We start from the raw sequence: 110,746 nt of genomic DNA, 5'->3' as shown, positions 1-110,746 counted from the left end.
CGGGCGTCGCCAGGTGGGTCCACGGCCTTCTCGGACAGGTGGACGGTGCGGTCGGCGTTGGTGAAGGTGCCCGTCTTCTCTCCCCAGGTCGCCGCCGGCAGCACGACGTCGGCGAACTGCGCGGTCTCGGTCAGGAAGAGGTCCTGGACGACCGTGAACAGGCGCTCCTGGGCGAGGACGGAGCGGATCCGCGCCAGTTCGGGCAGGGATACGGCCGGGTTGGTGGCGCTGATCCACAGCATCCGTACCGTGCCCTGCTCCGCCAGCTTGAAGATCTTCATGGCGTGCGTGGGCGGGGCGTCATGGGGGATGGCCGACGGCTCCACGTTCCATACGCGCGCGAGGTCGGCGACGTGGGCCTCGTTCTGCCAGTTCCGGAAGCCCGGCAGGTCCCCGTCGGCGCCGCACTCGCGCGTGTTCTCGGCGGTGGGCTGGCCGTTCATCTGGAGCACCCCCGCCCCGGGACGGCCGAGCATGCCGCGGATCAGGTGCAGATTGTTGACCTGGACGGCCGCGGCGGTCGCCTGGTTTGCCTGGTAGAACCCCTGCAACACGGTGGACAGCAGCCGGTCGGCGGTGCCGAGCAACTCGGCGGCCTCCTCGATCGAAGCCGCCGGCACGTCGCAGATGGCGGCAGCCCACCGAGGCGTGCACGGTTCGACTTGCTCGTACAGGGCTTCGAATCCGACCGTGTGCCGGGTGATGTAGCCGGTGTCGGTCCATCCGTGCCGGATGACCTCGTACAGCAGGGCGTTGAGCAGAGCTACGTTGGTGCCGAGCCGGGGCGCCAGGTGTACGGTCGCCAGGCGCGCCACCGGCGTCAGCCGCGGGTCGACGCACAGGAGACGGGGCGGCTCGTCTCCGTCCAGCCGGTCCAGGATGCGCATCCACTGGACGACCTGCGTCTCGGCGATGTTGTGCCCGAACAGGGCGATCGCATCCGCGTGGTCGATGTCCTCGTACGAGCCGGGCTGGCCGTCGCTGCCGAAGGACTCTTTTAGGGCCTCGGCCGCCGTCGCCGTGCACAGCCGGGTGTTGCCGTCCAGGTGCGGGGTGCCGATCCCGGCACGGGCGAGGACCGCGAGCGTGTAGTACTCCTCCAGGAAGAGCTGCCCTGAGGTGTAGAACGCGATCGCCTCCGGCCCGTGGGAGCCGATGAGCTCCCGCGATCTGGCGACGATGCGGTCCATCGCCGTCGGCCAGTCGCTCTCCACGAGGCGTCCGTCTTCGCGGACCAGTGGCCGGGTCAGTCGGTCCGCGGAGTCGTTGGCCTGCCACGCGTACAGGTCCTTGGGCTCCAGCCGGCCCCGGTTGACGCGGTCGCCGGCCCTGCCCCGGACCCCCACGATCCGCCCGTCCCGGACGGCGATGTCCATCGCGTCACCGTCGGAATGCAGGAGCGAAGCCGCCTGCACCCACGCCTGCACTTCACCCTCGGCCACCCCATCGGCCAGGCAGGTATCCGTGCGCACGGGCCACTGCCCGCCCCGGCCGTAGGGCGTACGGCGTCCCCAGGGATCGGCGATCCGATCGCCGGACACATTCACGGGTTTCCGCCTCACAGCCGCTCCTCTGCATCCGTGCGGCGCGGTCGCCGCCTGACGCCCCGATGTACGGCGCCTACCCGGAGCGAACCACCTGACACAGCTCTCGCCGGGCAGACGTGCGACGAGGGGAGCGTGGCAGGTGCCGAGGGCAGGTACGTTCCTCGCCGCGCCCGTCGCAGGTCGGAAGGAGAACGAACCAAGGCCGCGCCCACCCCACCGCGCCGGCTCACCGCGACCGTCGTGCGGCCCCTGGCCATGCCCGTACCGTTGGGCGATCTGGCGCTGGGGGGGGAGGAGCCTTTGCTTGGCGACTCCCCGCGCCTCTGCCGCCCGATCCGTGCCGATGAGGCGGCGGCGGTCCTCGACGATGAGGGCGCGTTGCGGCGATGCGGGGGTCATCGGGAGATGGGTGTGGCACCGGTCGCGGTGAGAGTCAGGTCCCACAGCCGTGCGGCCGCATCCGGGTCGATCGCGTACGCGCGGACGCCTCCGTCGTCCATGGGCGTTTCGGGAGCGGAGACGCCGGTGACGTCGCAGTCTTCCAGGTAGAGGCCGCCGAGGCCGTCGAGGAGGGGGGATGTGCCGGCCCACAGGCCGGTGGCGGCGCCCTGGGCGGGGGTCTTGAAGTCGGCGCCGGTCACGTTGCCGAGCTCGTCCACCCACCCGCGGTCGATCTGTTCCCGGAGTTCCATCTCCCGCTGCAGTCCGGTGATGATCTTGCCCGGGTGGAGTGCGAACGCGCGGACGCCGTCGCCGCGGCCGAGGGTGTCGAGGTGCACGGCGAAGAGGGCGTTGGCGGTCTTGGCCTGGCCGTAGGCCAGCCACTTGTCGTAGCCGGTACGGAAGTGAGGGTCGTGCCAGCGTATGTCGGTCAGGGTGTGGCCGGCGGAGCTGTTGACCACGACGCGGGCACTGCCGGAGGCGGCCAGGAGCGGGTAGAGCTCACAGGCGAGGGTGAAGTGGCCGAAGTGGTTGGCGGCGAGCTGGCTTTCCCAGCCGGGTCCCACGCGGCGTTCGGGGGTGGCCATGACTCCGGCGACAGCCATGAGCAGGTCGATCTTGGTCAGAGAGTCGCTGATCCGGGCGGCGGCGGTGCGCACGCTGTCGAGGTCGGCCAGGTCCATGGGGATGATCTCGCAGTTCCTCACGTCGGCGAGGGCCGTGCGGGCGATGTCGGGTCGGCGTGCGGGGACGAGGACCCGGGCTCCGGCGGCGGCAAGGACGCGGGCGGTTTCCAGGCCGAGTCCGGAGTAGCCCCCGGTCACGACGGCGTTCCTGCCGGAGAGGTCAAGGCCTGCGGTGACGTCGTGGGCGGTGCTGGTGGCGGAGAAGGGCGAGCCGAGCGGCTGCTGATCAGTGCTGGTCATGCCGTCGACGCTACGATCTGGAGTGAGGTCTAGATCAAGTCCTAGACTGCGGCGCATGGAAACCAGCGAGACTCCCGTGGTGCCGCTGAGCATCGGCGAGGTGGCCGAGCGGACTGGACTGACCGTGCACGCGCTGCGCTTCTACGAGCGCGAAGGCCTGCTGGTCGGACCGGTCCAGCGCACTGGCGGCGGTCGGCGGCGTTACACCGCCGCTGATGTCGAGTGGCTTCTGATCTGCGTCAAGCTGCGGGAATCCGGCATGCCGTTGGCCGACCTCAGGCGGTTCGCCGAGCTCGTGCGGCACGGTCGGGGCAACGAGGCGGAACGTCTGCAACTCCTCGACGCTCACCGGCAGCGCGTCGACGCCCAGATCCAGGCGCTGGAGGAGTGTCGCTCCGTCATCACCTGGAAGGTCGCCGTCTACGCCGAACACCTCGCCCGCGGCGATGCCGAGGGCCTCTGGGCCCCGACCACCTGAGTCCAGGGCGCGCCCCCGTGCCGTGCGGAGCACGCCACCGGAGCGGCGAGGAAGGCGGATCTTCAGTTCCGCGTCCGCCTGCGGTCGGCATGCGGGCCTGAGCGGCTCCCGTGGTCGGGCATGACGTCGTGCGGTCGGGAAGGCGGGGATGGTCAGTGCCAGACGGTTTCCCAGTCCTGCCCTGTGGGACCTGTGTTGTTCATGTCGACGTTCGACAGGAGGCCGATCAGGAAGAGGACCACCACGATCAGCACGAGAACCGCCACCCAGATGTGGTCCTCGGGCCCTGGACGGTGCCTGCCCGGCGGGTGATCCGGCCGGTCACCGTCTCCCTCGGCACCCCGACCCCGGCCTGCATCGTCGTTGTCCGCGTCGAGCATCGTGTCGCCCCCCTCCAGCCAGGTCCATGGCACCGTGCCGCACCAGTGGCGTCAAGCCCTCCCCGCGGTGGCGGCGCAGGGGGTGCGCGCCGGCCCAGCTCTTACTGCAGCCATGAGAGACGATGTCCTAGACTCGCGTGTCCCGGAAGTACGTTCGATCGGAGCGCACCATGCCCAAGGTCACCGCGATTGCTCTGCTCAAGGCCGCCCCCGGCGCCGAGGGCAAGGTCCGTGAGCAGGCACTGTCCTTGGTCGCACCGTCGAGGGCCGAGCCGGGCAACATCAGCTATCAGGCGTACGTCCACCCCGGGGATCCGAGTGCGTGGCTGGTGTTCGAGGAGTGGGAGGACCGCGCTGCGTTCGAGGCGCACCTGTCGAGCCCTCATCTGACCGAGGCGCTCGCGGCGGGTCCGGGACTGCTGGTCGGCCCGCCGACTGAGCATGTGTTCACCGCTGCGGAGTGACCGGTGCCCCGGCCGTCACCTGAACCCCTGTCAGCTTCTCTGAGGTCCTGTACGAAGACCGCTGGCCTGCGGGTGCTCGCGTGGGGATGGCCACTCGGGCGTCTTGAGCCAGGCACAGCCCGGAGTCTGCTTCCTGCCCGCGCGCGGATGGTGCGGTCTGTGGCCGGGCCCTCGTGGCGCTGTGCCGTGAGCGCTTCACTCGCTGCCCAGGGCAACCCTGAGCCTTTGCCGCGTGTCTAGTTCAGGTGATTCGATCTTCTTCCTCTCTGTCCCGGACAGCCGCACGCGTGAGTGCTGCGCTACTGGTCTCCGCGTCCCCCCTGCTCGCCACCACGGCCACCGCCGAACCCGTACCCGACTATCCGGCGCTCGGTGCGGTCTTCCCGCTGGGCGACCACGCGGCGCCGAAGAGCGGGTACAAGGAGCTCGCGCCCGGCGTCACCTATCGGGTGTTCACCCAGGGCGCGGCGAGCGACGTCTGGACGGTCTGGGTGCGGTTCGACGACGGGCAGGAGGTGACCTCCGCGGAGAGTACGGCCGCGGCCCTCGCGGTGAGGCTGCGGACCGCCGGGTTCGGGGACGCCCGGGTCGTGCCCCTGGAGTCGCCCGCCACGGCGGACACGTACGCCCAGACGTTCTACGGCGTGCACGTCGGCTCGTACACCACCTCGACGGAGGCCGAGGCCCTCCAAGAGGAGCTGAAGACCTCGGGGTTCGCCGACTCCCGTGTTCTGTACACGGCCGAGACCAACCCCGACACCCGAGGTCCCTGGCAGATCCGGGTCATCACCATCAGGCCGGACGCCCAGGTCGATCTGCGCACCGAGCACGGCGCGAACGTCTCCGCGTCCGAGACCGTACGGCAGCTCTCCGCGTCCGCCGGTGCGCTGGCCGCCGTCAACGGCACGGAATTCGACATCAAGTCCATCAACAACACCGCCTTCATGGGCTACGAGGGCGTCCCCCAGGGCCTCTACATGAAGACCAACGTGCTGCTCGGGGGCGCCAACAACGGGCGCACCGCGCTGCTCCTCAACGCCGCGGGCGGCGGGCACCGCATCACCGAGGTCAAGTCCCGGACCTGGATCACGGGGTCCGACGGGACCACGACGCGTGAGGTCGACGGCATCAACCGCGTCGCCGGGCAGATCCTCGGCTGCGGGGGCGTCGGCGACGACTTCCGGAAGACCGCGACCCTGGGCAATGTTCCGCGCCTCGACCCCTGGCGCAACGGGATCTGCTACGACTCGAACGAGATCGTCGTCTTCCGGCCCGAGTGGGGGACGAGTACCCCCGCGCCTGCGAAGGAATGGGCCGGCGTGCCCGTCACCGAGGTCGTCATGAACGGCAACTGGGACGTGCTCGAACTCCGCGACGCCCCCGGACCGATCCCGGCCGGCGGCCGGGTCCTCCAGGGCATCGGCAACGGCGGCGCATGGCTGCGGACCCTCAAGCCCGGGGACCGCGTGACCCCGCACACCAGCGTCACCGACATGGCCGGGACCCCGGTCACCTCCTCCGCTCTCGCCGCCGTCGGGGCCGGCACGCCCGCGCTGATGCGCGACGGCCAGGTGTGGCTCAACCCGGCCGCCAACGGCATGGCGCACGTCTCCTGTGCCCTGCCCGCCCCGGCCACGGGCTGCCGCCCCAGCGGCGTGCTCACCGCCCGCCACCCGCGCACCCTGGCCGGGATCTCGCCGCAGGGCCACCTCATGCTCGTCACCGTCGACGGCCGCAATCCCCAGGGAAGCGTCGGCGTGACGCTGCCCGAGGCCGCCCGCGTGATGGAGTGGCTGGGCGCGCGCGACGCCGTAGGGCTCGGCAGCGGCGGTGACACGACCCTGATGGTGGAGAACACCCTCTACAACCGGCCCTGGGACCAGTGGAAGGACACCGCACCACGCGAGCGTGCGGTGAGCAACGCGGTGGTCGTGGTCAAGCGCCCCTAGCGTCACCGGGCCGGCGTGGCACCGCTCACTCAGCAGCGGTGGAAGGTGTACAGGGCGCCACGGGCCCGCTCGACCGTCTCCAGTGCCTTGGGCAGGGAGCCGAGAGCAACTGTCGAACTACCGAAGCGATCGCCTCCAACGACCGCCACTGTCGCTTCCCGGGCACGGCGTCTCCCGGATGCGCCACGAGGCGCTGCGGATGCGGGCCGGAGCGTTCACCACGGGGTGGAACCCGTCCCGTACGACGACCTGGCGGGGCGATCGGGAGAGACCGTTCCAGTCGACCCCGGTACCAGCACCGGCGCTCTGCTCGTCACGGCTCGCGGCCGGATCCACATGGCGGAGCTACCCGCGGGCTCGCCGGACATCCCCACGCGCGCGCGGTCATCGCTGTCGGCCGGCCGACAGAGGAGCGGGCGCGGCGGACCGCCCGACCGGGCCCGGCCCCGCCCGAAGGGGGAGGCCCGAAGCAGAGCGCAAGGCTGATGGCGTCGAGGGACCGTTCCGCCACGAACACCTCAGGCACACCCCCACCGGCCTCATCGCCTGCCGGTTTCCTCCTCGCCGGTGTCCTCGTCGAGCGCTGCGAGGCCCTCGCGCCAGCGCGCACGACGCTCCGCCTCCGACTGCTCCCACCAGGGCGTGCCGCGCTCCCCGAGGGCGACCTTCGCCGTCTGGACGCGGTTCCGGGCGGAGCGCTCCGCCTCCGCGTTCTCGGCCCGTCGTGCTGTGGCCACGGCACGGCGCGCGGTCATGAGGTGGGAGCGCAGCTGTGCGGCGACATCCTCGGGCAGGTCCGGGTCCGTGGCCCGCCAGCGTCGGCCGTTGATGACCACGTACCGCCCGTCAGGGGTGCGGGCCGGCCGTGGCGTGTCTGCCTTCACCCGTACAAGCCTGGCAGACGCGCAGGGTCGCGCGGCTCCGGCCGCCGGGCGACCGGCGGCGTTTCGTCGGACCATGTCGGTCGTCGCGAAGCGGGATGATGGAGCCGTGCGTCCTCGACCTGTGCTCGTCTACGACGGAGACTGCGGCTTCTGCACGACGTCGGCGAACTTCGCCGAACGACGGGTACGGCCCGGTTGTGACTTCGTCCCGTGGCAGTTCGCCGACCTCGACGCCCTGGGCGTCACTCAGGAGCGTGCCGAGTACGAGGTGCTGTGGGTGCCGCCCGCCGGAGCGGTCGAAGGAGGGGCGCGGGCTGTCGCGAGGGCCCTCCTGAGCGCGGGCGGGGTCTGGGCACCCCTGGGAGCGCTGTTCTTGCTGCCCGGCGTGCGCTGGGTCGCCCGGCGCGTCTATCGGCTCATCGCGGCCAACCGCCACCGACTTCCGGGAGGAACCCCCGCCTGCCGAATGCCCCGGCGTCCATGAGACTCCGAGAGGCCCGGCGCGCTCGTCGGTCAGGAGAGCGCCGGCCGCATTGCGTTCGGGTGATCCGCTCGGGGTGAGGTGGGCTTCGACGACCTGCGGTGTGGCCCTGATGCTCAAGGCGGCGCAAGGGGCATCGCGCGCATCGAGGGAGAGGCACGGGGACGGACCGGAGGGCGTATGGCATCGGTCGAGAACAGCGAAGGCGCGCCCCGGCCGCCCGGAAGTCACCGCACGGGGCGTCGCCCGGTACGCCGGAAGCGTGCGGCCCCCAGGGCCAGCGCGGCGACGAAGACGGCCACGCCGATGATCAGGAGATAGAAGAGCCCATCGGCGACCGCGCCGACGATGCCGAGGACGATCGCCGCGATCACGAGCAGCAGGACCCAGACCATCAGAGCTTCTTCCCGCTGGTCAGCGCCGGGCCAGACGTCGCTCGCCGCCGGCGCCGGGCTGATGCTCCAGCTTGTAGTGCGCGAAGACCAACGGTTCCTGCTCGGCCGGCAGCACGCCGTCGGTGTCGATCGCCGGCGCGTCCTTCACCGTGGACTTGTCGTAGGGGACCTTCAGGTACCCGGGGCCGACGGTCGCTTCGCCGATGGGGACGAAGACCAGCCGGTGTCTGGTGGGGAGACCGACGGTGACCGTCGCGAACGACGGCTCGTCGGTCGCGGTGTCCACGTAGACCGACTCGAGCGTGCCGATCTTCTTCCCGTCCGCATCCACGACGTCGTGCTCGCGCCATTCCCGAATGTCGGCGATCTGGATCATCCATCAGCCTCCGTTCCGCGCCGTGACTCCATCATGTGGCCGGGCGTGACATTCCGCCCGCAGGCAGCCCCCAGGAAGATCTCGGCCGGGCGCGGAGGAGCCGTCGCCGCACGGGAGTGCGCGCCTGCCGTCCGTCACCACTCGGGGTGCACGTCGTGGCTGTCGAAGCGGGATCCCCTGTCCGTGATCCAGGGCCGGAACCGACCGGGCCCGGAGTCCTCGTGGGCGTAGGTCACCGGCTCCCCGGTGTCGTCGGTGACGATGACGGCTCCGGTCTTCTGCGCGCAGCGCAGCGCGTGGGTCCAGTGCCGGCCGCGATGGCCGGTGCGGTAGTCGGGGGGCTTGCATGAGGTCATCGCTGCTCACCGCCGTGTGAGGTCGCCTGCCTGCCGTACGGGGCAGGAGCCCAATATGTGCCGAACATGCACCAATACCCCTTATATGTAAGTTTGAACATCTGGAGTTCTTCGGCTGTCGAGCAGGCGGGCTCCGGACCATCGCGGTCGGTCGTGCAGCCGGAGGTGAAGATGCCGTCATCCGTCTCGGTCCTCCTGTACAGCAGTAACGCCGCCACCCGGGCGCAGGTCCGGACGGCCGTCGGCCGCAGCCCCGCGCCCGACATCCCACCGGTCTCGTTCATCGAGTGCGCGACTCTGCCCGCTGTTCTGCTGACTCTGGAGGCGAGCCGTATCGACGCCTGCGTGCTGGACGGGGAGTCCACTCCGGCGGGCGGCATGGGCGTGTGCCGGCAGATCAAGAACGAGGTCTTCCGATGCCCACCGGTTCTGCTCCTGATGGGACGGCCCCAGGACGCCTGGCTGGCCACCTGGAGCCACGCGGACGCCGTGATCACCCTGCCCCCGGACCCGGTGGAGATGGCGGCATCCCTCGCCGCGCTGCTCCGCGTGTGAGGGCGATTCAGGCTGAGCGGGGTCCGGCGACCGCGTCGCCCGTCGCTCTGGAGCCGGGCCGTGTCCAGGAGCCGGGCCCGTCCGCGCATCCCCCGACATTCGTCCGCCTGCTCGGCGATGTTCGACTGGGCGGGCACGCTGTGGAGGCAAGCGCCGCAGGTCTACAACTCGTTCCAGCGTTCGCCCTGTCGGGTGATCCAGGGTGGGCGGTCCACGGCCGATCCCTGCTGGATCCGGCCCTCGCGGGGCGGATGCCGAGGAGCCCCGGCCGTGTTCGGCCGGGGCTCCTCGTGGGCCCGCACCCACCACTGGTGCGAGCCGGTGTTCACCCTGCCGGGCGCAGCGGACAGGGGGGAATGTCCGCGGCCCGGCGAGTGAGCGGGTCCCATCCGCTCCCCGTCCGTATGCCCTCGATGCCGGAGCCCATGCACCCTGTTCCGCCCCGAAGGAGAAAGGTGTGAGGTGCGGCGCACGCACGCCCTCGGCCCCGCCGCGGTCGAGGCCCTGCACGGATCAGCCGGGGCTCAGCCACCGTCCGGGCGCATGCGGGCAAAGCGGTGAGCACTTCAGTCACGAAACGGACGGTACTTCGTCGGACCCCTTCGTCAGCGGCGCTACGCTGACCGGCAGGCGATCGACCGAACCGGCATGCGTCCGTGTCGCGGTCTCCCGGCGAACCACTGGGTGCGCAAACGCAAGGGAGCCTGCCTGTGAGCCCGCCGGACATCGCGATCTCCGCACAACGCGTCGTGCGACGGTTCGTCGCGGTCGACGTCGCCGTGCGAGCCCGTGAGATCTACGGGTTCCTCGGGCCCAACGGGGCCGGCAAGTCGACCTTCACCCGAGTGCTCTGCACACTCAATGGCCCGGGCTCCTGGCCATTCTGGGCGGGGGCGTCTTCAGTTTCGTCCTTGCCCTCACCGCTCTGCGCGGCCGCGTCTCACGTGGCTGACCGCACGCGCGGGGCAGGGGGAGCGGCGGGGCCCAGCCACGTCCGCTCTGGGCGGAGAGATGAAGTCCGGCGCCGGTCGGCCACCGCTTGAGCGCAGGGACGTCGTAGTCCGCGACCGCACTCGCGACCATCACCGGCCGGGAGCTTCGGCGTGGTGCGAGCAGTCTGGAACGGCATGCTCAACCGGGGACCGTTCTGACGGCGTACAGGTGTGCGGCCGGGGTGCGGGGGCATGCGGACGGAACCAACGGAGAGGAGCTCCTCATGCTTGGCGCGGGCGCCGCCCTGCTGTTCTTCATCGCCTTCCTGATCAACGCCGCGGACATCGGCACCAACGACGTGTTCACCTCGACGAACGTGATGCTGCTCGGGCTCACGGCCCTGTCCCTGCACCTCGCGGGCGTGGGAGCCGGCGGGTCTCACCACAACTCCAGGCGCCGGCCCTGGTCCCGCTCCTGACCTCTACGTCGACAACGCCCTCCACGTGGCTCCCCTACAGCCGCGCGCTGCTGGAAGGCAGTCGGACCTCCGTGATCGTCTCCGAGGACATCTTCGAGCCGGAGCAGCTGCTCGCGAACGACCTCGTGCGTTCCCACCTGGACGGGGACGAGACGATCGCTCTGCTGCACATGGGCACACCGCACCACCACAACGGCGAGGCAACCCGCACACGCACGGACACCATGCGAGCCGGGCCTCACACATCAGGGATCTCCCCGATGGCGCAGTCGGGCGCGGCCCATGACCATGCAGTGCATGGTCATACCCACCTTGCCGACGCCGACCGGGCCGCATCCGGTCGGTGCCGCGTCGGTGTACCTCGAGGACGTCTCCCGTCCGGATCCATGGGTCCCGGAGGTGCCGACGCGCGAGCTGATGATCACGATCTGGTACCCGGCCGCACGCACCTCCGGTCCGCGGGCCCGCTACATGACGCGAACGGAGTCGGCGCACGTCCTGGCCGGCGGGCAGGCTTCCGTCGTGCCCGACGCGCTCAGCACGGTACGCACCCACGCCTTCCCCGACGCCCCACTCGCCCCCGGACTGCGGGAACTGCCGCTGGTCGTTCTCTCCCCGGGATTCACCCGGCCCCGCGCCACGCTCACCTCGATCGGCGAGGACCTGGCCAGCCACGGCTATGTCGCGGTCGCGATCGACCACACCTACGAGACCGCGGCCACCACCTTTCCGGACGGTCGGGTGGCCGCCTTCGGCCTCGGCCACGGGTTCGCGCGCACCGCCGAGTTCTGGCGGAAGGTGAGGACCGGCCGTGCCCGCGACGTCTCCTTCGTGCTCGACCGGCTGTTCGGCAGCAACCCGCCCTGGGAAGGTGCCGCCGTGCTGGCCCCGGACCGGATCGGCATGGCCGGGCATTCCGCAGGAGGCGCGGCCACGATCGCGGCGATGACCGCGGACGAGCGCATCCGTGCGGGCAGCAACGTGGACGGCAGTACCGATTCTCTGATCCCGGACACCGGCCTGGAGCGCCCGTTCCTGTTCCTCGGCCGGGACGGCCAGTACTCTCCCGGCGACGGACCTGCCGCGGACACCTGGGCCCGAGACTGGCCGCTCCTGACCGGCTGGAAGCGCTGGCTGGTGGTCGCGGGCGCCAAGCACCCGTCCTTCACCGATCTCGGCCTCCTGGCCGATCAGCTCGGACTGCCGCTCGGCGCGAGCACCTCGGGGCTGCGCACCACGGCGATCACCCGCACCTACCTGCGCGCCTTCTTCGACGAGCACGTACGCGACGTCCGGGGGACACCGTTCGACCGTCTGTACGCGGACCACCCCGAAGTGCGCGTCTGCCTGCCACGTGACCGCCCGCCGCGGATCACGAGCGAGCCGGGTGCCCCCTGAGGAGAGCCTCCGGCCCGCTCGCTGCGGTCAGGGGAGGAACAGTGCGATCCTGAGAGGCTCAGTGCGATCCTGAGAGGATCAGTTGATCGCCCACAGCTGGAGCGTCGATCCGGTGTCTGCCTGCTGTGTCACGAGGGCGCCGCTCGCGGTGGAGGAAGTGGTCATGAGCAGGCCGCTCACTGCGGACGTCACCTTGTAGGCGCCGTTGGTCTGGCGGGTGGCGTTCCAGCGCTGGTTGGCGGCGCCGGTACAGGTCCACTGGACGACCCTGGCTCCCGCCGTGGTCGACGACCCTTCGACGTCGGCGCAGAGGCCGGACTCGACGTTGGCGATCTCATAGGATCCGTCGGTCCGCTGGGTGAACTTCCAGTTCTGGTTGGCGCCTCCGGTCGGCGGCCAGGTGATGAGCTGGGTGCCGGACCTGGTGCTGTGATCGGGGTTGTCGAGGGCCTTGCCGTTGGTGACGAGGGTGTGGTTGCCGTTGAGCGTGGTGGGTGCGGCTCCCGTCGGAGTGAGGGTCAGCACCTGTTCGTCGGCGGCGCGCGTGCCTCCGACGGTGTTGCCGGTGACGTTGGTCCAGGTGCGGGTGGGAGTGGTCTCGGCGAGCCGGCTCGCGGTGCCGGACAGGCCGATCACGAGGCCGCTGTAGCGGTTGACCAGGCGGTACGTGCCGGTGGCGGAGTCGTCCGTGGCGGAGGCGCCGGGGATGATCCACCACTGCTGGCCGACGGTGGGCCCGCCGGCGGGCGCGGTGGTGACGGTGGGCTTGGCCCCCCAGGCACGGCCGGCGTTGGCGGAGGAGTCCACGCCCAGGAGTTGGCCGGTGGAGGCGTTGACGATCCGGTGGGACCCGTCTCCGTTGGCCTTGAAGACCCACGACTCCAGGGCGGAGCCGGTGGGGGCGGCGACCGAGGTGGTGGTGGATCCGCCCGCCACCTGGGCGAGGGCCCGGCCCTCGGCACTGGAGATGCGGTAGGCCGAGGCCGTGTCGATCGGCACGGAGGGAGCGGAGCTGTTGATGGTCAGGTTGACGTACTCGCCGGAGGCTCCGTTCGAGCACCCGAAGGAGCAGTAGGAGCGGAAGTCCTTGCCGACGATGCCAGAGCTGGTCCTGTTCGCACTGTCGAGGAACCAGCGGTACCAGGAGGCGTTCTTGTAGGTGCCTGTGTCACCGAGACGGAACCACTTCTGCTTGGTCAGGTCGTCGGTGGCGTAGATCTCCTGGGACGCGTTGCCGCTCTGGTCGACGTTCTGCGGTTCGCCGAGGTAGAGCCCGAGGTACGCGTTGTAGGTGATGTCCATGACGAACAGGGGCGATGTGGCCGGCATGGTGCCTGCCGCCACCTGCTGGCTGATGGTGCCGGCGTTGAGCGGGCTGTACTCCTTGTTCGTCGGCGTGTAGCCCGTGGTGCTGGAGGCGCCGACGGGCACCATGTTGCTTTCCTTGCCGCCCTTGCCGGGCTGCGACCAGCCGCCGTCGTACCACTTCTGCCAGGACGCGGACGCCATCTTGCCGGCGATCGGCGCGCGGGCCACGTGGCTGTAGAAGGCTCCCCAGCCACCGCCCTTGTTGACGATGCGCGAGCCGTAGAAGGCGTAGAAGTAGCCCGACGCGGTGTCGACGAACAGACGCTGGTCGCCGTCGCCGTAGTCGTAGGTCTGCTGCGGGAACGCGGCGGTGTCACCCCGGGTGGTGCTGTACGGGGAGGTGATGACGTGGTCCTTGATCGACCACGTACGGCCCTGGTCCTTGGAGACCGCGTAGTCGATGGCGTCGAAGTGCAGGCCGTCGCCGAAGGGCTGCGGGGTGAACTCGTTGTGGACGAGGCCGTACCAGTCACCCGTGTCCGGGTCGACCCAGACACCGGCCAGATCGCAGTAGTTCTTCTGGGCGTAGCCCGATCCGGACGGCGCGTAGGACGCCTGGATGCCGGTGGGGCTGTTGTTGCAGCGCCAGGTGGTGTCGTTGTTCTTGTCGTTGGCGTTGGCCGGGTTGACGGCGTCGCTGATCGCGGCGGAGCGGGTCGCGGTGTCGAGGTTCGTGCCGGTGTAGAACTCCCACTTGCGCGGGTCGCTCGCCCCGTAGAGGGCGTGGGACTGCTGGTAGAAGAAGGTGCCGTCCTTGTCGATGTACGGCGCGGCGGGCGTGTCCGTCGGGTGGGTCCACGACCCCTTGGACCCGACGGAGACGGTGTAGGTGGCCGCCTCCGGTGCGGCTGAGGCCGAGCCCGGGAGCAGGGCGTCGGCACCTGCCGCGGCGACGGCCAGGGCGACTGCCGCGCCGATCAGCCTTCGTCTGGGAGCTGACACGAGGACTCCTCGTCGTAGTGGGGGATGGCGTACGCGCGGGACGGCGGCGTCCGCGGGGAGAGGCCCGGCGGCGGGGCCGGGCCTCGTACCGTCCGCCCCGGGGGCGCGTACACATGCCCCGTTCGGCGGCGACGGACGAGATCGGAGTGGCCCTGCCCGAGCCCGTGGGGGCGCCCTGGTGGACGGGCAGACGCGGGCGGCGAGGTGGCGCCTCCCGGGCAGCTCCGGCTCATCGGCGGGTGGACCGGATCACGGGCCTGCCGATATGAGGGAACGTAGGGCTCCTTTGACCGGTAAAACAAGGCTCTTGTCAAAAATTCCCAGCACAACCAAACGGATTCGCACACTGGGCTCGATGTCCACAACCAGCCGCTTCCTGGGTCGCGTTGACCGGAGTGCAGTGCCCGGTTACGTTGCCGACCTCGGCTCCGAACGGTCGGATGAGGTTTCGCATGGTGACGATGCAGGACGTGGCCCGGCGAGCCGGTGTGACGAAGCAAACCGTTTCGAACGTCGTCACCGGCCGGGTAGGAGTCCGTCCCGACACCGCGGCGCGCGTCCGCACGGCGATCGACGAACTCGGCTACGTACCGAACCTCGTGGCCCGGTCCCTGGCCACCGGGTCCACGCGCACGGTCGGCCTGTTCGTACCCACGGTCGGAACCGCCTTCTACGCGGACCTGGTGGAGGAGGTCGAGGACGCGCTGGACGAGCACGGGCACCACCTTCTGCTGTGCACCACGCGCAGGAGTGGTGATCGGGCACGCCGACATCTCGCGGGGCTGACGAGCCGCTCCGTCGACGCCCTGCTCGTCGCGGGCGACCAGGACCTCCTCGACCACCTGCCACTGCTCTCCGACGCACGCTTCCCGGTGGCCCTGTGTGCCTGGGAGACGGACGCGCCGGAGCGGTTCCCCGTCGTGACCGTCGACTACGAGAAAGGTGGCCTGCTGGCGGGCCGCCACCTTCGCGACCTGGGACACGAGCACGTCGTGGTCCTCGCGAGTCCCGCACACGCCCGGCGCGTCGAGGGCTTCAAGAGGGCGTTTACGGAGCAGGGCACGGAAGTCCGGGCGGACGCGGTGCACTTCGTCCACGAGCCGTCCTTCCGGGCGGCGTTCGACGCGGCCCGGTTCGCCCTGGCCGCGCATCCCGAGGTGACGGCGCTGTTCGCGACGCACGACGTCCTGGCGACGGGAGCGCTCGAGGCCGCACAGGCGGCGAGCCGCTCCGTACCCGACGACCTGTCCGTGGTCGCCTACGACGACTGCCCTGCCGGGCCGTCCTCCCGACCGGCGTTGACCAGCGTGGTTCTGCCCCGACGGCAGATGGCGCGGAACGCGGTGACCCTCTTGCTCGACGCCGCGGGGGGCCGGGAGCCATTGGCGAGGCACCGGATGCTGCCGCCGGAGTTGGTCGTCCGGGACAGCAGCGGTCCGGCCGCGAGGCGGCCGGACGGGCCCCGGTAGAGGACCGACCGCCGGCTGCCATGGCCCGATTCGAGGCGAGGCGACGTACGGAGGAGAGGCAGACCCAGAGCATCAGCGGCCTGCCTGCCTGAGTGTGGCGTAGGAGTCCCGCCGCTGCTCGACCCGTTCGGGGTTACAGGGGCCGCGGGGGGTGATCAGCGTCGAAAGACACGGCGCTGATGCTCTGCTTCGTGTCGGAGCCTTGAAGCCCGGGCCGGACCAGCTCCGTCTTCCGACATCACTCACGCGGTGCGTGGGCCTCAGAAGACCACGGTTGGAGAACGTGCGTCATCGCATCCGTCATCGCGAACTGCAACAGCGGACCGTACGTGATCCTGGCGACGCCGAGCCGGCGGAAGCGTTCCAGGTCGTGCCGGACAGGGTGGGCTGTGGTGTTCACGGGAACCGAGACAGCGGCGATCACAGCCGAGAGCAGATCGTCGCTGTCCTGAATGCCCACCGGATACACACTGTCGGCTCCAGCCCGCTGCATCGCCAGCAGTCGCTCGATCGCCTGCTCCAGAACGCCGGAGGGGTCTTCGGCGTCCTGGAAGAGGTCGGTACGCCCGTTGACCCAGATCGGCACGCCCGCATCGTCAGCCGCCGCCCGGAGTCCGCCGATGAACTCCGCGTGCTCCTGTGTCGTGCGCATGCGCCCGCCCTCGGAGTGAACGGTGTCCTCAAGGTTGAGTCCGACGCCGCCCACCTCGATGAGCCCGGAAATGAGGTCTGTGGGGGACTGTCCGTAGCCCGCTTCCAGATCCACCGACACGGGGACGTCCACCGCCGCGATGATCGGCGTGACGGCGGCGAGGACCTCTTCGAAGGTCTGACCCTCATGGTCGTCCGCGCCACGGGAGTCGGCGAGAGGGTGGCTGCCGACGGTCAGTGCCGGGAATCCGGCGCGGACCGCTGTCCGCGCGGACCAGACGTCCCACACGGTCGGAAGCACGAGCGGCCTGAAGGCGGAGTGCAGCTGTTGAAGGCGCTGAGCGCGTCCCACAGTCGTGTGAAGGTCCATGTCGGGACGCTACCTCTGAGCCATCCGAAACCCTGTCGGCGACGCCGTCGAGCGCGCTGTGGATCACTGCACCGCACCACCGCACGAAGGCGAGCCGCCCCCGACGGCGTCGGCTGAGCGGACCAGTAGCCGCAGCGGACAGAGACTGTCCCACGGGACCCGTGTGCCAGGCCATGGCGGACGCCTCAGGCGGTCACAGGCCGGCGACGTCCCGGGCCTTCTTGAGGACGGAGTCCAGCGTGTCCACCACGGCGTTACGCTGCCTCGCGCGCGCCGCGCGGTCTGCCGGCACCAGCCGCGCGGCGGCCTGAACAGCGTGGGAATCAGCATCGCCGAAGGCGGTCCGGGGGTGTTCTCCCGTTTCCGCGCAGTGGGCCGTGACCTCCTTGACCGCCTGGAGCACGACTGCCCGGTCCACGCCCGGCTGCATGGCCAGCCGCACCTGGAAACGCGCCATCCACTTTTCGCGGTCCTTGTCGCTTGCCGCGTCCGTCCTCTGGTCGCTGTTCGCCATGTGCTCTCCCGGGTCGGCAGCCGTCCTTCATGGTGCTAGACGCCGGGGCACCGAGACGGGTTGCGCAAGCGAGCATGTCACCCGAGCCGACCGGGCTCGAGGAAAGATCGAGGCGACGGGGCAGGATCACGAACCAGGGTTCAGGCGGCAGCGACCTGCAACGGGCGGATGGACGAGGTGTGGGCCAAGGTGGCGCGGGCGGTGTCGACGTCGACGGTGTAGGCGTTCAGGGTCAAGTGCTCCTCGGTCACCTTGGCGATCATGAATCCGTGCTGAGAGAAGTCCTGCCAGCGGGCCGGGGTCGCCCCGTGCGCCCGCCCGTCGCCCGTCTTGCCGGCGGCTCCGCAGACGATCTGCCGGGTGCCGCGGCTGGCCGTGGTGGGTTCGAGTACCTGGAGCGTGTGGTCGTGCCCGGACAGGATCAGGTCGGCCCGTCCGCAGACGACTTCTTCGTACAGTTCCTTGAGGTGGATGCGGCGCGTGTAGTGCCCGACGAGGAATCCGTCGTAGCGTCCGGCGTTGCCGTGCTGTCCGTTGTTCAGATACGGGTGGTGGCCGAGCACGACCTTCCATCTGGCCTGGGAGCGGGACAGCGCGTCGTCGAGCCAGCGGCGCTGCTCACGCATGTACGGGCCGTCCCATGTGTAGTACGGGTCGGTCTGCGTGACGGTGGAGGTCACGGGGTTCGTGTCGAGGGCGAAGAACTCCACGAGCGGCGTGGTGTCCCCAGGGGTGGCGGGGACGGTCACCGAGTAGTAACGGGAGGGCATGTACCACCGGGGGGAGGCCGCCGCGTAGGCCACCTCGCGGTCGCCGCGGGACGGGTCGCCGCCGCTGCCGGGGATGATGCCGGAGCAGTCGTGGTTGCCGAGCACCATGAGCCAGGGGACGTCGATGCCGGTGTTGGGCTGCTCGAACTTCGTGGCGAACTCGGAGTCGTGGTCGGACTCGGGGCCGTTCTCGTAGATGTTGTCGCCGAGCCCGACGGCCAGTCGCACGTCCTCAGCCGCGCAGATCTGGCGTGCGGCCGCGGCCACCGCGTACTGTGCCGCCTCCCCGGTTCCCGCGTCGCCGGTGACCAGCACCGACAACGCGCCGTCGCGGCCCACCCCGGTGGGCTGCGGAAACCTCCGCGGGCGGTCCGCGAGCGCCGGGCCGGCCGTGGCCCGCCCCGGCAGGGCGGCGAGCGTGGCGCTGGCCACCATCGAGGCGAGCAGGGTCCGCCGGTGCAGGGAGGGCCGGCCGGTGTGTCGGCTCGGGAGTTCCAGGCTCCTGGCCCACTGAGTCTCCGTCAGATCCGCTTTCGCGGGTATCGCGTCGTCTCCGCACATGGCATCTGTTCTCCCACAAGGGCACGGCGCGATCAGTACGAAAAGCTGGACGTTGTTCAGCTGTGACCCAACGGCTGGTGAGAGCGCGGGACCCGCGGCTCGGTTCGCCCGGCGCGGGGCCACCACGGTCCCGAGCAGCCCGCCCCCCGCTGCCGTAGCCGACGGCGGTCAAAGGGTCCGGGCTTGCGAACGGCCGGAGCCGGTGGACGCCGGGTTCGGCGTCCACCGGCTCACGCGCCCGGCCCCCGCGTCAGGACGGGAGCCATGCCCGCCAGGTGGACTCGTTCTCCTTCACCCACCGGCCCGCCGCCTCCTGCGGCGACAGTCCCTGCTCGGCGATCATCAGGGCGACGTCGTTCTGCATGGCGGTCGTCCACCGGAACTTCTTCAGGAAGGCGGCGGCGTCACCTCCGCCCTCGGCGAAGCGGGCGTTGAGGAACTTCTGCAGCGGCGTGTGCGGGTACGCGCAGGCCACCTTCTCCGGGTCGGCGTCGCAGCCCTCCTTGTGGGCCGGCAGCCTCACCTCCGTCATGGGAACCTTCTCGAACAGCCACTGGGGCGTGTACCAGTAGGTCAGGAACGGCTTCTTCTCCTTGGCGAACTGCTTGATCTGTGTGATCTGCGCTGCTTCCGAGCCCGCGAAGACGACCTGGTAGTCGAGGCCCAGACTGTCCACGAGCGCCTTGTCGTTCGTGACGTAGGACGGGGAGCCGTCCATCAGCTGGCCCTTGCCGCCGCTCTCCGCCGTACGGAACGCCTCGGCGTACCGGTTCAGGTTCCTCCAGTCCGTGACGTCCGGGTGCTTCTCGGCGAAGTACGTGGGCACGAACCAGCCGATGTGGCCGGTCACCCCGAGATCGCCGCCCCGCTCGACCGTCCCCTTGTCGTCGATGTACCGCTTCTCCTGGTCGGGGTGCCCCCAGTCCTCCAGGATGGCGTCGACCCGGCCCTGGCTGAGCGCGTCCCAGGCGGGCACCTCGTCGATCTGGACGGTGTCCACCCGGTAGCCGAGCTCGTGCTCCAGGAGGTACTGGGCGACGGCGACGTCGGCCTGGGCGCCCACCCACGACTGTACGGACAGGGTCACCGTCCGGGAGTCTTTCGCGTCGGCGTACGGGGAGGCCTGGCGGGTCATGTCGGCGGCGCCGCAGCCGGTGAGACCGGCCGCCAGGGCGGCCGCGGTCACGAGTGCGGCGAGACGTGTGCGAGCCATCTCAGGCCCCCTTTCCGGCGTGTGCGCGGTGTTCCGTCGGCTGGGTGACCCGGTCGAGCATCAGGCCGAGGCAGACGATCGCCGCGCCGGCGACCAGACCGGTCGCCAGGTCGCCCTGGGCGAGACCGAAGACCGCGTCGTACCCGAGCGCGCCACCGCCCACCAGGCCGCCGATGACGACCACGGCGAGTACGAGGACCACGCCCTGGTTGACGGCGAGCAGCAACGCGGGCCGCGCCAGGGGAAGCTGGACCTGGAACAGCTGCTGCCGCCCCGTCGCGCCCAAGGAGCGCGAGGCCTCCATCACGGCCGGGTCCACCCCGCGCACGCCCTGTGCGGTGATCCGTACGACGGCCGGCAGCGCGTAGACCACGGCGGCCGCGACCGCCGGGGCCCGGCCCACGCCGAACAGGGCGACGACAGGGATCAGGTACACGAACTGAGGCATGGTCTGGAAGACGTCGAGCACCGGGCGCAGTGCCCGCCCCAGGCGGGTGCTGCGGGCGGCGGCGACCCCCAGGGCGACACCGAGGAGCAGCGTCACGGCGACGGCGGCCAGCACCTGTGACAGCGTGTCGAGAGCCGGGTCCCAGACACCGAGCACCCCGATCGCCGCCGTCGCGAGGACGGCCGTCGCGGCGGTGCGCCACGTGCCGATGAGCAGGGCGAGCGCGCCGACCGTCAGAAGGACCGCCCACCAGGGCAGCCCCTGCAGGCCGTCGCGCAGGGGGTTGAGGACCCAGGTGGTGAACCGTCCGGCCCAGTCCGCGGTACCGCCGACGACCGGCACGCCGGAGTAGAGGTGCGCGGTCATCCAGTCGACCGCCCCGTTGACGGGCCCGGCGACGTCGACCGTCCAGGCGTCGGGCCAGGAGAGCCGGTCGGACAGCCGGCCCGCGACGGCGACGACCGCGGTCACCGCGAGAGCGACGGCCCATCCGAGTGCGGTCCGCCGCGCGGGCGCCGCACCGATGCGCTCTCCCGCCGCGGCGGTGACGCGGTCCAGGACGACGGCGAGCAGCACGACCGGCACACCGGCGGCGAGCGCGGCACCGACGTCGACGGAGGCCAGCGCCTGGTAGACGCGGTCGCCGAGGCCGCCCGCCCCGATGACGGACGCGATCACCGCCATGCCGAGGGCCATCATGATCGACTGGTTGACGCCGAGCAGGAGTTCCCTGCGAGCCAGCGGAAGCCGGGCGGTCAGCAGCCGCTGCCTTCCGGTGGCACCGAGGGACGCGGCGGCCTCCATGACACCGGCGTCCGCGTCACGCAGCCCTAGCGCGGTGAGACGGGCCATGGGCGGGGCGGCGTAGACCACGGTGGCGAGGACGGCCGCGGGCACGCCGATGCCGAAGACCAGGACGACGGGCAGCAGATACGCGAAGGCCGGCAGCACCTGCATGGTGTCGAGGACCGGGCGCAGGACGCGGTGCATTCGGTCCGACAGGCCGGCGGCGAGCCCGAGGAGACCGCCGAGCAGCACCGAAGCGGCGACGGCGACCACCATCAGGGCGAGCGTCTGCAGGGTGGGCACCCACATGCCGAGCAGTCCGCACACGGCGAAGGCGGCGACGGAGGTCAGCGCGAGCCGCACGCCCGCGACGCGCCAGGCCACCAGGCCGACGGCGGCGGTGACGCCGGCCCATCCGACGGCGAGCAGCACCAGGTAGACCGCGCGGACCGCGACGACCACCGCATTGCTCACGTGGCCGAGCACGTAGAGGAACAGCGGGTGGCTGTCACGGTTGTCGATGATCCATTCGCTGCCGCGCTCGAGCGGAGCGGACACGTCGACGGCGAGTGCTCCCGGCCAGCCGCCGCCACCCAGAAGGACGGCGCCGAGGAGCAGCGCGAGGGCCGTGCCCGCGGCGATCAGCCGGCCTCGGTGCCGCGTGAGTGCGTGCAGCCGGGCGGGCCGGGCCTCGCCGGCTCCGACCGTGCCGGTGGCCGCGCGGCCTGGAGGAGCGTGAGGAGCGGTCACGGTCAACGAACCCACCGCCCCGCGCCACGCGTCCGGCCCGAGGAACGGACGGGGTCCTGTCCGCTGGTGCTCCCGTCGTCCGGCCGGACGACGGTGCCGTCCGTCCTCCCGTCGGCCGGCCGGACGTCGGTTCCGGTGCCGTCCGTACTCCCGCCGACGGACGGGCCGTGTGAGCGTCCGGCGTCACGGGCGGGGTCCGAGAAACCGGGGGAGGGGAGGCGTCCGGTGTCGCGACGTTCTCCCCGGGCTCCGGCACCGGGCGTGCGGCACGGCGGCGGCCAGGTGGTGGGGGAGTGCATCAGGCCACCGCCTTTCCCGTCGCGGCCGGGACGCCGGCGACGACACCCAGCAGTCCCGCGTGGTCCACCACACCGAGGCAGCGGCCGTTCTCGACAACCCGCGCGACCTCGCCCGTCCGGGCGACGGCTTCGATGGCCTCCTGGACGGTGGCGCCAGGGGTGAGCGCGGGGCCGGCCTCGCGCTCACCGGGGAGCGCGGGGCGCATCGCCGAGCGGACGGTCAGCACCTGCTCGCGCGGCACGTCCCGGACGAAGTCCCTGACGTAGTCGTCGGCGGGGGAGCCCACGATCTCCTCCGGCGTGCCGATCTGCACGATCCGGCCGTCACGCATCAGGGCGATGCGGTCGCCGAGCTTGAGCGCCTCGCTCAGGTCGTGCGTGATGAAGACCATCGTGCGGCCCTCCTCCCGGTGCAGGCGTACGACCTCCTCCTGCATGTCCCGGCGGATGAGCGGGTCCAGCGCGCTGAACGGCTCGTCGAACAGCAGGACTTCGGGGTCCACGGCCAGGGCGCGGGCCAGGCCGACCCGCTGCTGCTGACCACCGGACAACTGGGCCGGACGGCGCTGCTCCAGGCCCTCCAGGCCGACCTTGGCGACGAAGTCCGCCGCCCGCTCACGTCGTTCGCCGCGTCCCACGCCCTGGATCTCCAGCCCGTAGGCGATGTTGTCGAGCACCGTGCGGTGCGGCAGCAGCCCGAAGTGCTGGAAGACCATCGCGGCGCGATGCCGGCGCAGCTCGCGGAGCCGGCCGGGGTCCATGGACAGGACGTCCTCGCCGTCGATGGAGATCGTGCCCGAGGTCGGCTCGACGAGCCTGGTCAGGCAGCGTACGAGGGTCGACTTGCCCGAGCCCGAGAGGCCCATGACGACGAAGACCTCGCCCTTGCCGACGTCGAAGGAGACGTCGCGGACGGCGGCGGTGCACCCGGTCCGCCCGCGCAGCTCGACGGCGCCGAGCCGTGCGAGCTCCGGGTCGGCCGGCACGCGGTCGGCCTTCGGACCGAAGACCTTCCACAGACCGCGCACGGAGAAGACGGCCCCCTCGGAGGGCCTGGACGAGGTCGTGGTGCGCGTGGGGGCGGACGGAGCGCTCATCGGGTCGTACCTCCCAGCAGGTCGGCGCATTTCTCACCGACCATCAGCACGCCGATCATGGGGTTGACGGCGGGCATGGTCGGGAACACGGACGCGTCGGCGACGCGGATACCGTCCAGGCCCCGGATCCGCAGGTCGGGTGCGACGACGGCGAGTTCGTCGTCGACGGCACCCATGCGGCAGGTGCCGGCGGGGTGGTAGACGGTGTGCGCGACGTGCCGGGCGTAGGCGCTCAGTTCCTCGTCGGAGGTGATCTCGGGCCCCGGGCACACCTCGCGCTTGAGCCATCCGGCCAGCGGTTCGCTCGCCGCGATCCGCCGGGCGACGCGGATCCCGTCGACGAGCGTCCTGCCGTCGTAGTCGTCCTCGTCGGTGAAATACCGGAAGTCGAGTGCCGGCTTGTCCTCGGGGTCGGCGCTCGTCAGGTAGAGCCGGCCGCGGCTGCGCGGCTTGGGGATGTTGGGGGTCATCGACACGCCGTGCGCGGGCCGTTCGTATCCGATCCGCTCGGGGTTGTCGGTGAAGGGGATCTGGTAGAAGTGGAACATCAGGTCCGGCCCCTCGACCGCCGGGTCACGGCGGACGAACAGACCGGCGTCCGAATCCATCGCCGAGTTCTCCGGGATCGGGCCGTGGGTCTCCCACACGATGACCGACTCGGGATGGTCGAGCAGGTTCTCCCCCACGCCCGGCAGGTCGTGCACGACGGGGATGCCGAGCTTCTCCAGGTCGGCTCGCGGACCGACGCCGGAGTGCAGCAGCAGGCGCGGGGTGTCCACGGCGCCCGCGCACACGAGGATCTCGCGCCGGGCTCGTACGACCCGTTCCGTGCCGTCCTTGGTGCGGACGTGCACGCCGGTCGCGCGGGTCCCCTCGAACTCCAGCCTGAACGCCCAGGTCTCCAGGGCGATGTGCAGGTTCGGCCGGTCCAGGAAGGGGTGCAGATAGGCGACCGAGGCGGACGACCGCTTGTTGTTCTCCGGGTGGTAGGCGAGGTCGAAGAATCCGACGCCCTCATGGAAGGGCGCGCGGTTGAAGCCCTCCACCCGCGGCACTCCGAGGGCGGCCCGCGCCGCGTCGACGAAGTCCTTCGCGATCGCGTTCCGGTCGGCTTCGTCGACGGGCACGATGTTGTTGCGCAGCCGGGCGAAGTAGGGGTCCATGGTGGTGGCGTCCCACCCCTCGGCACCTGCCTCGGCCCATTCGTCCCAGTCGGAGGGGAGGGGCTTGAACGCGATGAGGGTGTTGTGCGAGGAGCAGCCGCCCAGCACCCGGGCGCGGCTGTGGCGGATGTACGAGTTGCCCCGGGGCTGCTCGGTGGTGGGGTAGTCGTAGTCCAGCTCGCCGCCGAGGAGGCCCATCCAGCGGCGCAGGGTGAGGACGTCGTCGCGTCCGACGTCACTGGGGCCGCCCTCGATGACGGCGACGGAGAGGTCCGGGTCCTCGGTCAGCCGAGAGGCGATCACCGAACCGGCGGTGCCGCCGCCGACGATGACGTAGTCGTACACGTGCTCGTCGTTCATGCCTCGTCCTTCTGCGTCTCGCCCGCGAACCAGCGCACGGGGCGGGGGGCGAGGTTCTGGTAGATGTGCTTGGTCTCGAGGTACTCGGCGAGACCGCTGGGACCCAGCTCGCGGCCGATGCCGGATTTTCCGAAGCCGCCCCATTCCGCCTGCGGCAGGTACGGGTGGAAGTCGTTGATCCAGACGGTGCCGTGGCGCAGTCGGGCCGCGACCCGCCGGGCGCGGTCCTCGTCCGAGGTCCACACCGCTCCGGCGAGCCCGTACTCGGTGTCGTTGGCGAGGGCCACGGCCTCCGCTTCCGTGCGGAAGGTCTCGACGGTGAGGACGGGACCGAAGACCTCCTCGCGGACGACCCGCATGCCGCGGTCGCAACGGTCGAGGACCGTGGGCCGGAAGAAGTAGCCGGGACCGGCCGTCTTCTCGCCGCCGGCCCGCAGGACCGCGCCCTCGGCGAGGGCGGAGGCGACGTACTCCTCGGTCCTCGCCAGCTGGGCCGCGGAGACCAGTGGACCGCACTCGACCCCGTGCTCGGTGCCGCGTCCCAGCCTGATGTGTGCGGCGCGGCGGGCGAGTTCGGTGACGAAGCGCTCGCGCAGCGACTCCTCGACGATCAGGCGGGAGCCGGCGGAGCAGACCTGGCCGCTGTGGATGAAGGCGGCGTTGAGCGCCTGGTCGACGGCGGTGTCGAACCCCTCCGGTGTCGAACAGGAGTCGGCGAAGACGACGTTGGGGTTCTTTCCGCCCAGTTCGAGCGCGACCTTCTTCACGCTGTCGGCAGCGGCCTTCGCGACCTTCGTTCCGCTGACGAGCCCGCCCGTGAACGAGACGAGGTCGACGTCGGGGTGTTCGGCCAGCCTCGCGCCGACGGTGCCCCCGGGGCCGGTGACGATGTTGGCCGCGCCGAGGGGCAGTCCGGCCTCCAGAAGCAGTTCGACCAGGACGACGGTGCTCAGCGGGGTGATCTCGCTGGGCTTGATCACGAACGTGTTCCCGGCCGCGAGAGCGGGCGCGATCTTCCAGCTGGCCTGGAGCAGCGGATAGTTCCACGGCGTGATCAGCGCGCAGACCCCGACCGGCTCGCTCACGACGACGCTCCGGATGTCGTCGGACCCGGCGTCGACGATCCGTCCCGCGGCGTCCTCGTTCGCGACGAGGTCGGCGAAGTAGAGGAAGGCGTCGCGGACGCAGTCGACGTCGATGCGGCCCTCCTCCAGCGTCTTGCCCGCGTCCTGGCTCTCCAGGGCGCCGATCCGCTCGCGGTCGCGCTTCAGGAGGTCGGCGACGCGCCGCAGCAGGGCGGCGCGCTCGGCGGCCGGTGTACGGGGCCAGGAACCGTCGTCGAAAGCGGCCCGTGCCGCGGCCACGGCCTCGTCCGTGTCCTGGACACCGCCCTCGGCCACGACCGCGAAGGCGGTCGCGTCGGCGGGGTCGATGATCTCGCGCGTGGCTCCGGACAGGGCTGCGCGCCACTCTCCGCCCACATGAATGGTCTGTCGTGCTGCCGTCACGTTGTGTCTGGCCTTCCGTTCTCCGAGTCCCCCTGCCGGTCGCCCGGTGATTCGGCCGCCTGCCCTGGCCTCTCCGATCCATGCGCGATGGCTTACGGAGAGTGACCTGCTTCACTTCCAGGTGGGGGCAAGTCGGACATGTGGGCGGCGCCGACCACGCCGAGCAGCCTGCGCAGTCGGCCGTGCGGGGTGGTCTCCTGAAGAAGGTGAAGAGGGACTCTTCCGAGGGCGTGGGGCAGCGGTTCCCGGCCGTGCACCTCGCACTCAGGATCCGCGGTCACCGCACATCCCCCGCTCCGTGGCGGCGACGCGAAGCACCATGCCGAGGCAGGTGCGGCCGCATTGCTCGACAAGGCCCTCGAAGCGGGAGTCCGGAGGCATCCCGAGGTCCGGCTGCGGCGAGCCATTGTCGAAGGCCAGGCACGCAAGGTGCTCGTCGACCGATCGGCCACCGTGGACCTGTTGGTCGTCGGGGCTCGAAGACGCGGTCGATCCCCATCAGCTCCGCGCTGCCGACGTATCGGGCGGGCTCGAGCCGCGGTGCACGAAGCCCCCAGTGGCCGAGATCGACGATCCTGCCCGTGAGGACCTCGGCGGCCGCCTCTCCGCGCCGGGGCGGTTGCAGCGGTGCCGGGGCGACGAGCTGCTCAGCGCGGCGGACACCGACGGGCGCTGAGGGGCCCCAGCCGGCGCTCGTCCCGGCGCTGACGGACGCGTCGACAGTGTCCTCGCTCCATGAGCCGTCCTGAATGCCGGAGGTGGGGTGAGGCTTCCCGTCGGCTGCTGTGCCCGCCACGGTCGGCTCCCAACGGGGTGACGGTCGTTCCAAGGCCCGTCCGCCCGCAGCGGGCACGTGGAAGGAACCGCGTCCCCTGTCTGCGGCCCGGTCTGGTGCTCGGCCGTGCGGAGCAGACGTGCGCGGGGCGGGACGTGTCAGCCGTGCGGGTGGATTCGCCGTGGCGCCCGTGGTGGGGGCGGGGCGCGTTGCGCCGGGCGCGAGTGATCGTTTCCGCAACGAAGGTGGGCTTCGTGGCAGGCGTCGGCCATGCGGCGGCGGGCGGCTCAAGCAGCTTCCACGAGTGGTCCGATGCAGACCTTGGGCCGTGACCCCGGCGACTCCATCGGTGCCGAACGCGGCTCGTCCCGTCGAACACCCACACCCCAGGGAGTCTTTCTTGCGTCTCTCCGTCACGGCCACCCGCTTGACCGTTGCCGTCGCCCTCACTCTGAGCCCCGTAGTAGCCGGCTCCGCGTCCGCGGCGGCCCCGGAACCGCCCCCGGCGCCGCTGCTCAAGTCGGCGGATGCGATTCCCGGCCGCTACATCGTCACCCTGAGCAAGTCCACGGACCCGGCGAAGTTCACCGCGCCCATGGGACTGAAGCCGACGTTCACCTACACCGAGGCGGTCAACGGCTTCGCCACAGCGCTCACCGCGCAGCAGCTGGCAGCCGTGCGCAAGGCCCCCGGTGTGGAGTCCGTGCAGGAGGACGGTTGGGCGAACGGCATGCCCGCCGCGTCGCGGGGGAGACAGCCGAAGTCGCCGGCCCAGTCCTGGGGACTGGACCGGATCGACCAGCGCGCACTGCCGCTCGACAACGACTTCAGCGCCTACGGCAGCGGGCAGGGCGTGACCGCGTACATCATCGACACCGGCATCGCCTTCGGGCACCCCGAGTTCGGAGGCCGGGCGCGGGCCGGCTTCGACGCGATCGGTGACGGCCGCAACGGCTCGGACTGCAACGGCCACGGCACGCACGTGGCGGGCACGGTCGGCGGCACGACGTTCGGGGTGGCGCGCAAGGTGAACCTGGTCAGCGTCCGGGTCCTGGGGTGCGATTCACGGGGATCCTGGTCGGGCATCATCGCGGGATTCGACTGGGTGGCCCGCAACGCCCAGCAGCCGGCCGTCGTGAACGCCTCCCTGGGCGGCGACCGGGTCCAGGCGGTCAATGACGCCGCCACGGCGGTCTCCGACCGTGGCGTGCTGCCGGTCATCGCCGCGGGCAACTCGAACATCGACGCCTGCCGGGTCTCCCCGGCCTCGGCCGCCCGCGTCCTCACGGTCGGCGCGACCAACCGCTTCGACGAGGAAACCGACTTCTCCAACTGGGGCGAATGTCTCGACCTCTACGCCCCCGGCAAGGACATCGTCTCCGCGAAGCTGGGCGGCGGCAGCGTCGCGCTCGACGGCACCTCGATGGCCGCCCCGCACGTCGCCGGTGTGGCCGCCCTCTACAAGGCTGAACACCCCAACGCGCTCCCGGCCGAAGTCTTCAACTTCCTGAGTGACAAGTCCACGAAGGATGTCGTCCAGAACCTGAGCGGCAACGGGCCGAACCGGCTGCTGTTCACCAACGGCCTCTGACGAGGACACTGACCGCCGGCTCGGGACAGCCGTTCACAGGACGGTCAGGTGCAGGCCGCTCGTGTGAGGAGCTCGCGCGCTCACTGCAGAGGACGCGGCAGTCCGCCTGCGAACGCCGTGACAGGCAATCACAGAGTGCGCCCCGCACCGCAAGCGTAGGGCCCCCGGAGCGCCTGCTCCGGGGGCTCTCCGTCTGGGACGCGGCGTCGTGGCGAGTGGTCGATCACGTGTGAGGGCTGTGACGAAGACCGCGTCCCAGGGAAACGACTACCGGGGAACGGGGCACCGACGTGCAGGCGCCCGTCGAACAACGGCTCCAGGATCGCCATGGCACCCGGCTCGGCCCGGGCGAGAACCGTCGCCGCGTGCAGCCGCTCTTCCAAGCCGCGCGGCGAACGAACGCCAGACCGTGGCACGGTCGAAGTCGTGCGGTCGCACGACGGGTCCGCCGGGTGCCTGGACCGAGGTGGAGTGGTCCACGAAGGCCCGGGAATGGAAAAGCGTGCCCGGACCTCCTCGGCGGTCAGCCCGGTGAGCGCCGTGCGGGCGCCATCGACCAGCCGCCGCCACGGCCACGCTGCGAGGAGACGGGGATGCCCGCGGTGGAGGGTTGCCACCAGACGATCGGCTCTCATACGGGCCGATCTCTTCCGTAAAGTGGCCAGGAGATGACCTGTTCTGCTTCCAGGATGAGGTCATGACTCACATCGGGAACACCTCACGTTCCAATGTCACCCCTGACACCACCAGCGACCCTCGCCCGGGCCTGCTGAAGGCAATCGCCCTCGCCGGACGCACCGTCGCCGCGGTCCTTCCCGAGCAGCTCGACGGGCCCACGCCCTGTACCGAGTTCACCGTCCGGCGGCTGGCCGGGCACCTCGTCGCCGTCCTGCGCCGGATCGCCCTCGCCGGGCGTGGCGGCGACGTGACGAGTCTCCCCACGCTCGCCGACGACCTCACGGACACCGCATGGCAGGAGGCGTGGGACGCCGCCGTGCGAGAGGTCGAGGCGGCGTGGGCGGATCCCGCGATCCTGGGCCGGACGCTGACCCTGCCCTTCGGCAGCCTTCCGGGTGCTGCCGCCGCGGCCGTCTGGACCTCGGAATTCACCGTGCACACCTGGGACGTGGCCACCGCCACGGGTCAACTTCCTGACTGGGATCCCGAGCTCGTGGCGATCTCATACGCCGCCATGAGGCGCGGGCTGCCCGCCGGGCCGCGTGACGGTGCGCCGTTCGGGGCGGCCGTGGACGTCGACGCGGACGCACCGGCCATCGACCGCCTCGTGGCGTGGTGCGGACGCAAGCCGTAATCAGCACCCCCCCGGAATCAGGGAGGGCGGCCCGGGGGCTCGGATGCGTTCAGGTGCCAGAGCATTGGAGGCGGGACGCTTGCTGTGCACTGGGCGCTGATCACTTCGCAGGGCAGCCGAAGGCGCGCACGGTTCGCCGCTACTGCGGCGAGAAGCCGCTCGCGCTGTCCCGGCGCGGGCCGGGATCACGACCACAGGAATGCCACCGGGGTGAGGTCAGGGCGCGAAGTACCAGCAGTACAGGCTCAGGCCTCTCTCCGCGCGACTCACGGCCAGAGCTGACAGACGCTCAAGAAGGTCAACGGCACTGCCTGGCTCCATCTCATCGTCCATCTCGGAGACGGTCTCGGCCCACGTGAGAGCGGTACTTCTCAGCTGATCCGTTCCTGCGCCGGCCAAGGCCGTCGAGAGCGTCTGCGGAACAGCGAAGACAGTGAAGCCGTCGTTGGCCATGGGCACCACGTGCCGGAGCGGACTCTCCGCCCCCGTCAGCAGAGCTTCCCACCTCGGGACTGCGTCGTCCGGATAGATGCCGTCACACGACACGGCAGGAAAATCATGGCTCTTACGCGGTCCTACCAGCACTGCTGACTCGTCGTCTCCAGCAAGGAAGAACTCTCCTACAAGCACCATCCGCCGATTCTGACATGTTTCGGTACCTAGGAGCCCGACCGAGTGACCGCCCGCCACCGGGGCGCCAATGCGGGCATAAGCCAAACAGTCTCGCGGCCCACAAGGCCCTGCACCAACGGGCTGCGCCGCGATGGCCTCCGGCGGCGCTGTTTCCGGCACACGTTTCCGGAGAAGACCGACAGCCACGCCGCCCTCCGGCGCAAAGGCTCACGCGGCGGACGGCCGACTACCGGGGTGAGTCGACCCGCCGCCGGGGCTGGGCCAGCGTCGCCGCGTGTGTCGTGACATCGTGAAGGAATGACCTTCGAAGTTCGCCCGGCATCGGTGTTCGAGGATGTTCGGGCCCTGGTCGGTCCGAAGTCGCCCGGTGCCAACGTCTGCTGGTGCTTGAGCTACCGACTTCCGTCCAAACTCAACAACCAGCTCCGTGGGCCGGCCCGTGGCGAGTACGTGGGCGAGCTGTGCCGCAAGCAGCCCCCGCCGGGGGTGCTCGCCTATGACGGCGATCAGCCGGTGGGCTGGGCCGCGGTGGCACCGCGTTCGGACACGTCCTTCGCCCGCAGCCGCACCATCCCGCACCTTGACGACGTGCCCGTGTGGTCCCTGTGGTGCATCCGCGTCCGCCCCGGTCACCGGGGGCAGGGGGTCTCGCACGCTCTGATCGCCGGGGCGGTCGACTTCGCCCGCTCCCACGGTGCACCGGTGATCGAGGCATATCCCCTGGACAGCGGTGAGGCCCGGGTGGACACGACGATGGCGTACGCCGGGATCCGGACGAACTTCGAGCGCGCTGGATTCACCCATGCCGCCGACACCACCTCGGTCCTGGCCGGTCATCCCCGGGTCCTCATGCGGCTCGACTTGCGCTGACCGGTCCGTTCCCAGCCTGGCGGCACCGCGTCGCCCGGGACCAGCATCCGAACCGGCGCGTCACATCATCACAGAGCGAAGGCTCCCTGATGCGGCACGAGTTGCCGCCTTCGTCGCCAACGACCAGCGCGTACACCCCGTCGTCACGAGGGCAACCCAGTCTGATCGGCGCTATACGCCGGTGGCGCCGTCGATGCGTTCCCGGAGAAGGTCGGCGTGGCCGTTGTGACGGGCGTACTCCTCGATCATGTGGACGTAGATCCAGCGGAGGCTGACGTCCTGCTCCATGAAACGACCGGTGTCGGCCAGGGCACGGTCGGCGCAGTGCTCGCGGGCGCGGGCGATTTCCGCGTGCCAGGTGGCGAGGGCGTCGTGCAGAGTGGCGCCCTCGGCCAGCTCGAAGCCGCCGTCAGGGCCATGCGGGTCAGCCTGCGGGTCGTAGATGGGTGGGGCCTGTTCTCCAGCGAACACTCGGCGGAACCAGTTCCGCTCGACCTCCGCCATGTGCTGGACGAGGCCGATCAGAGTGAAGCCGGACGGCGGCACGGACGCGGCGGCGGCCTGCTCATCACCCAGGCCCTCGCACTTCATGGCGAGTGTGGTGCGGTGAAAGTCGAGCCAGCCTTCGAGCGTGATGCGCTCGTCGGCGTTCAGGGGCGGAACAGGGCGTTCGACGGTGCTCATCGGTCGATTATCGCCATCGGTCCGGCTGTCTCGTCCACCCAGGTCCGCCAGCCGGAGTCGGCGTCGCGACCGGCGTCGGCCAGTCAGTCCGGCCGGTCGCGTCCGGCAGGACCAAAGAGGTGCGGCAGATCCGCGTCGCGAGAGCCGGACCCCCGGGTCCGCAGGGCGGCTCTCAGGGCGTGCGGGCACCCACTCGCGGGGGCGGTGGCGTGCAGGGAGGCGGGGGTGGGGGAGGAAAGCCCGTGACCTCTCGAGCTCGATCTTGTGAACGAGAACCGGCCAACTATGCGCAGTCGAGGGTTGGTTGCACAAGTCCCTTCTGCGGCCCGGGTGTACGGCCGCCGTTGTCACCGCTCATGACGGGGGCATGGCCTCGTCGGGGGCGGCGCGTCTCGTGAAGGCGTGCTGTGCGGACTCCGGCGTGTCCGGGGTGTGACGGGTGACCGGCGCGCTGAGTGCGGCAGTTGGCACGCGCGGCGCGATATCGGCCGAAAGTGCCCCGGGTTGGGGTGAACTGGTGGCTACGTGCTGGTAACTTACGGGAGTTGATCAAGGTCGAGGTCCCGCCCGTCGGCGCCGTCGACCCGAGCCACCCCCCTAAGCAAGGAACCGAACCACTTTGGCACGCACCCTCCGCACGACGGCCCTGCCTCTCGCGGTCTCCAGCCTCCTGCTGTCAGCCGCTCCCGCGTTCGCCGACACGCCCACCCCGCACCTCGACAGCGTGGAGCAGTCCCTGCGCCAGGTCTCTCCCGGCCTGGAGGGCTCCGTCTGGGAGCGCACGGAGGGCAACCGCCTCGGCGCCTCCACGCTCGGCAGCGCCGACTGGCTGCTCCAGACGCCGGGCTGCTGGGGCGATGCCACGTGCGCCGAACGCCCCGGCTCCCGCCGTCTGCTGGACAAGGTTCGAGAGGACATCGCCGGGGCCCGGCAGAGCGTGGACATATCCACGCTGGCCCCGTTCCCCAACGGCGGTTTCCAGGACGCGATCGTGGCCGGCCTGAAGGAGGCGACACAGAAGGGCAACCGGCTCCAGGTCCGCATCCTGGTCGGCGCCGCGCCCATCTACCACGCCAATGTCATCCCGTCCTCGTACCGCGACGAGCTGGTGACCAAGCTCGGGCCCGCGGCCGCGAACGTCACCGTCAACGTGGCCTCGATGACGACCTCGAAGACCGGCTTCTCGTGGAACCACTCCAAGCTGGTCGTCGTGGACGGCACTTCGGTCATCACCGGCGGCATCAACAGCTGGAAGGACGACTACCTCGACACCGCCCACCCGGTGAACGACGTCGACCTCGCTCTGGCGGGACCGGCCGCCGGCTCCGCCGGCCGTTACCTCGACACGCTGTGGGACTGGACCTGCCGCAACAAGAGCAGCTGGACCAGCGTCTGGTTCGCCTCCTCCAACGGCGCGGGCTGTATGCCCACCCTGCCCCGGCCCGCCACGGCGCCGGCCGACGGTGACGTCCCCGCCCTCGCCGTGGGCGGCCTCGGTGTCGGGATCCGCCAGAGCGACCCGTCCTCGTCGTTCAAGCCGGTCCTGCCGACGGCCTCCGACACCACCTGCGGCATCGGCGTGCACGACTACACCAACACCGACCGCGACTACGACACGGTGAACCCGGAGGAGTCCGCCCTGCGCGCTCTCGTCGCGAGTGCCACCGAGCACATCGAGATCTCGCAGCAGGACATGAACGCGACCTGCCCGCCGCTGCCCCGCTACGACATCCGGCTCTACGACACCCTGGCCGCGAAGCTCGCCGCCGGAGTAAAGGTACGCATCGTGGTCAGCGACCCGGCCAACCGTGGCACCATCGGCAGCGGCGGCTACTCGCAGATCAAGTCGCTCTCCGAGGTGAGTGACGCCCTTCGCGGCCGCCTGAAGGTCCTGACCGGCGACGAGCCGAAGGCGCGGGCGGCGATGTGCCAGAACCTGCAGCTGGCGACATTCCGCGCCTCGGACAAGCCGACCTGGGCGGACGGCAAGCCGTACGCGCAGCACCACAAGCTGGTCTCCGTGGACGACGCCGCCTTCTACATCGGCTCCAAGAACCTGTACCCCTCCTGGCTGCAGGACTTCGGCTACGTGATCGAGAGCCCGGCCGCCGCCCGCCAGCTGGCGGACGGGCTCCTCGCCCCGCAGTGGAAGTACTCGCAGGCGACCGCCACGTACGACTACACGCGCGGCATCTGCCAGGGCTGACGCCCCCCACACCGCGGATCCGGCGGATGCGCCGGTGGGACAGGTCGCAGGCGGGCGACGTCACCCTTTCGGGGCGGCATGTCACGCAGGAGGCTGTATGGCGGGACGCGAGGATGGCCTGCGGCTTCCGAGCGGAACCGCCGTTGCGTGGACGGATGAGGTCTACTCCGGCCGCCGATCGTCTTGGCGGTCGGCGGTTCGCCGACCGCGAGGTCGCTGACCCACTCGCCCTGTCGATTCTGCCTGGGAGGCCCCATGTCCGGAACGCCGTCCTCCATCGACCCGACCAAACCCAGCATTGCCAGGGTGTACGACGCTTTCCTCAACGGCACCGACAACTACGAAGTGGACCGCGAGGTGGTCCGGAGCGTGAGGAAGGCGGCTCCCGAAGCTGCGGACCTGGCGGTGGAGAACCGTGCCTTCCTGATCCGCGTGTGCCGGTTCCTGGCCGGTCAGGCAGGCATCACCCAGTACCTGGACTGCGGCTCGGGCCTGCCGACCGCGGAGAACACCCACCAGGTGGTGCAGCGAGTCGACCCGGACGCACGGGTCGTCTACGTCGACAACGACCCCCTGGTCCTGGCTCACAGCAGCGCGCTACTGGAGCAGAGCGCGACCACCGTCATCGTGTCCGAGGACATCTTCGACCCGGAGCAGCTGCTTTCGAACGAGCTCGTGCGCGGCCACCTGGACTGGGACAAGCCGATCGCGTTGCTGCAGATGGGCACACTGCACCACTACAACGGCGAGGCAACCCGCACGCGCAAGGACATCATGCGCGCGTACATCGACGCCCTTCCGCCCGGCTCCTACGTGGCACTCAGTCACTTCCTGGACCCGGAGGACGAGTACAGCGAGACCGCCCGAAGGATGGAGAGCATGTTCCTTCACAGCATGATGGGCAGTGGCACCTTCTCGACCAGGGACCAGCTGAAAGACCTGTTCAACGGTCTGGAGATGGTCGACCCGGGACTGGTGCGATGCACCGACTGGCGACGGGACGATCCGCGGACCGGGCACAACGCGGCCCAGCGATGCATCGCCGGTGGCGTCGCCCGCAAGCCGTGAGCCAAGCAGGCCGCGACGGCCGCCCCCGCACCATGGAACAGGCCCCGTGCTGACGGGGCCTCCGGAACACCCGAGGGCACAGGGGTCGACCAGCCGCGGACGGGCCGTGTGGAAACCTCGAAGGTATGCGCGACGGCCCGTCCGTCTGCTACTTGGGCTGCTGGGACTCCGGGAAGGACGGGAGGAAGAGGGAGTCCGTGCCGTCCTGCCGGCTGCCGTCGACCCCGTTGCCGCCGGTGAACGTTCTGCCTTCCCTCCCCGCCCAGTCGGAGATCGGCATCCCGTCGGAGACCAGGTGTTGGAACGTGCCGGACGAGCCGGACTCGTCGGATCCGAACAGGAAGATCGTGTGCGAGCGGGAGTAGGGCTGATACTCCACGTACGATCCGGACTCCGTGGTCTGCTTGGCGAGCGTGTTGTGGAAGAAGACGTTCTGCGGACCGCTCGATCCGGACCACTTCACCGCCTTGTTCCGCGTGCTGGAGGTCGAGGAAGGAGGCGGAAGCCTGCGAGGCGGACTTCTGGAGCATGGTGGTGATGCGGGGGACGACCGAGTTGCGCGCCCAGTCGCTGTTCGCGTCGAGGAAGGGGCAGCCGCCCTTCCAGTAGCGTCCGTACTTCTGAAAGGGGTTGGAGGAGTCCTCCGGGTATCGGTCCTGGTCGCCCGCAGGCAGCGGGTTGGGGTAGCCCTGCAACACGATCTGGTAGGTGCCGTCCGTCTGTCCGGCTGCGCGCAGCGTCGTTCGGACCGCTTCGAGGGTCCGGACGACGTTCCCCTCGACGGTCTTCAGCTGCCCGGCGAAGACCTCCTGTCCCAGGCCGATCCCTCGGCGTAGCTGTTGGCATTGCCCGCCCATCGGCCGGCTTCACCGGAGATGTAGCTGTCTCCCATGGACACGACGGCGGTGCGTTTGCCGCACGTGTCGGACTCGCCCGCGAGCGCGCGCGTCTGGAACGAAGACGTTCGGTGCAGTTCCTGCTGCCGGCGGGAGCGAATTTCACCGGCGCGTGGTCGGAGGCGCCGTTTCCTCCGCCGTTGTTCGAGGAGATCGACACCGTGAGGCCCGCGACCTCCTCGTTGGAGATCATGTGGTCGAGGGCCCAGCCGCTCTTCTGGGTCGAGGACGGCTGCCCGTCGGGGCGGCCGTTCGTCGTGGCGTAGTAGCTGTAGGTCCCGGCGGCGAGGGGGGCGGAATGAGGGTTGGGCCGGTCGCCCGAGCGGATCGATGCCGCGTGGACGTCGAAATACCAGACGCCGTCGACCTTCACACCGACTGCGGGTCGCGAGCGGATCCACTTGTTCTCGACGCCGTCCTTGGGGGTGATGACGCGGAACTCCGGGACCGCCCCGTCCGGCGTCGCGTTTCTCACCCAGATCGCCATGGACTTCTGGGCGTTCGCCTGGGTGTCCACATCGACGTCGGTCGGGGCTCGGGTGGAAGGCCCCCATTCGCTCCTGTCCAGGATCTTCACGTAGAAGAGCTCACCCTCGGGCCGGCCACGCCCCGGGCTTCCCCACCGGCCGCGGTAGACCTGGTACTTCAGGCCGGGAAGCCCGCTGACGGTAGTGCAGGGCCTCCCGGATGAAGTCCCATCGGTTCCCGCCGGCCGCGTTGTAGGTCAGGACGTCCAGCACGCGGGCGGCTGCCCGCTCGGGGGTGTAGCGGCCCTCGGCGAGAGCGAGCACCAGGGTGGTAGTCACCCACCCGGGGGCTCGGGCGCTGCCTCGATGGAGATGCGGTCGACTTCGGCGGCCGAGAAGACGCTCCTCAGAGCCGGTCCGCCGCTGCGGGCTACGCGGGGGCGGTGGGCTCCTCGTAGGTGATCTGGTACGGGGTGGCGATGCGGTTCAGTGCCGTGGTGTCGAGGCGGCTCTGGCGGCCGGCTCCGGCCAGGTGCTCCGACAGGTCCTCCAGGTAGCACTCCCAGCCGCCGGGCGAGGAAATCTGGAGGACCCTGGGCGGCGGGGTGCTCACGGGACGCAGAGCGTGCGGGACTCCGTGCGGCAACAGGACGAACTGGCCGGCCGTCACTGTGCGGTCCGTGTCGTCGAACGCCACGCCGAGGGCCCCTGCCAGTACGTAGATGCACTCGTCGGCCACGTGGTGGACGTGGCGGGGGATCTCCTGGGAGACGACCACCTCCATCAGGGAGAAACGGCCCTCCGTGTCCTCCGTCCTCGCCTTCACGGTCATCTGAGGAGGCAGCGGCACGCGAGTGGGGCGGGAGGCGCCGGGGTCGAGCAGGATGAATCGGTCTTCGGACATGAGTATCCTTCCCTCAACGGCTGCGGAACCGGAATCCGATTCCGTTTAAGGTGAGCAGAGGAAGCGGCGGCATGTCAAGACCTTCTCGGACCGACGCGGAGCGAAATCGCCTGCGCGTGCTGAACGTTGCGCACGACCTGTTCGCCGAGCGCGGCGACGAGGTGCAGATGGCGGAGGTCGCCAGGGCCGCCGGGGTCGGCGTCGGAACCGTCTACCGGCACTTCCCGACTCGGCATGCCCTCGTCGGGGCGGTCGCCGAGCAGCGATTCGCGAAGGTGCTCTCGTATCTGGAGGAGGAGTGTCCGGCGCGGCCCGACGCGTGCGGGGCGGTGGAGGCGCTTCTGACGCGCGTGGGCGAGATGCACGAGGAGGGGCGCGCGGTCTCGGGCGTGATCGAGGCGTCGTTCGGCGGCATGGCCCCGCGGGGCGAGGTCGGGGAGGCACTGCTCGCGATCGGAGCGCGGCTGGTCGAGCGGGGGCGATCGGACGGCACGCTGCGTGCCGACGTGACGGTCGCGGACCTGTACATGAGCGTGGGTGCCGTAGCGATGCTCAGCCACAACGAGATCGGAGACTGGCGCCGGTTCGCGGAGATCGCCCTGGACGGTCTACGACGGCCCTGAACTGCACGAGCTCGTTAGCCCCTCGGTACCACCGGCTCCGCCCCGCGGCAGGCCGACCCGCCCCAGATCCTAGCCGTGGTACGCGCGTCCCTCTCCCAAGCCGGGATGCGCTGGAGAGATTGCCGCCGACGGGGTCGTCAGTCGAGACGCGATGCCGGGATCGGGCCGGGAGTCCGGAGCCTGCGAGCCGGGCCGCCTGTGCGGGCCGCGGGTGCGGGGACCAGGGCAGGTCGGTGAGCGTCACGGGATGCCCGAGCCCTCGCTTGGCCGACGTATCCGCGCGAGCACGTTCAGTGAGGCGTGTGAGACCGGGCGTCGTGCGGGCACGCGCTGGCGCACGGCGGGGCCGGCAGGCATGGAGGGGAGCGTGCAGGCGCACGGTCACGGCGGCGCGTCCGTCGACGTCGGCTCCGCCGGGAGCCACAGGGCCAGGACGGGGCCTTCGCAGGTGTGCTCCAAGGGAGTGGCGCACCGCTATGCGCCGCCCGGCCCGGCGAGTGCGCGGACGGGATACGGCCATGCCGGGACGGGACGGCCCGGGACCTGCAGGTGTGGCATGCTCGGGATATGGAGGACCAGCCTGTGTCCTCGGCCGACGGCGCGTCTCCAGAGGTGCTCGCTCTGGCCAAGGTGGTCACCAGGTTGCGGGCCGAGGTCGCGGACCTCGAGGCCGGAACCGCGGCTGCCGCCGTCCTCGAACGGGCCACCGGCGTGCTCATGGCCCAGGAGCGGATCTCCGCCGAAGAGGCGCATGAACTCCTGCAGGAGCGCTCTGCGCGGCACCACCACACCCTGGCCGAGGAATGCTGGCTCACACTGGGAGGCACGGGGCTCACACCCCGCAGGGCGCCCGCGCAGCCGCCGGCAGCCGTGGGCAGCCGGGGGACGTCCCCGTTCGACGCCGCTCGGTACGCGGTGCGCCCTGCCGACGACGCCCAGCGGGTGACCCTCGCCCGCCTGGCCGAGGGCCTGGCCGCCGCGACCACGGCGAGCGACGTGGCCCGGCTGCTCAAGCTGACCCTCGGCGATGTCGAGCAGGTGGATGCCGTCGTGATCTACGCCCTGGCTGCCCCGGGGAGTCTCGATCTGGCCGGCCAGGCGGGGCTCGACCCGGCCCTGGCCGAGCAGTGGAGTCATGTGCCGCCGCTGGTCGGCGTGGCGGCGCTGGAAGCCCTGACCGAGGCCCGCGCGGTCTGGCTGGAGAACCCCGATCTGGACGCGGAGCGCTACCTGCTCATCGGCGGCTCGTCCGGAGCCTGGCCCTCGCGTGCCTGGATCCCGATCTCGGGGGAGCGGCCGTCGATCACGGTCGGCTTCTTCAGGACGGTGTCCGGTCCCTTCGCCAACGGCACGAAGAGCCTCCTCCGCCGCGCGGTCAGGCTGTGCGAGGGGCAACTGCGGGGGACGGGGAAGCCGAGCCCTCCTGAGCCTTGGGACCAGGACGAGACCGTCGCGGCCGTCCAGCGGATCTTCGATGTCCTCTCCGGGCCGGCGGTGCTGCTGACCCCGCTGCGTTCGGCCGACGGCCGCGTCGAGGACTTCCGGATCGACGCGGCGGGGGCCGAGTCGGTCGATGTCGCGGGGCGTCAGGGCCGGGAACTGGTCGGCCGCAGCATCCTGGAGACGTATCCGACGGTGGCGGGCAGCGACCTGTGGTACGGGTATCTCGACGCTCTGGTGACGGGGACGGTGTACGAAGGGCTGCCGTTCACGTACGAGGAGACCGCCCTCGGAGTGCCGTACGAGTCCGTCTACTCGGTGCGGGCGTCACCACTCGGTGGCCGCCTGGTGGTCTGCTGGATCCGCCACGACACCAGCGAGCGCGAGGTGCGACGACTGGACGACCTGCAACGCCTGGGCAACCTCGGCTGGGCGAGCTGGAACCTGGCGACCGACACCATTCTGTGGTCCGACCAGGTCTACACCATTTTCGCGCGCGACCCGGCGTCGGGTCCGATGGCCTTGGAGGAGCTCCCGGCCCATCTGGTGCCGGACGACCTTCCACGGCTCGGTGCGGCCGTTCAGAGCCTGCTGGGCGCCGGCATGGCGATCGACGAGTCGTTCCGCATCACCACCACGCGCGGCGTACGACACCTCCGGATCGTCGCCGAGGCGCAAGTGGACTCGGCCGGCACCCCCGTCGAGGTGCACGGCTTCTTCCAGGATCTCACCGCCCAGCGCGGCACCGAGATCGCCCTCCGCGAGAGCGAACGCGCGAACCTCCTTCAGCGGGGCATGCTCAGGGCGGAGCAGTCTCTCGCCGCCCGGCTCCAGGAGACGCTGCTGCCGATCCCCGAGCAGTCGCTGACCCTCACCGACCTGTGCGTGGACGTCGCCTACCTGCCGGCCGACGCGGGCGTGAACGTGGGCGGAGACTGGTACAGCGCCATCCCGCTCCCCGACGGCGGTGCCCTCTTCGTCGTCGGAGACGTCGCCGGTCACGGTCTGGCGGCTGTCGGCACCATGGCCCAACTCCGCTTCACCGCCAAGGGCATGGCCATCACCGGATCCAAACTGCCCGTCGTCCTGAGCCGCCTCAACGCGCTCTTGCTGCACACCGCGACCGACACCCAGGCCCCCACGGCGACCATGGTGATGGCGCGCTACCGGCCTGAGGAGCACGCCCTGACCTGGGTCAGAGCCGGACACCTGCCACCCCTGCTGATCCGCGAAGGCACGGCACGCTACCTATCCCAGCCCGAAGGATGCCTTCTCGGAGCTTCGTTCGACGCATCGTACGGACAGGCGAACCTCACCCTGAGGCCCGGCGACCACCTCCTCCTCTACACCGACGGCCTGGTCGAATCGCCCCACGAGGACATCGAGAAGGGGTTCGCGCGGCTCGCCACCACCGCTGCCGACCTCGTGAGGGAGGGGGACGACGGAACCCTCGCCCGCACCCTGGCCGCGGGGCGCCCGTGGCACCGCGACGACATCTGCGTGCTCGACATCCACCTGCCCCCAGCCGAGTCCGACCGGTGAAGCGGACCGGCTTCGGCCGGTCCGGCCGGGGAGTTCACGTCGTCGCGCTCGGCGTGGCGGGACTCGGGCTCGTCCGCGGGCAGTCTCGGGCTCGTCCGTGGTCAGTGGAGTACACACGGTGATGTCTCCGGCGGTGTCTTCACGTTGCTTTCCTCAATCGCGCTTTGTTGCGTTCCGTACGGGTACCGGCTCAATAGCTCACTTCGGAGGTGACGGAAATGGCCGCTGGAAAGAAGGCCAAGAACATGGGCAAGACCGCCAAGGGCAAGGCGAAAGAGGTCACGGGCAAGGCCGTCGGCAACGAGAGCCTCGAATTGAAGGGTCGCGCCGAGCAGGCCGCCGGTGATGCGAAGCAGGCCGCCCAGAAAGCGAAGGACGCGCTGAAGCACTGACCGACGCCGCCCGAGAGGGCCGACGGCTTCTGCCGTCGGCCCTCTCGGACGCTGTCCGGACAGGACCGAGCCGATGCCCGGACGGGATCGAGGGGCGGTGATGGATCGGTCCGCCCCGGCTGTGACGGTCCGAGACTCGCCACAGGCGGGACGGGCCGGAGCGGTGACCTCAGCGTCGACGCTGGGCGGGAGCGGGCTCCTCGTCCTCATAGGCGTCGTCCTCCTCGTATTCCTCATCCTCCTCGCCCGGCTCCTCCCACTGGTCCTCTTCCTCCTCTTCCTCCTCTTCCTCTTCGCCGGGCTCCTCCCACTCGCCTTCCTCCTCGCCGAGTTCCTCATCCTGCTCGGCCTCGCCCCCTTCGTCCCCGTCTTCCCGTGCGTCCTCGTCCGTCTCTTCGCCCTCGTCCTCTTCTTCTTCGAGAGCCTCCTCGTGGGTGACGACGACTTCGCCGTCCTCGATCCGCCCACGCCATCCCTCGGGCTCCTCGTTGGAGAGGGACACGTAGCGGTCGAAGTGCTTCAGGTCCAGACGCATGCGCCGACCCTGTGCCCGCCAGATGTTTCCGGTCTTCTCGAAAAGCCCGGCAGGGTAGTACTCCACCACCAGGAGGATCCGGGTGAGGGAGGGGGCGAGCTCGTGGAAACTGACACATCCGCGTGTCGTCCCCTTGGCCCCTTCGGAAGTCCAGACGATCCTCTCGTCCGGGATCTGCTCCTGTACCGTGGCCTTCCAGCTGCGGGTGGACGGGCCGACCTTGACCTTCCAGTCGCTGGTCGTGTCGTCACCTTGAGAGACACTGCGTACCCCCTTGGCGAAACCGCTGAAGTTCTCGTACTGCGTCCAGTGGTCGTAGGTGGTGCGCAACGGGAGACCGACGTCGATGGTCTCGACGATGTTCATGGACTTGGCGCCACCCTTGCGGCTCTTCTTCTTGCCGCCGAGCAGCCCGGATCCCACATCCTTGACCTTGTCCTTGAGTCCGCCGAGCGTGGTGCCGAGAACGGCCTTCACGGGGGAGTCGCCCTGCAGCAGGCGGCCGCCCAGGTCTCCGAGGCTGCCGCCGTTCTCGGCGACGTCCTGGAGGCCCTCGGTGACATCGCCCAGCTTGTCCACGGCCTTGTCGGCGAGATGGTCGGCTTGAGCGGCCAGATACGCGGTGGCCTCGTCCATGAGCCGGTCGAACCCGGAATGGTCGCCGTTCGCACGATTGGTGGCCATGGTTCACCTCCGAGAAGTCGACTTGCCGCGGGCGGTCTTGGCGGTTGCCTTCTTCGCCGCGGGTTTGGACGCGGACGCACGCCTCGTGCTCTTCTGAGTCGGCGCTGACTTCTTGGCCGCCGGCTTCGACGCGGTCTTCTTGGCCGGGGCCTTCTTGGCGGGGGCACTGCGCTTGCTCGCGCTCGTGGTTCGCCTGCCTGTCGTCGAGGTCCTCGACCGGGCACTCGAGGTCCCGCCCGCCGTCTTGCCGGCGGGAGCCGACTTCTTGGCCGCCGTCTTCTTGGCAGGAGCCGTCTTCTTGGCCGGGGCCGCCTTCTTGCGCGGGGCCGCCTTCTTGGCCGGGGCCGCCTTCTTGGCGGGCGGCGCCTTCTTTGCGGGGGAGGCCTTGCGGGCCGGTGCACGGCGCCGGGTCTCCTTGGCCGGAGAGGCGGGGGCGGATCGGCGGGCAGTCCTGCGACGAGCCGGTGGTTCGTCCTCCTCTCCCGCGTCCTCCTCGTCTTCGTCCTCTCCCGGTTCCTCCTGGGCCGACGGCTCCTCGTTCTCGGGTTCTTCCTCTTCTTCCTCTTCTTCCTCAGCCGCCTCGTCCTCGTAGGGCTCCTCCTCGTAGCCGTCCTCCGCGTCGTCGTACTCCTCCTCGTCGGCTTCGTCCTCGTCTCCCTGTTCCAGAGCGAGAGTACGTTCGCGCAGGGTGTCGGCGAGCCCGGCCATCCGGCGGTTCGCGGTCGCCACAAGGGCCTTGCGTCCCGCGTCCAGCGCCTCGCCCCTGATCTGATCGCCGAGTTCGGCCACCTGAGGCATCTCGGCCAGCTTCTTCAACCCTTGCGTCGCGAGCTCACGCGGGTCGAGGCCGAACCGGCGACCCGCGGCGTACGTGATGAGGGAGAAGGCCAGACGTCCCTTCTTCGCCCGTCCCAGTACGTAGCCCCCGGCGACTGCGGCCGCCAAGGCGATCTTGGTCGTGTCCTCCATGAGCTTTCCCTTCACCTGGTGCCCCGGCCGCCTCGACCACTCGCGAGCCACGAGGGATGCCCTCGTACGGGCGGCGGGAGACAACGCTCGCGCTGTCACTACGGGGACTGCTCTGCCTGGTGCGAGATATGCATGGAACGCGGGGAGAAGAGAAATTCCGGAGGAATCGTTGTGTTTACCGCGTATTTGACTGGGCAGGCGCACGGGTCAGTTCGCGAGGGGAGCAGGCTCATGGCCTCAGCAGAGCCGGGCCGCGGCCGACGTCCTCCGGCAGAGGAGGGCAAGGAACGAAAGGCGCCCGTCCGGAAGACCGTCGCTCGGGAGAAGAGCGCGCGCAAGGTCCCCGCCCGACGCAAGGGCATGGGCGCGGCGGCGGCCATGCGGTCCGCGGTGGAACAGGTCTCCGAGCTGCTGGGCCAGGTGCCCGAGTCGGTTTCCTCCCTCCGGACTGTCGAGGACGGCTGGGAGGCGCAGGTCGAGGTCCTCGAGCTGGCGCGGATCCCGGACACCACCAGCATTCTCGCCAGCTACAAGGTCACCGTGGACGCGGAGGGCGAGCTGGTCTCGTACGAGCGAACCCGGCGGTACAGCCGGGGCATGATCGACCGGCCGACCTGACAGGGGCGGCCCCATGAAGGGAAGCGGCCATGACCGTGGTGCCGCAAGGCGGAAGCAACGTCAGCCGAAGCGCCGGCGGAGGGACGAGCAGCCTCTACGACGTCCTGGAGTTGATCCTGGACCGCGGTCTGGTGATCGATGTGTTCGTGCGCGTGTCCCTGGTGGGAATCGAGATCCTGAAGATCGATGCGCGGATCGTCGTCGCCAGTGTCGACACCTACCTGCGCTTCGCCGAAGCCTGCAATCGCCTCGACCTGGAAGCCGGGCGCAAGGCCCCCGCCCAGCTGACCGACGTCGTCGGCGACGCGGTCGAGTCCGGGGCCCGCGGCAAGTCCAAAGGCGCCATCGGCGGTGTCATGGACGCGGTGACGCAGTCGCTCACCGGCAACTCCGACGATGAGGAAGAGCAGGAGGAGCCGGAAGAAGAGCCGGAGGAGGCGGTGGAAGAGGAAGAGGCCCCCCGCCGCCGTCGGCCCGCCCGCCGGACCGCCCGCCGGGAGAGGGAGTAGACGATGCCTCTCTACGTGTACTCCATCATCGCGGCTGCTCACCCGTGCCGACTGGACGGGTTGACGGGCGTCGGAAAGGAGCCCGCACCCGTGCGGGCCGTCACCGCCGGTCCACTGACGGCGGTCGTGTCGGACGTCGACGAAGAGATCAGGCCCAGACGCCGAGACCTGGTCGCCCATCAAGACGTACAGGACCGGCTCATGGCCGACGGAACGGTTCTGCCGCTTCAGTTCGGCTACACCGCCCCCGACGACCGAGCGGTCACTCAAGTGCTCCTGGAGCACGCGGACGGTTACCTGGAGGCGCTCGATCGGCTGCGGGGCTGCGCCGAGTACCACGTGAAGGCGTCCCAGGACGAGGACGCCCTGCTTCGAGAGATCCTGCTGCAGTCGGACCGGGCGCGGCAGCTCAACGACCGGATCCGGGCCGGCGACGCCGACCCGCGGCTGCCGCTGGAGCTCGGGGAGCTCGTCGCCGGTGAAGTGGCGGAGCGACAGGAGAGTCTCGCCGCCCAGCTGGTCCAGTCGCTCGTCTCGCTCGCCGAGGACCACAGTGTCCGCGCCCCGGCCGACGGCGACATCCTCAACGTGTCCCTCCTGGTCCACGCGGACAAGAAGGACGCGTTCCTTCACGCTGAGGTCCGCCTCGCCGAGCAGGTCGAGGGCGTCCAGTTCCGCTTCAACGGGCCGCTGCCCCCTTACAGCTTCGTCTAGGTCGCCCGGCCTCGCGGGCGGTATCGGAAGCGCCGAGGAGACGACCAGGAGACGGCAGGGAGAGGACGAGAAGATTCGAGGAAGAGCCATGGGAATGCTGACCAAGCTGCTGACCGCGCCGCTGCTGCCCATGCGGCTCGTGACATGGGCGGCGCAGCGGGCCCTGGACCAGGCGAACGAGGAGTACTACGACCCCGCTCCTGTCTACTCGGCCCTCGCCGAGCTCGAGCGCAGGCTCCAGGACGGGGAGATCGACCAGACCACCTTCGACAGCCAGGAGGACGAACTCCTCGACCGGCTCGAGGAGATCACGCAATACCGGCAGAGCCTGTCGTGACTGAGGAGGTCGGGCATCGTGACTGACCCGCTTGCCCACCGGATCGCCCCCGTTCCGTCCCGGGCGGCGACGGCGTCGTACCCGCCGTCCTCGTCGGCCAGCCTGGCCGACATCCTCGAACGCGTCCTGGACAAGGGCATCGTGATCGCCGGGGACATCCGGATCAACCTTCTCGACATCGAGCTGCTGACCATCAAACTTCGGATCCTCATCGCGTCGGTGGACAAGGCCAAGGAGATGGGCATCGACTGGTGGGAGCACGATCCCTCGCTCTCCTCGCGTCACAGCGGCGACCCACTGGCGGAAGAGAACCGTCGTCTCCGTGCCGAGGTCGACGCCCTGCGCCGCGAGCGGCTGGAGGCCGCCGCCCCACGCGGCCGAGCAGGGGAAGACCCGGAACGGCACCGAGCTGATCGGCCCAGGGACGCCGAGACGGAGAGGGGCGGGCCATGATCGGCGAAGGCGACCTCATCTATGTCTACGCCGTGGCCGCGCTCACCGCCGGGCTGGATGAGACGACGGCGGGTCTGCGCGGCGTGAGTGACGCACCGGTCACGCTCCTCGCCCTCCAGGGAGCGGAGCCGCCCGGGCCGGTGTTCGTCATCAGCGAGGTTCCGGCCGGTCAATGGCGTGAGGAGGTCCTCAGACTCCGCTTTGAGGACCTCGGCTGGCTGGAGGCCACAGCCAGGGCCCACCACGCCGTCATCCAGGCCCTGGCCGAGTACACGATCGTCCTGCCCCTCCGTCTGGCCACCCTCTACCAGGACTCCGGTCGAGCCCTGGAAGCGCTGCGCGAGCAGGGGGACGCCTTCGCCACGCGGCTCGCCCTCCTGCGCCGCCAAGCCGAGTACGGAGTCAAGGTCTACATCGCCACCACCTCCGACGAGGTCGACGACGTCCCTGCCCACGGCGGGGCCGACCCCACCGCGCCGGGGGACGCTCCGGGCCCGGGAAAGGCATATCTCCGAGCCCGCCGAGCCCAGCATCACGCCAGGGAGGACCGCTACCGGCAGGCCAGGCGGGCGGCGGACCGTGTCGCAGTCGTCGCCGCCCGCCACGCCACGCAAGCCGTCCGTCATCCCGTGCAGACCGGGCCGCTCACCCGCGGTGAGGACGGCGAGAACGTCCTCAACGACGCCTATCTCGTCCCCGAGGAGGAGGCCGAGGCATTCCGCGCCGTGCTGGAGCAGGCGGGCCAGGGCCTGCCCGGCATACGCATCGAAGTCACCGGCCCCTGGGCCCCCTACTCGTTCGCCATGCCTCCGGCCTCGGACGCAGTCGCGGAGAGGGCCGCGGCCCCGCCTCCGGCCTCGGAGGCGGCCCCGGATTCGGACACCGACGCGGCCTCGGAGACGGACGCGGCCTCGGAGACGGACGCGGCCTCGGACGCGGCCCCGGAGACGGCCTCGGACACGGCCTCGGACACGGACGCCGCCTGGGGCACGGCCACCCCGCCGGCCTCGGACACGGACGCCGAGAAGGCCGACCGGCCCGGTGCTCGATCATGACCCCCGTCGAACGAGACGAATCTCTGCCCGGCCGTCAGGTGGCCCTCGTCGATCTCCTCGACCGCCTCCTCGCGGGAGGCGTCGTCATCACGGGCGACATCGTGCTGTCGATCGCCGACATCGACCTCGTACGCGTTTCCCTGCGGGCCCTCATCACGTCCGTCACGAACTCCGACGACCCCTTCACGCCCAGGAGCCGACCATGAGCCGCGAGTACTCGGGGCCGCCGCCTCCGCACCCGGACGCGCTGGGCGCCCCGCTGGCACAGGCGTTCAGGCTCATCCAGGCGCCCCCGGCCCGGCCCGGGGAGACGCGGCCGCCGGCCCACCGCATGCGCACCGATCCCGACGCGGTCGGGGAAGACCTTCTCAAGCTCGTCCTCACCGTCGTCGAACTGCTGCGGCAGCTCATCGAACGCCAGGCGTTGCGACGCGTCGACTCGGGCGACCTCACCGACGAACAGGAAGAGGAACTCGGAGCCACCCTCCTCGCCCTGCACGACCGCATGACCGACCTGTGTGTCGAGCACGGCTACACGCTCGCAGACCTCAACCTGGACCTGGGCCCCTTGGGCACCCTGCTTCCGCCCGCCGACTGAGAGGGGGGACACGAACGGCGGACGAGAGCGGCCGAGCGACTCACTCTCGACGGGCGAGAGCGAGCCGCTCGGCCGATGGCGTGGCGGTGGGGCAGGTCGGATGCCGGATCGCCGTCACCTGCGCCGCGCGAACAAGCGGAAGACCGCGAGGAGGATGAGCGACCCGACGATGGCGGCGATCCAGGTGGAGACTTCGAAGAAGCCGTCGACGGAATCGACGTGGAAGATGACCTTGCCCAGCCAGCCGCCGAGGAGAGCTCCGGCAACGCCGATGAGCGTGGTGACGATGATGCCGCCCGGGTCCTTTCCCGGCATCACCATCTTGGCGATGATGCCCGCGAGAAGCCCGAGGAGGATCCAAGCAAGTATTCCCATGATTCCTTCTGTCTCCCTGTGTGACGTATCCATGCGCTGGGAGTGACCAGCTCAGCCGCTCGTACCCCCGATCGGATCAGGGAAGCGTGTCCTTCCCCTGTTCCTTGAGTCGCCGGGCCTTGCCGCGTAGCTGCAAGGCGCCGCCCTTGGCCGCGAGTTTCTCGTTGCCCATCGCGTGGGCGGACTTTCTGATGGCGCTGCCGGCGATCTGCTCCATCTGTCCCTTCGTCTTCTCCCAGGTGCTCATCTCTCCTCCCTCCACAGCTCCTTGACGCGCCTCGGCCTACCCCCTGTGCCGAACCATCGTCGGCACCACGGAGTGCAGGGCTCGCCGCAGCGCCATCCGCGCACTCCAGGCCATCAGGCGGAGCTCCCATTTCGTGACGCGCACCAGACCCCGGCGCACGAGGGCCCGTGGTTTCCATCGGGAAACCCGGTGTCTGCCGTGACGGTGGTGGCCCACTGTGTACTTCACCGGCCTCTCCTGACGATCCGCGCAGCCAGGCAGCTGCGGTGCCCCGCAAGCGCAGGTGATCAAAGGGATGGGATGGCCTGTGGCCTTTCCTTCCTTGATGAGCGAGTGCACCATCAGTTCGGTTTTAAACATTCGCGGCCGGGAGGGCTGGGGTTCCTCGGAGCCGTCGAACGGACCGCATCGCGTGACGCCCCGATCAGTCGGCTCACCGGCAGCTCGGTGGTCGTCAGGAGGCCCTTCCTCTGCGGCAACCGTTCTCACCGCCCGGTCCGGTCCGGCCTGACGCGTACGTGGCGCGGGGACGGGTAGTCGGTCAGCGAGGAGGTGACGGGACCGTGGCAGGGCCCGCGTCCGGCAGCCGGTCGTCGGCGACCGGGCCGGAGGCCACGTCCACGGACCGCCGAGGCCCCTGTCCCGTACGTCGGAGGTCGGTAGTCATGAACGCGTCGATGTCTCTCGTGCACGTCCCCGGAGGTCCCCTCCTGCTCCCCGCCGACGAGGTGACCCACCTCCTGCGGCGGCTCGCGACACGCTGGCTGGACTCCGCGAGCGAGGAGGAGGAATCGGGCCTCGAACGGAAGACCGTGGAGGCCCTGGTCGACTCGCTGACGGAGGTCGCGGACAGAATCGACGCCGAGTGCATCGCGCTGGTGCCGTTCCACGGGGGAGAGGGCGGCCGGAGCGGGGTTCCGGAAGGAAGATGATCACGATGAGCGAGCGGCGCGGACCACGGCGTCCTGACGAGCCGGTTCCCCGCGATCCCGAGGAGCCGAGGGCCACGGCAGGCGAGCCCCTGTCCGTCCCCGTTCCGGAGGACGTCGGCGGCGGGAAGGCAGCGGACCCCGAAGAGCCCGGCACGGGACCCGGCGCACACCCCAGGAAAGACACGGTCAACCCCGAGCCGGACGAACCGACCGACTGACCGGCGCGGCGCGCGGGACGGCTGTGCTCCGTCCCGCCACAGGCAGTCACCGCCCGACACCGCCCGCTCGCAGCCTCGCGGTTGCGGAACGGAGACGGGCGGCCGTGCCGCCGGCCGCGCGCTCAAAATCCCGAGCTGTTCCGAACGCGCTCTCGTAACCTCCGCGCGCGCGGACGGATCGGAGGTCGTCTCGACAGGCCCTCCACGATCCATCGCCGATGCCGGAAGGAGGCCAGCCCTCGGCCAGCGGAAGTGATCCAAACGAACCGGCCTGGCTAGTGCTCCAGCTGTAGATCTTGATCACGGTTGTTGGACGGCCTGTCGCTGGTAGTGGCTGGCGCGGGCACGGGCTTGGTGTCGCCGTCGCCAGTCCGACCAGCGGAGCTGGTGCGCGAACCGTTCTACTCCGCCGGCTCGCGCCAGGCGGCGACGAGATCGTGGAAGTGCGAGAACCGGGCGCCAGGAACAGTCTCGCCACTGAACGTCTCGGCGTTGAGCCAGCAGATGTCAAAGATCTCGGTCTCGGTGTCGAGTAGGCAGCACACACCACCGGTGGTGGCGGTGAGGTCGGTGAACACCTTCCTTACGCTCGCGGACTGCACGAACATCCGGCTCATGCTCGAGGTAGCGGCTGTGAACTGCAGTGGCGCGAAGTTCGGGTGCCATGCGGGGGAGAACTGAAACAGGCATCCTTCCATGATCGGGATCGGTCGCCCAGTTGATTCAACGCAGGCAAGATCAGGATCTACAGCTGGAGTACTGGGTCGACGAGGCAGTCCGGCCCGGGGCGGCACCTCCAGCTCGAACCAGACGGCCTTGCCGCTGCCCCGGGGGCACGCAGCCCCAGGCGTCCGAGAGCCGGCCGAGGAGGTACAGGCCGTGCCCGGAGGGGCGGTCAGGGTGGTGCCGGCCCTGGGGCCGGGGCCCTCCGGGACTCGTGTCACTGACCTGTACCCACAGTCGGCCCGCGGTCCCGTCGAATCGCCCCGGCCTCCAGGCGAGTGACGGTGACGCTCCCGACGGCGTGTACGGGGTCGCGGCGGAGAACACCGTGTGACGGTGCGTGGGTCTCATCCAGTCCCCAGCCGTCAGGAGTCGTCCCAGGTGCTCGAACGTAAACAGCTCAAGGGCCGCACGCAGGTCACCTTCGTCCTCCCCGCCGACAGCCCGAACGGTTCGGTGAGCGTCGTGGGGGACTTCAACCACTGGAATCCCGCCGCGCACCCGCTCCGGGTACGCGACGACGGCATGCGTGCGGCCACGGTCGTCCTGCCGGCGCGCAGCGGCCACTCCTTCCGGTACCTCGCGACCGGCGACCACTGGTTCGACGACGACCAGGCCGACGGCCACGACGGCACCAACAGCCGCGTCAACACCTGACGAGGGCGGCCGCATGGATGCGATCGTGCTGCTGCGCGAGGACCACAAGACCGTTGAGAAGCTCTTCAAACGCTTCGAGAAGACCTCTGACGACGACACGGCCGAACGCCGTCGGATCGCCGACGAGGTGATCGAAGAGCTCACCGTCCACGCCTGGATCGAGGAGAGGTTCTTCTACCCGGCCGCCCGCGAGGCGGCACCGGACACGACGGACCACATCCTGGAGAGCATCGAAGAACACCACGCCGTGGTGTGGATGCTGTCGGAGATCAAGGACATGGACCCGGGCGACGAGCGGTTCAAGGCGAAGATGACCGTGCTCATGGAACAGGTCCGCCACCACGTGGAGGAGGAGGAACAGGACTGGTTCCCCGAGGTCCGCAAGGCGATGGGCCGCAACCGGCTCACGGAGCTGGGCAGCGAGCTGGAGGCAGGAAAGAAGCAGGCCCCGCGTCACCCGCTGGCCGTCCCCAGCGCTGACTCGAAGTGACCCGGTCGCGGCGTAGCCCTGCCGGAGCCGGCCGCACGTGGCGCGCGCTGCTCCTGACGGCTGCGGTGGCAGTCGGAGCGACGGCGTGCGGAGGTCCGGCGCCGCGGCAGGACGCCGCGGCCGCCGTGGGGGCCGCCTTCGAAGCGGCCGTCGCCACCGGCGACCACGTCCGGGCCTGCCGGCTGCTGGCCCCGCAGACACGGCAGCAGCTGGAGCAGGACGAGCAGAAGGCGTGCCCCACCGCGTTGGCATCGCAGGATGTGCCCAAGACGCGCGGCATTCAGAGCGTCGAGGCGTACGGGCGGCAGGCGATGGTACGGATGGCGGGCGACACCCTGTTCCTGTCGCTGTTCCACGCCGGCTGGAAAGTGGTGGCCGCCGGCTGCACAGCGAGGCCCGACCAGCCGTACGACTGCCTGATCAAGGGGGCATGAGGCGTGCGGATCCTGTTCATCACCACCCTGGTGGTCATCCTCGGTGGGCTCGGCTACTTCCTCACCATCGGGACGCTCCAGCGATGACCGACAACCGAGCATCACGCAAAGGCTTCTGGCGGGAGAACAGCCTGACCCTCGCCTTCGGTATCGCCTTCCTGGTCGTTCTCGCCTGCCAGGCCGTCGCCGGGCACGCCGAGTTCAACGAGCAGATGTCGATCGAAGGCTTCCAGCCGCTCAGCTTCGGTGAATACCTCATGTCCTCGGACTTCGCTGTGGACGTGACCGAGAACTGGCAGTCGGAGTTCCTCCAGTTCTTCCTCTACATCTTCGGCACCGTCTACCTCGTCCAGCGCGGTTCCCCGGAGTCCAAGAAGGTCCACGAAGCCGGTAAGGAAAGCGAGCGGGAGCAGCGCATGGGCGACCACGCGCGCCCCGACTCGCCGCGCTGGGCGGGTACCAAGGACTGGCGCCAGACCCTTTACGCCCGCTCCCTCGGCACCGTCATGGGCACGCTGTTCGTCCTGTCCTGGCTGGCCCAGTCCATCGCCGGAACCGCCGCCTACAACGACCAGCGGCTCCGCCAGCTCGAGAACCCCGTCAGCTGGGCCGGCTACGTGGCAACCCCCGACTTCTGGAACCGGACCCTGCAGAACTGGCAGTCCGAACTCCTCGCCGTCGCCGCCATGGTCGTCCTGTCCGTCTACCTGCGCCAGCGCGGCTCCCCGGAGTCCAAGCCGGTCGGCGCAGCCCACACCACCACCGGCATCGAAGGCTGAGCCGCGCAGCGCACCGAACACCAGGCGGAGCTGTGGCGGGGCCTGCGGACGAACGCCCCCCACGACGTCGTCGGCCTTGACTCATCACCTGAACGTCGACCGCTCGGCATACGAGGGAGACGATCACCGGCCGGGTCGAGGCCGTTCTCTCGCGCGGCGAGCTCGTCACCGACAGGCACAGCACGTGTGCCGCGCCGGTCACGGTACGTTCGTCCCCCGCCCCACGTGCCAGCACCCCGCACGGGTCCCCGCCTACGTCCGGTCGCGTGTCGGATCCGCGGTGGGGGAGGGCGCGGCGAGCGGGAGATGGTACAGGGCGAAGGCCCTGCCGATGACGGGCTGGGCGACGTTCCGGACGCGCACCCCGCCCGCCGTCATGCCGTGCTCGGTGCCAAGGTGGGCGTGCCCGTGGACCGCGAGGTCGGCGCCCGCCTCGTCGATGGCCTCCGCCAGGAGGTAGCTGCCCAGGAAGGGGTAGATCTCGACGGGTTCACCGGCGAGCGTGTCGGGCACGGGCGCGAAGTGCGTCAGCGCGATTCTGGCGCCACAGCCGTCGGCGGACACCCCGGCCAGGGCCCGGCGCAGGCCCTCGGCGGCACGGTGCGCGGTACGGACGAACTCCTTCATCTCACGCTCGCCGAACTCCCCCGCGCTGCGGCCGGCGAAGCCGCCGCAGAAGCCCTTCGCCCCGGCGACGCCGACCTTGCCTCCGGCCACGGGCAGGATCACGTGGTCCCCCTCCAGGACCGTGACGCCGGCGTCGGCGAGGGCGTGGGTGACATCGGCCTCCCGCTCGGAGTGGTAGTCGTGGTTGCCGAGCACGGCGACCACGGGCACGCCGAGGTCGCGCACCTCCCCCGCGACCACCTGCGCCTCGGGGACGGTGCCGTGCCGGGTGAGGTCCCCCGCGAGGAGGAGCAGGTCCGCGCAGAGCGGCAGCGTGTCGAAGGACGGACGCAGCAGGCCCCGGCAGTCCGCGCTCAGATGGATGTCACCCACGGCCGCGATCCGGACGACGGCCCCGTTCCGCTCGCCCGGGGAGGTCACGACAGCTCCTCAGGCCGTTCGGGCGGGTCGGCGCAGGCCACCCGAAGATCCGCGCGGACCGGGATACCTGCCAGCTCGGCGTCGGCGAGCCGCAGGATCTCGGCACGAAGGCCGGCCGTGGGAAGGGTGCCGGTCAGAAGGACCGCCTCGCCGCGGACCTCGACGCGCACACCGAGTTCGGCCACGTCTTCGCGGGCGAGCCGGTCCCTGAAGCGGGCGATCCGGTATTCGTGCCCGTCGCCGTTCACGTCGCGCCTCCGTCCGTGCTCCGTGACGACGCCCGGCCCCGCGGGCGGTACGGGGCGACGCGACGGCAGGGGAAGGACAACGGCGTCGCGCCGCCGACGATCCCGGCGGCCGGCGTCCCCCGGGCCTCGTCCACGGTGCGCCGCCCGGCCTCGGTCAGGCGTCTCGTCGCGATCATGACGTCCTCCTGGGCTCGGTCGGGCCCGTTCTGGAATGTGCGGCCCCCGAACGGCGCTTTCGTGAACGTGCGCTCAGGCCGGTCGCGTGAAGGGGCTGGTGCGCAGGTGCGCGAGGAGGTCGGCCGGGTCGTCGTACACGGCCGCTGCGCCCGCCTCGGTGAGGTCGGCGCGCGGGATGCCGCCGCACAGTAGCCCGGCGGACATGACGTGGGCGCGGTGTGCGGCCTTCATGTCCCAGACGCTGTCGCCGACGAACACCGCCCGGTCCTCGGGAACGCCGACGAGGGACAGGGCGTGCCGGACCGGTTCGGGGGCGGGCTTGCCCTCCTCCACGTCGTCGGCAGTGGCGGTGTCGGTGAGGGCGTCGTCGGCGTCCAGGGCCCGGCGCAGGGCGGTCAGCTCCCGGTCCTTGGCCGAGGTGACCAGGACGACCTTCCAGCCGTCACCCGCGAGCGTCCGCAGCAGCTCACCGGCCCCGTCGAGGGCCTGCAGGCGCTCGAAGAAGGTGCCGTAGAGCGTGTCGTGCGCGTCGCTGAGACGGGCGTCCTCCGACCGGTCGCGCGACGGGCCGAGCAGCTGGTCGATGAGCTGCTCGCCCGGCAGTCCCAGGGCGCGGTGCACGGCATGGGTCGAGACCCGGTGGCCACCCTGCCGGAAGGCCTCCCACCAGGCGACGACGTGCAGGTGGTTGGTGTCGACGAGGGTTCCGTCGATGTCGAAGAGCGCGGCGCGGTCCATGTCTCGGCTCCTACAGGTCACGCAGGGCGGGCGACAGTGTCGTCCCCGCCCAGCGGACAGGCAGGCGGCTCTGGAAAGGAGCCCGCCTGTCCTGGGGACGGAGAGCCCATCGCTCAGCGCATGCCGGGGTCGTCATCCGGCGGCAGGGACCAGGACTCGGTCCCCCTCGGGCCGGGCGTCTCCACCGGTCCCGGCGCCTCCCTCGTGGTGTCGGGGCCCTTGTCGGCGCGCCCTGTGGACGGTGCCGCCCCCGCCGGACCGGCGTCACCGGGGCGGATCCGACCGCGCCAGCCACCGGACGCCTCCGCGTGTTCTTCGATGTAGCCCTTGAAGCGCTTGAGGTCGCCCTTGACCCGTCGGTCGAGGACGCCCATGGCATCGGCGGCCTTCTGGGCCATGCCGTCGGGCTCCACGTCCATCGCGAGCCGTACTCGGGTGTGCCTCTCGTCCAGGCGCTGGAAGCTGACGACGCCCCTCTGCCGCACGTCGCCTCCCGTAGTGCGCCACGCGATGCGCTGGTCGGGAAGCTGGTCGACGATCTCGGTGTCGAACTCACGCCGGACCCCGGCGACCTTGGTCTGCCAATGGCAGTGCCGGTCGTCGATCTGTCGGACCTCCTCGACGCCCTCCATGAAGCGCGGGAACTCCTCGAACTGCGTCCACTGGTCGTACGCGCTCCTCAGCGGCACGTCCACGTCGATCGTCTGCTCCACCTTGCTCATGACCAGGCCCTCCTTCACGTCGTCGGGACACTCCGGGAACCCGCAAGCCAGCCGGCTCCCTCACGTGCGACTGCCCGCGCCGGGTTCCCGTATGCGGCTTCGCTCCCGTACGGACCGCTCGCTCCCAGGACCGGACGGTCCGCCCGTGTCGTCAGCGTCCCCCGGGTCCGGCGGCGGACCGCGAGGCGGGTGGACGCGCGCACTGTGTGCCGGTCGCCTGCGGCACTCCCGGACTGCCGCCCGAAGTGCCACTGAGGGGCACGGACACGAACGGACCGGCTGATGGCCCGAATCCGGTCCTCGACGAGGCCGGTACCTCGCGCTCGTCGCACGGCTCGTGCGGGACGGGACGCTGCTCGATCCGGCAGGCCGCAGGCGGGCAGGCGTCTCCGCGCCCCGGAACCGCTTCTCGTACAGCCACGGGCGTTTGTGCCACGAGATCGCGGAAAGCCGGACGTACATGGGCGATGTGGCAACCTCACCGCGAACCGTCGTGATCAGCGGAGCCGGCGGCGGCACCGGCCGCGCCGGCGCGGTGGCGTTCGCCGCTCGTGGCGACCGGCTGGCGCTGATTCGGAAAGGTACTGACCATGGACCGAGGACCGAGCCCCGTATCGCAGCGGTGGTACGGGCGCGGGGAGAGCGTCCCGCTGACCGCGGACACCGTTCCCCTGCCGCCCGACCCCGACATCACGCCGGTGCCCCCGCCCGCACCGCCGCGACCGCCGGGCCCACCCGACCCGCCCGCGCCCAGCAGGCCGGAGCCCGTGCCGCCCGGCCCCGAGCCGGTCCCGCCGGGGCCGCCGGATCCGGGTGCGCCCGAGCCCGAGCCCCCGAATCCCGGACCGCCGGGCCCGGGGGACCCCGGCGCGCCGGAGCCACCCGACTGACCGTCCACGACGCCGCTGGGCCGCCCGGGTGACCCTCGACGCGCCACCCGCACCTGCGCGCGCCGCACCGAGGGACCATGGTCACGGACGACGGAGGGCCGGGAATGCGAGGGCTGCTGGAGATCGCGGTCTGGTGGGCGGTCCTGACCGCGACCACCGCGGTGCTCGTCAGCACGGTCTCGGCGGTCGAGCTGCTGGTGGCCGCCGTCGCCGCGCTGGGCGCGGCGTTCGCAGCCCGCAGGATGCGGCTGGCGGTCGGAGAGGGGCCGAAGGGAGGCGCCGGCGCGGCGCGCGCCCTCGTCGCTCTGCCGGGCTCGGTCGTGCGCGGTCTGGGGCGTCCTGCTGGCCGCCCTGCTCAGCGAAACGGCCGGCGGGACGGGCGGGACGGTGCGGCGCGTGCGCGTGCGGCCCGGTACGTGCCGGATGGGCCGCTACGCTCCTCGCCGCGTCGCCGGACACCTGCGTGATCGACGTACCCCGCGACGACGAGGTCCTCGTGCACGCCCTGCGGCCCGGGCGGGAGCGGTGGAACGGGCCGTGACCCGAGCGGACGGCACGGAGCGAACGCCTGGGCGGTGGCGGCCCTGGTCCTCCTGGCCATCGCGACACCCGCCTGCCTGTGGGCGGCGCGTCCCGCGGCAGCGCGGTGCGCCGGCTGCTCGGTGCGTCGCTGTTCCAGCGTGGCCGGCACCGTGTTCCTCGTCCTGCCGCAGGCCCACGACCGGTCCTCCTACCAGGACCTCGCGCTGGTCCTCGGTGTGCTCGCCCCGGCCGGCACCCTCGTCTTCACCCGCTTCGTCTCGGGCCGCCCCTACGAGACGCGCGAGTCCGCCACCGACACCTGACCCGCCCGCTCCGTCCGGCTCAGGCGTGCGGGAAGGAGACCGGATTGACACCCCCTCACGTGGTCGTCCTCGTCCTGCTGTGGGCCGGAGTGGCCGCCGTGCTCCTGTCCGCGGCGGCCCTGCTGCGCCTGCGCGGCACGCTGACGCGGCTGCACGCCCTGGTGCCCGCGTCCTGTCTGGGACTGCCCCTGATCGCCGTCGCGGTGGCCGTCGACCAGGGCGCGGGCCGGGCGGCGGCCAAGACGCTGTTCATCGGCCTGCTCTTCGCGGCCGGCGGCACGGTCACCACCGTCGCCGTCGGACGGGCCGCGGGAGGGGCGGGGGAGACCGGGGGAGGGGCGGGTGATCTGACCCACGCGCGCCCACGGATGCCGAGCCCGTGGGGAACCCCGGCTCAGCGCGGGCGACACGCTCCTGCCGAGTTCCTCGCAGGTCTCGCGCATGAAGCTCCGGACCACGGGCATGTGCCGGACGAGCGTCGCCGTCCGGCCTTCCCCCCTCCGGATGGTGGCGCTCCCGGCTCTCAAGGAGCCTCCCGTGTCAGGCGGCTTTCCCTTCAGGGGGACGGCAGCGCCGCGGTCTCTCGCGCCACGTCACCGGGCCAGGGCGGCCGCTCCGACCAGGGGAGGAGTGTCAAGGCCTTTGCTTTCGCGGAGGCCCTCCAGGAAGGCCGCGACCGCTTCCGAGGCCGTGCGTGAGGGGATCCACCCCAGTTCGTCGCGGGCCCGGCCGGCGTCGAGGAGCGGCAGCCGCAGGACGGCGTCCAGCAGCCCGGGCGCGGCGGGGACCAGGTGCAGCTGCCAGGCCGCGGCCAGGGCGGCGCGGGCCGCCGAGGCCGGCATCGGCACGGTCCGGGCGTTCAGCAGCCGCGCCACGGCCGTGGTGTCCAGCACCGGTTCCGCGACGAGGTTGAAGGGACCCCGGACGGGGCGTACCACGGCCCGGCGGTACGCGTCGGCCGCGTCGTCGGTGTGCAGCGCCTGGAAGCGGAGCCCCGTGACGGCGGGCAGCAGCGGGAGCAGGCCGGGCCGGAGGAGCCGTCCGGGAAGCAGCGGGCCCGCGAAGATACGGCGCTGCTCGGACGCCGACGTGGCCTTGAAGAGGAATCCCGGGCGCATCCTCACCACCCGCATGTCCGGGTGGGTCAGTTGGTAGCCGTCCAGGTACCGCTCCAGGTATGCCTTCTCCCGGGTGTAGGCGGCGCCTGGCCACCCATGGGTCGGCCAGGACTCGTCGACGGGTCTTCCGTCGGACGGGCCCGGCGAGTACGCCCCGACCGAGGAGGCGTGCACCAGGACGCGTACTCCGGCCCGGGCACAGGCGTCGAAGACGCGCATCCCGCCCAGTACGTTGGTGCGCCAGGTCTCCACCGGATCATGGGTCGGCTGGAACTTCCAGGCGAGGTGCACCACGGCGTCCGCTCCCGCGAACAGCCCGTCGAGGTCGGCTCCTCCCGGATCGATGTCGGCCGCCTCCCACCGCACTCCACGGACGTTCCGGTCCGGTGTGCGGCGCGCGAGGCCGAGCACGTCCGTCACCGTCGGCTCCGCGGCCAGCGCGTGGACCACGCTCGTCCCGGCATTGCCCGTCGCACCCGTCACCACGACCCTCATGACGCCCACCTGACCTTGACGAACGGACGGTGCGACCGCTGCCGACCGGTGCCGGAAGGCGGGTGCGGTGCGCGCTGGGCGCTCGGCGCGAGCGCCAGGTCCACCGCCGCCAGCCGCAGGTCCTCCAGCTGCGCGCTCTGGTGTTCGGCACGGGCTGCCAGGCGGTCGACCGTCCCTGCGTCGATGCGGTCGTCACCGCGGGCGAGTTCACGTAGGGAACGCCAGAGGGCCAGTTTGCCCTCCACTCCCAGCCGTAGTGACTCGAATTCGAGCACGTCGCTGAGGGGCGAACGGGACACCAGCCGGCCGTTGAGCTTGGCCCGGCCGACCCTTTCGGCGCATCGCAGGACAAGGGCACGTGTCCGCATCACGGGAACGTCGAGCGAGGCCATGATCTCCACCAGGCTCGTGCGATCCTCGGCTATCTCGTCGACCAGTGCCCGCAGCCGCGCCCCGGCGGGCCCCTGCTCGTGCACCCGGGCCATGCGACGCACGAGTGCGTCGCCGGCCGCCGAGCCCGCGTAATGATCGTTGAGGTAGATGCGGAGCAGGCGATCCGGATCCGGGGAGGGGGACCGGGAACGGCCGTGGTCGGAAAGCATGTCACCAACTCCCGTCACGAGGGCGGCAGCGACCCGTCCGTGAGGACGGACGGACCGTGGGGGCGGAGCAGGCGCGGCGCGCGCGATCCCGAATCATCGGACCGCACGACACGACGAGCCCGCGTCGTTCAGCGGCTTCCCCGACCCAAGACAGGGAAACGGGCAAAAATGAGATTCTCCACCGTGACGTGACGTGACGTGACGTTCCGGTCCTGTCCGCTCGTCGGTCGAGGTGGACGCGCTCAGGATGTCGGCGACTCAGTCCACCCCGGCGGGGATGTACGTGAACAGGTCTTCCGACCGGGTGAACTCCAGCAGCCTGATCATCTGGTGGCTGGGAGCCGCCAGGGCGAGGTGGACGCCCCGCTTCAGCGCCGCCAGCCTGACCGACAGAAGGACATTGAGCCCCGAGGAGTCGCAGAAAGAGGAGTTCCGCAGGTCGACGACGACATCCGAGCCCGGAGGAGTCCGGTCCAGGGCCGTCATGAGTGACGCGCGCAGCTCTTTCGAGTGTTCGAAGTCCATCTCACCGCTCACGCGGACCACGCTCCGACCGCGTCCTGCGTGAGGGGTCGGGCGGCCTGTGTCGGCGGCGCCGGTGGCCATCATGCACCTCCTGTGTGCTGTCGGGCCCCTCCTCGCACCGCCTGCTCCAGGCCGGTACGTCCTCTCGCGCCTGAACGGCCCTCGCGTCGACGGAGCGGGCGGTGTGCCGGGCGGGGGCTCGGATCTTGCTCAGCCGCCACCGGCTTCGGTGGGGCCGCGCGGGTCCGCGAGGAGCGCGATGAGGCCGGCGATCTGATGCCCGGCCTCGGCGGGATGCCGGAAGCGGGATCCTTCGACGATGCCGTAGTGGTTGCGGCGACCGTCGTCCGCGCGGCTGCGCGTGAGGTAGCCCGCCTCCTCGAGGTCGGTGACGATGGCCAGCACCGTGCGCTCGGTGATGCCACAGGTCGCCGCGATGTCGCGGAGCCGGGCGCCGGGGTCACGTGAGATCGCCAACAGGACCCGGGCGTGGCTGGTGAGGAAGGTCCACTCCGTGTGAGTGCCTCCGGTTTCCCTCATAGGAACATGGTGCACCCGGAAGGGATCGCCCGTAATAGTCTGAAGCGGATTTCAGGTAATTATTGACGTGCAATCCAGCAAGTCGGACAATTCTTGCCAGGGGTGTCGTCTTCCTGGAGGCGCGATGACTCAGTACTCCGATCCCACTCGCGCCGTCTTCCGGCCGCCACCGGAGAGTGCGGGCGACGGAGAGGTCAGCGTCTCCGTGAGGTCCACCCCCGGCGGCGCCGCCGCCACCGTCAGCGGCGAACTCGACGTCGCCAGCGCCACCTTCCTGAGAACGGCTCTCCTGAAAGCCCTCGAGGGCTGCGTCGAGGGCGGTTCGGTGACTCTCGACCTGTCCCAGGTGACGTTCTGCGACTCCACCGGCTTGAACGTACTGCTGAGGGCGCGCCGCTGGGCCCTCGGCGAACACCGCGCCCTGACCATCCGAGCCGCCAGCCCCCAGATGTCCCGCCTCCTGGAACTGACCGGGGCGGCCCCGCTCTTCGCGGAGGAGGGCTCACAGGGCCCGAACGCGGGAGCGTGAGGGAGAAGCAACGCACAGACATCCCTGGGGCCGACAGCCGTACCCGTGCGCCGTCGTGTCAGGACTCGTGCCGCCTCAGGACTCGTGCCGCCGGGGCAGCACGTCCAGCAGTTCGAGGAGCCACAGAAAGGCTTCGCCCATCGGGGCTCCGGCGAGGTCCTCGCGTACCCGCTCCCACTCGATCCGCTCGCGCAGCCCACGTGCCATCGGCAGCAGCGGACCGAAGTCGCAGTGGTGCTCGGACAGCGCGAGCAGGCTGCAGGTCATGAGGTCGGTCGGTGCGAGCACCGGCATGTGCACGGAGTCCACCGGCAGGGTCTGGGCGCGGGCGAGGAGTTCGGACGTGACGGGCCGTCCTGCGAGGGAGAAGATCAGGTCGATCTCCTCGCCGCCCGCGCGGGCCTTCACGAGCCAGTCCTCGGGAGGGTCCACGATCCGCACACCGTGTTCCCGCAGGGATTGCGCGACCACGTCGGCGTCCTCGCGCAGCAGCGCGAAGTCCGTGTCGTGCTGGAGCCGGACCGGGATTCCGTGTGCGTACGCGGCGACGCTGCCCACCAGGGCGAACGGACGACCCGACGCCTTCAGCACGGCACCGACCTCCTTCGTGGTCTCCAGGATCGCCTGCGTGTGGTCGGGCGGGAGGGCCGGGGGCCTCGCGCGGGGCGTCGGTGCCGGCGAGGGGTACCGGAAGGGACCCGTCCCGTCCGTCGCCGGGTGCGCGGAGGCGCTGTCCGTCCGATTCATGGCCCGCTCCTCCTCTTGCGGCTGGACGCCAACGCCCTTGTGAAGGGGACCGGCCCTGCACAGGTGCGGGCGCCTCATCCGCGGAATCGTCGTGGCACACCGTGCCGGCGCGCATGTCACGAGGGTGGCGGCAGGGGTGTGCGCAAGGCGCTCTCGCCGCGGGTCCAGGCGTCCACCACGTGGCTGCCGAGCCGGTCCTCCAGGAGGCAGGTCGCGGCGACGCCGAAGGCGACCTCAGGAGCGAGCGCGGGCTCGTCCTCCAGAACACCGCCCACGACCTCCCGGCGCACCAGCTGCTCGTGGACGGCGTCGGCCTCCACGTGCTCGTCGAAGTACCGCTCCGCGGCGGGTCCCGCCCCGGTCCGGCGCATCGCGGCGGCCATGCGGGAGGCGGCGGGCGGCGAGGTCGTCTCCACCACGGCGAAGTGCCCCACGAGCGCCCCGCGCAGTCTCCTGTGCAGGCCGAACATCGACATCAGGTTCGAGACCGCCAGCAGCTCCGCTCCGGCGGCGTTCGTGTAGCGCCCGTACGAGGGGTCGAGACCCAGGTCGGCCATGAGGTCCGCGTAGAGCCGGGAGTGCATCCGCTCCACTCGCCCGGCTCCGTACTCGTCGTACTCCACGGCCACCATGGCGGCCTTGGCGCGCCCACGCAGCCGGGGCACGACCCACAGGTGAGGATCCGCCTCCCGCAGCTGGTGCACGGAGCGCAGGGCGGCGTACTCGCGCAGGTGCCAGGACTCGCCCCGGGACGCCAGGAAGTGGGACACGCCGTGTCCGTCGGCCGGCTCGACGAGCAGGGCCCGTAGGGCCTCGTCGACGTCCGCCGGGCCCCGGCAATCGTGGCGCAGGGCGCTCTCGAAGCGGCGCTCCAGAAGGGCCCGCACACCGAGCAGGCCGGGATCCCACTCCAGGGTGTCGGGCACCCCCGCGAAGCCCCGGTAGTGGAGCTCGTAACAGAGGTGGAGGGCGAGGTGGAGATCCTCGCCGTACGGGGAGCAGCGCGCGATCACAGCCGCCGGGGGCAGCCGTGCGGGATCGCCGCGGAGCCGCTCCCGGACGGCACGGGAGATCTCGCCCCGCGCCTCGGGCGCCTCGGGCTCCGCGGCGGGAATCGTCAGGGACACGGTCATGACGATTCCGCCTTCCGGGGCGGACGCGTGGCACTGCGTCGCGCGTGCGAGCGGTGGCTCGTGTCGCAGAACGGCGCCCGCAGACTCCGCCGACAGGTGCAGAGAGCCATGACGGGCCGCTCGCAGCGGATCACCGTGCCGTCCGGCATGACGATCTCGGCGGGCCCCTCGACGAGCAGCGGCCCCTCCGGCAGCAGGCGGATACGAGGCGGATCCGTGCGGCCCCGTCCCGGCCCCGAGCCCCCTGCTCCGTCGTCCGCCGCGTACCGCACCAGCGGAGCGCCGTCGTTCGAGGAAGCGGACATCACCCACACCACCCATCGCGTCGACTGCGTCGGTACCGTGCGACTGCCCGCACCTCCCGGCCCGAACCATGCCCGGCCCGCAACACGGGTCCGGGCCGACCCGCGCGGCGCGTGGCCGCCCGGTCAAGGGACGCTCCTGGAGCCATGGATTCCGGTTGTCCGCAGTGGGCAGTCGCCGGGCGGACAGCACGACAGGGCGGAGGCGGCTCAGATGACTGGGAACCACGACGGCACCACGGCGACCGACCGGCACACGGTCAGCGACGCGGAGTTCCGCCACCTCATGACGGAGGCGCGCGCCGAGCTGCGGCGCCGGTGGATCGGCGGGACGCCCCGGGCGGAGCCCGACTACGCCTTGCGCTCCCAGCACGCCGAGTTCGGGGCCGCCGCCCACTGAGACACCCTCGGTGACCGAGGAGGACACCATGAGCGTGGTACAGGAGACGATCAAGGTCGAGGCCCCGCTGCGCACGGTCTACGACCAGTGGACGCAGTTCGAGGACTTTCCCCGCTTCATGGACGGTGTCGAGGAGGTGAAGCAGCTCGACGCCCGCCGCTGTCACTGGCGTATCCGGCTGGCGGGCGTCTCGAGGGAGTTCGACACCGAGATCGTCGACCAGCTTCCCGACGAGCGGATCTCCTGGCGGACGGTCGGAGGCGACGTCCAGCAGAAGGGCGTCGTCACCTTTCAGGGGCTGGACGCCACGCATACGCGGGTCAGCCTCGCGCTCGACGTCGCGCCCCGGGGCGTGGTCGAGCGGGCCGGTGAGGCGCTCGGCTTCCCGAAGCACCGTGTCCAGGGCGATCTGGAGCGGTTCAAGGACTTCATCGAAGGACGCGACGGTGCCACCGGCGGCTGGCGCGGCCGGCTCCGTCCCGCCGACAGCTCGGGCACGCCCGGCGCCGCGGCGGCCGGTGAGGTGGCCGGTGCCGCCCGGCCCGAGCCGGAGCGGCCGGGCCCGTACCCCGGCCCGTTGCCGAGCAACCCCGACGAAGAGCCCCGCGTCTGACCTGTTCGGAGATGCCGCAGTCAGCGCACGCGGACGACCGGGAGGCGGAAGAGGCTCCGTCTTGTGGCACGGTGCGTCCGGGATCCCTGTCACGAGCCAAGCGGGTCGTAGAGGCCACCGCCGGCGCAGGTCGCTCTCGTGTCGCACCGGCCAGACGCTGGCCGAACGCGGGGACGCGCGTGCCGGCGAAGGCCGAACGGCCCCGGCGGATGGGGCCGGAGACGGCAGAGAGCCGATGCCGCACCGACGCGCCGTGCGTGCCTCGGCCGACAGAGCGGCGGGGGACCGCGCCGCGTGCGTCGGATTGCCCCGGCAGAAGGCGGGTAGTCGCGCAGCCATGGATGGGACAGGACGACCGCGATGAGAGTGATCATCCCACCGGGCGTGTACGCCCCCCAGGACGACACCGAGCTGCTTCTGCGGAGCCTCGCCCGCGAAGACCTCGGACCGGGGGTCCGCACGCTCGACCTCTGCACCGGCACCGGCGTTCTCGCCGTCGCGGCAGCCCGCAGGGGCGCCGAGGCGACGGCCGTCGACATCTCGGGCGTCTGCGTCGCGACAGCGCGGCTCAACGCGCGGCTCCACGGATGCCGGGTCAGGGCCGTACGCGGAGACCTGGCGGCACCGGTGAGAGGCGAGCGCTTCGACGTGGTGACCGTCAACCCGCCGTACGTACCCGCCGTCTCGCCACAGGTGCCGACTCGCGGCAGCCGCCGCGCCTGGGACGCGGGGCCCGACGGGCGGCTGCTTCTGGACCGGATCTGTCGCGCGGCCCCCTCCGTGCTCGTACCGCACGGCATCCTGCTGCTCGTTCAGTCGTCACTCAGCGATGTCGCCGCCAGCCTGTCGGCGCTGCGAAGTGCGGGACTGCGGGCCCGGGTGGCGGCGAGCACGGTCCTTCCGTTCGGTCCCGTCATGACGGCGCGCGCCGCCTGGTTCGAGGAACGGGAACTCGTCGCACCGGGCACCCGCACCGAGAAGCTGGTGGTGATCCGCGCGGTCCATGAGCCGCTCCGCCTCCAACCGACGGCACATCTGTGGAGCAGGGGCGGAGGGGCGGCGCACGCGCCGGGAACGCCACCCTCCTGAACAGGCGGTCGGGGGCGCGGGCGAACCGAGGAGGGGCGGGGCCGTGATCGGTTCAGACCGGACAGCAGCCGACGGGCCAGGGCTCCTCCCGGGCCCGGAAGCACGCGTCCGGACGGCGGCGGGACGCTGCGCCGGGTCAGACCGCCAGGCGGGTGAGGGCCAGGGCGTGCGCGCGGTCGAGGGAGTCGGCGGCAGCGCAGGGGACGTCCGGCTGCACGCCCGTGCCCTCCCAGTTCGTACCGGAGACGGGGTTGACGGCACGGCCGACGGGGATGGTCGCCTCCAGGTGGGGGTGCACCGTCCAGCCCCTGCACGGGTGCGCACCGCCGAGGGTGGGCTCGCCGACGACGACGGCGCGGCCGAGCTGCTGGAGGTTGTACGCGAGCTCTTCGGCCGCGGAGAAGGTGCGGGCGCTGGACAGCACGTACAACGGCTTGGTTCCGCCGAAGCGGGCGCCGGGCACGTGCGGCAGGCTCCAGGACTGCTCGACGCGCTCGCCGCTGCGCCAGTGCATGGTGTTGAGGTGGGTGCGCTCGTCCAGGAGGTAGCTGCAGACGAAGGCGACCGTGTCCGGGTCGCCGCCCCGGTTGCCACGGAGATCCACGATCAGCGCCTGGGCGCGGGACGCCACGGTGAGTGCGGCGCCCAGCGGTTCGGCGGCCCACTCCAGGGGGAACAGCATCGGTGCCAGTTCCACCACGGCCACTCCGCCGTCGAGCAGCTGCACCCGGGGCGCGCCGCCCAGTGAGGTGTCGAAGTCGCGGCGCATGGAGGCCAGCGTGGCCGCGCCCTGCTCCGGGGACACCGGGTCGGCGTGGTGCTTGAGCCTCAGGTGCCGGTCGCTGTTGACGGACTGCAGGTCCGCGGTGACCAGCCGGGCGAGCTCCTCGGCGCCGTCGACGTCGTAGGCGCCCTCGGCGAGGCGGTGTCGCAGCAGGTCGGCGACCTGCTCGGCTATCTCGGGGAAGACGTAACGCTCGGTCAGGAGCTGGGCCGTCGCGTCGATGACGGGTGCGGGCGAGAGTGTCGTGGAAGTGGTCATGGCAGGAAGTAGAGCACTGTACTTGCGGAAGCGTCAAAGACTTTAGACACTTTCGGTATGCCTGATCAGCCTGCCTACCCGCCGCCCCCCGAGGACGTCCTGGAGATCGGTGCGCCCGAGCAGTTCGCGGCGCTCGCCCACCCGTTGCGCCAGCGGTTGCTCTTCGCCCTGGGGCACCGGCCTGCCACCACCAGCCAGCTCGCTGGACAGCTCGACGCGAAGAAGGGCAACGTCGCCCACCACCTCAAGGTTCTCCGCGAAGCCGGGCTGATCCACATCGCCGAGACCCGCCGGGTTCGCGGCGGCACCGAGCAGTACTTCCAGCGCACGGCCCGCCACATGCTCGTCGCCGAACCCCAGGCGGCAGGCACCGCCGCGATGCTCGCCGCGGTCGCCCACGAACTGAGCCGCTCTCCCGCCGAAACCCACCTGACGCTGCGTCATCTGCGCCTGAGCCCCGAGAAGGCGAGGGAGCTCGGCGAGACCCTCACCCGACTGGTCGACGATGCCGAGGAGAACGCCGAGGAGGAGCCCCTGCACGGCGTTCTCGTGGCGCTCTACCAGCAGGCTCCCCCCGCTCCCAGCGGCACCGCCGTTTCCGCCCAGGATCTGCGGTGACGGCGCCCCCCGACGCCGGACAACCGTCTACCGCTTCCCCGCCTCGAACGCCTGGGCCACGGCCAGGCTGTCCTCATAGACGTGGTGCCGGGTGACAAGGCCGTTCTCGACAGTGAGGTGCAGGGCGAACCGCGCACGATACGCACGTCCGGTGGGTCGGGCGGTCTGACGGATCTCGCCGAGCACGACCGCGTCGCTGCCGTCGACGAGAATGCGCTCGATCTCAGTCGCCGCGCGCTCCGGTACGTGGTACTCGGCAAGCTCGCGGTAGTGGGCGGCGGCGTCGGCCCGGGTGGACCGGTGACGGATCCAAGGCGTGGCGGTACGGCCGTGCTCGGCCTCCGGCCAGTCGAGCTTCCAGTCGCCGTGTTCGGCGTACATCTCGGCGATGCGCTCAGCGTCACCCTTGCCGATCCTGCGCAACAACTCCTCCACCACTGTCCGCGTGTTCGCAACTGCCTCTGGGAACATGACCGGCCTCCGTCCTGATGCGCGTCGTCCGACGCGCCGAGATCCATGCTTCCTGCGCGGGCACGCCGAGACGATTACCTCCGAGGTAAGGCAAGTGCAGCGCCCCTCGGCCCTGGCTGGGGTCAGCACGAGAGCCAGCCCGCCCGGACCGGCTTCCCACGGCGCCTGCGGACCCCACGTACGAGGTGTGCCGGACATTCGCGACCTGGCTTCCCAGGCCGGCGCCGCAGCGCAGTCCGAGACAGGCCCACCAGGCGGCGTGTCGCCCGGGGAGCGACGGTGCCGGGCGGAGGGTGCTGAGATCAAGGTCGCAGGGACGTGGGTCGGGCACGGCGCCGAAGCGGTCCCGGGACCGGTCAGGATTCGAGAAGCCTCGACCGACGTGTGGCGCCTAGCGTGATGGTCATGGCAACCAACACTTTCACCGCAGCCGGCACGTCCCTCACTTCCGTCACCCTCGAGGTGGCGATGTAGAAGCGGCCGGCCGCTTCTACCGTGCGTTCGGCGTGGACGCGTACATCGGCCTCCGTGCTTCCGAGGCGCCCTCTACCGGGTTCCGTGGTTTCACTGTGGCGCTCACGGTGTCGGGGCCGGCCACCGTCGACATCTTCTTCGACGCGGCCGTACAGGCCGGCGCCACGGTGCTGAAGCCCGCCGTGAGGTCGTTCTGGGGGTACAGCGGTGTCGTGCGGGCGCCCGACGGCACGATCTGGAAGATCGCGACCTCGGAGAAGAAGGACATCGGCCCCGCCACCCGAGAGATCGACGAGGTCGTGCTGCTGATCGGCGTCGAGGACGTGAAGGCCACGAGGCAGTTCTACGTCGACCGGGGGCTGGGTGTGGCCAAGAGCTTCGGTGGCAAGTACGCCGAGTTCACGCCCGGCGGAGCCGGCTCCGTCAAGCTGGCGCTGTACAAGCGCCGCGCGCTCGCCAAGGACCTGGGCGTTCCCGTCGACGGCACCGGGTCGCACCGCATCGTCCTCGGCGGCACCGGCGACGCCTTCACCGACCTGGACGGCTTCACCTGGGAGAGCGTCCCCCCTGTGGTCAAGTAGCACGTGGCCCGGTGTCCGGTGAGCCGGCAGTCGGAGACCTCACATCACACCGCCGGAGCTCCCGTCTCCGCGGGCATGCCATCGGTCGGCCGTAGTTTCAGCCTGGCCTGGTGGATCGGGTCGGAAGCCGGCCCTCGCAGGTGACCGCGCGCCGGGTCAGGGGCGTTCGTAGTACTGGAGGATGCCGGCCGCCGAGAAGCAGAGGGCGCCGGTCAGAGTGCCCCAGTTGGCGATGTCGGCGTTGATCAGGCTGCCCGTGGCGGGGCGGGTGTAGGCGGCGAGTGCCGAGACCATGAAGAGTACGGAACCCAGCTGGTTCACTGCGACGATCCACCAGCCGAGGCTGCGCTTGCGGATGCAGTGCCGGCCGTGGCACAGCTCGACGAAGGCGAGCGCGCCGGAGATCAGGAAGAGTGCGCAACCGATTATGTCGGGGGCCCAGATCAACCGGTTGACCTGCTGCACGTTCAGGCCTTGCAGGAAGGAGTCGAGCAGGTCGACGGCGAACACCAACGTGCCGGCGAACAGGACGAAAGCGCTCAGCCAGTCGATCCGCATCGGCTCGTAGCTCCACCACCGCCACCGCTGCGTGACCAGAGCTGCCTCCCCTCCCGGCACATGGCGCGGGGCGTTGACGACCTGGAGCAGCGATACGTAGCCGCCGGTGTTGAAGAACAGCCCGCCGGCGAAGTAGATCGAGGCGCATGTGGTGGCGTCGCCGGAGCCGAACTGAGCGACGCCGGCACCGGCGGCGAAGAGCGCTCCACCGATGATGAAGGCGGTGGCGGCCAGGGCGTTGAGATGGCGCAGCCGGGCGAGTGCGGTGTCGTCGGCGCTGGTGTGCTGGGCGCCGGCCGTGCCGGGCGCCTCGACGGCGATGACACCTCGGCGGCGGGCGGGCCGGGATTCCCAGGTGGCGGTGCCGCCCCCGGGCGGCCGCCAGGTGAGGCGGGTGGTGAACGGTCCGGCGCCTTGGGCGAGTGGTGAGGGCTGTTCCACAGGCCGGAGACTAGACGCACCGCCGAACCCCGGCCGAGCGCAACGCCGCCGGGACAGCGGGTAATGACCGCCCACGCGGCCACGGTCGGCACGAGGCGGCGCAGCCCAGGCCGGCCGGCCATCGCCCCGCCCGCGGCTGCTGGTTCGACACCTCAAGATCGACCGGGTCCACGGGCCCACGGGCCCACAGACCCACGGGCCCACGGACCCGGACCCACGGACCCACGGGCCCACGGACCCACGGACGCGGGGACCCGGTGACGTGGGGGAGCGGGGGAGCGGGTCCAGCGGCGTGGGCCGACCGATGCCGTGCACGCGACTCCTCCTCGGTCTGGACGTCGACGGGGTCGGGAAACCGCAGGACGGGCCCGACGCAGGGACCGGTCGTGTGGTCCGCACTCCCACCGCATCCCCCGACTCGCCGTGATCATGGCCTTGACCTGCGGATTTCGTACGAGTCTCCGGCGTGAACAGTGGGCGAACCCCTGGCGCGACGGGTTTCGGAGGTGCTGTGCCACGCCCTAGCCTCCCGGCCATGTCCGACTTCTCACGCCGTCAGGTCCTCGGCACCCTCGCCGCGGGCTCCGCGCTCTCCGTCCTGCCGCCCTCCCTCCTGACGGCCATGGCCGCCCCGCTGCCGCGCGGTGGCCTCCGGGCCGTCGAGCACGTCATCGTGCTGATGCAGGAGAACCGTTCCTTCGACAACTATTTCGGCACCCTCCGAGGCGTCCGTGGCTTCGGCGACCCGCGAGCGCTGCGACTGCCCGACGGCGCGGGCGTGTTCGAGCAGCCCCGCTCCGGCGGGCCCGCCGTCCTGCCGTTCTCCGCGCGGCAGGCGGCCGTCGACGCCGGACGGCCCGAGAGCGACATCCAGTACCTCGGCTCGCTGCCGCACGGCTTCACCGACGGGGTACAGGCCCGCGCGAACGGCTGGTGGAACGACTGGATCGCGGCCAAGGGCCAGAGCACCATGGCCCACTACGACCGGCGCGACATCCCCCTCCAGTACGAACTCGCCGACCGCTTCACCATCTGCGACGCCTACCACTGCTCCGTCTTCGGCTCCACGAACCCCAACCGCAACTACCTGTGGACCGGCACAACCGGGTTCGAACCGAACGGCGGTGGCCGGGCCGTCACCAACGCCGCGTACTCCTACAGCCACGCCGGCTACGACTGGACCACCTACCCGGAGCGCCTGGAGGCCGCAGGGGTGTCCTGGCAGATCTACCAGGAATGGGACAACTTCACCGACAACGCGGTGGAGTACTTCAAGCCGTGGAAGAGGATCGGCCGGAAGATCCTCACCGCCGCCGGGTTCACCTACGCCACGACCGAGGAGTTCTACGACAAGCTGTGGGCGAAGAGCGACACCGAGCGGAAGGTAGACCTGGCCCGGTTCCGTACCGCGGTCGACGCCCTCCCCGAGAATGAGCGTCGGCTGTTCCTGCGCGGTGCCCACCGCTCCGAACCGGGCACCCTGGTCACCCGGATCAAGGCCGACATCAAGGCCGGGACCCTCCCGAAGGTCAGCTGGGTGGTGCCCACGGCCGCACTCTCCGAACACCCCGGCTCCTCCACGCCCGTCGGCAGCGCCGGCCTCGTCTACGACCTGCTGGACGCCATCGCCACAGACCCCGAGACCTGGTCGAAGACCGCGCTGTTCATCAACTTCGACGAGAACGACGGCTACTTCGACCACGTCCCCGCCCCCACCGCCCCCAGGCCGGACACCGGCGACGGAGACGACTGGGTGGGCGGCCGCCCCGTCGGCCCCGGCCCCCGCGTCCCGATGACCGTCGTGTCCCCCTGGACGGTCGGCGGCTTCGTGAACTCCGAGCTCTTCGACCACACCTCGGTGATCAGGTTCCTCGAGAAGTGGACCGGAGTCCAGGAACCCAACATCAGCGCCTGGCGCCGCAGCGTCTTCGGTGACCTGACCTCCGTGTTCGACTTCGACCGCGCCCACCGGCAGCCCGAGGTCAAACAGCCCGGTGTGGTCCCGGCGCCGATCGGCCGCTGGAACCCGGTGCCGCCGGCGACGCAGGAGCGCCCCGTCCAGGAGCCCGGCGTCCGCCCGACCCGCCCCTCCCCGTACCGGCTCTCGCTGCGCGCTGACGTCACCGCCACCGAAGTCCGGCTGGCGCTCGGCAACGAGGGGCGCCGCACCGCCGTGATCACCGCGTACCCGGGCGACGGCACCGCTCCGCGGGACTGGACCGTCTCAGGCCGGGACAGCGCCACAGACAGCCTGCCGTACGGTCCCGAGGGCTACGACCTCCAGGTGCACGGCCCCGGCTGGACACTGTGGGAGCTGCGCGGCGCCGGCACCGGCGCCGAGGCGCATGTGGTGGAGCGCGCCCACGCCCGCCGCGTGGACGTGGAGTGCACGAACCCCTCGGGGCGGACCCGGACGCTCCTGGTGGGCGAGTCCACCCATGAGCGGCGTGGCGAAGGCGGCGTGCAGACCGTCCGGCTGGCGCCCGGTCGGAAGCGGACCGTGTCCGTACCGCTCGCCCGGCACGGCTGGTACGACATCGTGGTGCTCGACGAGGACGACCCGCGCTTCCTGCGGCGGATGTCCGGCCGCCCCGCGGACAGCGGACCGAGCAGCACCGACCCGGCGATCGGGACCGGACCGGCGCTGAGCGCGGCGCTCACCCTGCCGGAGCCGCTGCCTCCGCTGACCGCCCCGCTCGTGCAGGGCAGCCCCGCCGAGGTGGTGGTGCGCGTCCGCAACGAGGAGACGGGACGGCTGAGGGACCTCGCGGTGTCGCTGCTGGCACCGATCGGCTGGACGGTGAAGCCCTCCGGGCCGGTCCCGCGGAGCCTGCCCGGCGGCGGTTCGGCGGACCTGCGGTTCACCGTCACCCCCTCGGCGGACGCCACCGCCGCCCAGCTCACCGTCACCGCCCGCGCCGAGGGCGACGGCCTGCTGCGCGTCGCGGACGCCCGGGTCCGGGCCGAGGTCGCCCGCGCGGTCAGCCTCACCCTGACCGCTCCGGCGAGCTCCCCCGGCACCGACGGCTGCGCGCTGTACCCGGAAAAGCCGCTGTCGGTGACCGCGACCGTCACCAACGCGGGGAACGCCCCGCTCACCGCCCTGTCGGCGGCGCTGGCGGTACCGGACGGGTGGCGTGCCCAATCGGCCGCCGGGACCCCGGCCTCGGTTCCAGCCCGTACGTCGGTGAAGGTGGTGTGGGAGGTCACGGCGCCAGCGTCGGCGGCGCGTACCTCGGCGACGCTCAATGCGACCGTCGGCGGGCGCACCGCGGGCGGCGCGGCGGTGGAGCAGGCCGGATCGCTGGCCACCCGGGTGGGGCCGGTGATGACCGGCTACCTGCTCGCCGAGGACTTCGAATCCCTCGCCGACCGGCTGGCCCCGGCCACCGACCTGAGCCGTCCGGGGCTGAAGGGCTGGACGCGGACCGCGCCCGAGGGGTGGACGGTCACCAACGCGGCCGGGATGCCGCAGGGCACGGAGGAGCTCAACGGCTGGTCGTTCCTGTCCCGGCAGTTCTGGTTCCCGGCCGGCCAGGAACGCGCGGCGTTCGGCCGGTCCCTGGGCATCGTCGCGGTCGCCGACCCGGACGACTGGGACGACACGGGCAGCCCGTCCAGCCGTGGCACCTTCGACTCGACGCTGACGACGCCCGCGGTCGCGCTCCCGGCGGGGACCCCGACGCTGTACCTGGGCTTCGACTCCCACTACCGGCAGGAGAGCCCGCAGGAGGCGGAGGTGACCGTGGTCTTCAACACCGGCTCCACCTCTCGGGTGCTTCACTACTCCAGTGCGGCGTCGGGGAACACCAACGGCGGCCGCGACCAGCAGAACCGTCTCGTCACCGCCTCCTTCCCCGTGCCGGCCGACGCGCGCTCGGTGAAGGTGGCCTTCCGGGTCCACCACGCGGGCAACAACTGGTTCTGGGCGGTGGACAACATCAGGCTGAGCGCCTTCCCCGTCACCGACGCCTGACCGGCTCCGGGCCCCCGCTCGGCGGGGGCCCGGCTGCCGGGGGCGCGCCGGCAACGCCTCACCCGCGACGACCGAGCGCGGTCTCTGTGACGGCCGGCCGGGGGCGGGGCGGTCGTCAGCCGACTGGTCTACGCGAGCATGCGCCGCTGTATGGCCAGTCCTAGGGTCCAAGTGCAGGTACTGCCAGATCACGACCGTGACGGTCACGGAGCAGCAATGGACGATCCAGAAGCGCCGCAGAGCGACGGTCTGACGGCGGGGGAGCGGTTCAGCTCGTTCACCAAACGCAACGCCGTGTTGGTGGCGGTCTTCTTCCTCTCCAACCTTCTGACCGCGCACCCTCGTTACGGCCGTCACGGTCCTGAGGGATTCACAGACGGACTGACATGCTGCGGAGTACGGAAAACTCAAAGAGCTCCGAGCGGGCTACACGCTGGAGAAGTTTCAAAAGGAGCTAGGTGTATTGACCCGCAGGGTTGTTGACGCGGCTGATGGGTGGGTGTCCGTCGAGTGCGGTGTGGCAGCGGTGGTGGTTGTAGGTGTGGAGGAAGTCTGCCAGGGCTTCGGTCCGCTCGGTGTTGGAGGTGTAGGGCCGTAGGTAGGCCCATTCGTCGAGCAGGGTGCGGTTGAAGCGTTCGACCTTGCCGTTGGTCTGCGGCCGGTAGGCGGCCCGGGTCAGCTTGCCCGTGGCGCCGAGCTCAGCCAGGGTGTTCTTCCAGGCCAGGCCCTTGCGGTAGGCCCAGGCGTTGTCGGTCAGGACCCGCTCGATCCGGTCGATGCCCTGGGAGTGGAAGAAGGCAGCAGCGCGGGCCAGGAAACCCGCGCAGGTCGCGACTTTCTCGTCGGGGTGGATCTCGCTGTAGGCCAGCCGGCTGTGGTCGTCGACGGCGGAGTGGATGTAGTCGTAGCCCATGTTGCTGCGGGTGGCCCGGCCGGCCTGTCGGCCCAGGGCCTTGTGACCGCCGCCGTCGGGAATCCGGCCGAGCTTTTTCACGTCCACGTGGATCAGCTCGCCGGGCCGGTCGCGTTCGTAGCGGCGGATGACGGTGCCGGTCGGCCGGTCGAGCCATGCGAGGCGGTTGAGGCGGTGGCGGGTCAGGATCCGGTGCACGGTCGAGGCGGGCAGGCCCAGGATCGGGCCGATTCGGGCCGGGCCGAGTTTGCGGCTCTGCCGCAGGTCGCAGACACGGGCTTCCACCGCGGCCGGAGTCCGGTGCGGTGTCGTGCGAGGCCGGCTGGAGCGGTCGTGCAGGCCCGCGTCTCCCTCGGCCCGCCACCGGCGGATCCATTTGTGGGCCGTGGCCCGGGAGATGCCCATCTCGGCGGCCACATGAGCGACCGGACGGCCTGAGCGGACACGTTCGACCAGCAGTCTTCTACCGAAGACGGTCAGCCGGGCATTACGGTGGGGCACGAAGACCTCCGTGCGGTGAGTTCCTAGACAGCTCCCACCCCACCGGAGGTCTTCGCCATGTTCAAGACCAGACCCGTGTCAACAACGCTCGTGATCAATACAGCTAGGGCCGCCCGTCTTCCGTACGCCTCTTGAGCCGGACAGCTCGTTCGCGCGGAACGTGTACCGCCCCAGGCGTGAGTACTGGGTGGAGGTGATCTCCGACAAGAGCAACTCTGCCGTGACCTACGCAGTGACAGCCTGCGATCCGACGTTCCGGCCCGAGTTCTTCTTCGTCGGCAACGACAGGCGGAACAGGGTCGCTCTGAACGAAAGCACCCTGTCAGACGTACTTCCCAGTCAAGAGCAGAGTGACCTCTGGCTCAAGGTGTACTTCGGCGGGACGGGGAGCAGCTACAGCCTCGTGTTCCAGGTGTACGACCTCGGGGGCGGAACTCACTACCGCCAGTTCGCGTAGGGGCTGAACGACGTCTGCCCGACATGGCACTCCAAAACCCCCGGGTCCGGGTACGACCCGCAGTCGTCCTGGTCCGACTGGTACAGCACGAACCGGAAGTCGGAGGATCCGCCGGGCCACGTCTTCGCCTCGAACGTCGGAGCGCGAACGATCATGGCTGAGTCGGTGGTCAACACCTACGCGGAGACGGCGTTCTCCGAGGAACTGCTCACCTACTACCCGACGCAGATCGGCGTGAGTCGGCTCACCGTCCAGTAGAGCCGGCACCCGGTGCCCACCGAACACCCCCGCGCCCGCACCACTCCCGCAGCCTGACGGCGGCCCGCGTAGTCCGGCTGGTGGCTTTGTTCGCGAGAACCGGGTTCTGGCCGAGATCTTAGTGAGGCGTTGCGGAGGATGACGTTTTCGTTCGGCTGGAAGGGAGGTGCACACGTCCCAAGCCCGTCAGCGCTCCCGCATTCTGGTCCACCACCAGCCGAACGACGCCAAGTCGATGTGATGTGGCTCTGGCAAGGTACGACGCTCTAGTTCTTCGTCGATGCGCATGATCAGACGGCCCAAGTCCGATTTAGCTCCTGGAGGAAGGTGCCGCATCGCCCATTCCAGGTCGTCACGGGCATCGTTTATCCCGGGCGAGCAGAACTCGGAGGCATCCAAGTACCGGCCAGGCTGCGCGAAAGCCCGCTCGACAAGAGTGAGCGCGTCAGCGACCGCGTTGGGCCACATCTCCTGGTCTTCGACCCTGCGGATCGCTGCACGAGTCCGCGCGGAGACACCACGGACTTTCAGGACCGGACACTGCCATCGTGGCCGCCACCGCTCTGCGCGGACGGCCTTGGGCCGCCTACGCGGCATCGCCCTTTCGGATCAACATGAGGCCATCCTGCCACCGCTGGGCACCTGCCTGGGCCTGGATCCACCGGCAGGTGTTCCCTGTCTCTCGGTTCTGGCGCAGATCTTGAGTGGCGTCTCGGGGAGCGAATGGAGCAGGAGCATCTTGCGAAGTAGTGGAATCCGGCTCGGCCGTAGAGCAGCTGCTTGATCTTCTTGATGCGGTCGGCGGCCCCCTCGATGCTGCCGGAGCTGCGGTCGCGAATGAGGCCGGCTGTCACGGCCATGGGGACAGGCGGGTACGACCGTTGGCGCTAAGCCTTGATTACGGCTCTCAACTGCGACTCTCGGCGTTCGGACGGGGCTGGGACTGAAGCCGCTCACGGAGGCCCCTCGACGACCGCCGGGCTTGCTTGACGTGGTGCAGAGAAACTACGCCCGCCCGAAGGGCGAGGTGTCCGCGAAGCCGCACACCCTGCTCCGCCCGGCCCTGAACAGGACCGACAAGGTCGCGGTCGTGAAGTACGCGCTCCGCGGCAGGGAGCGCCTCGGTCGGCTGCGCCCGGTCGGCGCGTGCGCTGGCCGAGCACCGAGCGCCGGCACCGGTCGCGGGCGAGGAGACCGAGGCGACGCCGGTGGGCGACCTCATGGCCGCGCTGGAGTCGTTTGTGGCCAAGGCGAAGGAGTCCCGCGGCGGGCCCTTTAGGCCTGGCCGCCGCTCCTGATCTGGTTCAGTCGACCGGGGTGCGCTTTCGTGGCACGGTCCGCCCACCCCCGGGCCGCAGGTGCCGATGGAGGATCGGCTCCTCGCCGCGATCGTGCGCACCAGAGGACGGACGGCTGCCGGCAGTCACACCGGTCCGAGCGCGCCTTGCATCGCGGCGTACACGGCGGGGTGGACCAGCGGCCGCGCAAGCTCGACGACTGCGGCGAGCTCCTGACGGGCCGGGTCGCGCATCTCCGGTGGCAGCGCCTCGATCCGTTGAAGGGTCCGGCCCGTGACGCCGGCGAACATCCGGGACTTCTGCTCCGACCAGGGGGCGTTGCGTTCCCGCTCCACCGCCCCCGGGGTGTCCGCTTCGCGGAGCCAGCGGTCGGAGGAGTCCAGGAGGTTGCTGTAGTCGACGCTCGCGTCGCGGCGTACCACGAAGACGGCGTGCGAAAGGGGTCCGGTGTCCAGGTTGCCGGTCGCACGCACGACACCGTCGTAGCAGGCGTCGTTGATGGCCAGGTCGATCTTCCGGCCGCGGCCGAAGGCCTCGATCTGCTGGAGGTAGCGGTCCAGGGCGCCCAGGCGGCTCTCCGACTCGTGGACGGCGACCGCCGGGATCTCGATCCGGTAGCCGGCCGCCCACAGCCGTGCGGTGGGCTCCTCGAAGTCGCGCAGGTCTCGCATCACCGACTCCATGACGATGTCGAAGCCCTGCTCGATGGCGTACGCCTAGGACTTCTCCATCCACTTGTGGCCGTCGATGCTCGTGTGTACGCGCCGACGGTGGTGTCGTCGGCGGCCGTCAGCTCGTCGAACATCGGATGGTGCGGTTTGCAGGTGTCGAGGTTGATGTTGACGGACTGGCCGCGCACCGCAGGGCGGTGGTCACCAGCGCGGTGATCGCGGTCTTGCCCGCCCCGGTCTGCCCGGACACGATCACGGCGATCGGCTGTTCCTGCGGCCTCCCGTCCAGCTGCTGCGGCACGATCTGCTCGCGGAAGATCTGTGCGTTCTCCTCTTCGGACAGGACGTAGCGGGTGCGGTCGACCTCCGTCACCGCGTGCTCCGCAGCCGCGCGAGCGTCTGGGCGGATTCGGCGGTGACGGCGGCCACCGCGTCTTGGTTTCGCGGCGTGAGGCTGTTGCGCCGGGCAGCCCATGCGCCCTGTTCGGCGATCAGCTCACTGGCCCGTACGGTATCCCCCGCCTTCCGCGCCCGGGCGATCAGCCCGGAGCAGGCCCCCACCACATGGCTGATCCCATCGAGGGCCACTTCGTACGCGGTGTCCTCCTCGGCCGACCAGGAGGCCGTTCCCATCCTGGTCAGTACGGCGTTCTGCTCCGTCACCAAGCTCCCCTGTCCTGTCGTCACACGGACCGTGGCGATCGCCCACCAAGTGACGAACACCCATGACTCTGTCAGAAACCACCGTCGAAACCGGCGCGTTTGACTCCCTTTTGGATCCCGGCTTCGCCGCATCGCACCAGGCTCAGAGGCTGGATGGGGGAGGCAATTCAGCGGACGGGACTCGTCAGGCGCGGCGGTCAGGAGGCCGGGGAGCAGGTGTGATCGTCAGCTTCGCCTAGCGCGAGCGGGGCCCTGGATGTCGTGCCGCCGTCGCTCAGTGTCAGCTCGATGCTGCCTTTCGTATATTCGGGGAACTGGCTTCGCTCACGAAAACGGGGTTCTGGCACAGATCTTGGGGAGTCGTCGGAGCGTTATCCAGCGTTCGAACGAAAGCGGTCGGGTCCGACAGGGGTCGATCTTGACGTACCGGACGTGTTGTGATGTCGAGTTGACGGTGAGAAGCGGCATCAGTGCACAAGGGGTCGGCATGTTCATAGCGGAAGAGGGCGTCTTCGATCCTGCTGAGGTGCTGAAGCTCTACGACTCGGTCGGCTGGGAGGGCTACACCAGCGACGTCGGTAAGCTCTGTCGCGGTCTCGTGAACTCTCACCTCGTCATCACGGCACGAGACGGATCGGGATCCCTCCTGGGACTGGCCCGGACCATCTCCGATGACGAGCACATCTGTTACGTCCAGGACGTCGTGGTCAATCCGGCGAACCACAGGCAGGGGGTCGGCCGGGCGTTGGTCGAGCACTTGATGCGGCGCTACTCCCACTGCCGATTCTTCCTCTTGTCCACAGACCACGAGGCGTCACCAGAGGGCAGCCGCAACCACACGTTCTATCGGAGCCTGGGATTCCTGTCCTACGAGGAAAAGAAGATGGCAGGCTTCGGACTGCCAAGGAACCGCCCTGACCTGCGCGATACGGCTCCATAGGTAAAGGGCCTTGAGAGGTCCGCAGGGCGGTGGCCGGCGCCGGGCCGGAGACCGTGAGGCCCTGGCGGCGATCATCTTCGTGGCGACGTCGGGCTGCGGCCTGGCGGCAGTTGCCGCCGGTGTTCGGCCCGGCCTGGCCCACGGTCTACCGCAGGTTCGCCCAGTGGAGCCGGGACCGGGTCTGGGCCCGGCTCTACCGCGTGATCCTCGACGAACTCGGAGCGCGTGGCGAGCTGGACTGGTCGCGGTGCGCGATCGACTCTGTCAACCTGCGGGCCGTAAAAGGGGGCCACTGACCGGACCGGATCCGACCGACCGCGGCAAGCTGGGATCGAAGATTCACCTGATCTGCGACCGGAACGGACTGCCGCTGTCCCTGGGCATCTCCGGGGCGAACATGCACGACAGTCAGGGGCTGGAGCCGCTCGTGCGCGGCATCCCGCCCATCCGATCGCGCCGCGGGCCCCGGCGCCGAGGCCGGCGAAGCAGCATGCGGACAGGGGCTACGACTACAACCCCCTGCGCCGATGGCTCCGCCGGCGGGGGATCCGCCACCGCATCGCGTGTAAGGGCGTCGAGTCCTCAGAGCGGCTCGGCCGGCATCGGTGGGTGGTCCGGCGAACGGTGTCCTGGCTGGCCGGTTGCCCTCGTCTCCACCGCCGCTATCAACGCAAGGCCGAACACTTCCTCGCCTTCGTCGGCATAGCCGCAGCCCTCATCGGTTACCGCCGACTGGCGGCTCTCCTTACGGCCTGAGCCGGTTCTGCTGTATGTCGAAGCAGACCAGCCCCATGGACTCCGCCACGGCCGCCGCGTAGGCGGACGCCTCCTCGGCCATGCTCCAGCGCATGGGGAAGTAGATCAGCGGACCACTGGCTTCGCCGATCAACGGCCCGGTTGACCAGGGCGAGGTGTCCTCATCGTCCTCAGTGAGGTCGCACCACCGCTCAAGCAGCGCAGCCACATAGATCGCTATGCGTTCGGATGGAGGCTCTTCTACCTCACTGTCGACGTAGCGGTCGTACAGGTCGTTGAAGACTCGACCGGCGGTCTTGTCATCCGCCGGCCTCTCGCCTTCCCAGACGGCAAGGTCGTAGCTCATGCCAGGAGGCTCTCATGCCGCCCTTACAGCCATAAGAAACGACGTCTTGGGCCGACGAGGTCCTCCTCGGTAGGGGCGTGGAGTGGGGGTGATTCAGCCGGTCACCTGCCGTACGGTCGGTGGCCGGGGCGGTGCTTCGGACGGAGTCCCGCGCAGGGTGGCGATGTGGGCTCGGACCATGCCGTCGGTGACGGGAGCGTGCTCGGCGAGCAGCTCGCCGTGGAGTTGGGTGACGCTGGTGCATCCCTCGGCGAATCGTCGTTCGAGGTAGGGCTTGTAGGGGTCGAGTCTGCTGGGACCGGGCCCGTGCCGCTCATGAGGACGCTCGCCGAGCTCCGTGAGGCCTCACCGCTTACGGCTTCGCCGGCGAAGGACCGCCTGGTAGCTGAACCACGGTAGGTGGACCTGCCCGACGGAGCCGCATCGGGAGCCCCCACCCCGATCGCTTCCTTGGCCCAGGAAGTGCCGAGCGGCTGGCCCAGGAGGTCCACCGCCGACGCCTGGCCGTGTTCTCCCGGGCCGGGGAGCACGAGAGGCGCGTCGTCGATGACGTGCGCCGAGAAGTGGCCGTGGCCCGAACGCCATGTCTAGAACACCACCTCAAGGCTGTCCCGCAGCCAGCCGCCCCGGATCGGTCCACCAGACTTGGACCGGCTTCTTGAGTGGTCGTGGCCGGGAGGCTTCACGTGTTCGTGCGATAGGTCATGAACCAGTGGGTGTCGAAGTAGTGGGCCATGGAGAAGGGGTGGTCCTTCTCGCGGAGGATGCGGTAGACGAACTCTGCGGTTGAACACTCGAAGGGGACGTTCTCGCCGTCGAACGTCTGTATGGTGACGGGCCAGTAGTCAGGGTCTCCGTCGTCAATCTGCCAGCAGTACAGATTCTCGTGCTCGGTGCCTGCCCAGACGAGTAGGTCATCCTCCTTCCAGTCGGTCCACGGTTCCGGGTTCAGACGGAGGTATGCGTCGAAGGCGCCCTCCCCGAACGTCTCCACCATGCGTTTGTAGTCGCGGGGAAGACGCGTGCCGATGCGCGCCTCAATCTGCGCCCAGTCGACGTCCGGTCGCTGGGGCGGCAGGATCCAGCCGGTGATGCCGATGAGCCGCTCGACCCAGTCTTCGCCCTGGCCGGCGATCCCTACGGGCAGTCCTTGGATCTGCCGCGGGGTGACCGCCAGCACCGGCACGATGTCGCCCTGCGCATCCAGTGCAGTACCCGCGCCGAGCCACTGTCCCTCATGGGCCCAGGCCACTACCGTCTCGGCGCGGTCTTCGAGGAGGTCGAGAAGCTTTCTGCCATGAACCTCGCTCACGCCCGGCGCCATGATGCCGTCCAGGACCAGGGTCCGTGGTTCCCCGTGAAGGGAAGCCAGCTTCTCGACCAGCGCGTGCGGGTCGGTGCCCTGCGAGAGGTACAGAACCCCGCTCGGCCGGGGGATCCGGTCCAGCAGGGTGTTGAGCATCGAATAAGTGAACTCCATGGAGGACAGCGAAGCGCACTCCACTGACAAGAGCCCGGGATCCGGCTCCGATGACAATCGGTCCAAGTCCACTGCCCGAGGACAGCTACCGTGCCACGCCATTCGAGCAAGACGGTCCGCCCGTGAACCGCCCCCCTGCAGGGGGGTGCGGAGCGGGGGAGTGCAGCGAAGACCGCGCAACCCTGTGCCTCTGGGATCAGCCAAACCGTCTACGGGGTGCCTGATCGTGGCCGGAGGCCGCCCGCCCGGGGCGCGGTTCCGCATAGAGGAAAGGCCGTGCGGGGACGGACTGGAAGCGTGAGTGGTTCGAGTCCACCGACGACTGCTCGGCATCGCCGAAGGCCTCCATCGCAGACCGCGGAGCATGCGAGGAAGTCAGCGAGTGCGATAACGCCCGCCGCGATGGGCATGGTCGAGGAGCTGAAGCAGGCGGTCGCGATCCGTGCGGCGGTAGGCCCGAAGGCCATCACCACCGGTCTCGGGCCGCTTGGCGTCGGTGGCAGGCGAAGGACCGGATACCCGGTACCGGTATGGCGGATCTCGGCCACCCGGCGCAGCGATCAAGTCGTGTGTACCCCGGGTAATTTCACAACTCCTCCTTGACCGGATTCAAGCGTGCCAGCCGAGGCCCAGTGGGGGGCACTGCACGACCAGGTTCGTGGAAGCGGAGGGGGAAACAGTGGCATCTCGGGAATCCTTACTCAAGGTTTACGGGGACCGTGCGTACCGGCACGTCACCATGGCCCGGCACCAGGGCACGACGATCGCCTTCGCGATGGACGCCGCGCGTCGGATCGTCTACTCGGTACTGGATCTCACCGGCCCGCCGACCAAGGGGGAGGTGGACGCTGCGTACTGGAGTGACAACCCGGCCGAGCTGGCTTTCCCCCGGGAGCTGGCCGAGGTGGGGTACGCCGTCGTCGGCGCGACCGCGATGCCGACGGTGAAGCGGGGCGGGGCCGAGGCCGCGCCCGGGGAGCAGCCGGCAGAGGAAGAGGTCGACCCGCACCTGTCGACCACCGGACGGCTGACCGCGGACGCCCCGTTCCAGGTGGTCTCGGACGGGACGTACGTGGTGGTGCTGCGCCAGTCGGTCGGCGCGGGCGACGCAGGGGCGGTGCACAAGCTGACGGGGGCGGTTCGTCCGGGGAGGCGTCGCGCCCGGACTACGTACTGGACGCCAACGGCGCGAAGGTGCCGCTGGTCCGTGACACCCTGCTGTGCGACCGGTTCCTGCTGGTGGACGGCAAGTTGAAGCCGGCGCTGGAAGCGCGGTTCAAGCGCAGCCGGCACGCGACCCGTCCGGAGTCGGCCAAGGACAGCCTGGGCACCGAGGACATGGAGGGCCGGCCGTTCTACGAGCCGACCCAGGAACTGTCCTTCGTCCGGAACCTGACGCAGGGCCGGTTCACCGCGGTCCTGGTGCCCACCGAGGTCGCCAACGTGCAGGCTGGCAGCTGTTCGCGCACAACGACTCCACCGGGCGGATCGACGGCTTCAACGTCGAGCAGGGCACCCAGGGCCTGTTCAACACCCAGGGCACCCGCTTCTACACCAGCCCCGACCCGTCGTACCAGGACGCGGTCTTCGAGCGCAGCCCGGGCATCTGCCCCTTCACCGGGCGCGAGCTGGTGCCGGTGGCGTCCGGCGGGGGGGCACGCCGAGACCGCGCTGCGCCTGGACGGCGCCGACGCGCACGTCGACCTCGGCGACCCGGCGGCGCTGCGCTTCGGCGGCAGGGCGTACTCGGTGGAGGCGTGGGTCAAGCCCGCCGCGCCGGAGGGTCCGCTGCTGGGCCGCTCCGCGGAGTTCCAGCTGGCCCTGGACGCGTCCGGCGCGCTGCGCCTGACGCACGAGGGGGCGCCCGCGGCGCTGGTCGCCACCGACACCCTCGCCGTCGACGTCTACACCCACGTCGCCGCGACCTTCGACGGCACCACGGCCAAGCTGTACGTCAACGGCCGGCCGGTGGCCGGCGGCCCGCTGCCGTTCACTCCGGGCGCCCGGGTGCCCGTCCTGCTCGGCCGGCAGGACGTGGGCGGCACGCTGCGCCGCTTCAGCGGCGACGTGGACGAGCTGCGGATCTGGAACCGGGTGCGCTCGGCGGCCGAACTGGCCGAGGACCTGGGCCACCGGCTGATCGGCAACGAGCCCGGCCTGACCGCCTACTACCGCTTGGACGAGGGCGCGGGCGGCACCGCCTACGACCAGAGTGACAACGCCCTGCACGGCCGGATCGAGGGCGCCGTGCAGTGGACCGGCTCGGACGCCCCGATCGGCGACCACCCTGGCGTGCGGAGGGACAGCTTCGTCCTCAAGGGCCGCACGGTGGTGTCCGGCATGTCGGCGGCGCTCTACCACCAGCAGGAGAACGTGGTCTCCGGCTACCGCGCCGACCCCAAGCCGGCCAAGCGGCAGGCCCGGGTGCTGCTGGCGTTCGCCGCCAAGTACGGGCAGGAGCCGTGTCTGGCCACCCTGGACTTCGCGGTCGGCCGGGACGGGCGGCTCGCCCAGGCGCCGGACGTGCTGGAGCCGCAGGTGCTGAAGCGGCCGACACGGGGGCAGGACTCGGAGCAGATCAGCGCCCTGCAGCAGGTGATCAAGCGGCTGGAGCCGGACATCGCCGCCCTGCCGGCGGAGATCGCCCGGCTGAGCGGCACCGCGGCCTTGCTGCCGCAGCGCCTGGCGGCGCAGAACGCGCTGCAGCCCGAGTACGACGCCTACGAGGCCGCCTACAAAGCCGAGGCGGTGATTCCGGGCGCCTGGCTCTACACCCTGGAGCTCAAGACCCCGCGGGTGATCGACGGCAGGACAGTGCGGTGGGTCTACGGGGAGCCCTACCGCGGGGTGAGCGTCACCGGCGACGACGGCCCCCGCACGTCCTGGGCGCTGGACAGTGCCGACCGCCGGAGCGCCGACAGCCTCCCGTTCCGCCTGACCACCACCGACGCCATGGGCTACGGCCTCCTCTTGGCCGCGAGCAGCTCCAACTTCGACTACGGTGCGCTCGGACTCCCCCGAATACCCTTCGTCACTCCGGATCCCCGCGCCGAGTCGTACTACCGCTTCACCCTGATCCGCGAGGGCGACTACGTGCGAATCGTGAACCAGGCCACCGGCATGGCCATCGGCCTGCCCGCCGACAGCAAGACGGCCGCGCTGCGCCAGGCGCCCGAGTGCCGCACGGCCGACACGGGGCTGTTCCGGATGACCAAGGTGCGGCTGCAGTGGCCGATCGACGTCTCCTTCTTCGCCGTCAAGGAGAAGATGGACGCCGCGCGCGCCGCGGTCCAGGAGTCCCGCACGGCGAGCAGGCGGATCATCGAGCGGCAGCTCGAACTGGCCACCAAGCAGGCCGAACTCTCCGCCGTCCAGGACCAGTTGGCGAGCCTTTCGAGCGCGCTGCAGGGCGACGACGACCTGACCCTGCCAATGCCGCAGCTCGCCGTGGACGCCACCGGCCTGAGCCTGAACGGCGCGCTGCTGGAGTTCGCCCGGGGCAGTGACCGGCCCGCGCTGCTGGACAGCGGCACCGGCTACCTCGTGCTGTACTTCCGGGGCACCGACGACCAGTTCTCCGCCGTCTACTACGACACCGCCGTCATCCGCGGCCTGCAGACCCTGGACGGGGACGGCGGCACGCTCGGCTTCCTCGCCCGCGACCCGGCGCTCCCGCTGGACGGCTGCGTCATCACGGTCTCCGACGGCGACGCGCCCGGCCGCTGCGACCTGACGGTCACGGTCGGCGCCGACACCGAGACCTGGCGCTCGCTGCCGCGCAGAGCCGCCCAGTTCGCGGCGGCGCTGGCCGGTGACCCCGGCCGGCCGGTGACGGTCGGCCTGGTCGCCCGGGTGAACGGAGCCACCGTCGAGCCCGCCGAGGGCACCACCGTCGCCCTGCCCGCCAAGGCGCACCTTCAGATCGGCTCGGCCGGCTGCGCGGTGGCCGCCGACACCCCGGTCGGCGCGAAGACCCTGGCCCTCACGGCGGCGGCCACCGCCGTCCAACCCGGCGACAAGGTGAGCCTGGTCGGCTACCACTGGGGCCGGGCCGTCTCCACCCGCCCCGGCGTGCTGCTCTCCGACGGCTCCCGGCTGGTCGGGCTGAACCCGGGCGAGGTCGAGTTCGTGCCCAACGGCACCGCCAAGCCGGCCATCGCCGGGCGCGGCTGCCGCTGGCGGGCCGAGATGCCCGGCCGGGCGTTCCAGTTCTCCGGCGGCGACCAGTACCTGACGCTGCCCGCGGGCAAGCACCCGGGCATCGCCCCGAGCGGCGACCTGACCCTGGAGGCCTGGGTCAACCCGGAGAGCGGACAGGGCCGGGTCGTGCACGCCCGGACGGACGACTCGGGCTACTCGCTCTCGCTCGTCCCGGCCGGGCTCCCGGTCAAGCAGTTCGCCGGCGCCGAGAAGGTCGTACTGGCCGACTCGCTCGACCTGGCCGACCGGGACTTCACCATCGAGCTGTGGGCCAAGCGCAGCCAGTCCCGGGGTCGCACCGAGCCGCTGCTCGTCCACGGCGTGCCGAGCGGCGTGCGCAACCAGTCGCTGCACCTGGTGCTCAACCCCTCCGAGACCTTCCGCTTCGGGCTGTACGCCGACGACCTGGACACCGCCCAGGCCTACCCGGACCTGGAGTGGCACCACTGGGCGGCGGTGTACAAGAACGCCACCCGCGAGCAGATCCTCTACCGCGACGGCGTCGAGGTCGGCCGCCGCATCGCCAACGCCCCGTACACCGGCAAGGGGCCGCTGGTGATCGGCGGCCTGGCGTTCGGCGACGCGTACCTGGACGGCCGGATCGACGAGGTCCGGGTCTTCGACCGGGCCCGCACCCAGCGGGAGATCGCCGGTGACCGCGACCGGCGGCTGTCCGGCCGCGAGCCGGGCCTGCTGGGCTACTGGACCTTCGAGGGGCCGGCCGGCCCGCCGTCCCCGATCAAGGGCTACCAGGTGGTGGCCCGGGTCGGCGACCGGGTGGTGAAGTCGGCGGAGCGCTTCCCGTGCAACGAGTGGGCACACCTGGCCGCCGCCTTCACCCAGTCCTGGGCGCTGCGGATGGACAACGCGGTGGGCCTGTCGGTCGAGTCGCAGGACGCGCTGGACCTGCTGGAGGACCTCACCATCGAGGCGTTCGTCCGGATCGACCGGACCGGCACCCCGATGGGCCTGGTCGCCAAGGGCAGGGCGGTCGACGGCGGACGCAGCGGCGTCCCGTACCAATTCGGCGTCCTGGCCGACGGCCGGCTGGAGTTCGCGTTCGCCGAGGCCGACGGCAAGGTCGTCCGCTTCGCCTCGACCCAGGCCCTGACGCCCGGCACCGTACAGAAGGTGAGCGTGGTGCGCGAGCGCCGCCAGCCCGCACCCGCGGCATCCGGCGCCACCCAGCCGGCCGCGCCGGACCAGCCCGAGCAGTACGTCCGGTTCTTCGTCGGCGGCAGCCTCGTCGGCAACCACCTGTACAGCGGGCCCGGCGCGCAGGCCAACGGCAGCGAGCTGGAGATCGGCCGCGGCCTGACCGGCGTGCTGGGCGAGGTACGGATCTGGAGCGCCGCGCGAGCGGTCAACCAGGTCGGGCTTCCCGTCACCCCGCGCGAGAAGGGGCTGCTGGCCCGCTGGGCCTTCGACGAGAACGCCGGCAACGTCGCCTTCGACCACTCGGGTTCCTTCCCGGCCAAGCTGCGCGGCGCCCGCTGGACCCGCGACCCCGACCCGGCGGTCAGCCCGCTGCGGCTGTACCGCAACGGCCAGCCGCTGGCCGAGGGCCCCGTCACCGCGCAGGACTCCGCGCCCTGGGGCGAAGCCCAACTCACCCTCGGCGCACGGCTGGAGGGCGGAAAGCCGGCCGACCCGTTCACCGGGACGCTGGAGGAGGTACGGATCTGGCGCACCGTCCGGACCGCGGAGCAGATCTCCGACAACCTGTTCTCCCGGCTGCGCGGCGACAAGCAGCACCTGCTCGGCTACTGGCCGTTCGACCGCGACTCCACCGAGCCCGGCACCACCTCGGTGCGGGACGAGGGCCTGCGCGGCAACAGCCTGGACTTCTCCGCCAAGCGGCCCAGGATCCTGCTCTCCACCGCCCCGATCTCCACCGACACCGCCCAGGTGCGCTCGGCCTCGCCGACGTCCGCACTCCCTTCCATGACGCCATCTCCGGCGCCCCCGGCGCGAGCGAGTACGCCGACCTCCAGTACGACGCCAAGGGCGAGGCGCTGGGCGTGCTCAAGCGCTGCTACGGCTTCGTCCGGGACGGCCGCTGGCACCTGGTCACCGGCTACAAGGTCGGCGACCTGACCACCGAGTGGGTCGGCCAGGCCCAGTTCGACCCGCAGCTCATCGGCTACGTCGAGGGCGCCCCGCCGGTGCCCTCGGAGAACCTGGTCGACGGGATCGGCGAGCACGCCGGGGCCTCCTCCGTGGAGTTCACCGAGGCCGAGGAGGTGTTGCAGAGCCTGTCCTCCAGCAAGACCCAGAGCACCGACGTCGCCTTCAACCTCTCCTTCGGTCTGGAGACCGAGGCCGACACCATGACCATCACCGCCCCGCTCGGCATCGGCACGGCCATCCCGCTGGCCGAGGGGCAGCTCAAGCTGGCCGCCACCACCAGCCTGGAGTTCTCCAACACCTGGAGCTCCGACACCCAGGTCAGCCAGGGCACCAACACCACCCGGAAGACCCGGCTCGCGCTGACCGGCCACCCCGAGGACCCGACCAAGCTGGTCAACCCGGCCATCGGCCGCCGCTACGTGCCCGCCAACACCGGCATGGCACTGGTGCAGTCCCAGACCGCCGACGTCTTCGCGCTGCGCCTGGCGCACACCGGCGCCCTCATCGCCTACCGGATGCTGCCCAACCCGGACATCCCACTGGACTGGAACATCATCCACTTCCCGATCAACCCCCGCTACACCAAACAGGGCACCCTGGACGGCGCGGTCGGCTTCGACGAGCGAGGCAAGGTCACCGACCCCGACTACCCGACCGCCACCGCGTACGGCGAGTACAGCTACTTCAAGCCGAGGGACGCCTACGCGCTCAAGCGCCGCATCACCCGCGACCAGCAGCGGCTGCAGGCCTACTACCAGTCGATCTCCACCGAGACCGGCCACCAGAGCACCAACGACCCGGCCGAGGCCCAGGCCCGCACGGTGCTGCGCGGCATGGGCATGGACGTCGCACCACGGGACGACAGCCGCTCCGGCGGCCCGAACGCGACGGCCGCCGGCTTCTCCCACCGGGACCTGGTCAACACCTACGTCTGGACGGCGCAGGGCGGCTTCTTCGCCGAGACCACCGAGGCGACCGACGCCGTCACCGAGACCACCACCGGGTCGTACAGCTTCAACGGCATGTACGGCGGCTCCATGGACCTGTCCTTCGGCGCCTTCGGCCTCGGCTGGGGGATCCACCTGGACGCCTCCGGGGGCGGCGGCTTCAGCACCACCCGGGCCAAGGGCAGGGAGGCCTCCCGTTCCTTCGGCCTCGACGTGCAGTGCGCGCCCTCCGGTGACTTGCAGCGCCGGGACGCCGACGGCAAGGAGGTCTACGACGCGAAGGGCCGGGCGGTGCTGGTCCCGGGCAAGGTCGACGCCTACCGCTTCCTCACGTTCTACCTCGGCGAGACCAGCGCCAACTTCGACGACTTCTACCGCAAGGTCGTCGACCCGATCTGACTGCAGGGCAGCGGAGCCCCCGACGCCGCCGCGCTGCGGCAGGCACGGCAGAGCTCCGCCAAGCCCCCGTGCTGGCGGGTCCTGCACCGGGTCACCTACGTCAGCCGGGTGCTGCCGCCCGTCCCGCCGCCCGGGGCACCGCCGCTGGAGCAGGCGATGCGGGCCGAGAACATCGACAGCAACTACGAGCTGATCAGACGCCTGGAACCGTACGTCCGCCCGGCCGCCACCAGCACCGGCTCCCTGTCCGCCGCCACCCGCCAGGTTCTCGCCACCCAACTGCCCGAACTCCTGCCGCACGCCGTCGAGATCATCGACTATCTCGGCCGGTACTTCGGTATCGACGACTGAGGCCTGCGAGGGCGCCCCGCCCGGCCCTCCGACACACCGGAGGGCCGGGCCCGTCGTCGGCCACCAGCGCCGATGAGGATCACCCGTGAGGTGTCGACGAGCGCCGCCGCGAGGGGCCCGGGACAGCAGAGACACCTGGAGGGCACGGCGGGGAAAGGGATACGCGAGGGGTCCCCGTGGCCTCCCGGAGCGAGCCACGCAGCGGCGGCGGACCAGGGACGGACAGCCTGTCCGACATGATGCCGGACACGTCGTCGCACGGTGTCGAGGGCGACCGCGGCCGAACGCCGGGCACATGGAAGGAGCTCACGCGGCGGGGGGAACGCGCCGCGCACGCCACCATGGTCAGTACAGGCACGGACCTTCCTGACAGCGCCGTCACGGCGACCCGATAAGGAGACCTTTCGTGGACCAGCATTTCGATCTTGTCGTCATCGGCTCGGGTTCCGGGAACTCGATCGTCGATGAGCGCTTCGCGGACTGGAATGTCGCCTTCGTCGAGAAGGGCATCGGCCCGCTGGACAGCTACGGCGGCACATGTCTGAACGTCGGCTGCATTCCCACGAAGATGTTCGTGCACACCGCCGACACCGCCCGATCGCCCGAGCACGGCACGGCCCTGGGCGTCGACCTGGCCCTGCGCGGTGTGGACTGGCCCGCCGTACGGGACCGGGTCTTCGGCCGCATCGATCCGATCGCGCAAGGCGGCGAACGCTACCGCGCGACCGGACATGACAAAGTCACCCTCTACCGGGGCACCGCCCGCTTCATCGGCGAGCGCCGTCTGACCGTCGCCACGGCCGACGGGCTCGTCACGCTCACCGCCGATCACATCGTCGTCGCCACGGGCAGCCGCCCGGTCCTGCCCGACGTACCCGGCCTGGACGAGACGCTCGGCTTCCACACCAGCGACAGCGTCATGCGCCTGGAGACGCTGCCGCGCCGCATGACGGTCCTCGGCTCGGGTTTCGTGGCCACCGAACTCGCCCACGTCTTCTCGTCCCTCGGCGTCGACATCACCCTGATCGCCCGTGGCGACCTCCTGCTGCGACCCGAGGACCCCGACATCGCGCACCGCTTCACCGCACTCGCCCAGGAACAGTGGGACGTCCGGCTCAACCGCAAACTGGTGCGCGCCGACCGGACCCCGGACGGCACCCTGCGTCTCGACCTGGAAGGCCCCCAAGGCGCGGAGAGCATCGACACCGACGAGCTGCTGGTGGCCGTCGGCCGTCGGCCCAACTCCGACCTCGTGGACGCCGCCGCCGGCGGGCTCGACCTCCACCCCGACGGCCGGATCGCCGTGGACGCACACCAGGCCACCTCGGTGCCGGGGGTGTGGGCGCTCGGCGACGTCTCCTCGCCCTGGCAGCTCAAGCACGTCGCCAACCACGAGGCCCGCGTCGTCCAGCACAACCTGCTCCACCCGGGCGCCCTCCGCGCCTCCGACCACCGCCACGTCCCGCACGCCGTCTTCTCCTCGCCGAAGATCGCCGCGGTCGGCCTGACCGAGCAGGAGGCCCAGGCGTCCGGCCGCCCGTACGTGACGGCGACGCGGGAGTACAGCGGGATCGCGTACGGCTGGGCGATGGAGGACACCACCGGCTTCGCCAAGATCCTGGCCGATCCGGCCACCGGCGAGATCCTGGGTGCGCACATCATCGGCCCCGAGGCCCCGACGCTGATCCAGCCGCTCGTCCAGGCCATGGCCTTCGGCCTGGACGCCCGCGCCATGGCCACCGGCCAGTACTGGATCCACCCCGCCATGCCCGAACTCATCGAGAACGCCCTGCTCGCTCTTCCCCTCGACTGACCGGGCGTCCCGGCGGCGGGACCGTGGACGTGGCCGGGGCCCCACCATCGGCCGGGCCGCGACACGTCGTTCGTCGGAGGGCCCCCGTCACGGCGGGGGTCCTCCAACCATGAACGGGAGGTGGCGGGTTCGTTGCCATCCCACCGACCCTCCTTCCCGGCTGCTTCGATTCGGCATATGACCGGCATATGACTGTTCGGCAGGGGTCCGCACCCGGCTTCCGAACCGTCCGAACCGCCGAACGAGAAGGAACAGGCTTCAGGCGCCTTCGTACGCCCCTGCCCGCCACGGTGGCCACAGCAGTGCTCTGCACGCTGCCCGTCCCGACGGCCGTCGCCGTCCCCGGGGACCCGCACCGCCGATCACCGGGGGCGGCCGGTGGATCGGCGACCCGGCCGGATGACTGACCGCCGAGGCCGCCGATGAGGTCATCGAGCGCAGAGCTGCTGGGTTCACGACCACCGTGCCGGCGATGGTCGTGAAGCACGTCTACCCGGCGCCGCGGTCGGTGCCGTCTCCACCCGGACCGGGGGTGTCCCGCCCCAGACCCCGGCGGATCGCAATCTCCACGGGTGAGTACGCGCCGTCGGCCCGTTCCAGTTCGTACGGTGCTGCCGGCATCAGCGGCGGCTGCGCCATGAAGCGCGGCCGCACCCCATGGTGCGGTTGCGCCGCGTGTACCAGGAACGGATGACACAGGAAGACGTCGCCCGGGGACCCGGTGGCAAGGGCGAGTGGCCGGTGTTCGGATGCCGCCACCAGATCGGGCGCGAGGGTCAGACCGCTGGCCCCGTCCTCCCCGTACTTCTCCAGCACAGTCGGCACGTCGAGGTGTGAGCCGACCCGGATCCGGGTGGGGGCGTCCTCCTCGCCGACCTCGCTGAACAGGAACAGCATCAGCAGCGCCCGGCCCTGGGAGCGCAGATTCGTGAAGTACCAGCTCTCGCCCTCCGGCAGATAGCTCCCCTCGATGTGCCAGCCCGCGTCGTCCGGCTCCTCCTCGTGTGGGAAGCGCAGCGGGAACGTCCCCAGCGAGTAGCGCGGCTCCCAGCGTCCCGCGCCCACGAGCAGGTCGTACGCGCGCTGCAGCGACGGGGAGTTGGGTGCGGCGGCGAACGGCCCCTGTGCCATGCCGCCCACCCAGTGCACGGGCTGCGTCCACGTCGACGGGTCGTCAGGGGCGCAGCCAGTCTCTTGCCACAGCAGCCGCGCGCAGTCCGCGGCCACGCGCGGCGCGACAGCGCCCTTCAGCTTGACGAAGCCGTCACGGAGGAAGCGGGATACCAAGGTCGTGTCATCCATACCCCCATCGTGCGGCGGCACCGGCCCCGATCACCCGACATTCTCCGCACCGCCTTTGTCGGGTGATCAACAGAGCGCCGCGGTCAGGCAACACGCGGTCAGGCAACACGCTTGAGACTTTCTGAGCCAGGAATTCTGTACAGGCTCGGCTCGGCTCACGAGCGGTGCCCGGAACAGCGCGGAGGCCGGCGTCGGGGGTCCCGGCGCTGGCCCTCTCGGGGCGGGTCAGCCGGCGCGGATGAGTCCGGCGGTGGCGGTAGCCGGTTCCAGGGCGGGGGTGCCGTTGTACGTGGCGGTGTAGCCGAGGTGCAGGAGGACGGTGACCACGGGGCAAGGGCCGGCGCAGGTCGCGATGCCTGCTGCGTTGGTGGTGGCGCTGCACACCGTGGTCGTGCCGACGGCGAACTTCACGGTGGCGCCGCTGATGGGCTTGCCTGTGGTGGTGTCGGTAAGGGTGGCCGACAGGTTCAGGGTGATGTTCAGCTGGCCAGGGGTCAGGGAGAGCAGCAGGGGTGCGGCGGTGAGTTTCGTGGTGTCCCGGGTGTACGTGTAACGGTCGGCCGGGCTGGTGGTGCCGGCCCCTGCAGGGGTGGTGACGGTGACGTCGGCCGGTCCGGCGGTGGTGGCGGCCGGGGAGGTCGCGGTGATCTCGGTGTCACTGCGGACGGTGAACGAGGCGGCCGGGACGCCGCCGAAGGCGACGGCGGTCGCGCCGGTGAAGCCGGTGCCGGTGATGGTCACGGCGGTGCCGCCGGCGGCCGGGCCCTTGGCGGGGGCGACGGCGGTGATCACGGGCGCGGGCAACTGGTAGGTGTACGTCCCGGCGTTGACGGTCCGACCCTTGGCGGTCAGGGAGACGCCGACGGTGCCGGGCGTGTGGGCGGGGGCGGTCGCGGTGACGGTGGTGTCGTTGACCACGGTGACGTCGGTGGCGGGGGTGCCGTCGAAGGTGACGGCGGTGGTGCCGGTCAGGTGGCTGCCGGTCAGGGTGACGGTGGTGCCGCCCGTGGTCGGGCCGCGGTCCGGGGCGAGTGCGGTGACGGCGGGCGGGACGGCCTTGCCCATGGCCAGGCCCCAGGGTCGGGAGCCGGTGGGGACGGTGGCGGTGACCGTGAGGGTCGCGGTGTCGATCACCGACATGGTGTTGACGAAGGTGTTGGTGGCGTAGACACGGGTGCCGTCCGGGTCGGCCAGCACGCCGCTGGTCCCCGCGCCGGTCGGGACTGTGGCGACGACGGTGTTGGTCGCCGTGTCCATGACGGAGACGGAGTTGCCTCCCCGGTTGGCGACGTAGACCAGTCTTCCGTCCGGTGCGACGGCCACGTTCTGCGGCAGGCCCCCGACGGGAACGGTCGCCGTGACGGTGGCGGTTGCGGTGTCGATCACGGAGAGGCGGTTCTCGTTGTAGTCGGCGACGTAGACGTGAGCGCCGTCGGGGCTGACCGCCAGCCCGGCCGCGTTCCCCACGGGGACGGTGGCGGTGACGGTGTTGCTCATGGTGTCGATCACCGAGACCGTCCTGCTGGAGAAGTGCCCGACGTAGAGGCGACCGCCGTCCGGGGACAGGCCGAGGATGTCCGGGAAGCCGTCGGCCGCGATGGTGGCGGTGACGACCAGGGAGGACGTGTCGATCACGTCGACCCCGGCGGGGCTGTCCGTGTGGACCACGTACGCCCGCCCCCCGTCCGGAGAGATGGCCACCGACTGGGGCGTGCGCCCCACGGCGACGGTGGCGGCGACGGAGTTGGTCGCGGTGTCGATCACGGAGACCGAGTCGCTGGCGCCGTTTGCCACCCATGCCTGGGAGCCGTCCGGCGTGAGCGCCATGCCCGTAGGCGCGCTGCCGACATCGATGGTGGCCACCGTCGACCCGGTCGCCGGGTCCACGGCGCTCACCGACCCCGCACCGGCGTTGGAGATGTAGACCAGCTGCCCCGGCCCGGCCGCGTGCGCCGGCCCGGCGGGAAGCACCGCGCCGACAGTGCCGAGCAGCGCGGCGGTCAGCGCCGCGGCTGTCCCACGCCATAAGCGGCGCGGTGCCCTGCCGCGTATGTGAGGTCTGTCGATCGTGAATGCCATGAGCTACGCCTCTCGGAGAGAAGTGACCAGATGCCTGTGTTTCTTCTGTCAACTCATGCTATTCACAGGTTTTTTGATGAACCATCACATGTTCCATTGTTGCCGGATCAGCCCGCTAGTTGAACTTTTCTGATCAGAATGGATCGGCGTGCCGGGCGTACGCCCGAGGGAAGGCCCACTCCGGCGGACTGCCCAACGAGCTGACCTGCAGCTCGGGAGCCACGGGCCCGGCCGGCGGACTGGGCGGGAGCCGGTGCGCGGCAGTGCGCCGGCCAGGGCCTGTCCTCCCTGCCCTTCGCGCACCGCCTCGAACCGTTCACCGACGACCTGGAGCGGGACGAGGTCTACGAGTGGCTCCACATCGACGGCCGCACCTTCGACGACACCGACGGCGGCATGACGCACTTCAACGAATGCGCCCTGTCCTCAGTGACCTTCACCGGCGGCCGGTCCTTTCCGGGAACGACCCTGGACCGGGTCGACTTCGCCAAGGCCACCCTTGCCCGGGTCGACCTGTGCGAGGCGACCGCACTGGGCATCACCTCCGGCGCGGAGAGGGGCTGAGAATGCCTGTGCTCCATGAGAGGCGATCACCGCCCACGGCCAGTCCAAGACTGCGGAACTGCCGGACGCCGCGAGGAGATCCCCGGTTCGCCCGTGGAATCGTAGAGGGAAGGCGGGCCCACCTGCCTTTCGCCGGGGCCTGCCCCCTCTTGTGACAGGCGCCTGATGCCCTTGACGTACGCTCCTGTCAGACATCGAGACAACGAGGGGGGCGCATGGAACGTCGTGCGTTGATGCTGGCCATGGGCGGTTTCGTAGGGGTCTGGGGCGGCGCGTCGGTGCTGCGCGCGGCGCCTGCCGCGGCCGCCGGCGGGGTCGTCGTGGACGTCACCGCCCACGGTGCGAAGGGGGACGGTACCACCGACGACACCGCCGCCTTCCAGAGCGCCCTCGCTGCGGTGAAGGGCGTACCGGGCGCGGCCACCCTGCTCGTGCCGCCCGGAACGTATCCCGTCGGAATGAGTCTCGTCCTCGCCGCTGACACCACCGTGTCCGCGTACGGCGCCCGCATCGTCCGGACCAAGGACAGCGGTGCGTTGCTCAAGAACTTCGACTCGGTCACCCCCGTGTACGGCTACGCGGGCGCGGGGAACATCGCGGTCCTCGGCGGCACCTGGGACATGCGCGGCGCCCAGTTCAGCAAGCAGAGCGACGCCGTCGGCTTCGCCCACTGCGAAGGCGTCCTGGTCAAGGACTGCACCTTCGTCGACACCCCCTCGGCGCACGCCGTCGAGCTGAACGCGGTCCGGAACGCGGCCGTCGTGAACTGCGTCTTCGACGGCCACCATTCCGGCGACGGCGCGAGCCTCACCACCAAGGAAGCCGTCCAGATCACCTGCGCCACCGAGGGGAACCTGCCCGCCCCCGCCTACGACGCCACGGGCTGCGAGGACATCCTCATCACCGGCTGCACCCTGCGCGCCGGCACCACGACCGGGCCGTTCGGTGCCCTGTGCGGGGACCACTGGGGCGCCAAGGGCGTGTTCCACCGGCGGATCAGGGTCATCGGCAACACGGTCGAGAGGAGCGGAGCGTTCGGCATCCGCGCCGCCGACTGGCAGGATTCCGTCATTGCCGACAACACGGTGACCGGTGTGGCGCTGCACGGCATCTACCTCAACTCGCCCCAGGGCAACGGCCTCAGTGGCATCACCGTCAGCGGCAATACGGTCCGCGGGATCGACGGCAGCGGCGGGATCTCCGTCACCGTCTCCGCCGGCGGCGCCCGCCACCGCGACATCACCCTCTCCGGCAACACCGTCGAGTCGGTGAAGGGCGAGGCAGGCATCTACGCCACGCAGACCGACGGCCTCACCGTCACCCGCAACACCGTCACCACCACCCTGCGTCTCACTCCCACCGGCAACTGCCAGGGCATCCACGTCCAGAGCTCCCCGCAGGCCGTCGTCGCCCAGAACAGCCTCACGGACATCCAGGGCGACGGCATCGGCGTGGACAGCGGCTCCACCGGCACCCTCGTCGCCGACAACACCGTCCTGACCACGACCGGCCCCGGCATCAACGCGGGCGTGAACGGCGCCACCCTGCGAGGAAACCGGATCACGGGAGCCACCGGCTACGCCGTCCGGGTCGGCGGCAACGCGGTGGGCACCTTCGTCCAGACCACCACCGTAGGTGCGGTCGCCGGCGGCACCTCGGGGGCCGCGATCGGCGTGATGGCGGGCTCCAGCGACACCTGGCTGGTCGGCAACAACCTCACCGCCCGCGGCTCCGGCACCCCCGCGATCACGGACAACGGAGCAGGCACCACGTCCGTACAGAACACGACCTGACCTTCCCGTCGCCGTGATGGCATACACGACGACAACGACGCGAGGCCCACCACCGGTGAGAACGGTGACGGCACGCTACGGAGAGCAGGTGCTCGGCTCGGCGCTGCTGGTGCCTGTGGTGCGCTGGGGCGACGACCGGACCTTGCCCGGGGAAACAACACTGGAACGCGACGAGGAATTGCTCGACCGCCTCCCGGCCGCCGACCGCGAGCTCTTCGGCTACGTCATGGCCCGCCTGGACAAGCCCCGGTGGGAGCTCTTCGAGCGATACGTGCTGCCCGGCTGGTGGGCCCACGACGAGGCGGCTGCCGCCGAGCTGGAGACCGACTTCCTCCTGCCGCACTGGCCGGAGCACCAGGCCCCCGCGCACCACGGGCGCCATCTGCTGGTCGCCACCCGGCAGGACGCCCTGGTGGGCTGGCGCGACCAGCTGGCCCTGCTCGACCACTACCCCCGGATGGCGGCAACGGTGCTCGATGCCGCCGGGCACAACCCGCAGGTGGAGTGCGCCGAGACCGTACGGGGCCTGGTCGGGCACTGGCTCGACGGGATCGCGCGTCCTTACTGATCGTTTCGGCATGCCGTGCGGAGTCGCCGGAGGCAGACGATGGTGCAGGCGAGTTCGAGCAGGCCCTGATGGAGGTCGGCACGTCGTTCGTGGCGGGTGCGGAGTCGCTTGAACTGGTGCAGCCAGGCGAACGCGCGCTCGACGACCCACCGGACCTTTCCCAGTCCGGAACCGTGGGCGACGCCGCGTCGGGCGATCAGCGGTTTGGTGCCGAGCTTCCCTGGCAGGCGACGGCACTTGTCGAAGTCGAAGTCGAAGTCGAAGTCGAAGCCGTAGCCGCGGTCGGCATACAGGCGCCGGGGCTTGCGGCGGGCGCGTCCCCGCAGGCCCTGTACCAGCAGCCTTCGCCGAGCTCGCCGCCTCGCACCGTGGCCGGCCGGTCGCCGAGATCGTGCCGCTCCTGCGTACGGCCGCCGACGCCGCGCTGCTCGGCTCCACCGGCGCCGATCTGGCCGAGCTGGCGGAGGCGATCTCACCGGCGCGCGGTATGGGCTGCGCGCACGGGTGACCAGACCTTGATCGCGTTCGGGGCGCCGGGGCATGCGATCACGGCGGGGGTCTGCTCGGTCTGAGGTGGGATCTCAACGCCCACGGCAAATCCCGAGGCTATGGCCTGTGGTTCTTGAGTCCGTCTGACGCCGATGCCACGTTCCCTGCCTCAGGAACGTGGCCATTTCCTGGTTGGCCCTCGTGGGTGCGGATGACAGCGGCTTGCCCATACTCCTCCGGTCGGGAGAGGTCAGGCGCGCGGGCGCGTGCCGCTTCCGGTAGCGCCTCACCGATCGCGTGCAGTCGGCCGGGGCGAGTTCCAGGGAGAGCGCGTCGGCATTCTCGTCGGGGTGGGTGCGGCGGCGCATCCCGGGCAGGTGGACGACGGTGCCGGGGTGGGCCAGCAGCCATGCCAGGGCGAGCTGGGCGGGGGCGCGGCTGAGTCGGCGGCCCGCGCGCCGCGCCCTCGGTGACCAGTTCGGCCATGGCGCCGAACCAATTTCGGGAATCAGGCCGCCACGAGCTCCTGCTCTCGGTCCGGCGTTCTGACCGTGGACTTCTTGTTCGGCAGCGAGAGCCGGAAGACCTTGCGCCACGCGGAGAACACCTGCTTGGGCAGCGGCCCGGTGACGTACTCCAGCTCGTACTTCTCGAACAGCGCGCGCACCTTCACCGCGACCTCGGCGTACCGGTTGCTCGGCAGGTCCGGGAACAGGTGGTGCTCGATCTGGTGGGACAGGTTGCCGGTCATGAAATGCATGGCCCTGCTGCCGCTGATGTTCGCCGAGCCCATCATCTGGCGCAGGTACCACTGGCCGCGAGTCTCGCCCTTGATCGACCGGCGCTCGAAGACCTGCACGCCCTCGGGGAAGTGCCCGCACATGATCACCGAGTGGGACCAGATGTTGCGGACCAGGTTCGCGGTGAACGTGGCGGCGAGCGTGGTGAGGAACGACGGGCCCGACAGCAGCGGGTGGATCACGTAGTCCTTGAGTACTTGCTTGCGGATCTTGCGGCCCACGGCCTTGGCCCGCGCGCGGAACTCCGGGTCCTTGCGGCGGCGCCCCCGCAGGTTCTTGCCGAGCTCCAGGTCGTACGCCGCGATGCCGTACTCGAAGAAGCAGGCGTTGATGAAGTTCCACAGCGGCTGGCCGAGGTGGAACGGGTGCCACCTCTGGTCCTCGTCGACGCGCATGATGCCGTAGCCGAGGTCGTTGTCCTTGCCGATCACGTTGGTGTACGTGTGGTGCAGCTCGTTGTGCGAGTGCTTCCACTGGTCGGACGGCGAGACGTGATCCCATTCCCAGGTGGTGGAGTGGATCTTCGGGTCCCGCATCCAGTCCCACTGGCCGTGCAGGATGTTGTGGCCGATCTCCATGTTGTCCATGATCTTCGCCACGGACAGTCCGGCGGTGCCGATCAGCCAGGCGGGCGGGAAGAACGAGAACAGCAGCACCCCCCTGCTGACCAGCTCGAGCTTGCGCTGCGCCGAGATGACCTTGCGGATGTAGGCGGCGTCCTTCTCGCCCCGGCTGGCGATCACCTCATCGCGGATCGCGTCCAGCTCGCGGCCGAGCTCCTCGATCTGCTCCGCGGTCAGGTGGGCGGTGGGGTCGATGGCGGTCAAGGTGCTCCTACCGTTCGATGTCGCAGGCGCCCGCCGCGGCGGACACGCAGGTCTGGATGAGGACGCCCGGCTCGGCCTCGGTGATCTCGCCGGTGCGCAGGTCACGGACGGCGCCCGCCTTGAGCGGCGTGACGCAGCCGAAGCAGATGCCCATGCGGCACCCGGACGGCATGAGCACGCCGGACTCCTCGCCGACGTTCAGCAACGGAGTGGCGCCGTCCGCTTCGACGGTCTTGCCGGAGGCGCTGAACGTGACCTCGCCGCCGTCACCGGCGACAACGATGCCGGGGCGGAAACGTTCGGTGTGCAGGAGCTCCTGGACGCCGTGCTCGGCCCAGTGCTTTTCGGCGGCGTCGAGGAGGCCCGCGGGCCCGCAGGCCCAGGTCTCGCGCTCGGCCCAGTCGGGCACCAGTGCGCCGAGACGGGCGATGTCGAGCATGCCGTCCGTGTCGGTGTGCACCTCGGTGAGCCGCAGCTTCTTGTCCGCGACCAGCTCGTGCAGTTCGTCGCGGAAGATCACGTCGTGCGGCCGCGGCGCGCAGTGAACCATGACGACGTCGTCGAGTTCGATGTCGCGCAACATGCCCATCACGGGCGTGATGCCGCTGCCGGCCGTCAGGTAGAGCACCTTGGCGGGCTTGGCCCGCGGCAGCACGAAGTCACCGGTTGCCTGGTCGAGCTGGATCAGCGTGCCCGGTTTCGCCCTGCGGACCAGGTGGTTGCTGACCTTGCCGTCCGGGATCGCCTTCACGGTGATCGTGACGCGGCCGTCCTGGCGGCTCGTCGGCGAGGTGACGGAGTAGGCACGCCACAGGCGCACCCCGTCGACGTCGACCCCGATCCGCACGTACTGACCGGCCGTGTGGCCGCGCCAGCCCCGTCCCGGCCTGATCACGATGGTCGCTGCGTCACCCGTCTCGGGGTGCACGGCCTCGATGCGCCCACGCAGGTCAGCGCCCGCACGCAGCGGACTGACCAGGTCGAGGTAGTCCGATGGCAGCAGCGGCGTCGTGACCATCTCCAGCAGTTTCCACGCCCTACTGCGGAGGGCTGCACTCGTCATGACTTCAGCTTGATGCGCCTCAGGGCGTAAAGTCCTGACCGCAGGACGTAAATCTGGTCGGCTAAATTGTTCGCAGGAAACAAAACGTGAGTCATGCAATCCGGAGGGTCACCGAACTGGCCCTGGACGAGACGACAGCCACCGCACTTCGGGCCGCGCTGAAGACCACCGCCGACGAGGTCGTCCAGGCGATCATCGACGAGGTCCCTCCCTACGCCAACGCCCTGTCGGGGCGCATGGGCGGCACCATCCGACGAGCCGTCCGCACCGCCCTGGGGCACTACCTGGACCTCGCGAGCGGGAACGCCACGGGCGGCGACGGCGGTGACGCGGCCTACGAGCTGGGCCGGGGCGAGGTGCGCGCCGGCCGTTCGATGGACGCCTTGCTCAGCGCCTACCGCGTCGGCGCCCGCGTGGCCTGGCGATGCCTGGCAGCGGGTGCCGTATCCGCAGGTCTGCCCGCCGCCGAGGTCGCCAAGTTCGCCGAGCTGACCTTCGCCTACATCGACGAGCTCTCCGCCGCGAGCGCCGCGGGCCATGCCGACGAGCTGGCCGCCCGGGGCAGGGCGCACGAGCGCCACCTGGAGCACCTGGCTCGCGACCTCCTCGCCGGCGCGAGCCCGGACGTGCTGCTGGCCTCTGCACAACGGGCCAGGTGGCAGCCTCCGGTTTCGCTGACCGCGGTCCTGCTGCCCGCCGCCCAGGCCCGGCCTGCCTACCGCGCGCTCGACCCGAGCACCCTCGTCCTCGACGATCTGCCGGACGCCACCGGTGTGCTGCTCGTCCCCGATGCCGACCGACCACGTCTTTTGCGGCAGCTGACCGACCGGACCGCCGTGGTCGGCCCGGCCAGGCCATGGACCCGTGCGGCCGCCTCGTACGCACGAGCCGCCCGCGCGCGCTCCCTCTCCTCCGATATCCGCGATACCGAGGAGCACCTGCCCGAGCTGGTGCTGAGCGCCGACGTGGACGCGTTCGCAGACCTGCGTGCCCGAGCCCTCGCACCGTTGCGGACCTTGCCTGTCGCGACCGCGCGGCGGCTGGAGGAGACGTTGCGGGAGTGGCTGCTTCACCAGGGCAGGCGGGACGAGGTGGCGGCGGCGTTGTTCGTCCATCCGCAGACAGTCCGGTATCGGATGTCGCAGCTGCGGGAGCTGTTTCCGGATCTCGCATTGCCACACCGGGTCCTTGAGCTGACGCTGGCGGTCGGTCTTCGGGCCGACTGACGCGTACCTCGACCGTCCACGACCGAGTCCGCGAGCGGTCTGGCCCGCGAGCCCTTTCCATCCTGCGGTGGGTGGACGTGAAGACTTTGATCGCTTCGCGTGCTCAGGCGCTGGAGTGAAGCCGGTCAGGGCTGGTCTTCTCGTTGATCTGGCGGGCCGGTCCGGACCATGCGGAGGTTCGGCAGCTTGTCTCGCCACATGTGCCGCTCGCCGGTGTCCACGAACCCGTAGTGCTGGGAGAAGTTGCTGGACCGCTTGTTGTAGGCAGTAACCCACAGGCGGATGGGTACGTCGTCGGCCCAGGTGAGGAATGCCGCCATCAAGTCGCGTCCGATGCTTCGGCTCTGCGCCTGGGGCAGCAAATACATCGGTCCGAGACTGACCCCTTCGTCGCGGCGCCCACACAGGAAGCCGATGATTGCGTCCCCCTGGCGCACGACACGGCAGAAGCGATGTGCGGGCCAGCATTCGGCCACTTCGATGAACTCCTGCCACCGGGCGATGCCCTCGATCAACCGGCCCGGCCGATGTCTGGGGCGTCCACGAACTTCACCCATGCAGGGGATCGCGTCCGGTAACGGCGTCAGCTGGGTGACACCGTAAACGATTTCCGCCGGTCAGCGACACGCCGAGAGGGGCGTCGTGGCGGTCGGTGATCAGGTGGTGCTTGCTGCCCGGCCGAGCGTGGTCGACCGGCGAAGGGCCGGTGTGAGCCCCCTCTCAGGGCCGGTACATGCGAGGCGTCGATTGCGGCATCGTCCATGTCCAGCAGACCGGCCTCGCGCAGCTCGGCAAGGAGAACCTCAGGCAGGCGCGGCCACGTACCGGCCTCGGTCCAGTCCCCCCGGCGCCGCCAGGCTGTCCTGCCTTCTCCCCGCCGTGACGGCCGTGCTAGAACGGTGTTGATCATGAGTTCGTGCGGGAGGGAAAGCAGATGAAGGCGAAGTATGGGATCGTCACGGCCGCGATGCTGGTGGCGGCCGGCGCGGCCTGGGCCGGCGCCGGTGGGACGGCGGCCACGCAGAACGAGAGCGCGACGCCGTCCGTCATGCTGACGGGGGAGCCGCTCGGCGCGCCCGCCGCGCCCGCGCCGAGCGCGCCGATAGCCACCCACAGCTTGCACAGCTCCTAGGCAAGGGGATGTCCATGAAGAAGAGAGTGACCAGGGCAGTGATGGCCGTCCTGCTGTCCGTGGGTGCGGTCGCGGCCGTCACGGGATTCTGGGCAACCGGGCATGCGGGGCACTCCGGTTCGGGCACCCCGGTCGTGACCCTCACCGACGCGGCCGGCGCTTGAGGCCATCCCGGAGTTGTGCACGCCAGGTTGATCCCGGGGCTTGACGATTTCGTGCCGCCGTTCTGGTGAGAGACATCGGGAAGCAGCCCGCCAGGGGCACGGAGGGATTACAGGCCTTGGCAGCACAGCCATTGACGGCCGGCCTTGCCGTCGAGGACCGCGAGTCTCCGCCGCTCCGGGCCCTTGGCGGCGATTCGCGGGGTGTGGTGCCGGAGACCGGCTTGGTGAGCTGGGTGGACGGGGCGGCGGATCCCTCACCGTCGGCGGCGCCGCCCGTGAGTCCGCCAAGCAGCCTCCTGGACGTACCCGGCGGCCTTGTCGACGTGGTCGGCGCCCTGTTCGGCGATCCGGACTCAGGCTGCTCGTTCTGGAGCGGGGGTTCACGCGCGAGTTCAGGATGACGGTGCTGCTGTACGCGGCCGATGCGCTGGGCGCGAGCAACACCGCGGCCGCGGACTCCCTGACCGAGGGACCGGGTATGCGGGCCGCCCGCAAGAGGGCGATCGGGGACTTCGACGCCTGCCCGACGCTGTACGCCCCGTCGAAGCCGCCGTAGAACTACCCCCTGGTGGACAACATCGTGGCCATGGTGGTCACGGGGCGAGGACAGCAGGGGTCGCCTCCGGCTGCTGCCGGCCGGCGACGACAATGAGTTCCCCCAGCAGGTCTCCCGCCTGTACCGGGTGGACGTACGGCTCCCGGAGCGTCGGCCGTAGCCCAGCTCGGCTCAGCACGTGGCCCGGGGGCGTCATCCGGGTTTGCCGTTGGCGGTATGCCGAGGGGAAGGGGGGGCGGGCCACACGCTCCCGGCGCAGGCTCCGTCGGATCGGCGTGCTGATGACCGACCACGACCGAGCCCAGGACACTCGGCGAGGCGTGCCGTCCCTGACGCGCTTCTTCTCGCTGGCACCGCGACCTCCGGCGCGTTCAGTACGGGTACGGGGGAGGGGTCGGCGTGCCTGCGGTGCCACCGCGCGGAGCCGATTTCGAGTCGAACGGCATACGGCCCGCGCCGTCAGCCAAGTCCAGGCATGCGGCCCCTCAGCGCGGTCGAGCCCGAAGCCGGCCACGGCAGCGAACCCGAGCCGAGAAGACTCGCGCGGCCGGACAACGGGTCAGTCTCCGACACGCCCGGCCTGGAGCTGACGGCCTTCGTTGGTGACGACCACGACGGGCACCCCGTCGGGGATCTGTCCCTGGAGGTCGGCGAGGAGCGTGTCGACCGGGGGCAGGTCTCCCGGCGCACGGACCTGGATGTAGAGGGTGCGTGACTGCGCGCTGACGTTGACGACGGACGCGCCGGGCGATGCCGCCAGCCACCGCGTGGCGCTGTTCGCGGCGCGCGTCGTCCACAGCTGCACCAGAACGGTGGCCGCGGTGTTCGCCGCCAGCAGCACCCCGACCGCACCGAACAGCAGGCCGAGAGCCAGGTAGGTCCTGCGCGCGCCGCCCGCCTTCCGGCCGCGATCGGCCGTCGCGTACCCCAGGCCTCCGAACACCACCATGCCGGCGAACACGAGGGCCAGCAGGTTGGACACGAACAGGACGGACGATCCCAGAGCCAGCCACCACGCTGCCTGCCCGAGGCAGACGCCGGTCACCACCAGCGGCGGTACCAGCGAGATGGCGATCGCCACTCCGGGCAGGACCGCGGCGACGTCCCGGCGGGAGAGCGCCAGGGCGCCTGCGAAACCGGTGGCGAGTGCGGCCACGAGGTCCATCAGGCCGGGTGAGGTGCGGCTGGAGATCTGACTGTTGGACAGCAGGTCGTAGGAGGCGGGCAGCACGAGCGAGAACAAGGCTCCGAGCACCACGACCAGCAGCCCGCCGGCGATGACGAACCAAGCTGCTGTCGACCGCCGTCGTTGCACGGCGCCGAGCGCGATTCCCATGATCGGCGTGGACAGTGGCGCGATGATCATCGCGCCGATCACCGTGGCCGTCGAATCCGTCAGCACTCCGCCGGCCGCGATGACAGCTGACAGGAACAACATGGACCAGAACGCCGACTGCTTAGCACGAGTGTCCCCGGCCGACAGGTCCAGATCCTCCTCCAGCTCCTCCAGTGTCCTTCGCTGGTGATCGGGGAGCGCGCGGTCGCGGAGGCTGCTGAGCATCCGTCGAGTGTCGCGCCCCGCCGGGCGACGGAGGCATGCGCCACCCGCGACTGTCCCTCGGAGAGAGCACAGACCGCAGGGGGAGCCGCTGCGGTTGCTGCGACACCGTGCATGCGGACTGTGGTGTCGGCGGGGCGGCGGTGAGCACCTCCACGATCCACGGGCAGGCGGCGAGCGCCTCGTGGATCGCGTTGGCGGCGACGATGACCCGCTCGCGGGGGTGGGCGGGTGCCGGCCATGCCCGAACGACCTGAAGATCATTTATGGGACAACCCGCCGTCAAGGCTGTCCAGCAGGGCTCCGGCCTCACCGCCGACGGCCAGGTCGGCCCCAAGACGTGGAAGTACCTCGAGTACCCCATGTACGGCTGCGGACACTGGCCACGACCCCGGCTCCTGTCGGAACCCGGTCATGCACGCCGACCGGACGGGTTCTGACTCAGCCCTGTGACGCTTAGCTGGCCGAGGCGTCCTGGCCGGAGCTACCGGCCAGGCCGCCTCGGCCACTCAAGCGCCCGTTCGAGTGTCTTCGCGGTGTGGCGACATACCCGTCCAGGCTTCTGCGGGTGCCATGGTGCAGGTGAGTCGAACTCCCGGCACCGAGCGACTCCGCCGTATCTCAGCGAGCAGGGGCAGATCACGAACCGGTTCAACGCCGCGATCGGCAATTTGGGATCAGGATCCATAGACGTGCGCCTGGGAGGGATCTACGCCCTGCAGCGCATCATGCAGGACTCCGTCCGCGACCACAGCACGGTTGTCTCGGTCCTGGCCGCCTACGTACGCCAGCACGCCCCCCTCCCCGGTGAAGGCACACGGCCGCAACAGACTGCGCTGGCAGAGCCCGCACCGCCCGCTGAAGTCCAGGCTGCGATGACCGTACTGGCTAACCGCCTCCCCAGCCGCGACACGGGACCGGCACTCGAGCTGCAGCGCACCGATCTACGCGGACTGAAATTCAGGATCGCGACGGGGCACCGTCTTGCCTTCCGGGGAGCGGCGTTCTCGTTTGCGCGCCTCAACGGCGCAGTCATGGCCAATTCGGACCTTCGTGACGCTCTTCTCGATGGCGCCGACCTCCGCGAGGCGCAACTGTTCTACTCGGATCTCACAGGTGCCTACATGGCCGGTGCGGATCTCACCGACACACTGATCTGCGCGCAGATCGCAGGGACAGGTGTGACCGACCAAGGCCAGCACCGATGCGCGTCCATGGAAAGGGCAACGCCGCAGGGGGCAACGCTGACCGACGTCGACCTGAGCGGCGCAGAGCTGCCTCGCGCCGATCTGAGAGGTGCCGACCTCAGTGGCGCCGACCTGAGGCACGCGAACCTCACCGGCGCCGACCTGACGGACGCGGACATCACCGGCGCGAAGCTCGCGGGGGCGAAGCTGAAAGGCGTCCGCGGGCTGCGGACGTCACAGCCCTGAGACCAGTTGGCTTTGTTCCGAATTGGGAAACGAGTACAGGTGCATCGATTCTTCTGGTGAATCCATTTCCCCGGACGGCTCGGCACCTGCCCAAACCTCTGCCCCACAGGCCGGTCGGCCGCTATCCCTGCCTTCGTAATCATCAGCGCGCTTCGGGCTGGTAGCGCAGCGCCCAGTAGTGCGCGGCCACGCTGGCCGCGAGGAAGGTCAGGGTGTCCCGCTTCGTGTGCTCGAAGACGATGCCGTCGTTGGATCACTGCGAGAACGACACCCCTGCCCTCGCCTTCCCTGCGGATCTCACCGCCCTACAGGCCCTCTCCACGGCATCCTTTCGATCTTCACCGTTGTCCCGAGGCGCTCCCCGAGCTTGGTGGTTGCTCGCCGGAGCCAGTCTGCTGATCAGCGTCCAACAGGGGATCCACGCGCCCGGGCCCGACGCCCATCTCGTGTTCACGGCCCTGGCGCCTCTGCTCATCGCCTGCGGTGCGGCACTGGAAGGCCGGCATGAGAACTCCCCTCCCTCGGAATGGATTCCCCGCCGCAGCGGAGCGATCGGCTTCCTGGGGATGCAGTTCGCCCTCACCCTCGTGGCCGGCCTCCTGTACGCGCTGATGATCAGCGAGGGCTCGGACGCCCCGCCGTCCAAGGCCCTCCCTCCATTGCCGCCAGGCATCAGCATGGGTTCGATCCTGATGAGATGCTGAGCCTCTACGACTCGGTCGGCTGGGAGGGCTACAGCGCCGACGTCGACAAGCTCTGCCGCGGCCTGCGGAACTCTCACCTGGTCATCACCGCACGAGATGGTGCAGGCACGCTCCTGGGGCTGGCCCGGACCGTCTCCGGCGACGAACACATCTGCTACGTCCAGGACGTCGTGGTCAACCCAGCGCATCACCGGCAGGGCGTCGGCCGAGCCCTGGTCGAGCACCTTGTGCAGCGCTACTCGCACTGCCGGTTCTTCCTCCTCTCCACAGACCACGGGTCGTCACTGGAAGGCAAGCGCAATCACGCGTTCTACCGGAGCCTTGGCTTCCTGACCTACGAGGAGAAGCAGATGGCGGGCTTCGGTCTGCCCAGGAACCGCCCTGACCTGCGTGGCAGGACCCCATAGGGATTCGCCTCTCCCGGCCCATCGATCACGACCTGCCTCCCGAATCGGTCGACAATCGCTTTTCCTGAGATCAACGAATCCACCCGGTCGGCCTACAGCCGCCAGGGTCCCGAGCTTCGACTCGGCGGAGCCAGTCGAGCAGGCGACCGGAGCAGAACGTTGACTGGTTCAGGGGCGGGTGGGGGCCAGAACACCCACATCCACTGGTCCTGGAACCAACCCGACACTGCGCCGGGAAGTAATCCGCAACCGCGCCCCTGCGTCGCCCGGATCCCGTCCTACTACCGGTCCCCAGTCGCCGGCACGGCGGGGCGCAGGGCGTACGGATCGGGGGCCGGGTGACCGAAGTCGATGTCTGGCCCCGATTCCACACAGCCCTCCTCTCCGGCGCCCCCCGCTACATGGAACCGGGGAGAACCCGTATGTGTCTGATCCAGTGACGCGGCATCGGAATCGGTGCTAGATGTGCCCCAGAGCGGATCTGTGTTCGTGAGCAGGGAAGGGCAAAGGATGCTGTCCGAGACCATGATTGCGATAGCTGCGGCAGGCGGCACGTCACTGGTGCAAGCCGCCGGCACGGACGCGTGGACGGGGCTTCGCGAGCGGGTGGCCCAATGGTTCGGCCGGGGCAACCCTCAACGCGAGAGCGCCGAACTGGAGCGCCTGGACCGGACGGCGTACGAACTGGAGACGGCCGAGTCGAGCACGACGGAACGCGTGCGGATCCGACAGGAAGCTGCATGGCAGGCGCGCATCGAAGCCTTGCTGGAAGGCATGGAGGACACCGAACGCGCCGAGGCCGCCGAGGAATTGCGCGCATTGCTGCGGCAACAGGGTTTTCCAGGCGTTGTATCGGCCGGTTCTGGAGGGCTGGCTGTCGGCGGTGACCTCGGCATCCTTGCTGAAGGGGGCTCCGTTGCAGCCGGTGTCATCCACGGAGGAGCGCACATCGGCCACCCTCAGGTGCCGGATCCGTCGCAGGGCTGAGCGGACCGGGGCAACATCAGCCCACCACGGGAGCACCCGTCGCCACACCGCACCCGGGAAGCGCGGTCACCCACGCCGAGGGCGGCAGCGTCGCGATCGGCAGAGCCGATCGCGTACACGTGCACCTCTCCCGCACACGCAGCGCCCCGCGGCTCGATCGTCCCCGGCCGGTCGAGGAGTGGAAGGCCGAGCAACTTGGTGTCCACCCCGCCATCCATGGCGCCGACGACCGTGACAACGACAGGGTGTTCACACTCCCGGAGTACCTCGCACGCGATCACGACCGGCGGCTCCGTCATCATCTGAACAAGGCCTCTGGCAGCGAGCAAGCGATGCTCGTGATCGTGCGCGGGGCGTCCTGCACAGGCAAGACCCGCACGGCTTTCGAGGCCGTCCGCACATGCTTGCCGGGCTGGCAGTTGGTCTTCCCCAAGACTGCAGCGGGGCTTCTCGCCGTGCTCAACACGGAAGCCCTCGGCAGACGCACCGTCCTTTGGCTCAACGAAGCACAGAACTACCTGGCCGACCCTGAGGAGGGAGAGGAGATCGCCGCCGCGCTGCGCGGCATCCTGGAGGAGCCAGGCCCCCTCGTGGTCCTGGGCACACTGTGGCCCGAGTACCACCGAAGCCTCACCACCACCCCTCGTCCTGGGCGGGACGGAGCAGACGCCCACCCCAATGCCAGGGCCCTGCTCGACCACGCCCTGCTCGTCGATGTCCCTGTCTCCTTCACCAGCGAAACGCTCAAGGACTCGCGTCTGAGCCGCGACCCCTCGCTGGTGGCGGCGCTCGCCACGAGCACCGACGGCAGGATCACCCAGACCCTCGCGGCCGGTCCGCAACTGGTCGACCACTATCAGCAGCCCACCGAACCCCACGGGCCCTACGGCCAAGCCGTCATCACGGCGGCCATGGACGCCCGGCGCCTCGGCCACACCTCGCCCCTGCCGGCCGCACTCCTCGAAGCTGCCGCTCCCGCCTATCTGACCGCCGAGCAGCGCGCCGCCGCC

111 protein-coding genes and 7 pseudogenes (2 of these 118 cut by a window edge) are annotated in these 110,746 nt (G+C 70.5%); 62 read left to right on the top strand and 56 right to left on the bottom strand.

The features are described 5' to 3' along the window. Together ACN9MM_RS00895 and ACN9MM_RS00890 are read right to left on the bottom strand one after the other, a co-directional pair. On the bottom strand, positions 1-1,547 hold the 5' portion of the coding sequence (locus tag ACN9MM_RS00895) for a molybdopterin oxidoreductase family protein (protein WP_426361803.1). It extends 841 nt beyond the left edge of the window; only the first 1,547 of its 2,388 coding nucleotides appear in the window; it begins with the start codon at positions 1,545-1,547; its stop codon lies off the left edge, out of view. 395 nt (positions 1,548-1,942) lie between these two features. Beyond that, positions 1,943-2,914: an oxidoreductase gene (locus ACN9MM_RS00890; protein ID WP_426361802.1), complete on the bottom strand. Its 972-nt coding sequence runs from the start codon at positions 2,912-2,914 to the stop codon at positions 1,943-1,945. A 55-nt stretch (positions 2,915-2,969) separates the two neighbouring features. Between ACN9MM_RS00890 and ACN9MM_RS00885 the strand changes: the two genes are divergently transcribed. Next, complete coding sequence (locus ACN9MM_RS00885) at positions 2,970-3,392, top strand: MerR family transcriptional regulator (protein ID WP_426361801.1); 423 nt, start codon at positions 2,970-2,972, stop codon at positions 3,390-3,392. Between the two features lie 152 nt (positions 3,393-3,544). Here the strand turns inward: ACN9MM_RS00885 and ACN9MM_RS00880 are convergent, their stop codons facing one another. Next, a complete protein-coding gene (locus ACN9MM_RS00880; RefSeq protein ID WP_426361800.1) occupies positions 3,545-3,772 on the bottom strand; it encodes a hypothetical protein in 228 nt (75 codons plus the stop codon). A gap of 170 nt (positions 3,773-3,942) precedes the next feature. On the opposite strand from ACN9MM_RS00880, the gene ACN9MM_RS00875 reads away from it, so the two are divergent. Both ACN9MM_RS00875 and ACN9MM_RS00870 read left to right on the top strand, forming a co-directional pair. Beyond that, positions 3,943-4,236: a putative quinol monooxygenase gene (locus tag ACN9MM_RS00875; protein WP_426361799.1), complete on the top strand. Its 294-nt coding sequence runs from the start codon at positions 3,943-3,945 to the stop codon at positions 4,234-4,236. A gap of 287 nt (positions 4,237-4,523) precedes the next feature. Then, complete coding sequence (locus ACN9MM_RS00870) at positions 4,524-6,185, top strand: phosphodiester glycosidase family protein (RefSeq protein WP_426361798.1); 1,662 nt, start codon at positions 4,524-4,526, stop codon at positions 6,183-6,185. Positions 6,186-6,724: 539 nt separating this feature from the next. Here ACN9MM_RS00870 and ACN9MM_RS00865 read toward each other — a convergent pair. Continuing rightward, positions 6,725-7,069 carry a hypothetical protein gene (locus tag ACN9MM_RS00865; RefSeq protein WP_426361796.1) on the bottom strand — a complete coding sequence of 115 codons (345 nt, stop codon included), beginning with the start codon at positions 7,067-7,069 and terminating at the stop codon, positions 6,725-6,727. A 106-nt stretch (positions 7,070-7,175) separates the two neighbouring features. Here ACN9MM_RS00865 and ACN9MM_RS00860 point away from each other — a divergent pair, with 106 nt between their 5' ends. Then, entirely contained in the window at positions 7,176-7,553 is a 378-nt protein-coding gene (locus ACN9MM_RS00860) for a thiol-disulfide oxidoreductase DCC family protein (protein WP_426361795.1), read from the top strand. 224 nt (positions 7,554-7,777) lie between these two features. Here ACN9MM_RS00860 and ACN9MM_RS00855 read toward each other — a convergent pair whose 3' ends face one another. The 3 genes from ACN9MM_RS00855 to ACN9MM_RS00845 all read right to left on the bottom strand — a co-directional run bounded on the left by ACN9MM_RS00855 (position 7,778) and on the right by ACN9MM_RS00845 (position 8,677). Then, positions 7,778-7,945, bottom strand: coding sequence for a hypothetical protein (locus ACN9MM_RS00855; RefSeq protein WP_426361794.1), 168 nt, complete (start codon positions 7,943-7,945; stop codon positions 7,778-7,780). Positions 7,946-7,964: 19 nt separating this feature from the next. Then, on the bottom strand, positions 7,965-8,321 hold the full coding sequence (locus tag ACN9MM_RS00850) for a PRC-barrel domain-containing protein (RefSeq protein ID WP_426361793.1): 357 nt from the start codon (positions 8,319-8,321) through the stop codon (positions 7,965-7,967). Between the two features lie 134 nt (positions 8,322-8,455). After that, positions 8,456-8,677, bottom strand: coding sequence for a hypothetical protein (locus ACN9MM_RS00845; RefSeq protein ID WP_426361792.1), 222 nt, complete (start codon positions 8,675-8,677; stop codon positions 8,456-8,458). 171 nt (positions 8,678-8,848) lie between these two features. On the opposite strand from ACN9MM_RS00845, the gene ACN9MM_RS00840 reads away from it, so the two are divergent. The 4 genes from ACN9MM_RS00840 to ACN9MM_RS00825 all read left to right on the top strand — a co-directional run bounded on the left by ACN9MM_RS00840 (position 8,849) and on the right by ACN9MM_RS00825 (position 12,041). Continuing rightward, the gene (locus tag ACN9MM_RS00840; RefSeq protein ID WP_426361791.1) at positions 8,849-9,232 is read left to right on the top strand and encodes a hypothetical protein; all 384 of its coding nucleotides are present in this window, start codon (positions 8,849-8,851) and stop codon (positions 9,230-9,232) included. Between the two features lie 656 nt (positions 9,233-9,888). Beyond that, positions 9,889-10,275, top strand: a complete 387-nt coding sequence (locus ACN9MM_RS00835) for an ATP-binding cassette domain-containing protein (RefSeq protein ID WP_426361790.1) — start codon at positions 9,889-9,891, stop codon at positions 10,273-10,275. Positions 10,276-10,448: 173 nt separating this feature from the next. Then, positions 10,449-10,643, top strand: a complete 195-nt coding sequence (locus tag ACN9MM_RS00830; protein WP_426361789.1) for a hypothetical protein — start codon at positions 10,449-10,451, stop codon at positions 10,641-10,643. A 297-nt stretch (positions 10,644-10,940) separates the two neighbouring features. Continuing rightward, a complete protein-coding gene (locus tag ACN9MM_RS00825; RefSeq protein WP_426361788.1) occupies positions 10,941-12,041 on the top strand; it encodes an alpha/beta hydrolase family protein in 1,101 nt (366 codons plus the stop codon). A 78-nt stretch (positions 12,042-12,119) separates the two neighbouring features. Here the strand turns inward: ACN9MM_RS00825 and ACN9MM_RS00820 are convergent, their stop codons facing one another. Beyond that, positions 12,120-14,351 carry an RICIN domain-containing protein gene (locus tag ACN9MM_RS00820; protein WP_426361787.1) on the bottom strand — a complete coding sequence of 744 codons (2,232 nt, stop codon included), beginning with the start codon at positions 14,349-14,351 and terminating at the stop codon, positions 12,120-12,122. A 452-nt stretch (positions 14,352-14,803) separates the two neighbouring features. Here ACN9MM_RS00820 and ACN9MM_RS00815 point away from each other — a divergent pair, with 452 nt between their 5' ends. Then, the gene (locus ACN9MM_RS00815; RefSeq protein ID WP_426361786.1) at positions 14,804-15,820 is read left to right on the top strand and encodes a LacI family DNA-binding transcriptional regulator; all 1,017 of its coding nucleotides are present in this window, start codon (positions 14,804-14,806) and stop codon (positions 15,818-15,820) included. Positions 15,821-16,058: 238 nt separating this feature from the next. On the opposite strand, the gene ACN9MM_RS00810 is transcribed toward ACN9MM_RS00815, so the two are convergent. The 8 genes from ACN9MM_RS00810 to ACN9MM_RS00775 form a co-directional block, all read right to left on the bottom strand. Beyond that, positions 16,059-16,841, bottom strand: coding sequence for an isocitrate lyase/PEP mutase family protein (locus ACN9MM_RS00810; RefSeq protein WP_426361785.1), 783 nt, complete (start codon positions 16,839-16,841; stop codon positions 16,059-16,061). Positions 16,842-17,034: 193 nt separating this feature from the next. Beyond that, positions 17,035-17,355, bottom strand: a complete 321-nt coding sequence (locus ACN9MM_RS00805; protein WP_426361784.1) for a hypothetical protein — start codon at positions 17,353-17,355, stop codon at positions 17,035-17,037. Positions 17,356-17,495: 140 nt separating this feature from the next. Then, positions 17,496-18,686 carry a metallophosphoesterase gene (locus ACN9MM_RS00800; protein WP_426361783.1) on the bottom strand — a complete coding sequence of 397 codons (1,191 nt, stop codon included), beginning with the start codon at positions 18,684-18,686 and terminating at the stop codon, positions 17,496-17,498. 250 nt (positions 18,687-18,936) lie between these two features. Continuing rightward, positions 18,937-19,899: an ABC transporter substrate-binding protein gene (locus tag ACN9MM_RS00795; protein WP_426361782.1), complete on the bottom strand. Its 963-nt coding sequence runs from the start codon at positions 19,897-19,899 to the stop codon at positions 18,937-18,939. Position 19,900: 1 nt separating this feature from the next. Next, entirely contained in the window at positions 19,901-21,889 is a 1,989-nt protein-coding gene (locus tag ACN9MM_RS00790; RefSeq protein WP_426361781.1) for an ABC transporter permease, read from the bottom strand. Positions 21,890-22,181: 292 nt separating this feature from the next. Further along, the gene (locus ACN9MM_RS00785) at positions 22,182-23,279 is read right to left on the bottom strand and encodes a quaternary amine ABC transporter ATP-binding protein (protein WP_426361780.1); all 1,098 of its coding nucleotides are present in this window, start codon (positions 23,277-23,279) and stop codon (positions 22,182-22,184) included. Next, positions 23,276-24,802 carry a GMC family oxidoreductase gene (locus tag ACN9MM_RS00780; protein WP_426361779.1) on the bottom strand — a complete coding sequence of 509 codons (1,527 nt, stop codon included), beginning with the start codon at positions 24,800-24,802 and terminating at the stop codon, positions 23,276-23,278. Before ACN9MM_RS00780 ends, ACN9MM_RS00785 begins: the two co-directional genes overlap by 4 nt. Further along, positions 24,799-26,310, bottom strand: a complete 1,512-nt coding sequence (locus tag ACN9MM_RS00775) for an aldehyde dehydrogenase family protein (RefSeq protein WP_426361778.1) — start codon at positions 26,308-26,310, stop codon at positions 24,799-24,801. Before ACN9MM_RS00775 ends, ACN9MM_RS00780 begins: the two co-directional genes overlap by 4 nt. A 1,175-nt stretch (positions 26,311-27,485) precedes the next feature. Here ACN9MM_RS00775 and ACN9MM_RS00770 point away from each other — a divergent pair. Continuing rightward, the gene (locus ACN9MM_RS00770) at positions 27,486-28,676 is read left to right on the top strand and encodes a S8 family peptidase (RefSeq protein WP_426361777.1); all 1,191 of its coding nucleotides are present in this window, start codon (positions 27,486-27,488) and stop codon (positions 28,674-28,676) included. Positions 28,677-29,373: 697 nt separating this feature from the next. Continuing rightward, complete coding sequence (locus ACN9MM_RS00765) at positions 29,374-29,988, top strand: TIGR03086 family metal-binding protein (RefSeq protein WP_426361776.1); 615 nt, start codon at positions 29,374-29,376, stop codon at positions 29,986-29,988. 216 nt (positions 29,989-30,204) lie between these two features. Here ACN9MM_RS00765 and ACN9MM_RS00760 read toward each other — a convergent pair whose 3' ends face one another. Continuing rightward, positions 30,205-30,621, bottom strand: coding sequence for a hypothetical protein (locus ACN9MM_RS00760; RefSeq protein ID WP_426361775.1), 417 nt, complete (start codon positions 30,619-30,621; stop codon positions 30,205-30,207). A gap of 297 nt (positions 30,622-30,918) precedes the next feature. On the opposite strand from ACN9MM_RS00760, the gene ACN9MM_RS00755 reads away from it, so the two are divergent. Further along, positions 30,919-31,491 (top strand): GNAT family N-acetyltransferase, encoded by a 573-nt coding sequence (locus ACN9MM_RS00755; RefSeq protein ID WP_426361774.1) that lies wholly within the window; start codon positions 30,919-30,921, stop codon positions 31,489-31,491. A gap of 171 nt (positions 31,492-31,662) precedes the next feature. On the opposite strand, the gene ACN9MM_RS00750 is transcribed toward ACN9MM_RS00755, so the two are convergent. Further along, entirely contained in the window at positions 31,663-32,175 is a 513-nt protein-coding gene (locus tag ACN9MM_RS00750) for a DinB family protein (RefSeq protein ID WP_426361773.1), read from the bottom strand. 619 nt (positions 32,176-32,794) lie between these two features. Between ACN9MM_RS00750 and ACN9MM_RS00745 the strand changes: the two genes are divergently transcribed. Then, the gene (locus tag ACN9MM_RS00745) at positions 32,795-34,381 is read left to right on the top strand and encodes a phospholipase D-like domain-containing protein (RefSeq protein ID WP_426361772.1); all 1,587 of its coding nucleotides are present in this window, start codon (positions 32,795-32,797) and stop codon (positions 34,379-34,381) included. A 255-nt stretch (positions 34,382-34,636) separates the two neighbouring features. After that, entirely contained in the window at positions 34,637-35,449 is an 813-nt protein-coding gene (locus ACN9MM_RS00740; RefSeq protein ID WP_426361771.1) for an SAM-dependent methyltransferase, read from the top strand. 148 nt (positions 35,450-35,597) lie between these two features. On the opposite strand, the gene ACN9MM_RS00735 is transcribed toward ACN9MM_RS00740, so the two are convergent. Both ACN9MM_RS00735 and ACN9MM_RS00730 read right to left on the bottom strand, forming a co-directional pair. Beyond that, the gene (locus ACN9MM_RS00735) at positions 35,598-35,912 is read right to left on the bottom strand and encodes a hypothetical protein (RefSeq protein WP_426361770.1); all 315 of its coding nucleotides are present in this window, start codon (positions 35,910-35,912) and stop codon (positions 35,598-35,600) included. Between the two features lie 1,330 nt (positions 35,913-37,242). Further along, positions 37,243-37,716: a cupin domain-containing protein gene (locus ACN9MM_RS00730; RefSeq protein WP_426361769.1), complete on the bottom strand. Its 474-nt coding sequence runs from the start codon at positions 37,714-37,716 to the stop codon at positions 37,243-37,245. 116 nt (positions 37,717-37,832) lie between these two features. Between ACN9MM_RS00730 and ACN9MM_RS00725 the strand changes: the two genes are divergently transcribed. The 3 genes from ACN9MM_RS00725 to ACN9MM_RS00715 all read left to right on the top strand — a co-directional run bounded on the left by ACN9MM_RS00725 (position 37,833) and on the right by ACN9MM_RS00715 (position 41,713). After that, on the top strand, positions 37,833-38,339 hold the full coding sequence (locus ACN9MM_RS00725) for a TetR/AcrR family transcriptional regulator (protein WP_426361768.1): 507 nt from the start codon (positions 37,833-37,835) through the stop codon (positions 38,337-38,339). A gap of 567 nt (positions 38,340-38,906) precedes the next feature. Beyond that, positions 38,907-41,321, top strand: coding sequence for a SpoIIE family protein phosphatase (locus ACN9MM_RS00720; RefSeq protein ID WP_426361767.1), 2,415 nt, complete (start codon positions 38,907-38,909; stop codon positions 41,319-41,321). A gap of 218 nt (positions 41,322-41,539) precedes the next feature. Then, complete coding sequence (locus tag ACN9MM_RS00715; RefSeq protein ID WP_426361766.1) at positions 41,540-41,713, top strand: CsbD family protein; 174 nt, start codon at positions 41,540-41,542, stop codon at positions 41,711-41,713. A gap of 169 nt (positions 41,714-41,882) precedes the next feature. Here ACN9MM_RS00715 and ACN9MM_RS00710 read toward each other — a convergent pair whose 3' ends face one another. Continuing rightward, positions 41,883-42,932, bottom strand: a complete 1,050-nt coding sequence (locus ACN9MM_RS00710) for an SRPBCC family protein (protein WP_426361765.1) — start codon at positions 42,930-42,932, stop codon at positions 41,883-41,885. Positions 42,933-42,935: 3 nt separating this feature from the next. Next, positions 42,936-43,901, bottom strand: a complete 966-nt coding sequence (locus tag ACN9MM_RS00705; protein WP_426361764.1) for a histone protein — start codon at positions 43,899-43,901, stop codon at positions 42,936-42,938. Positions 43,902-44,132: 231 nt separating this feature from the next. Between ACN9MM_RS00705 and gvpO the strand changes: the two genes are divergently transcribed. The 8 genes from gvpO to ACN9MM_RS00665 all read left to right on the top strand — a co-directional run bounded on the left by gvpO (position 44,133) and on the right by ACN9MM_RS00665 (position 48,185). Beyond that, positions 44,133-44,519 (top strand): gas vesicle protein GvpO, encoded by a 387-nt coding sequence (gene gvpO / locus ACN9MM_RS00700; protein WP_426361763.1) that lies wholly within the window; start codon positions 44,133-44,135, stop codon positions 44,517-44,519. A 29-nt stretch (positions 44,520-44,548) separates the two neighbouring features. Continuing rightward, positions 44,549-45,028, top strand: a complete 480-nt coding sequence (locus ACN9MM_RS00695; RefSeq protein WP_426361762.1) for a gas vesicle structural protein GvpA — start codon at positions 44,549-44,551, stop codon at positions 45,026-45,028. A 3-nt stretch (positions 45,029-45,031) separates the two neighbouring features. Further along, positions 45,032-45,742, top strand: a complete 711-nt coding sequence (locus tag ACN9MM_RS00690) for a GvpL/GvpF family gas vesicle protein (RefSeq protein ID WP_426361761.1) — start codon at positions 45,032-45,034, stop codon at positions 45,740-45,742. An 88-nt stretch (positions 45,743-45,830) separates the two neighbouring features. After that, positions 45,831-46,079: a gas vesicle protein GvpG gene (locus tag ACN9MM_RS00685; protein WP_426361760.1), complete on the top strand. Its 249-nt coding sequence runs from the start codon at positions 45,831-45,833 to the stop codon at positions 46,077-46,079. An 18-nt stretch (positions 46,080-46,097) separates the two neighbouring features. Further along, positions 46,098-46,532, top strand: a complete 435-nt coding sequence (locus ACN9MM_RS00680) for a gas vesicle protein (RefSeq protein WP_426361759.1) — start codon at positions 46,098-46,100, stop codon at positions 46,530-46,532. Continuing rightward, positions 46,529-47,587, top strand: coding sequence for a GvpL/GvpF family gas vesicle protein (locus tag ACN9MM_RS00675; RefSeq protein ID WP_426361758.1), 1,059 nt, complete (start codon positions 46,529-46,531; stop codon positions 47,585-47,587). The genes ACN9MM_RS00680 and ACN9MM_RS00675 overlap by 4 nt, the downstream gene beginning before the upstream one ends. Beyond that, the gene (locus tag ACN9MM_RS00670; protein ID WP_426361757.1) at positions 47,584-47,793 is read left to right on the top strand and encodes a gas vesicle protein; all 210 of its coding nucleotides are present in this window, start codon (positions 47,584-47,586) and stop codon (positions 47,791-47,793) included. Before ACN9MM_RS00675 ends, ACN9MM_RS00670 begins: the two co-directional genes overlap by 4 nt. Then, on the top strand, positions 47,790-48,185 hold the full coding sequence (locus ACN9MM_RS00665) for a gas vesicle protein K (RefSeq protein WP_426361756.1): 396 nt from the start codon (positions 47,790-47,792) through the stop codon (positions 48,183-48,185). The genes ACN9MM_RS00670 and ACN9MM_RS00665 overlap by 4 nt, the downstream gene beginning before the upstream one ends. Positions 48,186-48,299: 114 nt before the next feature. Here ACN9MM_RS00665 and ACN9MM_RS00660 read toward each other — a convergent pair whose 3' ends face one another. Both ACN9MM_RS00660 and ACN9MM_RS00655 read right to left on the bottom strand, forming a co-directional pair. After that, entirely contained in the window at positions 48,300-48,560 is a 261-nt protein-coding gene (locus tag ACN9MM_RS00660; protein ID WP_426361755.1) for a GlsB/YeaQ/YmgE family stress response membrane protein, read from the bottom strand. Between the two features lie 76 nt (positions 48,561-48,636). Beyond that, positions 48,637-48,807: a hypothetical protein gene (locus ACN9MM_RS00655; protein ID WP_426361754.1), complete on the bottom strand. Its 171-nt coding sequence runs from the start codon at positions 48,805-48,807 to the stop codon at positions 48,637-48,639. Between the two features lie 677 nt (positions 48,808-49,484). Here ACN9MM_RS00655 and ACN9MM_RS00650 point away from each other — a divergent pair. Further along, a complete protein-coding gene (locus ACN9MM_RS00650) occupies positions 49,485-49,739 on the top strand; it encodes a DUF6213 family protein (protein ID WP_426361753.1) in 255 nt (84 codons plus the stop codon). Positions 49,740-50,358: 619 nt separating this feature from the next. Here the strand turns inward: ACN9MM_RS00650 and ACN9MM_RS00645 are convergent. After that, a complete protein-coding gene (locus ACN9MM_RS00645; protein WP_426361752.1) occupies positions 50,359-50,565 on the bottom strand; it encodes a hypothetical protein in 207 nt (68 codons plus the stop codon). Positions 50,566-51,061: 496 nt separating this feature from the next. Between ACN9MM_RS00645 and ACN9MM_RS00640 the strand changes: the two genes are divergently transcribed. From ACN9MM_RS00640 to ACN9MM_RS00625, 4 genes are all read left to right on the top strand, one after another. Next, the gene (locus tag ACN9MM_RS00640; protein ID WP_426361751.1) at positions 51,062-51,337 is read left to right on the top strand and encodes an isoamylase early set domain-containing protein; all 276 of its coding nucleotides are present in this window, start codon (positions 51,062-51,064) and stop codon (positions 51,335-51,337) included. A gap of 13 nt (positions 51,338-51,350) precedes the next feature. After that, positions 51,351-51,827, top strand: coding sequence for a hemerythrin domain-containing protein (locus ACN9MM_RS00635; RefSeq protein ID WP_426361750.1), 477 nt, complete (start codon positions 51,351-51,353; stop codon positions 51,825-51,827). 125 nt (positions 51,828-51,952) lie between these two features. Further along, positions 51,953-52,261, top strand: coding sequence for a hypothetical protein (locus ACN9MM_RS00630; protein WP_426361749.1), 309 nt, complete (start codon positions 51,953-51,955; stop codon positions 52,259-52,261). Positions 52,262-52,344: 83 nt separating this feature from the next. Next, positions 52,345-53,040, top strand: a complete 696-nt coding sequence (locus ACN9MM_RS00625) for a DUF6766 family protein (RefSeq protein ID WP_426361748.1) — start codon at positions 52,345-52,347, stop codon at positions 53,038-53,040. Positions 53,041-53,292: 252 nt separating this feature from the next. Here the strand turns inward: ACN9MM_RS00625 and ACN9MM_RS00620 are convergent, their stop codons facing one another. From ACN9MM_RS00620 to ACN9MM_RS00600, 5 genes and pseudogenes are all read right to left on the bottom strand, one after another. After that, positions 53,293-54,087, bottom strand: a complete 795-nt coding sequence (locus ACN9MM_RS00620; RefSeq protein WP_426361747.1) for a metallophosphoesterase family protein — start codon at positions 54,085-54,087, stop codon at positions 53,293-53,295. Beyond that, positions 54,084-54,335: a hypothetical protein gene (locus ACN9MM_RS00615; protein WP_426361746.1), complete on the bottom strand. Its 252-nt coding sequence runs from the start codon at positions 54,333-54,335 to the stop codon at positions 54,084-54,086. The genes ACN9MM_RS00620 and ACN9MM_RS00615 overlap by 4 nt, the downstream gene beginning before the upstream one ends. Then, a complete protein-coding gene (locus ACN9MM_RS00610) occupies positions 54,332-54,511 on the bottom strand; it encodes a hypothetical protein (protein WP_426361745.1) in 180 nt (59 codons plus the stop codon). The genes ACN9MM_RS00615 and ACN9MM_RS00610 overlap by 4 nt, the downstream gene beginning before the upstream one ends. Before the next feature lie 73 nt (positions 54,512-54,584). Further along, positions 54,585-55,250, bottom strand: a complete 666-nt coding sequence (locus ACN9MM_RS00605; RefSeq protein ID WP_426361744.1) for an HAD family hydrolase — start codon at positions 55,248-55,250, stop codon at positions 54,585-54,587. Positions 55,251-55,504: 254 nt separating this feature from the next. Next, positions 55,505-55,972 (bottom strand): annotated as a pseudogene (locus tag ACN9MM_RS00600) (SRPBCC family protein); the annotation flags it as partial. A gap of 967 nt (positions 55,973-56,939) precedes the next feature. Between ACN9MM_RS00600 and ACN9MM_RS00595 the strand changes: the two are divergent. The 3 genes from ACN9MM_RS00595 (at position 56,940) to ACN9MM_RS00585 (ending at position 58,405) form a co-directional block, all read left to right on the top strand. Next, positions 56,940-57,329 carry a hypothetical protein gene (locus ACN9MM_RS00595; protein ID WP_426361743.1) on the top strand — a complete coding sequence of 130 codons (390 nt, stop codon included), beginning with the start codon at positions 56,940-56,942 and terminating at the stop codon, positions 57,327-57,329. A gap of 213 nt (positions 57,330-57,542) precedes the next feature. After that, a complete protein-coding gene (locus ACN9MM_RS00590) occupies positions 57,543-57,707 on the top strand; it encodes a monovalent cation/H+ antiporter complex subunit F (protein WP_426361742.1) in 165 nt (54 codons plus the stop codon). A 59-nt stretch (positions 57,708-57,766) separates the two neighbouring features. Continuing rightward, positions 57,767-58,405 carry a monovalent cation/H(+) antiporter subunit G gene (locus ACN9MM_RS00585; RefSeq protein WP_426368623.1) on the top strand — a complete coding sequence of 213 codons (639 nt, stop codon included), beginning with the start codon at positions 57,767-57,769 and terminating at the stop codon, positions 58,403-58,405. On the opposite strand, the gene ACN9MM_RS00580 is transcribed toward ACN9MM_RS00585, so the two are convergent. The 4 genes from ACN9MM_RS00580 to ACN9MM_RS00565 form a co-directional block, all read right to left on the bottom strand. Continuing rightward, positions 58,301-59,320 (bottom strand): NAD-dependent epimerase/dehydratase family protein, encoded by a 1,020-nt coding sequence (locus ACN9MM_RS00580; protein ID WP_426361741.1) that lies wholly within the window; start codon positions 59,318-59,320, stop codon positions 58,301-58,303. The genes ACN9MM_RS00585 and ACN9MM_RS00580 overlap by 105 nt on opposite strands. Further along, a complete protein-coding gene (locus tag ACN9MM_RS00575) occupies positions 59,317-59,922 on the bottom strand; it encodes a hypothetical protein (protein ID WP_426361740.1) in 606 nt (201 codons plus the stop codon). The genes ACN9MM_RS00580 and ACN9MM_RS00575 overlap by 4 nt, the downstream gene beginning before the upstream one ends. 258 nt (positions 59,923-60,180) lie before the next feature. Further along, positions 60,181-60,528, bottom strand: a complete 348-nt coding sequence (locus tag ACN9MM_RS00570) for an STAS domain-containing protein (protein WP_426361739.1) — start codon at positions 60,526-60,528, stop codon at positions 60,181-60,183. A gap of 129 nt (positions 60,529-60,657) precedes the next feature. After that, positions 60,658-60,987 (bottom strand): helix-turn-helix transcriptional regulator, encoded by a 330-nt coding sequence (locus tag ACN9MM_RS00565; RefSeq protein ID WP_426361738.1) that lies wholly within the window; start codon positions 60,985-60,987, stop codon positions 60,658-60,660. A 205-nt stretch (positions 60,988-61,192) separates the two neighbouring features. Here ACN9MM_RS00565 and ACN9MM_RS00560 point away from each other — a divergent pair, with 205 nt between their 5' ends. Continuing rightward, complete coding sequence (locus ACN9MM_RS00560; protein ID WP_426361737.1) at positions 61,193-61,516, top strand: STAS domain-containing protein; 324 nt, start codon at positions 61,193-61,195, stop codon at positions 61,514-61,516. A gap of 75 nt (positions 61,517-61,591) precedes the next feature. On the opposite strand, the gene ACN9MM_RS00555 is transcribed toward ACN9MM_RS00560, so the two are convergent. The 3 genes from ACN9MM_RS00555 to ACN9MM_RS00545 form a co-directional block, all read right to left on the bottom strand. Next, positions 61,592-62,263, bottom strand: a complete 672-nt coding sequence (locus ACN9MM_RS00555; RefSeq protein WP_426361736.1) for a nucleotidyltransferase family protein — start codon at positions 62,261-62,263, stop codon at positions 61,592-61,594. A gap of 116 nt (positions 62,264-62,379) precedes the next feature. Then, positions 62,380-63,396, bottom strand: a complete 1,017-nt coding sequence (locus ACN9MM_RS00550; protein WP_426361735.1) for an iron-containing redox enzyme family protein — start codon at positions 63,394-63,396, stop codon at positions 62,380-62,382. Continuing rightward, on the bottom strand, positions 63,393-63,701 hold the full coding sequence (locus ACN9MM_RS00545) for a CDGSH iron-sulfur domain-containing protein (protein WP_426361734.1): 309 nt from the start codon (positions 63,699-63,701) through the stop codon (positions 63,393-63,395). Before ACN9MM_RS00545 ends, ACN9MM_RS00550 begins: the two co-directional genes overlap by 4 nt. 211 nt (positions 63,702-63,912) lie before the next feature. On the opposite strand from ACN9MM_RS00545, the gene ACN9MM_RS00540 reads away from it, so the two are divergent. The 3 genes from ACN9MM_RS00540 to ACN9MM_RS00530 all read left to right on the top strand — a co-directional run bounded on the left by ACN9MM_RS00540 (position 63,913) and on the right by ACN9MM_RS00530 (position 65,800). Then, on the top strand, positions 63,913-64,098 hold the full coding sequence (locus tag ACN9MM_RS00540) for a hypothetical protein (protein ID WP_426361733.1): 186 nt from the start codon (positions 63,913-63,915) through the stop codon (positions 64,096-64,098). A gap of 28 nt (positions 64,099-64,126) precedes the next feature. Next, positions 64,127-64,711, top strand: a complete 585-nt coding sequence (locus ACN9MM_RS00535; protein ID WP_426361732.1) for an SRPBCC family protein — start codon at positions 64,127-64,129, stop codon at positions 64,709-64,711. A 360-nt stretch (positions 64,712-65,071) separates the two neighbouring features. Beyond that, entirely contained in the window at positions 65,072-65,800 is a 729-nt protein-coding gene (locus ACN9MM_RS00530; RefSeq protein ID WP_426361731.1) for a HemK2/MTQ2 family protein methyltransferase, read from the top strand. 136 nt (positions 65,801-65,936) lie between these two features. On the opposite strand, the gene ACN9MM_RS00525 is transcribed toward ACN9MM_RS00530, so the two are convergent. Continuing rightward, on the bottom strand, positions 65,937-66,842 hold the full coding sequence (locus ACN9MM_RS00525) for a S41 family peptidase (protein ID WP_426361730.1): 906 nt from the start codon (positions 66,840-66,842) through the stop codon (positions 65,937-65,939). 57 nt (positions 66,843-66,899) lie between these two features. On the opposite strand from ACN9MM_RS00525, the gene ACN9MM_RS00520 reads away from it, so the two are divergent. Beyond that, positions 66,900-67,460 (top strand): ArsR/SmtB family transcription factor, encoded by a 561-nt coding sequence (locus ACN9MM_RS00520; protein ID WP_426361729.1) that lies wholly within the window; start codon positions 66,900-66,902, stop codon positions 67,458-67,460. Between the two features lie 27 nt (positions 67,461-67,487). Here the strand turns inward: ACN9MM_RS00520 and ACN9MM_RS00515 are convergent, their stop codons facing one another. Further along, a complete protein-coding gene (locus tag ACN9MM_RS00515; RefSeq protein WP_426361728.1) occupies positions 67,488-67,931 on the bottom strand; it encodes a nuclear transport factor 2 family protein in 444 nt (147 codons plus the stop codon). Positions 67,932-68,330: 399 nt separating this feature from the next. Between ACN9MM_RS00515 and ACN9MM_RS00510 the strand changes: the two are divergent. Then, positions 68,331-68,986, top strand: a pseudogene (locus tag ACN9MM_RS00510) (glyoxalase). A gap of 156 nt (positions 68,987-69,142) precedes the next feature. On the opposite strand, the gene ACN9MM_RS00505 reads toward ACN9MM_RS00510, so the two are convergent. Then, positions 69,143-69,985: a hypothetical protein gene (locus ACN9MM_RS00505; protein WP_426361727.1), complete on the bottom strand. Its 843-nt coding sequence runs from the start codon at positions 69,983-69,985 to the stop codon at positions 69,143-69,145. A gap of 535 nt (positions 69,986-70,520) precedes the next feature. On the opposite strand from ACN9MM_RS00505, the gene ACN9MM_RS00500 reads away from it, so the two are divergent. Continuing rightward, positions 70,521-73,961: a phosphocholine-specific phospholipase C gene (locus ACN9MM_RS00500; RefSeq protein ID WP_426361726.1), complete on the top strand. Its 3,441-nt coding sequence runs from the start codon at positions 70,521-70,523 to the stop codon at positions 73,959-73,961. A gap of 454 nt (positions 73,962-74,415) precedes the next feature. On the opposite strand, the gene ACN9MM_RS00495 is transcribed toward ACN9MM_RS00500, so the two are convergent. After that, positions 74,416-75,375: an IS481 family transposase gene (locus ACN9MM_RS00495; protein ID WP_426361725.1), complete on the bottom strand. Its 960-nt coding sequence runs from the start codon at positions 75,373-75,375 to the stop codon at positions 74,416-74,418. Between the two features lie 193 nt (positions 75,376-75,568). Here ACN9MM_RS00495 and ACN9MM_RS00490 point away from each other — a divergent pair, with 193 nt between their 5' ends. Beyond that, entirely contained in the window at positions 75,569-75,832 is a 264-nt protein-coding gene (locus ACN9MM_RS00490; RefSeq protein ID WP_426361724.1) for a hypothetical protein, read from the top strand. A 1,285-nt stretch (positions 75,833-77,117) separates the two neighbouring features. Continuing rightward, positions 77,118-77,234, top strand: a pseudogene (locus ACN9MM_RS00485) (Ku protein); the annotation flags it as partial. A gap of 279 nt (positions 77,235-77,513) precedes the next feature. Here ACN9MM_RS00485 and ACN9MM_RS00480 read toward each other — a convergent pair. The 3 genes from ACN9MM_RS00480 to ACN9MM_RS00470 form a co-directional block, all read right to left on the bottom strand. Then, positions 77,514-78,095, bottom strand: coding sequence for a zeta toxin family protein (locus ACN9MM_RS00480; protein WP_426368622.1), 582 nt, complete (start codon positions 78,093-78,095; stop codon positions 77,514-77,516). An 82-nt stretch (positions 78,096-78,177) separates the two neighbouring features. After that, the gene (locus tag ACN9MM_RS00475; protein ID WP_426361723.1) at positions 78,178-78,432 is read right to left on the bottom strand and encodes a zeta toxin family protein; all 255 of its coding nucleotides are present in this window, start codon (positions 78,430-78,432) and stop codon (positions 78,178-78,180) included. Then, positions 78,429-78,722: a hypothetical protein gene (locus ACN9MM_RS00470; RefSeq protein ID WP_426361722.1), complete on the bottom strand. Its 294-nt coding sequence runs from the start codon at positions 78,720-78,722 to the stop codon at positions 78,429-78,431. The genes ACN9MM_RS00475 and ACN9MM_RS00470 overlap by 4 nt, the downstream gene beginning before the upstream one ends. 487 nt (positions 78,723-79,209) lie before the next feature. On the opposite strand from ACN9MM_RS00470, the gene ACN9MM_RS00465 reads away from it, so the two are divergent. Together ACN9MM_RS00465 and ACN9MM_RS00460 are read left to right on the top strand one after the other, a co-directional pair. Next, positions 79,210-79,662 carry a GNAT family N-acetyltransferase gene (locus tag ACN9MM_RS00465; RefSeq protein ID WP_426361721.1) on the top strand — a complete coding sequence of 151 codons (453 nt, stop codon included), beginning with the start codon at positions 79,210-79,212 and terminating at the stop codon, positions 79,660-79,662. A 19-nt stretch (positions 79,663-79,681) separates the two neighbouring features. Then, a pseudogene (locus tag ACN9MM_RS00460) lies at positions 79,682-80,418 on the top strand (IS5 family transposase); the annotation flags it as partial. Here the strand turns inward: ACN9MM_RS00460 and ACN9MM_RS00455 are convergent. Then, the gene (locus tag ACN9MM_RS00455; RefSeq protein ID WP_426361720.1) at positions 80,408-80,764 is read right to left on the bottom strand and encodes a hypothetical protein; all 357 of its coding nucleotides are present in this window, start codon (positions 80,762-80,764) and stop codon (positions 80,408-80,410) included. The pseudogene ACN9MM_RS00460 and the gene ACN9MM_RS00455 sit on opposite strands and share 11 nt — an antisense overlap. A 682-nt stretch (positions 80,765-81,446) precedes the next feature. Then, complete coding sequence (locus ACN9MM_RS00450; protein ID WP_426361719.1) at positions 81,447-82,244, bottom strand: hypothetical protein; 798 nt, start codon at positions 82,242-82,244, stop codon at positions 81,447-81,449. A gap of 739 nt (positions 82,245-82,983) precedes the next feature. Between ACN9MM_RS00450 and ACN9MM_RS00445 the strand changes: the two genes are divergently transcribed. From ACN9MM_RS00445 to ACN9MM_RS00425, 5 genes are all read left to right on the top strand, one after another. Then, positions 82,984-83,499 carry a hypothetical protein gene (locus ACN9MM_RS00445; protein WP_426361718.1) on the top strand — a complete coding sequence of 172 codons (516 nt, stop codon included), beginning with the start codon at positions 82,984-82,986 and terminating at the stop codon, positions 83,497-83,499. Next, positions 83,439-88,541, top strand: a complete 5,103-nt coding sequence (locus ACN9MM_RS00440) for a LamG-like jellyroll fold domain-containing protein (protein WP_426361717.1) — start codon at positions 83,439-83,441, stop codon at positions 88,539-88,541. Before ACN9MM_RS00445 ends, ACN9MM_RS00440 begins: the two co-directional genes overlap by 61 nt. Beyond that, a complete protein-coding gene (locus ACN9MM_RS00435) occupies positions 88,466-89,920 on the top strand; it encodes a hypothetical protein (protein ID WP_426361716.1) in 1,455 nt (484 codons plus the stop codon). The genes ACN9MM_RS00440 and ACN9MM_RS00435 overlap by 76 nt, the downstream gene beginning before the upstream one ends. 108 nt (positions 89,921-90,028) lie before the next feature. Further along, positions 90,029-90,271, top strand: a complete 243-nt coding sequence (locus ACN9MM_RS00430) for a hypothetical protein (protein WP_426361715.1) — start codon at positions 90,029-90,031, stop codon at positions 90,269-90,271. A gap of 406 nt (positions 90,272-90,677) precedes the next feature. Next, the gene (locus tag ACN9MM_RS00425) at positions 90,678-92,084 is read left to right on the top strand and encodes a mycothione reductase (RefSeq protein WP_426361714.1); all 1,407 of its coding nucleotides are present in this window, start codon (positions 90,678-90,680) and stop codon (positions 92,082-92,084) included. Between the two features lie 489 nt (positions 92,085-92,573). Here ACN9MM_RS00425 and ACN9MM_RS00420 read toward each other — a convergent pair whose 3' ends face one another. Both ACN9MM_RS00420 and ACN9MM_RS00415 read right to left on the bottom strand, forming a co-directional pair. Further along, positions 92,574-93,386: a phytanoyl-CoA dioxygenase family protein gene (locus ACN9MM_RS00420; RefSeq protein ID WP_426361713.1), complete on the bottom strand. Its 813-nt coding sequence runs from the start codon at positions 93,384-93,386 to the stop codon at positions 92,574-92,576. A 225-nt stretch (positions 93,387-93,611) separates the two neighbouring features. After that, positions 93,612-95,465, bottom strand: a complete 1,854-nt coding sequence (locus ACN9MM_RS00415; RefSeq protein WP_426361712.1) for an IPT/TIG domain-containing protein — start codon at positions 95,463-95,465, stop codon at positions 93,612-93,614. Between the two features lie 396 nt (positions 95,466-95,861). On the opposite strand from ACN9MM_RS00415, the gene ACN9MM_RS00410 reads away from it, so the two are divergent. The 3 genes from ACN9MM_RS00410 (at position 95,862) to ACN9MM_RS00400 (ending at position 98,390) form a co-directional block, all read left to right on the top strand. Then, positions 95,862-96,029 carry a hypothetical protein gene (locus ACN9MM_RS00410; RefSeq protein WP_426361711.1) on the top strand — a complete coding sequence of 56 codons (168 nt, stop codon included), beginning with the start codon at positions 95,862-95,864 and terminating at the stop codon, positions 96,027-96,029. 215 nt (positions 96,030-96,244) lie between these two features. Beyond that, entirely contained in the window at positions 96,245-97,822 is a 1,578-nt protein-coding gene (locus ACN9MM_RS00405) for a right-handed parallel beta-helix repeat-containing protein (protein WP_426361710.1), read from the top strand. A 64-nt stretch (positions 97,823-97,886) separates the two neighbouring features. Beyond that, positions 97,887-98,390: an alpha/beta fold hydrolase gene (locus tag ACN9MM_RS00400; RefSeq protein ID WP_426361709.1), complete on the top strand. Its 504-nt coding sequence runs from the start codon at positions 97,887-97,889 to the stop codon at positions 98,388-98,390. On the opposite strand, the pseudogene ACN9MM_RS00395 reads toward ACN9MM_RS00400, so the two are convergent. The 4 genes and pseudogenes from ACN9MM_RS00395 to ACN9MM_RS00380 all read right to left on the bottom strand — a co-directional run. Then, positions 98,384-98,725 (bottom strand): annotated as a pseudogene (locus ACN9MM_RS00395) (transposase); the annotation flags it as partial. The gene ACN9MM_RS00400 and the pseudogene ACN9MM_RS00395 sit on opposite strands and share 7 nt — an antisense overlap. A gap of 246 nt (positions 98,726-98,971) precedes the next feature. Next, positions 98,972-99,475 (bottom strand): aldo/keto reductase, encoded by a 504-nt coding sequence (locus ACN9MM_RS00390; RefSeq protein WP_426361708.1) that lies wholly within the window; start codon positions 99,473-99,475, stop codon positions 98,972-98,974. Continuing rightward, the gene (locus ACN9MM_RS00385) at positions 99,388-100,506 is read right to left on the bottom strand and encodes a fatty acid desaturase family protein (RefSeq protein WP_426361707.1); all 1,119 of its coding nucleotides are present in this window, start codon (positions 100,504-100,506) and stop codon (positions 99,388-99,390) included. Before ACN9MM_RS00385 ends, ACN9MM_RS00390 begins: the two co-directional genes overlap by 88 nt. A gap of 7 nt (positions 100,507-100,513) precedes the next feature. Continuing rightward, the gene (locus tag ACN9MM_RS00380; protein ID WP_426361706.1) at positions 100,514-101,569 is read right to left on the bottom strand and encodes a ferredoxin reductase; all 1,056 of its coding nucleotides are present in this window, start codon (positions 101,567-101,569) and stop codon (positions 100,514-100,516) included. A gap of 86 nt (positions 101,570-101,655) precedes the next feature. Between ACN9MM_RS00380 and ACN9MM_RS00375 the strand changes: the two genes are divergently transcribed. Beyond that, a complete protein-coding gene (locus ACN9MM_RS00375; protein WP_426361705.1) occupies positions 101,656-102,795 on the top strand; it encodes a helix-turn-helix domain-containing protein in 1,140 nt (379 codons plus the stop codon). A 125-nt stretch (positions 102,796-102,920) separates the two neighbouring features. On the opposite strand, the gene ACN9MM_RS00370 is transcribed toward ACN9MM_RS00375, so the two are convergent. Further along, complete coding sequence (locus ACN9MM_RS00370) at positions 102,921-103,307, bottom strand: GNAT family N-acetyltransferase (protein WP_426368621.1); 387 nt, start codon at positions 103,305-103,307, stop codon at positions 102,921-102,923. After that, positions 103,308-103,663, bottom strand: a pseudogene (locus ACN9MM_RS00365) (IS5/IS1182 family transposase); the annotation flags it as partial. A 66-nt stretch (positions 103,664-103,729) separates the two neighbouring features. On the opposite strand from ACN9MM_RS00365, the gene ACN9MM_RS00360 reads away from it, so the two are divergent. The 3 genes from ACN9MM_RS00360 to ACN9MM_RS00350 all read left to right on the top strand — a co-directional run bounded on the left by ACN9MM_RS00360 (position 103,730) and on the right by ACN9MM_RS00350 (position 104,647). Beyond that, on the top strand, positions 103,730-103,927 hold the full coding sequence (locus ACN9MM_RS00360; protein ID WP_426361704.1) for a hypothetical protein: 198 nt from the start codon (positions 103,730-103,732) through the stop codon (positions 103,925-103,927). Between the two features lie 14 nt (positions 103,928-103,941). After that, positions 103,942-104,091, top strand: a complete 150-nt coding sequence (locus ACN9MM_RS00355; protein ID WP_426361703.1) for a hypothetical protein — start codon at positions 103,942-103,944, stop codon at positions 104,089-104,091. Positions 104,092-104,488: 397 nt separating this feature from the next. Continuing rightward, complete coding sequence (locus ACN9MM_RS00350) at positions 104,489-104,647, top strand: hypothetical protein (RefSeq protein ID WP_426361702.1); 159 nt, start codon at positions 104,489-104,491, stop codon at positions 104,645-104,647. A 559-nt stretch (positions 104,648-105,206) separates the two neighbouring features. On the opposite strand, the gene ACN9MM_RS00345 is transcribed toward ACN9MM_RS00350, so the two are convergent. Together ACN9MM_RS00345 and ACN9MM_RS00340 are read right to left on the bottom strand one after the other, a co-directional pair. Continuing rightward, positions 105,207-106,208 (bottom strand): DUF389 domain-containing protein, encoded by a 1,002-nt coding sequence (locus ACN9MM_RS00345; RefSeq protein ID WP_426361701.1) that lies wholly within the window; start codon positions 106,206-106,208, stop codon positions 105,207-105,209. A 136-nt stretch (positions 106,209-106,344) separates the two neighbouring features. Next, positions 106,345-106,437: pseudogene (locus ACN9MM_RS00340) on the bottom strand (TetR/AcrR family transcriptional regulator); the annotation flags it as partial. Positions 106,438-106,471: 34 nt separating this feature from the next. On the opposite strand from ACN9MM_RS00340, the gene ACN9MM_RS00335 reads away from it, so the two are divergent. The 6 genes from ACN9MM_RS00335 to ACN9MM_RS00310 form a co-directional block, all read left to right on the top strand. Continuing rightward, positions 106,472-106,645 carry a peptidoglycan-binding domain-containing protein gene (locus ACN9MM_RS00335; RefSeq protein WP_426361700.1) on the top strand — a complete coding sequence of 58 codons (174 nt, stop codon included), beginning with the start codon at positions 106,472-106,474 and terminating at the stop codon, positions 106,643-106,645. Between the two features lie 252 nt (positions 106,646-106,897). Continuing rightward, positions 106,898-107,638, top strand: coding sequence for a pentapeptide repeat-containing protein (locus ACN9MM_RS00330; RefSeq protein WP_426361699.1), 741 nt, complete (start codon positions 106,898-106,900; stop codon positions 107,636-107,638). Positions 107,639-107,850: 212 nt separating this feature from the next. Next, positions 107,851-108,342, top strand: a complete 492-nt coding sequence (locus tag ACN9MM_RS00325; RefSeq protein WP_426361698.1) for a hypothetical protein — start codon at positions 107,851-107,853, stop codon at positions 108,340-108,342. After that, positions 108,336-108,749, top strand: coding sequence for a GNAT family N-acetyltransferase (locus ACN9MM_RS00320; RefSeq protein WP_426361697.1), 414 nt, complete (start codon positions 108,336-108,338; stop codon positions 108,747-108,749). The genes ACN9MM_RS00325 and ACN9MM_RS00320 overlap by 7 nt, the downstream gene beginning before the upstream one ends. Positions 108,750-109,259: 510 nt before the next feature. Next, positions 109,260-109,736: a hypothetical protein gene (locus ACN9MM_RS00315; RefSeq protein WP_426361696.1), complete on the top strand. Its 477-nt coding sequence runs from the start codon at positions 109,260-109,262 to the stop codon at positions 109,734-109,736. Between the two features lie 119 nt (positions 109,737-109,855). Further along, positions 109,856-110,746 carry the start of a hypothetical protein gene (locus tag ACN9MM_RS00310; RefSeq protein WP_426361695.1) on the top strand. Its footprint extends 2,178 nt past the window's final position, so 891 of the gene's 3,069 nt are visible here — the first part of the coding sequence; the start codon lies at positions 109,856-109,858; its stop codon lies beyond the right edge, outside the window.

Source organism: Streptomyces sp. E-08 (assembly GCF_049913095.1).
Classification (GTDB): Bacteria; Actinomycetota; Actinomycetes; order Streptomycetales; family Streptomycetaceae; genus Streptomyces.
This window is presented reverse-complemented; position numbering and strand designations above follow the sequence as displayed.

Coding starts and splice junctions, on each gene's coding strand:
- ACN9MM_RS00890 (WP_426361802.1), bottom strand. CDS start 2,914: ATGACCAGCACTGATCAGCAGCCGCTCGGCTCGCCCTTCTCCGCCACC.
- ACN9MM_RS00885 (WP_426361801.1), top strand. CDS start 2,970: ATGGAAACCAGCGAGACTCCCGTGGTGCCGCTGAGCATCGGCGAGGTG.
- ACN9MM_RS00880 (WP_426361800.1), bottom strand. CDS start 3,772: ATGCTCGACGCGGACAACGACGATGCAGGCCGGGGTCGGGGTGCCGAG.
- ACN9MM_RS00875 (WP_426361799.1), top strand. CDS start 3,943: ATGCCCAAGGTCACCGCGATTGCTCTGCTCAAGGCCGCCCCCGGCGCC.
- ACN9MM_RS00855 (WP_426361794.1), bottom strand. CDS start 7,945: ATGGTCTGGGTCCTGCTGCTCGTGATCGCGGCGATCGTCCTCGGCATC.
- ACN9MM_RS00850 (WP_426361793.1), bottom strand. CDS start 8,321: ATGATCCAGATCGCCGACATTCGGGAATGGCGCGAGCACGACGTCGTG.
- ACN9MM_RS00845 (WP_426361792.1), bottom strand. CDS start 8,677: ATGACCTCATGCAAGCCCCCCGACTACCGCACCGGCCATCGCGGCCGG.
- ACN9MM_RS00840 (WP_426361791.1), top strand. CDS start 8,849: ATGCCGTCATCCGTCTCGGTCCTCCTGTACAGCAGTAACGCCGCCACC.
- ACN9MM_RS00830 (WP_426361789.1), top strand. CDS start 10,449: ATGCTTGGCGCGGGCGCCGCCCTGCTGTTCTTCATCGCCTTCCTGATC.
- ACN9MM_RS00825 (WP_426361788.1), top strand. CDS start 10,941: ATGGTCATACCCACCTTGCCGACGCCGACCGGGCCGCATCCGGTCGGT.
- ACN9MM_RS00815 (WP_426361786.1), top strand. CDS start 14,804: ATGGTGACGATGCAGGACGTGGCCCGGCGAGCCGGTGTGACGAAGCAA.
- ACN9MM_RS00810 (WP_426361785.1), bottom strand. CDS start 16,841: ATGGACCTTCACACGACTGTGGGACGCGCTCAGCGCCTTCAACAGCTG.
- ACN9MM_RS00805 (WP_426361784.1), bottom strand. CDS start 17,355: ATGGCGAACAGCGACCAGAGGACGGACGCGGCAAGCGACAAGGACCGC.
- ACN9MM_RS00800 (WP_426361783.1), bottom strand. CDS start 18,686: ATGTGCGGAGACGACGCGATACCCGCGAAAGCGGATCTGACGGAGACT.
- ACN9MM_RS00795 (WP_426361782.1), bottom strand. CDS start 19,899: ATGGCTCGCACACGTCTCGCCGCACTCGTGACCGCGGCCGCCCTGGCG.
- ACN9MM_RS00785 (WP_426361780.1), bottom strand. CDS start 23,279: ATGAGCGCTCCGTCCGCCCCCACGCGCACCACGACCTCGTCCAGGCCC.
- ACN9MM_RS00780 (WP_426361779.1), bottom strand. CDS start 24,802: ATGAACGACGAGCACGTGTACGACTACGTCATCGTCGGCGGCGGCACC.
- ACN9MM_RS00765 (WP_426361776.1), top strand. CDS start 29,374: ATGACTCACATCGGGAACACCTCACGTTCCAATGTCACCCCTGACACC.
- ACN9MM_RS00760 (WP_426361775.1), bottom strand. CDS start 30,621: ATGGTGCTTGTAGGAGAGTTCTTCCTTGCTGGAGACGACGAGTCAGCA.
- ACN9MM_RS00755 (WP_426361774.1), top strand. CDS start 30,919: ATGACCTTCGAAGTTCGCCCGGCATCGGTGTTCGAGGATGTTCGGGCC.
- ACN9MM_RS00750 (WP_426361773.1), bottom strand. CDS start 32,175: ATGAGCACCGTCGAACGCCCTGTTCCGCCCCTGAACGCCGACGAGCGC.
- ACN9MM_RS00740 (WP_426361771.1), top strand. CDS start 34,637: ATGTCCGGAACGCCGTCCTCCATCGACCCGACCAAACCCAGCATTGCC.
- ACN9MM_RS00730 (WP_426361769.1), bottom strand. CDS start 37,716: ATGTCCGAAGACCGATTCATCCTGCTCGACCCCGGCGCCTCCCGCCCC.
- ACN9MM_RS00720 (WP_426361767.1), top strand. CDS start 38,907: ATGGAGGACCAGCCTGTGTCCTCGGCCGACGGCGCGTCTCCAGAGGTG.
- ACN9MM_RS00715 (WP_426361766.1), top strand. CDS start 41,540: ATGGCCGCTGGAAAGAAGGCCAAGAACATGGGCAAGACCGCCAAGGGC.
- ACN9MM_RS00710 (WP_426361765.1), bottom strand. CDS start 42,932: ATGGCCACCAATCGTGCGAACGGCGACCATTCCGGGTTCGACCGGCTC.
- ACN9MM_RS00705 (WP_426361764.1), bottom strand. CDS start 43,901: ATGGAGGACACGACCAAGATCGCCTTGGCGGCCGCAGTCGCCGGGGGC.
- gvpO (WP_426361763.1), top strand. CDS start 44,133: ATGGCCTCAGCAGAGCCGGGCCGCGGCCGACGTCCTCCGGCAGAGGAG.
- ACN9MM_RS00695 (WP_426361762.1), top strand. CDS start 44,549: ATGACCGTGGTGCCGCAAGGCGGAAGCAACGTCAGCCGAAGCGCCGGC.
- ACN9MM_RS00690 (WP_426361761.1), top strand. CDS start 45,032: ATGCCTCTCTACGTGTACTCCATCATCGCGGCTGCTCACCCGTGCCGA.
- ACN9MM_RS00685 (WP_426361760.1), top strand. CDS start 45,831: ATGGGAATGCTGACCAAGCTGCTGACCGCGCCGCTGCTGCCCATGCGG.
- ACN9MM_RS00675 (WP_426361758.1), top strand. CDS start 46,529: ATGATCGGCGAAGGCGACCTCATCTATGTCTACGCCGTGGCCGCGCTC.
- ACN9MM_RS00670 (WP_426361757.1), top strand. CDS start 47,584: ATGACCCCCGTCGAACGAGACGAATCTCTGCCCGGCCGTCAGGTGGCC.
- ACN9MM_RS00665 (WP_426361756.1), top strand. CDS start 47,790: ATGAGCCGCGAGTACTCGGGGCCGCCGCCTCCGCACCCGGACGCGCTG.
- ACN9MM_RS00660 (WP_426361755.1), bottom strand. CDS start 48,560: ATGGGAATACTTGCTTGGATCCTCCTCGGGCTTCTCGCGGGCATCATC.
- ACN9MM_RS00655 (WP_426361754.1), bottom strand. CDS start 48,807: ATGAGCACCTGGGAGAAGACGAAGGGACAGATGGAGCAGATCGCCGGC.
- ACN9MM_RS00650 (WP_426361753.1), top strand. CDS start 49,485: ATGTCTCTCGTGCACGTCCCCGGAGGTCCCCTCCTGCTCCCCGCCGAC.
- ACN9MM_RS00645 (WP_426361752.1), bottom strand. CDS start 50,565: ATGTTCGTGCAGTCCGCGAGCGTAAGGAAGGTGTTCACCGACCTCACC.
- ACN9MM_RS00635 (WP_426361750.1), top strand. CDS start 51,351: ATGGATGCGATCGTGCTGCTGCGCGAGGACCACAAGACCGTTGAGAAG.
- ACN9MM_RS00625 (WP_426361748.1), top strand. CDS start 52,345: ATGACCGACAACCGAGCATCACGCAAAGGCTTCTGGCGGGAGAACAGC.
- ACN9MM_RS00610 (WP_426361745.1), bottom strand. CDS start 54,511: ATGATCGCGACGAGACGCCTGACCGAGGCCGGGCGGCGCACCGTGGAC.
- ACN9MM_RS00605 (WP_426361744.1), bottom strand. CDS start 55,250: ATGGACCGCGCCGCGCTCTTCGACATCGACGGAACCCTCGTCGACACC.
- ACN9MM_RS00595 (WP_426361743.1), top strand. CDS start 56,940: ATGGTCACGGACGACGGAGGGCCGGGAATGCGAGGGCTGCTGGAGATC.
- ACN9MM_RS00580 (WP_426361741.1), bottom strand. CDS start 59,320: ATGAGGGTCGTGGTGACGGGTGCGACGGGCAATGCCGGGACGAGCGTG.
- ACN9MM_RS00575 (WP_426361740.1), bottom strand. CDS start 59,922: ATGCTTTCCGACCACGGCCGTTCCCGGTCCCCCTCCCCGGATCCGGAT.
- ACN9MM_RS00570 (WP_426361739.1), bottom strand. CDS start 60,528: ATGGCCACCGGCGCCGCCGACACAGGCCGCCCGACCCCTCACGCAGGA.
- ACN9MM_RS00565 (WP_426361738.1), bottom strand. CDS start 60,987: ATGAGGGAAACCGGAGGCACTCACACGGAGTGGACCTTCCTCACCAGC.
- ACN9MM_RS00555 (WP_426361736.1), bottom strand. CDS start 62,263: ATGAATCGGACGGACAGCGCCTCCGCGCACCCGGCGACGGACGGGACG.
- ACN9MM_RS00550 (WP_426361735.1), bottom strand. CDS start 63,396: ATGACCGTGTCCCTGACGATTCCCGCCGCGGAGCCCGAGGCGCCCGAG.
- ACN9MM_RS00545 (WP_426361734.1), bottom strand. CDS start 63,701: ATGTCCGCTTCCTCGAACGACGGCGCTCCGCTGGTGCGGTACGCGGCG.
- ACN9MM_RS00540 (WP_426361733.1), top strand. CDS start 63,913: ATGACTGGGAACCACGACGGCACCACGGCGACCGACCGGCACACGGTC.
- ACN9MM_RS00535 (WP_426361732.1), top strand. CDS start 64,127: ATGAGCGTGGTACAGGAGACGATCAAGGTCGAGGCCCCGCTGCGCACG.
- ACN9MM_RS00530 (WP_426361731.1), top strand. CDS start 65,072: ATGAGAGTGATCATCCCACCGGGCGTGTACGCCCCCCAGGACGACACC.
- ACN9MM_RS00525 (WP_426361730.1), bottom strand. CDS start 66,842: ATGACCACTTCCACGACACTCTCGCCCGCACCCGTCATCGACGCGACG.
- ACN9MM_RS00520 (WP_426361729.1), top strand. CDS start 66,900: ATGCCTGATCAGCCTGCCTACCCGCCGCCCCCCGAGGACGTCCTGGAG.
- ACN9MM_RS00515 (WP_426361728.1), bottom strand. CDS start 67,931: ATGTTCCCAGAGGCAGTTGCGAACACGCGGACAGTGGTGGAGGAGTTG.
- ACN9MM_RS00500 (WP_426361726.1), top strand. CDS start 70,521: ATGTCCGACTTCTCACGCCGTCAGGTCCTCGGCACCCTCGCCGCGGGC.
- ACN9MM_RS00465 (WP_426361721.1), top strand. CDS start 79,210: ATGTTCATAGCGGAAGAGGGCGTCTTCGATCCTGCTGAGGTGCTGAAG.
- ACN9MM_RS00455 (WP_426361720.1), bottom strand. CDS start 80,764: ATGAGCTACGACCTTGCCGTCTGGGAAGGCGAGAGGCCGGCGGATGAC.
- ACN9MM_RS00450 (WP_426361719.1), bottom strand. CDS start 82,244: ATGGAGTTCACTTATTCGATGCTCAACACCCTGCTGGACCGGATCCCC.
- ACN9MM_RS00445 (WP_426361718.1), top strand. CDS start 82,984: ATGGCCCGGCACCAGGGCACGACGATCGCCTTCGCGATGGACGCCGCG.
- ACN9MM_RS00420 (WP_426361713.1), bottom strand. CDS start 93,386: ATGGATGACACGACCTTGGTATCCCGCTTCCTCCGTGACGGCTTCGTC.
- ACN9MM_RS00415 (WP_426361712.1), bottom strand. CDS start 95,465: ATGGCATTCACGATCGACAGACCTCACATACGCGGCAGGGCACCGCGC.
- ACN9MM_RS00410 (WP_426361711.1), top strand. CDS start 95,862: ATGACGCACTTCAACGAATGCGCCCTGTCCTCAGTGACCTTCACCGGC.
- ACN9MM_RS00405 (WP_426361710.1), top strand. CDS start 96,245: ATGGAACGTCGTGCGTTGATGCTGGCCATGGGCGGTTTCGTAGGGGTC.
- ACN9MM_RS00380 (WP_426361706.1), bottom strand. CDS start 101,569: ATGACGAGTGCAGCCCTCCGCAGTAGGGCGTGGAAACTGCTGGAGATG.
- ACN9MM_RS00360 (WP_426361704.1), top strand. CDS start 103,730: ATGAAGGCGAAGTATGGGATCGTCACGGCCGCGATGCTGGTGGCGGCC.
- ACN9MM_RS00355 (WP_426361703.1), top strand. CDS start 103,942: ATGAAGAAGAGAGTGACCAGGGCAGTGATGGCCGTCCTGCTGTCCGTG.
- ACN9MM_RS00350 (WP_426361702.1), top strand. CDS start 104,489: ATGACGGTGCTGCTGTACGCGGCCGATGCGCTGGGCGCGAGCAACACC.
- ACN9MM_RS00345 (WP_426361701.1), bottom strand. CDS start 106,208: ATGCTCAGCAGCCTCCGCGACCGCGCGCTCCCCGATCACCAGCGAAGG.
- ACN9MM_RS00335 (WP_426361700.1), top strand. CDS start 106,472: ATGGGACAACCCGCCGTCAAGGCTGTCCAGCAGGGCTCCGGCCTCACC.
- ACN9MM_RS00320 (WP_426361697.1), top strand. CDS start 108,336: ATGCTGAGCCTCTACGACTCGGTCGGCTGGGAGGGCTACAGCGCCGAC.
- ACN9MM_RS00315 (WP_426361696.1), top strand. CDS start 109,260: ATGCTGTCCGAGACCATGATTGCGATAGCTGCGGCAGGCGGCACGTCA.